The organism is Treponema berlinense (assembly GCF_900167025.1).
GTDB lineage: Bacteria > Spirochaetota > Spirochaetia > Treponematales > Treponemataceae > Treponema_D > Treponema_D berlinense.
This window is the reverse complement of sequence record NZ_FUXC01000001.1, coordinates 1-115,343: the sequence shown is the minus strand read 5'-3', so window position 1 is coordinate 115,343 and position 115,343 is coordinate 1. Positions and strand designations below refer to the sequence as shown.

The following is a 115,343-nucleotide window of genomic DNA, read 5'->3' as shown; positions in this document are numbered from 1 at the left end:
CAATCGAAGCAAAAAACGGACAATCTGATTCCTCGATTACAGGCTATTCGGCAAGTTTTGAATGGGATTTTTCCAATTTTTCCGAAAATGCGGCAGAAAGCTCACCTTTTTGGGCAGGAACTTCGCTAAAATTTCCGGCACTTTCTGGAATTTTGCCTTCCTGCGGCGAATTTTCACTCGCCTTAAAAATCGATGAAAATTCTGACTTTTTTAGCCTTTCGGATTTTGAGCTTTACCTTCAGCTCGGTGTAAATGCCGACGAGAACTTGAGCTTTGAAGACAAAAATCAAATTCCCACCTGGAAAATCGGAAGCTCTGAAGGACAATGCGACCCAGACGTTAAAATTGCGTTCAATAAAGAAAAAAAAGGCGAATGGCAGACTGTCACAGTAAAAATCTCGGACGAAGAAAAATCTCTTCTTGCGACAGACTGCGGAGGAAGGCTCATTCTCACTTCAAAATCAAAAAAAGCCGGAAGAATTTTTGCAGGTCCCTACGAAGCAAAGGAATCGGGATTTTTTGTAAGCACAGAAAATGCTTCAGATTATGAGGTTTTTACAGCACGCGAAAAAGCCGGAAGCTCAAACTACATGAGTTTTTTTAAGTTCAACAATTCTTCAGAAGAAACTTTTACGCTCACAAGATATTTTGGCGAAATCAACCTGGAAGGCTACAAGTTTTTAAGGCTGAATACAAAATTCTCCTCAAAAAATTTGATTTGTGACGACGAAACTTTTTTGATTTTAACATTTGACCGGCCTCAAAGCGACGGAAGTTTTAAAACCGCTGTAAAAATAAAACTGAGCGCAGAAGACCTTGCAAAACTTTCACAGACACAAAAATTTTCCGACATAAAAATAAATCTTTCCGAAAAAAAATCAAATTACGGCTCGGTCGAAAAAATCGACGTTTCTGTCGTTCCAACCCGATTTTGCGCCGAATTTCATTCAGCCTCACAGACAGAACTCGCCTTCGACAGTTTTATGCTTACGGACAGCTCGCCTTATTTTCTTCATCAAGACATTGTAAAAACTTCATGGCAAAAAAACGGCGAACTCATAAAAATAAAAGATTATGTAGTCCTCAAAGACGCAAGTTTTCAAGCTGACGGAAGAACCTGTTCCCAGATAAACAACGGCAATTCAGAAAACAAAAATCATTTTTCAGGAAGCGCAAAAACAAGCTTTACTTTTTCAGAAATTTATTTTTCGATTGACGCAGGACGCTCGGCAGATTCGTCAATGCCGCTTTCTTCGGCTTCGCACACAGTCAAAAACGCAAAACCTTTTTTCAAAATTTTAAATATTGAAGAAAATTATTCCTTTAACCACGATGATGAAAGCCTCAAAAAATCCAACTCGCTTTTAGCCGATTTTTCGCCGCTCAATTTTCCATTTGTTTTTTCAGCAGACGCCACCGCAGATTCAGACATTTGGGCACAAAACCAGAATATTTCTGCAAAACTCCACTTAAAAACCCGGCCTTTTGTTTTTGAAATGCAGTCGGGCGCAAAACAAAAAATAATTTCCACAAATTCCGGGGAAACAAAATATTACGATACAAAAAATTATTTTGATTCCTGGAATAAAATCACTTCTCTGGAATTTAGCCCAGGAAAGACGGAAGCCGCAAAAAGAAATGTTTTTGCAAAGGCAAATTTAAAATTCAATCTGGAAAAAAATAATTTTTCTCCCGAATACAATTTTTATTCCGAAGAAAGCTACAAAAATTCGGCATATATAACTTATTCAGACAAGACAAGCCAGACTTTTTCCGTTCCTTTTTCAATAAAAAAGAATAATTTTTCTTTCAGCTGGAAAAAATCCACTGGCGGAACACAAAAAACGGACAAAAACGAAAATTATTCGGACGATTTTGAACAGCTTGCCTCCACTCTGAACAAAAAAATCTGGTATTTTAAGGCGATTCCGTTTTACGACATTTTCAGCAGTTCAATAAAAAATGAAGTCTTAAAAGATCCGATGATGGATGAAGAGTCAACCGAAAACATCTACTATACTTCGCTTTATTCTGCCGCTTGGAAAAGAAATTTCTTTGGAAATTCAAAAGACTTTTTTTTACCGCAAAACGCCTCGTTGTCTTTTGAGCGCGACATAAAAACTTCTTCTTCGGTAACCGACGTATGCCAGCTAAAAGGAATTCTTGGTTTTAGCGCGTTGAATGTTTTTGGAAAAAACAGCGCGATTCACCTTACGGACCTTTTTGAACAGGATGAATACCTTACGTCTTTTTCGCTTACATTAAAAATTCCAGGCCAGAATTTTTCATCTTCGGTGGCGGTAATTTCGTTCTACCAGCAGGATATTTTTTACATAAAAAAAGACGAAACCTTGAAGGCCGGATTTGAATTTTCTTTTGAGGACAAAAACAATCTTTCTGCAAAGTCTACCCTTGTCTGGAAAAGGCCTGGAGAATCTTCTCTGATTGAAAAATTTTTCGTTTATTTTTTTAGGAGGTTTGAACTTTTTTCCGCACAAAAAACGCAAAGTCAAACAAAAATAAACCGTTCTGACAGCCTGAATGCTGTTTTTTCGAGAGCCAGCTCTTCTTCAACGACAGGAACAACTGTCTCCGAGCATAATTTTTTTGAATATCTTCACGCTCTGGACATTCAGCTGAATAAATTTGTCTGCATAAACAGTTCTCTCGGCTTAAGCTACAGCTGCTATTGGAACAAAAATGCAAGTCTTTCGGCAAGCGCACAAATCGGAGCGACGATAAAATTCTAAGTTTTTATTGTTTTTATTGAAGCGGAGCAAAATATCCGCTGTCATCACGGCCGGAACGGTTCATCAAATACGCTTCAACTTCGACAGGAAGATATTTTTCGCCAAACTGGGTCGATTGCGATGAGGTAAACGACAAAACATAAATTCCGCACGGAGTATCAATCACGTCTTTTACAACATTTTTTAAACCTTCCGTCCGGTAAACATAATATTCATTTCCTGCAGTATGAGAGCAAATATATGCAAGTTCAGGAGCCACGCTGGTCTTTGCAACAAGAACTGAAGAAAGAATAATTGAATTGTTGTTTAAATACGCTGTCAAATCCGTAAGTCCGTATTTGTTAAAAGAGTTTTCGCTTAATTTTCCGGCTCCGATTAAAACAACCGCCCTCTTTTTTTCGCCGGAGATTAAACCGTTCGCAGCAAGTCTGATTGCTAGATCGACAGTACATTTTTCTGACAGAGGATTTTTCATCGACTGAAGGCTAAAATTCAAGGCTTTTTCCGGAGAACCTTCATATTCGAGCACAGGAACAGCCCCGGAAGTTACAATTCTAAGTGTTCCTTTATTTGCGTGTTCATTCATTGAAGAAGCAATTTCGCGGACAGCAGTTTCTATTTCCCTTGAATATTGGGCAGCTTCAAAACTGCGGTCAATTACAAGCGTAATATCCGCAAAATCGTTCACATAAGAGGCGCCTTCAAAAACATAATTCTGAACCGCGCCTTTTTTTTCTGTAATTACAAAATTTTGCTCTTTAAGACCGACAACCGCCTGTCTGTGGCGGTTTTCAACCTTTACTTCAACCTTTACTTCTGGAAATTTTGAAGCGTCGACCTTTTCAATCTGAACAAAAAGTCCGCCGACAAGCTCAGACATCTTGGACATTACATAAATTTCGTTTGTGCGGTAATCCGTTGCAAGAAGATTTCCGTTTACGTCAGGTACCGCGCATGTCAAATAAGAGGGAGCATTTCCAGTGCGGACATTTTCAAAAACCGTTCCAGTTTCTGTATCAACCGAATAAATTTTATTTCCGTCGCAAACGACAAGATAATTTCCCCATTTTTTCATCGATTCCGGGTGAACAAAAGTTTTTTCAAGGCACAAAAGTCCCAGATAGTTTCCAGCCGTATCAAAACGGTAAACGGCTCCAGTTACAGCATCGGCAACAAAAACTTCGTTTCCAGAAACGGCGACTCCGGACGGAGCTTTTAAACCGTCAAAACCAGAAGATTTTTCAGATTTCTGTCCAAAAAAGAAAAGTCCGTTTCCATCCATGTCAAAAACATCAATCCGCGCATTTCCAAAATCAGACACGTAAATATTCCCGATTCCGTCAGTTGCAAGATACTGAGGACCGACAAAATTTCCAGTTCCAAGGCCTTTAGTACCAAAATGCCTTAAAAACCTTCCGCTTGAAGAAAAAAGGCTCAGCCTGTCTCCGGCGAATTCGCTTATAAGAAGATTTCCGTCATTGAGGCGAATTATGTCCATCGGTCTGTCAAAACCTTCAAAAGAGCCGTTCGAGCGTTCAAATACAAAACCGTTGATGTCCATTCTTAAAAGTTCGTTTGAACCGTAAGAAACAATCCACATCGAACCGTCAGAATTTGCAAGAATCGAAACTGGCTGGCTAAAGACCAATTTTTTTCCGTCCGGAGAATTTCCAGAATAACTTCCGCTTTCCGTGTATTTTACAGGGTCATTGTAACTGTTGTTTGAAATTCTTCTTTCGCGGACAATTTCTATCTTGTTTTTAAGCAAAAGTCCGCCGTAATTATTATCGCTTGCTGTCTGCCAGTGTTCAAGCGCTGTTCCTTCAAGACCTGCACGATAGTAAGCTTTTCCAAGCCATTCGAGAATTATATTTTCTGACGGAAGATAAGAAAGGGCTTTTTCAAATTCCAAGATTGCATCATTGTAACTTCCGCGGTAATAAGCCTGAACGCCTTTTCTAAATTCCTCCTCGGCAAAACCTGCCTGGGCAGAACGTGCGCCAGTTGAATTTTTTACACGGGCTTCCTCGCTCGTAAATACATAATTCTGAGAAAATAAATTAAAACCTGCAAAAAAAAATGGCAGCAGTGTCAGGGTTTTTAGTATTTTATTTTTCATTTCAGTTCACTTCCACCTGGGCGATTTTTAAATGTTCGATGATTTCCGCATTTTCCGGACGAAGGGCATAAGCCTGAAGAAGGTATTTTGCGGCATCTTTTTTTAAGCCAAGCTTGTAATAAACCCAGCCAACAGAATCAAGGCAGGCAGCCGACTGAGGCTCTTTGTCGAGCGCCTTTTTGCAATACGACAGGGCCTTTGCAAGATCTTTTTCCATGCAGGCAAGAACATAGCCCATTCCGTTAAGAGATGTAACGTTTTCAGGATCTATTTCAAGCGATTTTTTGTAATAATCGAGACATTTTTCAAATTCATTCTGCTGCCATGCGACATAGGCAAGAGAAGCGTAAACGTCCGCCGGCTTATAACCAGTTTCGAGAAGCTTATTCAATTCAAAATCTGCAAGACGTTTTTTTCCAATCAGCGCATAAATCACTGCCAAAAGATAGCGGCACTGCAAAACGCGCGGACTTTGAGTTTCTGAAGTTATAACCTGTTCAAGATACAAAAGGGCATCGTCATATCTTTCAAGTTTTGCATAGCAAAGACCAATGTAATATGCAAGTTCAATATTATCAATTCCAGAATTTTCAGGAAGAGAAATGAAAAATGTAAGAGCAGATGTATAATCGCCTTTTTTATAAAGCGAAATTCCCTCAAAAAGAGGCGATGAACTTTTTTCTGCCATAAATCAACCTCCCGCACCCATTAACCAGAATTACGATATTTTCCGGTTAAAAAACAAAATCAATCTTACGGTTCAAAGCCGGTTCAAAATCAACAGGTTCAGCGCAAATTCTCGTTATTGCAATGTTTCCCGACTCTACCGCCTCATATTCGTTCAATAGTTCAGGTCCTGTCGTCGTCAAAACTCCGCTTAAAAGAGTGCTTTTTAGCAAACCTTCTTCGATTTCTTCAAATTCTATTTTATCTTTATAATCTCTTGTACACAAGGAAGTCAAAAAAGCTGAATTGTATTTTTCCTGAGATTTTGCATTCACGCTCACAATACAGTCAGGCTCGTAAAGCGAAATCAATCTTTCAAGGTTGTTTTTTACAAATTCCGCCAATGCGCCGTATTCGTAACCGTCCTGAGCATATTCTCCGCTTTCAGCCTTAAGGCTTACGGCAATCCCTGGCAAACCGTACAAAACCGCCTGTCTTGCCGCCGCGACCGTTCCTGAATAAATGCAGTCGGTTCCCATGTTCGGGCCCTTGTTTATTCCTGACAAAACAGCATCAAATTCAACATTGTTAAAAAGATTTGAACGCAAGGCCGAAATTACGCAGTCAGCAGGATAACCTGAGCAAGACCATTCGTTTTCCGCAAACCTCTTAAAAGTCAGCGATTCGTGCATTACAATATGAGAAGAAACAGCAGATCTGTTGGAAGCTGGAGCCAGAACATAAACATTTGCGACTTTTTTTAAAGCCTCTGCAAGAATCTGAAGCCCTGGAGCAGAAATTCCATCGTCGTTTGTGAGCAATAAATTCAGTTTTTTTGAATTATTCAATTACCTGTACCCCGCCAGCAGGCCGGACTTCGTAGCAGGACGCCTTGAATCCAAAAATCCGCTCGTATTCGGCAAGAGTTTTTCTAAACGCCTGCTCGTCTGAACGGTTCATAATCGTGTAAGTCATGCGTCCAAAACCTTTGCCTGTAATTCTTCCGCACGAAACCGGATTTCTTGAATCCTGTGCATTTGGATTTATCTCCTGCAGCCTTTTTAAAATCCAGTCAATTTCCGGACAAGAAAGCTCATAGTCTTCGCGCATATTTTTATAACTGTGATTTACAGCCCTTGCAAAACCGCCGAATTCTCCTGCCATAAGAGACTTCTGGGCTTCGAGAACGTATCTGTGTTCACGCATAATGCACTGTAAACGTCTTCGGGTATCTTCCGGCACCACAGAAAGGACATCGTTTACTTCAGAAGGATTTTCCTCATAAACCCATCCTCCGTAAACATTTGACTTTCGTTCCTTTAATTCGCCGAGAAGAAGGACATTTTCCGGCTGCTGAATAGTTTCCTCATTCCAAATTTCCACTCTCGGAACCTTTGTATCAGTAAGAAGGATAACCTTGTCTTCAAAGTTGAACGGAACCAGATCCCAAGAACCTGTTGAGTAATCCGTAAGGACAAGTGAATTTTCTTTTGAATAAATCGCAGAAAAATAATCCGCCATGTAATTTTCAAGATTAAGGAAAATCTTGTTTCCACGCTCGATTACCTGCAAAAGCTGGGCATCCGAGCACTGAAGATTAAAAAGTTTTCTGATTGCATAGGCAGTTGCAACTTTTATCGCAGTCGTAATTCCACATCCGGCGGAAGGCAAAACCTGGGAATAAACCGTAAAATCTATTCCAGAAAGATCAAATCCACCTGAAATAAAACCGTAAACAATCGCTTTGAGGGCATTGGCCCAGCGGTCTTCTTTTCTGAATTTCAATGCGGTTAAAGTTCCACGCTTTCTGTCTTTTAACTGGGAAAAATAAAATCTGAGGGAAACGTCCTGTCGTTTAGAAACAGCGACAAAAACAGGCAGGTCAACTGCCATAGACAGAGTTTTATCCTTTGCAAACCACGTATGTTCGCCAATCAAATGAAATCGGCCGTTTGCAACAGCAATAACAGCTGGTTTTACCTGATATTCCTGCAAGTGCTCATTCCTGGTAAAATCTGCCTGTTCCATAGTGCCTCTCTACTTTTGGTGCAACGCTTAACTTTTTATTTACATTTTTAAATATGCTTGGATATTTTCAAAACCTTGCTAAAAAAAACTAATATTTATAAAATGATATTATAATGTTCTGTTTTTTACAAGTTTTTTTATCTTTTTTTTCTAGCGTACTGCTTTCGCTTGCAATTCCAAATGAATTATTTAAAATCGGGTGCCCGCTTTTTGCGCTTTTTGCACTCGCTCCTCTATATATAGCAATTTCACGTTCAAAAAGTTACAAAGAAGCATTCTGGCTTTCGTTTTTGCACGGAGGTCTTGTCCATTTATTTTCAAGCTTCTGGCTCAAAAATTTTCAGGGAATGGCGCTTTTTACGCTCGGAGCAAGCCTTCTGGGAACAGCTTTTATCGAAGGAATAATCGGCTGGTTTTTATTCTTTCCTTTTTCACAAAAAAACAGGGTTTTGCCGGGAATTTTTATTCTGATTAAGATTTTCTGGTTTACAGGAGTTTATGTCGTTTACGAATGGTGCAAATCAACAGGATTTTTGGCATATCCGTGGGGAACTCTTTCCATGACAGCACTTTCGTGGCCGTTTTTTATGCAAATCGCAGACATTGCAGGTCAATACGGAGTGACTTTTATTTTTGCCCTCTTTTCTTCGGTCGTTGCGCAGGGAATTCTTCTTGTAAACGAACATAAAAAAATCATCAACCTTAAAAGCTGCGTTTTTTCGTACACTCTCGCGGCAAAAACATTTTTTATTCTCTTCGGGCTTACAGTAATATACGGACTTTACCAATACAACAAACCAAGATTCCCGGTCAAACACATCAATACGGTAATGGTTCAGCAGGACATGGACACTTACCGCTCAAACGAAAAAGACGCAATTACGGTTTCTCAGTTTCTTACAGATGAGGGAATTAAAGAATTTTCTTCAAACCATAAAAAAACGGATTTAGTTGTCTGGAGCGAAGGAGTTCTAAACAGAAGATGGCCGGATTCATACGGATATTATCTGACACACCCGGAAGAAAAACCTCTTATCAGATACATAAAAGAAAAAAAAGTTCCGTTTATAATCGGCGGAGCGATGATTCTTGACCGGGAAAACCACAAATTTTCAAATGCGGCTCTTCTTTTTAACAAAAACGGTGAACTTGCAGGCGCATATTCAAAGCTTCATCTCGTTCCATTTGCAGAAGCAATTCCATTTGTTGAATACGAACCTGTCCGGAATTTCATAAAAAAAATCGCAGGCTTTTCATACGGATGGACTGCCGGAACAAAAAACACAGTTTTTGAAATACCTGTTTCTTCGCCAAAACAAAATCTTGACACGGAAATAATTTCCCTCGAAAAAAAACAGCCGGAAAAAACTACAGTTATCGTTTCCGCTCCAATCTGCTTTGACGACGCTTTTGGACACGTTTTCCGCGGACTTTTTTCTGCCGGAACCGAGCTTTTTATGAATATCACAAACGATTCGTGGTCAAAAACACAGTCAGCGGAATACCAGCATCTTGCGGTGGCAGCCTACAGGGCAATTGAATTCAGAACTACCCTCGCCCGATGCACAAATTCTGGAGTTACAACGGTAATTTCTCCGTCTGGAAAAGTCATTTCTTCGCTTCCGCTTTTTGAACCTGCGCACTTAAGCGTCTCAATCCCAGTTTACGGACGACAGGTTACAGCCGCTTCTCAGTTCGGAGACTGGCTTCCACATGTTCTCATAGTTCTAATTGCCGCTTTTTTATTTTTTTGCGTAAAATCAAAAAAATTCTATTGCCAGTCTAGATTTAGTGTTTTATGATGAATTAGTTATAAAAATAACACTATTGCTAGAGGGGATATTTTTTTATGCGCTGTCCTTACTGCGGAAGCCTAGACGATAAAGTCATTGAATCACGCACGATGGCAAACGGAGAATCGCTCCGCCGCCGCCGTGAATGTGTAAGCTGCGGATACAGATTTACAAGTTACGAAAGAATCGAAGAAAAACCATTTATGGTAATAAAAAGAGACGGACGCCGCCAGCCTTTTGACAGGACAAAACTCGAGAAAGGAATTGACCGCGCCCTCGAAAAACGCCCGGTTGCGACAAGCATGATAGAAAACATCATAAATGACATTGAAGACCGTGCAATAATCGCAGGAAAGGCAAACCGAGAAATTTCAACAGCTGAGCTGGGAGAATTCGTCCTTGAACGCCTGTACGACATAGACAAGGTTGCATATATCCGTTTTGCTTCCGTATACAAGCACTTTGAAAATCTCGAGGAATTTGTCACAGAAGTAAACAACCTTTCCAAGAAAAACCGGGAAAAGAAAAACAAAACAGAAACAACAGCAGAGGGAGAATAAGGTGGAATCTTTCAAAAAAACAAACAGCGACGATTTGTCAATTTTTCCGCAATGGAGAAGTTTTTTGGGTTCATCCAGCGATGAAGAAACAAAAGGCTTTTTAAAGCAGGTTGTAAAACGCAACGGCTCGATAGAAAAATACGACCGCTCAAAGATAGAATCAGCCGTAAACCGGGCAATTGAAGCTGTCACAAAAATTCCAGACACAGAAAAAGCAAAAGAACTTACAGACAAGGTTGAAGAAAACCTGAGAGTTCTTTTGGCAGGTCGTCGCGCACATTCAATTCCTGCAATCGAAGAAATTCAAGATATTGTCGAAAACGTACTGATAGAAGCAAAGGAGGTTGAAGTTGCAAAAGCTTACATTCTTTACCGTGCAAAACACGAAGCCATCCGCGACTCAAAATCTTTAATGCTCGACATAAACGCAACAATGGACGGCTACCTTGCACAGTCCGACTGGCGCGTAAAAGAAAACGCAAATGTGAATTTTTCACTTGGCGGTCTTATTCTTCACAACTCAGGAACAGTAACGGCAAACTACTGGTTAAAGAACATTTACACTCCAGAAATTGCAGAAGCCCACAAAAACTGCGCTTTTCATATTCACGACCTTTCGATGTTTTCCGGTTATTGCGCCGGATGGTCTTTAAGACAGCTTATTCAGGAAGGACTGGGGGGAGTTCCAGACAAAATCACCTCAAAACCAGCATCTCACCTTTCAACTTTGATAAACCAGATTGTAAATTTTTTGGGAATAATGCAAAACGAATGGGCTGGAGCTCAGGCACTTTCATCGTTCGATACATACCTTGCTCCTTTTGTAAAAGCAGACAATCTTGACTACAAAAGCGTAAAGCAGTGCATTCAAAGCTACATATTCGGAGTAAACACTCCAAGCCGCTGGGGATCCCAGGCACCATTTACAAACATAACGCTCGATTGGATCTGTCCAGACGACTTAAAGAATAAAAAAGCAATCGTAGGCGGAAAAGAACAGAATTTTAAATACGGCGACTGTCAAAAAGAAATGGACATGATAAACAAGGCATTTCTTGAGCTTCTTTTGGAAGGCGATGCTGTCGGCCGAGGATTTGCATACCCGATTCCAACATACAACATTACAAAAGATTTCAGCTGGGACAGCGAAAATGCAAAACTTCTGTTTGAAATAACAAGCGCATACGGAACACCTTACTTTCAAAATTTCATCAATTCGGATTTAAATCCAAATGATGTCCGCTCAATGTGCTGCCGGCTCAGACTCGATAAACGCGAATTAAGAAAACGAGGCGGCGGACTTTTCGGCTCAGACGAATTTACAGGCTCCCTCGGAGTTGTCACAATCAATCTTCCGCAAATCGGCTATCTTGCAAAAACAGAGGAAGAATTTTATGCCCGGCTCGACTACCTTATGGATCTGGCAAAACAAAGCCTGTGCATAAAGCGAAAGGTAATTCAAAAGCTTCTGGACAATGGACTTTTTCCATATACAAAGCGCTACCTAAAAACACTGGACAACCACTTTAACACAATCGGTCTGTGCGGCATGAACGAATGCTGTCTGAACTTTTTGGGCGTAAACATCACCGACAAAAAAGGCTATCAATTTGCCTGCGAAGTGCTCGACCATATGCGCTCAAAAATGCAGGATTATCAGGAAAAAACCGGCGAGCTATTCAACCTCGAGGCAACTCCTGCCGAAAGCACATCTTACCGTCTGGCACGGCATGACAAGACAAACTTTCCCGGCATAATCACAAGCGGAAAAGACGAGCCTTACTACACCAACAGTTCGCAGCTTCCAGTCGATTACACTTCGGACGTTTTTGAAGCCCTCGACCAGCAGGAAAAATTGCAGACAAAATACACAGGCGGAACAGTTTTCCATATGTTCCTTGGAGAACAGATAAAAGACTGGCGCGCCTGCCGTGATCTTGTAAAAAAAGTCTTTACAAATTACAGAATTCCGTATTTTACAATCAGCCCGACATATTCAATTTGTCCAGTTCACGGCTACATTGCCGGAGAACATTTTGAATGTCCAAAATGCAAGGCAGAAAAAGAAGCAGAATTAAGAAAAAAACTTGCAGAGCTTGAAGCTGAACGAAATTCACTTTTAAACAAAAAAAATTAGCATAAACATAAATGGGAGAAGATAAAAAATGACAGAGCAGACAAAAACAATCGAAGAACTCGACGCGCAGATTGAATCTTTAAAAGAAGAACTCAAAAACGTGCACGGAACAGAGACTGAAGTCTATGCAAGAATCGTAGGATATTACCGTGCCGTAAAAAACTGGAACAAAGGAAAGCGCGACGAATACAATCATCGAAAACTTTTTACAGTAGACGAAACTTTTTCAGGCCAGCCGGACTGCCAGCAGGAACTACAGGCTACGCTTTTTAACGAAACATCCAATTCAGAAAACAACATCAATTCAAAAAACGAAAGCGCAGGCACGGAAGAATCATCAGCGCCGGCAGACTATGAGTTTTTTATGAGAAAAACCTGTCCAAACTGCCCTCCGGTAAAAGCTTTTATGGAAGAACTAAATCTTACAGGAAAGTTAATCGATGTTGACACGGACGAAGGCCTGAGAATCGCAGCCGCAAAAGGCGTATTTTCCGCTCCAACAGTAATTTTCTATGACGAAAACGGAACAGAAATCGCGCGGGCACACAGCGTAGAAGACATAAAAACTTCAATTCCAGAAATGAATCTGGCACAGGCAGTCTGAGACAACAATCTTATTGCCTGACAGCAAAATAAATTGAACAGATTATATGAATGAAAAAATCGGTGCACTCGTAAAAACTTCTCTCGTTGATTTTCCAGGAACCGTGTGCGCCGCGGTTTTTCTAAAGCACTGCAACCTGCGCTGTCCGTACTGCTACAATGCGCAGCTAGTAACAGAAACTCAAGACGATACAGGTCTTTTTACCTTAGACGAAATTAAAAGCCACCTTGCAAAACGCAAAAACGTCCTCGACGGATTAGCAATTTCCGGAGGAGAAGCGCTTTTAAATCCTCACACAAAGGAACTCATCCTTTTTGCAAAAAAATTAAACTACAAGGTCAAGCTGGACACAAACGGAACACTGCCAGAACTTTTACAGCAAATTACAGAAAACCCGCAGACACGGCCGGATTTTATCGCAATGGACATAAAAACAAGCCCTCAAAAATATCGCGGGCTTTTAAATTCTTCTAACATTTCCGACAAAACTGATTATGAACAGGCCTTAAAAAAATCGATAAAAATATTAAAAGAATATCCTTCCGCCAGCCGAGAATTCCGAACGGTTTTAGTTCCGACACTCGTACAAAAAGAAGATATAGAAAATATCGCCGCCATTCTTCCAAAAGACGCCTCATGGCAGTTTGCACGTTTTTCCGCCGGAAACTGCCTTGAGCCTCTCTATAATGCGCTTCCATCTTATAGCGAATCTCAAATCTCAGAACTTATAAACTACGCAAAGACCTTTATTCCAAATTCCTGCCTGAGATAGTTTTATAAAAAGCAATTTTTTACTGAAAGACAATTATTTTTGATTTTTTTTCAAAAATTTTTGTATTTTTTTCATTTTAGTACTTGACCTTTTTTTTATGCTTTGGTATAGTTGAACAATCACTTGGGGGCATAGTCCAGCTGGTAGAACACCGGACTCATATTCCGTATGTCATAGGTTCAAGTCCTATTGCCCCTACTTTTTTCAAGGGCTAGTCAAATTGACTAGCCCTTGTTATTTTCAGCCATAATGTCTTAAAGGAGGCATGATAAAAATTACATCCTTGTAATTTTTATCATCACAGTTTGCTCAAGCGTTGCTTTCACAAACTGTGATTCTCGCCATCCGTGGCTCGCCGCTAACGCGGTGTTTTATTAAGGAGGCACAATAAAAATGGAAGCGGAAAAATTTGATTCGCCTTTTAAAGGACGTTCACTCTTAACCTGGGCAGACTATTCTCCTGAAGAAATTTTACAGTTTCTCGACTACGCAATCCTCGCAAAAAAGCAGGCGCACAATAAAGAAATTCACCAGAGATTTTTAGGAAAGACAATCGCCCTTATCTTTGAAAAACGCTCTACACGTACACGTTCATCTTTTGAAACTGCATTTGGCGAAGAAGGCGGCCATCCGGTATTCATGTCAACACAGGATATTCAGCTTGGCGGAAAAGAAAGCGTAAAAGACACCGCAAGAGTCCTCGGAAGAATGTTCAGCGCAATCGAATTCCGTGGCTTTAAGCAGGAACATGTACAGCAGCTTGCAGAATTTTCAGGAATTCCGGTAATCAACGGACTTACAGACGAATTCCATCCTACGCAGGCACTTGCCGATATTCTTACGCTTCAGGAAAATTTCGGAAAACTCAAGGGCTTGAAATGGGTTTTCTGCGGAGACGGACGCAATAACGTAGCCCGCTCGCTTATGATTATTTCTGCAAAACTGGGAATCGACTTTGCAATATTCGCTCCTAAAGAACTCTTTCCTCCAAAAGACATTCAGGATTTGTGCGCGCCGTTTGCAAAAGAAAGCGGAGCAAAAATTGAAATTTCAGATGATATTTCAGTTGTAAAAGGAGCAGATTGCCTTTATACTGACGTATGGGTTTCGATGGGTGAAGAAGCGCTCAAAGAAGAAAGAACCCGTTTGCTTAAACCGTATCAGGTAAACAAAGAGCTTATGGCCGCAACAGGTAAAGAAAATACAATTTTCATGCACTGTCTTCCAGCGGTCTTAGGTCAGGAAGTTACAGAAGAGGTTTTCGAAAGTTCCGCAAGCAAAGTATGGGACGAAGCAGAAAACCGCAAGCATACGATTAAGGCAATCATGCTGGCACTTATCTAGCCATAACCAGGAGATTCAAGATGAAAAAAACTCTCATTGTTGGACTTATTTCTGCAGTTCTTTCTGCTGGATTCATTTTTAACGCAACTGCACAGGAAAGCGCAGACAAAAAAGAACCTTCTTACAAAAAGGAATTTCATGAATCTGAAATGAGTTACAAAAATGTAACAGTTTACAGAGTCCTCGACCAGAAAGATGCTTACATCGTAATGTATGCAAAAGGTCATCGCGAAGTTGGCAATGTTGTAGTTCCAAAAAAATGGTACAAATCTTCACCAAGAAAACTCGCATTTCGCAAGCTTTCTACAGGAATGTCTCCTTATATGACAGTTCTCTACCGCAATGGAGAATTTGAACAGGTAATTCTTACAATGCCGATAAGCCGCGCAGATTCTGCCTGGGGAGTTGCAGACAGCAACGTTCAGGTAAATGCCGACAAAGATACATTCGACATAGTTTATTAAAACATCTCTAAAGATTCACATTTCTTTTTAGAGTCTCAAAAAGAAAAAGAGCCGTCCTTTCTACGATGGCTCTTTTTTTTGACAGGAAAATTTATGAAAATCATAACTGACAAACAAATCGATTCATTTAAATCATTTTTAAAATCGCACAATTTCTTTTTTATAATCGGACACAAAGAACCAGACGGAGACTGCATTTACAGCTGTCTTGCAATGGCCTGTATTCTAAAAAAGCTAAATCTTGAATACCAGCTTTTAAGCGCAGGTCCGTTCAAACGCAACGAAATAGCTTCAAAAGCACAATTTTTTACAGACACGCCTCAGTTTTTAACAGAACCGGAACGAAAAGAAACAGGGCTTATAATTCTTGACTGCTCAGAATTAAAAAGACTTGGAGATATTGACGGAGACTTGACAGGTCTGGACACTTTTATTATAGACCATCACCTCACTGCCGATGTATCTGACAACTGCATAATAGATTCCTCCTCTCCTGCCGCCTGCTGCCTTGTTCAGCAGATTTACGAAAAAGTAATCGGGCCTGTAGATTCAGAAGTTGCAAACTATCTTTTTATGGGACAGAGCACGGACACAGGATATTTTAAATTCCTTAATTCAGATTCAACAGAAGTATTTTTACAGACAGCAAGGCTCGTTCAGGCAGGCGTAAATCCTAGAAAAGTTTACGACCAGATAACTGGCGGACGCCCTTATTCAACACGTAAACTTCTCGGAGTTCTTTTAGGCAGAACAGAAAGAGTTTGCAACGACAAGCTTGCAATTACATACGAAACATTGGAAGACACAAAAAAATACGGCCAGGAAGGACGTGACAGCGACGCGCTTTATTCGCTTCTTCTTGCAACGACAGGAATCGAGGCTGTTGCCTTCTTGCGCCAAGATACGGAATTCAGCTGTACAGGAGGACTTCGCTCAAGAGACGACTGTGACGTAAGTGCAATTGCCTCTCATTTTGGTGGCGGCGGTCATAAAAATGCAGCTGGTTTTAGCATTCAGGGCAAGCTGGAAAACCTTATTCCTGAAATAAAAAAAGAATTTGCAAAAATTTTATAAAATTTCTCTGCAAGATTTTGCAAGAAAGTTGCAAGATTTCGCAAATTTTTGCATGATTTTGCAAGAAACCTGAAAGATTTTGCAAGAATTTGCATAATTTTGCAGGAAAGTTACAAGTTCTTGCAAGATTTTGCATGACTTTGCAAGAAAGCTGCAAGTTTTTGCAAGAAAATGAATTTTTTTGCAAGTTTTTTGGATGATTTTGCAAGAATCTGCAAGAAAACACGAAAATTCCATCATTTTTGGCATAAAAAAAATTGGCATAAAAATTGCTGTTTCCAAAACAGGAGGCAGCAAATGCAGCAAATTCAAATCACTCAGATTCCGCAGTTATTAAAAACAAAAAAAATTACGGAACAAACGGCCAGAAACTTCATCTGGGAAGAAATCTTTAACAATCCAAGAAAATATGGGCTTTGTACGCTTACAGAAGACCAGCTGAGCGAATTTTTACTCTTCGGATCTTCGGTTTTTATCCAATACGTAAAAAATTACACAAACAGCTCCATCAACTTTACAATTTTTCTAAGAGCGTGTATAAAGCACACTTACAAAAACTGGCTAAAAAGACAGATAAAAGCAAAAGCCGGCGAACAATGCCTGCAAGATCAGTCCATTTTTGACTTTGAATACAGGCAGGAAAAAATGAACGAAGACTACATCGAAAAAAATCATAGTTTTCAGACAAAACGAAATTTTTCAAAAACATTGGACAACATGAGCAAAAAGAAGCAGGAAATTCTTAAGGAATTTATTCACATCTGCGCCTGCAAAGCCTGCAACGAAATAGATCCTGCGATGCTCAAAAACATATCTGAATTTTTAAAAATGAACCATGAACATTTCTGCCGGGAAATTGAAGAACTAAAATTAAGGACAGCCTGTAAAAGATCAAAAAGAAATTTTATGCTTGAACGCAGAAACCGCGCATTTTTCTTTCATAAGAGAAGTCTTTTTGAACTTTCAAAAATCGATCCATCTTCATCTTATTACAACACGGTTTCGGAAAAATACGAAAACCAGACAAACAGCTGGAAAAATATCAACAGCCTTCTAAAACACAGGTTCGTCGTCTCTCCGACAGTTGCGGAAATTTCAAAGGTTACAGGAATAAAAAAGAGGCGAGTTTCGTTTTTTTTAACCCACCGTCAAAAAACACTCAATTTTATGCCATTTATCGAAAACGCCCAAAATTACAAAGAGCAAAACGGCAAAAACGACGATGAATAAAATAATCCGTTTGTTGTAACCACTTTTTTTTTGGAGTATATTTAGTTTATGAAATTATTTTTAGCTTCCGGTAACCGGCACAAACAGAAAGAAATGCAGGAAATTCTCTCTGATTGCGAAATTTTAATTCCTGCAGACGTTGGAATAGACTTTAATCCAGAAGAAACAGGCGCCACTTTTTACGAAAATTCCCTCATAAAAGCGCGTGCCCTTTACGAACTTGTCCATGAACCTGTAATTGCAGACGATTCAGGGCTCTGCGTAGAAAGCCTCGGAAACGCACCAGGAATCTACACTTCACGCTATGCGGGTCCAGAATTTATGCATGGCTATCCAGATGGTCACAAAATGCCGCAAAACGAGCAGAATGAAAACCTTATTCTTCAGCTTAACGCAACAGGCTCAAAAAACCGCAGATGTTTTTACGTATGTGCAATGGTTTTGCTCATAAACAGTGAACGTTTTTTTGTCGCCCAGGAAACCTTTGAAGGCGAACTCATCGACGACATAAAAAAACAGGCAGGAAACGGAGGTTTTGGATACGATCCTATAGTCTATCTTCCGCAATACAAAAAAACTGTCGCAGAAATTTCAGCAGAAGAAAAAAATAGAATTTCTCACCGCGGAAAAGCAGCACGTGCAATCTCTGACATCTTAAAAAATCTGAATAAACAAGTCTAAGACTCATTTTTTTATTGCATTTTGGCTTACACTACAATGCGCGGTCTGTCATAAAAAACTGGCAGACCGTGTTTTTTTTTGCACACAGTATAAATGACAATTTTATGCCGGAAAATTTTGCAGTCTGACTAAACGCAAAATCCGCACTTCCCCACTCAGCCATTTTTTTCAAAAAGTTCAAAAAAATTCAATTTTTTATTAAAGATATTTATTTCCAATGCCGATAAGAATAAAGACAAGTTATGGGTAGAAATGTTTCGATGAAACAACTGTCCAAACAAGTCAATGTAAAAGGAAATGGATGTGGCCTTGTAAATGCAGAAGTTTCCTTTTACAAACAGTCCAAAAAGGATTTTGGATTGACAATTTTCCATGGAGGAAAAAATTATGGTCATTAACCACAACATGTCAGCTCTGTATTCAAACAGACAGTTAGGAGTAACTAACCAGGGTCTTCAAAAAGACATGGAAAAGCTTTCATCAGGCGAAAGAATCAATCGCGCTGGTGATGACGCTTCTGGACTTGCAGTATCTGAAAAAATGCGCAGCCAGATCCGTGGATTGAACCAGGCTTCTCAGAACGCACAGAATGGTATCAGTTTCATTCAGGTTACAGAAGGTTATCTGCAGGAAACAACAGACATCATGCAGCGTATCCGCGAACTCGCAGTTCAGTCATCAAACGGTATCTACAGCGACGAAGACCGCATGCAGATCCAGGTTGAAGTTTCTCAGCTCGTTGCAGAAGTAGACCGCATTGCATCTACAGCACAGTTCAACGGTATGAACATGCTCACAGGACGTTTTGCACAGTCTACAGGTGAAAACACTGTTACAGGTTCTATGTGGTTCCACATTGGAGCAAACATGGATCAGCGTATGCAGGTATTCATCGGAACAATGACATCGGAAGCTCTCGGTATCCGCGAAATCGGTACTGAAACTCCAATGAGTTTGGCATCTCCTGATATGGCCAACCGCGCAATCGGAACTATCGACGAAGCTCTTAAAAAGATTAACAAGCAGCGCGCCGATCTCGGTGGTTACCAGAACCGCATGGAATATGCAGTTCGCGGACTTGATATTTCAGCCGAAAACATGCAGGCTTCTGAATCACGCATCCGTGACACAGACATGGCTTCGCAGATGGTTGAATTCACCAAGAACCAGGTACTCACACAGGCTGGAACAGCAATGCTTGCTCAGGCAAATTCACAATCACAGAATGTATTGTCTTTGCTTAGATAGTGCTGTATAGTAATTTGTCAGAAATCCATCTATGATTTTAAAATCATTTTTGAATTTCTGGCAAATTTTGCGGTGTTTTTGCTCTACTCTTTTTATTTTTCCACAAAAAAACACTAAAAATCTAACTTTAGAATTTGATTTAGCAGATTTTTTTGCTATAATCTTATTTATAGAGTTTGTCAGAACAAAAAATGTAATTTTATTGCAGTTTTGTCTGAAAACCGGGCATTTTTTTTAGGAATGCCACTGATCTTTGAAAACAGCTTTCCATGACATTGTGACAGTATGGACGGTTATTAGTATTTTTATTCAGAATACGAATAACAGTTCCTGCTGATGGGCTAAAATTGCAGAAGGGGGCGCAAAACCGACTGCAAACCGCACAATGGCAGGACTTACGGCATGAAGTCGTATGTTTTTTTTGCATGGAGGGCACAAATTATGGTTATTAATCACAATATGAGTTCGATGTACTCAAATCGTACACTGGGAGTTTCTAACGAACAGTTGCAGGCAAACATCGAAAAACTCAGTTCAGGTCAGCGTATTAACAAAGCTGGCGATGACGCTTCAGGACTTGCAGTATCTGAAAAGATGCGCAGTCAGATTCGTGGATTGAATCAGGCTAACAGAAACATTCAGAATGGTGTTTCTTTCATTCAGTCTACAGAAGGATATTTGCAGGAAACTACAGACATTCTTCAGAGAATTCGTGAACTCGCAGTTCAGTCATCAAACGGCATCTACAGCGATGAAGACCGTATGCAGATTCAGGTTGAAGTATCTCAGCTCGTTGCAGAAGTAGATCGTATCGCTTCTCAGGCTCAGTTCAACGGAATGAATACTCTTACAGGTGCATTCGCTTCAGATTCAGTATCAGGACGCGTTATGCAGTTCCAGATCGGTGCAAATGTTGACCAGAACGCTCGTGTATACATCGGCACTATGACAGCCGAAGCTCTTGGACTTAAAGGAGCTCAGGGATCTGATGAACAGATTGGAATCGATTCACCAGACAAGGCTAACATGGCAATCGCATCAATCGACAACGCGCTTTTGACAGTTTCAAAACAGCGTGCAGATCTCGGTGCATACCAGAACCGCTTTGAAATGGCTTCTAACGGTATTGGCGTAGCTGCTGAAAACCTTCAGGCTGCTGAATCACGCATCCGTGATACAGACATGGCTTCTGAAATGGTTGAGTATACAAAAAACCAGATTCTTTCACAGGCTGGTACAGCAATGCTCGCACAGGCAAACAGCCAGTCACAGAACGTACTTGCATTGCTCAGATAGCAAAATCGCTTTTATTATTTAAGAGATTCCTGGATGTTATCTTTTTTAGAATAAAAGCGTAAAGAAGAAGGGGTGCGCCCTCCTTCTTCTTTCATTTTTCAGGAGGAAAGCCCCATGACAATAAGTTCAATAGGGCAGCCGGCAATGGATGGCCGCATATTAGCAAACTCCGCAAATGCTTCTGCATCTAAAACTTCGCAACGACCGGAAGTAAAGATGCCTATGGCAGATGCTGCACAAGTGGTTCAAAATATTTCCGACAAAAATGCCCAATTACAGGAAGATGTCCGTCAATTACAAAAACTATCGGATGTTGTTTCGGGTAGAAAAGTACAATTTTCGGTAAACAAGGAACTAAATCAAGTCGTTGTTACCGTCGTTGACTCAAAAACTGATAAAGTCATAAAACAAATTCCTTCCGAAGACATTCAAAAGTTAAAAGTAAGAATACGGAAAGCAATCGGAGTATTGTTTGACGAAATGATTTAATTCATTTTCTTGCATTAACATAATTTACGGGATTACAACATGGCTGATATATCAATACCTGGAGTCAGTGACAAATATAAGACTAACGATTTTATTGAAGCATTGATAAAAAAGGAGCGGCTTCCGCTTACAAGGGAGCAGGAGTCGCTCGACAGGTACAAAGAACAGCAAAATGCCTGGAACGGAATGAGCCAGAAAATGACGGCTCTTCGCACAAATACAAAAACTCTTTACTCATTTGATAATCCTTTCAACAATAAAATTTCGACTTCGACTGACGAAAACGCAATCACAGCAACTCCCGGACGAGAAGCAGCCTACGGCCAAATTAAAATTGACGTTGTAAAACCAGCTACAGCAGACAGATTTCTTTCGGAAGAGCTAGACAAAGATTTTTCAATTCCAAAAGGAAAATACAGTTTTCAAGTTGCAGACAAAACGATTTCTTTTAACTGGAAAGGCGGAAAAGTTTCGGAATTTGTAAATTCTCTCAACAAACGCGGATCAAACACAATAAAAGCAAGCATTGTCGGAGTTTCAAACAACAAACAGTCGCTTTTACTTGAATCATTAAAAACTGGTGACGAAAATACTTTAATTTTTAAGGATGATGCGCTTTCATTCGCCCTGAAACACGGAATCATTGCAAAAACAAAGGCTGACTTTCAGGAAATCGGAACGTCTTTGGAAGATTTTTATTCACCTCAGGACGAATTTCCTGTTCCTGCGGTAGAACAGTCTGGGATGCCGGAAATTACAAGCAAAGAAGTTGAATGGGATTCGGAAGAAAACCGCTACATTCTCCCACCGCGATCCGGACTTGAACTTCAGCTTAATGACGAAATTCTTGAAAACCCGAACAATAGAATTGAATTCACTTATTCAACTTTTGAAACCCAGGATATAACCGACGAATTAAACCTTATCCGCACAACCCGGCCGGAACTTCAGGAAGCAGGCAAAGTTACTTACGAAGACGTGACTGTTTTTAACGACAAGACACAAGTTGAACTTCCGCCAGTGCCTCCTACCCTGCTTACGCCAATTACCGGCGAAACAGATTTTTATGCACGCACTGCCGACGGAAAGGAAACTCAGATTAAAACCGCAAGCCTTGCTGTTGACGAAGAAACCGGCGAAAAAACAGTTCAGGTTGATTTAAAAAATTATCCGGACATTCAGAGCATTGTTATACGAAACAGAAATACGGGAGAAGCGGCTGCTGTTTCAAAATTTACAGTTTATGACTCTAAAAAAGATTTGGGTTACGAAGCTGTGCATCCGGTTTCAACTGCCGGAGATGCAATAATCAAGTACGAAGGAATTACGGTAAACCGTCCGACAAACAAAATAGACGATGTAATTCCTCATGTAACGCTGAATGTATTTAATTCAACTGAAAAAACCGCAACAATCGACATAAAACCGGACAAAGAATCTGCAAAAGACGCTCTAATTCAATTTGTAGGAACTTACAATCAGGTTTTGGCAGAAATGAACATTTTGAGCGAAAACAAGCCGGAAATTATTTCTGAACTAGATTATCTTTCGAGCGATGAACAGGAAAGCGCTCAAAAAAGGCTCGGAATGTTTTTTGGAGACAGCTCCCTGCGTTCCGGAAAAAGTTCCCTGCAGTCAATAGTCTCGGGAAGCTACCGCTGGTCAGAAAATGCGACAATCACAATGCTCAATCAGCTTGGAATTTCGACAAGGGCAACAGGTTCTTCAGGAGGATATTCTGCAAGCCAGCTCCGCGGTTACCTTGAAATAAACGAAAAACAGCTGGACAAGGCTCTGGAAAACGACCTCGATCAGATAAAAAATATTTTTGGATACGATTCTGACGGCGATTTAATCGTTGATACGGGAATTGCATATCAACTCGACAGGCAGCTCGGTTCCTGGGTTCAAAGCGGCGGAATAATCGCAAATAAAAACGCAACTCTCAAAACAAGGATTAAATCTTCCGAAACAAAAATTGCAACCCTTGAACGGCAGATAGACAACAAAGAAGCGCAATTGAGGTCAAAATACGGACAGATGGAAGGAACCTTAAACAGTCTGAACGCACAGTCAAATACAATCTCAAACTTTGCAAACAATGGAAAACAATAGTAAAATATAACTAAGCTAAAATCTGAATTTTTACAACTTACAGGAACAGGAATATTTTATGGAATTTTATGTAAACGGCACAAAAATTGATGTTGAGCTCGAAAATGAAAAAACAATCGGAGATGTCCTCAGAGGTTTTGAAGAAGAATGCGCAAAATCAAACGCAACGACCGTAAGCATCATAGTTGACGGAAAAAATATCAGCGCAGAAGATTTTGACAAAACTGCCGAAAAACCATTGTGTCCGGACACAAAAATTGAACTTGGAATTATAAGCCAGGAAGCAATCGAAAATTCATTTAACGAAGAAAAAGAAAGCTGCCGCAAACTTTCAGAAGAATTAAAACAAATTCCGGTAAAATTTCAGGCAGGAAAAGATAATGAGGCAAATTCAATAATCACTTCGCTTGCCGATTTAATCGACAACATATGCCACACAGCAAGTCTTTCCGCCTTGTTTCCTCAGAAATTTGGAAAAATAAAAATCGAAGGCAAAACTTTTGTCGAATTTTTCGCAGATTTGTCTCCGGTTCTAAAGGACTTTGAACAGGCTATTGAATCAAAAGACACAGTCCTTTTGGGCGATTTGGCAGAATACGAAATCAGCCCTCGACTCGACAGCCTGGCAGACGCTCTGGAGGCATAAATGAATTCTGGATCACCGATTGCAGCAAGGCTTTCCATAAATGTTCTTTCCGTTCTGCTCGTTGTTCTTATTGTTGCAGCAATACTTGTAATTCTCTGGGGCATCTCAAAAATTCTTGAAAAATATAAAATTTCCGATTCATACGCAGAAAAAAACAAAGACCGCCCTACTTCCAAAAAAAGTATAAATGAAATTTCAAAACGCGCAAAACTTTCGGCTGACGAAAAAGAGCTTTTCTCTAAAATCTGCGCTGAGCATCCGCTTCCAAATATAAATTACATTCTCAACAAAACAAATACATTTAATTCATACTTAAAAACCGAATTCAATTCATTAAAAAATACAGAAGACGAAAATGCAAAATCGGTTCTCTTTTCGCTCAGGGCAAAACTAGTAAAAACGTTTGAAACTTCCGCCGTCATAAAAACTTCGCGCGTAATTCCAATCGGAACAAGTTTTAATTACACTCCTTCTCAGGGAATTCACTTTTTGACAGTTCTTGTCGATACAAATCAGTCCGAACTTCATTTTCAACTTCCGGAAGATCTTCCTGCCCAGGACAGACCGGCGATCCTTTCTAAAATAAAATTGATTTTTGTGTACAAGGATTCAATGCCTTACGAAATAGAAGTCCGGGTTGTGCGCTATCAAAAGGGAAAAAAAGACACAGACCTTCTTGTCTGCACCCACAGCGATAAGATTTATTCCAGAACAAAACGCGCTTTTCCGCGAATTGACCTTTTTCAAGATTGTAAATTTTCTTCTGTAAAGCCAGAAATTGAAGGTGACAAAACAGAATATAAGGCAAGCGAAAAAATACACGAAGGACAACTTTTAGATATTTCTGCCGGAGGATGCAGGATAACAACAAAACTTGCCATCAAGGCAGAACAATATTTAAAAGTAACAGCTCCTCTTGACGGAAAAACAGAAGACAGCGCGATAGGCTTTATAATCCGAACCACAAAAACAAAAAATGACGAATACATTCTTCACATAAAATTTGTAAAAATCGAAAAAAATATCGTAAACAGAATAAATGCTCTCGCCTGCGGTTATGAAACATTTTAAAATGCAAAAAAAAATTCATAAGATTTTTTAATAACAATACTGTTATTGACGGTAAAATTAGATTGGATTATTCTATAAAGACATGAAAGTTTTAGAAATCAGTTCTATTGGCGTTGAAGATAATTTGATTTATTACCGCCGAAATTATACAGCAATTGCAAAAATCGATTTTCTCTCAAAGCAGGAAGATGTACAGATTTCTTTTACAATAGAAGTTGATCCGTTCGGACGAAAAACAATCACGCTAAATTATCCGTACGGCACAAATTTTGATTATCCAGTTTTGCCTGTGACAAAATCGATAAAAGAAAAAATTCTTTCAATGGACAGCGAAGGATTATTGCCAATATGACTTTTTATACAGATTCAGCAGAGCAGACAATTGAATTTGGGAAAAAAATAGGTTCTAAATTAAAAAAAGGCGATATTCTTGCAATGCAGGGAACTCTTGCGGCAGGAAAAACAACAATCACAAAGGGAATTGCTCTCGCTCTCGGAGTTGAAGATACTATTACAAGCCCGACATTCTGCCTCATAAGCGAATACGAAGGAAAAATTCCTCTTTACCACATGGACGTTTACCGCCTTAACGGAACTGACGATTTTATAAATCTTGGCGCAGAAGAATTGATCTACGGAAACGGCGTAAGCATAATCGAATGGTCAGAAAAAATCATGGATTCGCTTCCCAAAAAAACAATAATAATCCGGCTTGAACCGCAGGAAAGCGCCGACGGCTGCCGAAGAAAAATTACGCTCGAAAACTGGCCTTACGGCGACTTTTAATGAGGAAAAAATGAAAGCTTTAGCAATAGACAGCGCGTCTGGCTGCATGACAGTCAGCGCAAAAAATGATGATATTACGACTTCACTGTCGCTGGATATAGGACCAAAACAAAGCCAGGAACTCCTGCCTGCCATTGATTTTGTCTTAAAAAAAGTTGATTTAAAACCAGAAGAACTCGATTACATGGTTTTATGCAAAGGTCCGGGAACTTTTACAGGTTTGAGGCTTGCATTCGCCGCTTTAAAATCAATCGAACTTGCGTTTAACAAGCCTGTCTATGGAGTTTCCACACTCGAATGTTACGCTTCGCCGTTTGAAAATTTTGAGGGGCTTGTAATTTCGACAGTCGATGCAAAAAAAGACCAGTTTTTTGCAGGAATTTACGAAAACAAAAAGACAATTCTTGAGCCGGAAGACACGACGATAGAAAAAGTAATTTCCGTAATCGACAAAACAAAAAAAATTCTCTGCGTCGGACCGGATGCAAAACTCTTTGCAGAAGAACTCAAACAAAACAGCCCGTCTCTGGACGTTATTTATTTTGACGCGCAAATAAACACCTGCATAAATCTTTTCAATATTGCCGAAAAAATGATTGAAGAAAAAAAAGAGCCCCTCAAGGATTTTGAAGGGCCTGAATACCTTCGCAAAAGCGAAGCAGAAATCGCCTTGGAAAACAAGTAGTTTTTTTAGCTGATTTTTTATTTTTAAGCTGGGAATAGTTTTTCAAAAAAAATTATTTTCCGCCTAAAAATTTTGAAAGCGCTTCGAGAGTCTGCGAATTTGCGGCGGCTTCCCTGTTTTCTGTCTGGATTGCATTAAAAACTTCCTGACGGAAAACCTTTACGTTTTTTGGCGCTTCAACCCCGATTTTAACCTGATCTCCGCGGACTTCAATCAAAGTGATTGTAATATTGTCGCCAATTTTTATTTTTTCATCTACTTTTCTTGATAATATCAGCATTACTTTTTTTCCTTATCGTTTAAAGTTTTGATGATATTATGCTTTGTGGTCCATTTTGAATCAGAAAGTATAACCTGAAGAGCTGTCCGGTTTTTGCGGTTTATAACAATCGGTCCCTGAAGGTTTGCAGTCACGGCGCTTCCGTCTGCCGGAACTGTAATTATTGCGAACAAAATCACATCGCCCGGAGAATCAATGCCGATTTCACAGAGAGTCCTGTCGTCAATATCGAGTTCATAATCATTTACAATCAAAAACGGATCTACGATTATAAAGGCAAGGTTCTGTTCGTCGAGCGACTGAAGCCAGTAAAAAGGTTTGTATTCCGCCTCTATAATCGCGTATTTATGATATTCTTCAAAACCATAAAGACCGTTTGGAAAACTGACGATTTGACTTTCATCAACATTGACAGTTCCCATTGTTTTTGTTTTTACTTCCATTGCTAAAAATTTTCCTCCCAATTATTTTTAATTTCATTCAATTTTTATCTCAAAACTAAAACTTTACTTCATGTAGTTTAAGAGAGAAGAACTGTACATTTTTCCGGCATTGCTTAAAGTTGCCTGCTGAGTATATTCAAGCATTTTCTGATCGGTAATGGCCTGTGTTATGTCAAGATCGCCTTCCCTAGAAATTTGAGAAGTTACATTCAGAGCTGTCGCAGAATTCCGCACAATGTCGTTTTGAAGCCTTTCATATTCACTTCCGGACTTTGCAACGCGGGTGGTAAGATTGTTGATTCCAGAGTCAATGCTTGCAAGAACGCGGGTTCCGATTGTATCTCCATCGCCTTTCAAAAGGGAATTTCTGAGCAAAATCACGCTGTCAAAAAGAGAACCGCCGGAAACACGCACATTATCCGCCATATTGTAAGGAGGTTTTTGACTTGAATCTTTAATTATTCCGAGGTCATTTAAAACTGTTCCAGAAACATCTTCCAGCCACAGTTGATGAGAATCCGTCGTCGTAAGGTTCAATCCGTTTGTAACAGGATCGACTGCAGCCTTTACAGCAGCTCCAGAACTGTTGATTTTTGCAACAAGAGAATATACTGTATCTCCGCTTTCCATCTGAATTTTTTGACCGTCGACATTTATTACGCCGCTTTCCTTTGCCTGCCACGAAGAAAGGTCACGTCCGCTGAACAGGCGCTGAGGTTCCGCCCAAAATGTCTTTGAACCAATATTGTCCACAGTAACATATTTGTTTTCATCAACTTCAACCTTATTCTTATCAATCGTTCCGTTATAGCGAACAGAAGAAATCAAAGGCTGAACCGCACCGTCAACATGACCTAAATCAACTTCAAAAGCAGGAGCATTTGTGTTTGTGCCTGCAAAAATTGAATTTCCGTCAGGACCAGTGGCATTCGCGTTTTGAACAAGTTCCTGCAAAAGCTCATCAACTTCAACAGCCATATTCCGCAAATCGTCCTGACTATAAATTCCGTTTGCTCCAGTAACTGCCAGTTCACGCACACGCTGCATAATATCAAGAGAATTTTGCATATAACCTTCGCGATACACAAACTGGTCGCTTAAAATCTGTCCGTTTTTTTCAAAATTGTTTACGCGGTTAAGATAAGACTGATATTTTACAAGATGGCCGGCAGCAACCGGATCGTCGCGCAAAGACTGAATTTTCTGCTGGCTTCCAATCTGGTTGTTTATTTTATTTAAACGGCGTTCCTGAATGCGAAGATTGTTCTGAGTATTGTTGTTATTCATCTGACTGCTGATTCTTCTCATAGCCTTATTTCTCCCATAAAAAGCAAGATTAAAACTTCAGTTTTAGAATTGACTCTTTATTGCAATTGATTAGTAAGCTTGCAATGCAAACTTATAAAGATAAAAACTAAACGCCAAGACGATTGATTATCGTATCAAGCATCTGGTCGATTACAGAAACATATTTTGCCGCAGCGTTGTATCCATGCTGAAATTTTATGATGTCGGCAAGTTCCTCATCGATATTCACGCCGCTTATAGAATCCCTAAAATTCCTTAAATCGTCCATAATCGCATTCTGACTCAAAAGCATATTTTCCGCCTGTTCGCCTTTAAGACCGGCATTTGTGACAGTTTCCGCAAAATAGTCGTCAAAAGTGCGGCTCGTTCCAATCATCACGTCAGTGTTGCGGATTGAAGCAATTTCTACGGCAGCACGGGCATCTCCAATCGAAGCCCTTCCCTGTCCGTTCGGAAAACCTGTCGCCACGGAATTCGGGTCGTTTTTTATTTTTTCGCTAACGGCAATATATCCGCTAGGATTCATAACAGGAGCAACAGAATATTCTCCAGCCAGAGAATCAACCGCATCGGCGCGAGCAAAATCATAAGCGTTTTCTGCGCCGCTTCCGTTCAAAATACCTGAATAACCGGCAAGAAAAAGACCTGAGTCTTCAACATGGCGAAGCACAAAGTCCGGATTTTCCATTGATTCAGAAGCGCCCGCTTTTAAAACAAGTTTATTCTCGCGGTCAAGATAAGCCTTAACCTCGCCCTGAGAATCATTTATCCTCGCAATTACAGCTTCGACAGTGTCATTTGCAAAATACGGAACAGTAATATTTCCGGAATGGCCTGACAAAGTCATAACACCGTCAAGCCCGACTTTTTCCTGAGGATTTAAAGCATTTTTGCCGGAAAAGCGGAAAATATAAGACGTATCAACTTCACCGTCACCGTTGCGGTCATAATTTCCCTTGGTATCTGTAACAAAAGGATGCTGAACAAAAAAATCAAGTCCTGTCTCATTGTTTGCACCGATTCCGGCGCGATGAACATCGTTTACCAAATCAGCAAAATTTACAGCCATAGTGTTCAATGACTGAATTTCGTTTCTTATGTCGCTGTCACGCAGCTCAATCAAAGCGCCGAGTTTTCCAGATTTTATGTCAGCGTCAAGAGCGGTGTCTTTCCACACAACCTTGTCATAACCATTGTTGTCAGTCTGGGCAACAAGGTCAAAACCGCGGGCAACGCTTCCCTGAACAAAAACCTGTCCGCCAACATGAACCATAAACTCGTCGCTGTCGCGTCTGTCGCTCGTTATCTCCACAAGGCCGGAAAGCTTTTCAACAAGCAAATCCCTTCTGTCCATAAGATCGTTCGGATTATCGCCCATCGCCTTAGAACGCACAATTTCGCCGTTCAAATCAGCAATCTGCTTTGCATAATCATTTACCTGCTTTACAGTAGCTTCAATATCGCCGTTCAAAAGAGTTCCGATTCCAGCCAGAGAATTATAGCGGCCAGAAATAGACTGAGTTAAACTGTCAGCACGAGTAACAACGGCTTGACGGGCAGCCTTGCTTTCCGGATAAACAGAAAGTTCCTGCCAAGACTGCCAGAATTTGTCCATATTTGTGCGCACAGAAACATCGTTCGGTTCATTGTAAACCTGCTCAATCATAGTGTAATACTGTTCGCGCGTAGCCCAGTAAGATTCGTTGTTCGACTGCGCAACAATTCTCTGGTCAAGCATTTCGTCCCTAAGGCGGGTTATGCTTTCAATCGTGGTTCCCTGGCCAATCTGACCCGGAGTTTCTGCGCGGGTAAGGTCAGGCCTGTAAAGAGGATCAAAAGTCTTAACCTGAACACGCTGTCTGCTGTAACCTTCAGTATCAGCGTTTGAAATATTATGACCAGCAGTCTGAATCTGCTGCGAATGAGCCATTATGCTTCTTTTTCCAAGTTCAATTCCTGCAAAAGCGTTAGCCATAGTTTTTTCCTCCGTTCCAGCCTAAACAATCTGATCTATTACAACATTGTGAAGTTCAGGCTTTACGATTTTTCCATAATGCGAATAAACAGTATTTCTGCGCTCAGGCAAAACCTCTTCAAAAATTCCTTTCAAAAATTTTCGAGTATTAAAAATATATTCATTCAAAATTTTGTTCTCGATTTTCGACTTTAAAAGCTTAGCCTTCACTTCGCGGACAAGCCCGGCAATTTCCTTCTCCGAATTAAAATTAACTTCCGAAGAAAGTTTTTCGCGGCATCCGTCAAGCTCCGCAAATTCATCGCTCAAGCCGCGCATTTTTTCCAGACCGTTTTCAAGTTCGAGCCAAACTCTCTTTACAACACATTCGTGAACATTTTTCTGTGCAACGAGAATTTCATCCAGCAAAGAAGACTGTTTTTTCAAAATTTCCAAAAGCTGCATTTTTAAAGCCTGTTCCATAAATTTCCTCAATTTATTTTCGGAAAAACAAAAGCCAGCCTTTAATTTATTTTCTTATTAGAACCGTTTTTTTTATTTTGGACGAATTTTTTTTGTCTCCTCCGGTGTTCCGTTGTTCCGCTAAACGCTCATTCGCATACTTTCAGTCTGCGAACGCTTCGCGCAACTCCACCCCGGCGTAAATTTCTCCGTAAAAAAACAATTTTCTCAGTTTTTAACAGTTTTTTATTCAATTTTTGGGAAAAATCAAAAAATCACAAGGTTTCATCTTGACACTAATCTTCGTTTTTTGATAAGATTATTCTCATCAGTTACACGGTGCCTATAGCTCAGCGGTAGAGTTCCAGATTGTGGATCTGGCTGTCGTGGGTTCGAACCCCACTAGGCACCCACATTCAAATACATTCTTATGTGTTGAAGCTCGCTGGTTAAATACAACGCGTTTGTAGCTCAACTGGATAGAGCAACGGACTTCGAATCCGTAGGTTGCACGTTCGAGCCGTGTCAGACGCATATCTGTATAAAAACTGATAAAAAATTTCGGGCGACTAGCTCAGTTGGTAGAGCAACAGACTCTTAATCTGTGGGTCCGGGGTTCGAGCCCCCGGTCGCTCATATTTCGGTTTTACGAAATAAAAAATCGGAATTGAGACTTCTGTCCTTGCCGTAATCTGCGAGAGTGGTGAAATTGGCATACACGCTAGACTTAGGATCTAGTGCTTCGGCGTAAGGGTTCAAGTCCCTTCTCTCGCAAAATTCTTTCTTTTTTTCCCATAACAAACACAATTTTTTTCTTAAGCAAGTTTCTAATTTTAAACTTTATTCTTAATTTTCCTCAGAAAAAAAAACAGGCCGCATGATGTCTTACCGTCCAAAAATCATAGCTAATACCTAAATTTCAGTGTTTTTTCTTGAAAATTTTCTGTTATTTTTAAGTGTAAATAAATTAAAAAAAATTAACAGAAAAAACCATTGACTTATTTATTCAAGTAAAGTATAAATTATGCCCCATTTTTACTTTTTTTATGATTTATTGACTAACACCCCCATTTTGCTATAAATTTAATACAGTCGTTATGAGTATTCAATCTGAAGAAGGATTAAAACAGGCTTACAAAATGCTTTCTCAAGGAGAGCCGGCAGAGGCAAAAAAACTCCTTGCGGATATTCTGGAATTCAACCTCGACAACAAGGAGATTGATTTTGCAGTCTGGTGCTGTTCTTATTGGATTGATTTTATAAAAAAATTGGCAAAATTCGACTTTTACGAACGCGGCGAGAGTCTTCTTTTTCAGTGGAAAACTTTTGAGGAGGCGTTCGGCAAAAAAAAAGAAATTTTTGCAAGAACAATTTTTTCGGTTCAGACAGGAATATTTTCGCTTGCGTTGGACAGTTTTAGTTCTGTTTCGCAGGAAAGCACAAGGCTTCCGGCCCAAAAGGCAGATTTGCTTTTAAAAATTGGAATCTGCAACAAAAAGCTCGGAAAGTACGACATTGCGCGCTCAAACCTTATGGAAGCAAATAAGTTTCTTCCTGGTTCGGCGCAGATAATTGCCGAAATGGCCGACTGTTGTGCACTGTGCGGATTGGAAAACGAGTCAAAAGTTCTTTTTCGGGAAGCATTTTTTATCGATGCAAAAAAAATCGATATAAGCATGCTGGATTCAGAACTTATAAAATGTCTTGTTCAGAAAATAAAAGACGACCACGGATACAGCGGATCAGAACTTCAATACTGGATTCCAGTTTATGCGGTTCTTTATGGAGTTTTTAATATAAAGCGTGAGCTTCGGAGCGTAGAGGTTTTAAAATTAAAGCAGGATATTTATGAAACGGAAAACGAAATTAAAAATCCTGCAAACAATGTAAACCAGTTAAAACCAAAATTGATTTACATGTATTTCTGGTTAGTCGATCACTACATTCAGAAAAACCAGACTGGAAGCGAAGTTAGTGACCTTTTACTAAAAATCAAGATTTTAGACAGAAATGTCTACGACTTGTATATAAAATAATAGGTTTTGGAATAATTTTTTTACAGGAGTATAAAATGTCTGCAGAAATCGTTACAAAAGTACAGGACATGCTCAAAGAAGCAACCTGGACAAGAGCAGCAATCGGCAACTACACAAAGAACAACCTTATCGAGTTGTCTGAAATCATCGAAAAAGCAAAAGCAGAAAATTGCACTGCGGAAATAAAAGCAATCTGTGATGAACAGCTTTCTCACACAAAAGACAGCATCATTGCGCTTTATATTTCGGGAATTCTCGGCTTGAAACAGGGAAATCTCGACAATTCAAATTTGGTAACTCTTGTAGACATTTTCCAGAAAAATTACAAAGAACCGGTTGTAACCTATCTTTGCGAAACAATTCTCGACATTGATCCTAATAACAAATTTGCCCTCCGCACACTTGCAGATATTTACCGCGCGGCAAACGATCCTAAAGCATGGGCTCTTTACGAAAAAATCGTAAAAATTGACGTTGAAGAAGCCGAAATCGCAAAAATTCTCTCAGAACATTACGAAGCAGAAGGCGATGTAAAAAATGCCGTTGCTTATTGCAAAAAAGCCCTTCTCCGCTTTGTCTATGCAAACAACATGACCGCATTAAAAGAGACATGGGCAAAGCTCGTTTCTATGATTCCTGACGAAATCGACTTTTTCCTTCTCGTACAGCGCAAGGTAGAAAAATCAATCAGCGCAGAAAAAAGCGCGCTTCTTCTTCACGACCTTTATCCGTATTACAAAGACAATGCGCCTTCAGATCCTAAAAAATGGGATATTGCAATTCAAATCCTCAAAATCATTCTCAGAATCGATCCAAAAGATTATTGGGCAAGAAACGAAATTGCAGCCTGTTTCCAGGGAAAATACGCTAAAAATCCAAATGTCAACGATTTTATCGCTTCATCAAACCTTACACAGAATTTCCGCAACGTATTTGAAGCAATCAACGATTTTGAAAAGCACATTGCTTTCGGCGTAAAAAATTTCGTTTACCACAGAACATGGGGCGTTGGAATCATTACAAAGGTAGAAAACGACAACCTTTTCATCAACTTTGGAAGAAAGAACGGAGTTAAGCAGATGTCCCTCAAAATGGCAGTAAGCGCGCTCCAGCCTCTTGCCCGCGACCACATCTGGGTTCTCAAGGCAACAAAGTCAAAGGACGATTTACAGAAACTTTTCAAGGACAACCGCGACAAAACCCAGGCTCTCAAAATCATAATCAAGTCTTTCGGAAACAGCTGCGACTTCAAGAGAATCAAATCGGAACTCGTTCCTTCAATTTTGACTCCTGGAGAATGGACTTCATGGAACACAGCCGCAAAGAAAACTCTCGAAACAAACCCGATTTTTGGTGTAAATCCAAACAACATCAACGAATACATTGTTCGTGACGCTAAAATTTCTACAGAAGAAAAACTCAGCAACGAATTCAAGGCTGAAAAGCAGTTCACTCCACGCGCAGACGTTTTCATGAGATTTTTCAAAAACGAAGAGGCTGATAAAGACAGCGAATTCTTCATGGACATGTACAACTACTTCAAGGGCTTTGTAAAAGGCGCGCATCAGGCAAACGAGCAGGTTGTAGCTTCTTACCTTATTGTTCAGAAAGTAGGCGCGCTCATGCCTTCTTTGGCAGTTCAGCTCAACTACACTTTTGAACAGCTCTACCGCGACATTGACAATCCTCGCGAAATGTACACTCTTCTCAAAGACACAAAAAATACAAGTTTCCAGGCAGACTTCCTCAACCAGATAAAACTTTTGCCTGATTGGGTTGACCAGTACATCGAACTTTTCCCGACAGTCCTGAGCAAAAAAATGCTCAACGAAGTTATTGAAAACGGAGATACAGAAAAAGTTCAGAAACTTGCCGTAAAAGTATTTGAAAACTTCCGCGACTACCGCAATGCGGTTCTCTTTTTCTTTGAGGAATGTCAGGACGACGCATGGTTCAAACAGTCTGGAATTTCTTATCAGAAACAGTTGATTACAATCGTAAACCTTATCGATCAGGCTTACCGCGAAATTGAAAATCACGTTGATACTACAGAAAATAAAAAAATCATTAAAAACGCAATCAAATTGATTTTTGACGGCGAAAATGCCTATGCAAACTACATGCTTTCATGCGACATGGACACAATGACCCACCTTTACACTCTTGTTGATGACATTGTTAACCTTGAAGGCATTTACAAGCAGGCTTTGCGCAACAGAATTCTTTCTAAGTATCCGGATTACAAGTTCCGCGCAAAAGAAGAAAAGACAAACGCTCCAAAGGGAATGCTCGTTACAAAGGCAAAACTCGACGAGAAAAAGGCCCTCGAAGCAAAAATGACAACTATTGATATTCCAGCAATCGCAAAAGAAGTTGCAGATGCAAAAGAAAAAGGCGACTTGAAAGAAAACGCCGAATATATCGCGGCAAAAGAAGCACAGCACAAGCTCAACAACGACTTGAACCGTCTTCAGGGCGAACTTGCACGCGCTGTTATCTTCGATCCGACAACTGCTACAACTTCGATGGTTTCTTTTGGAACAGAAGTCGTTCTTACAAACAACGCTACAGGAAAAGACGAAAAATACATTATCATGGGACCATGGGAATCAGATCCTGATGCAGGAATCATTTCTTACATGTCACCGTTCGGCAATGCAATTCTCGATTCAAAAGTCGGCGAAAAACTTGAATTTACAATCAACGAACATGAAAATGACTACACTGTAAAATCAATTAAACTTGCCAAATAAAATATAAAAAAAAGAGGCTGTCCTGGAAGTTTGAAAACTTCGTAACAGGCAGCCTTTTTTTTGCAAAAAAATAAATAAACAAAAAAAAAGAGCAGAACTTAAAAATAAATTCTGCCCCATAATTCTAAGGTTTTATTTTTTAAAAATCTTATTCAAAGCCTTTACAAGCTGAACATTCTCCTCGTGGGCTTTTATCGAAATTCTGTACCAGCTTAAATCCATTCCATAAAAATCCGAGCAACCGCGAATTACGATTTTTGACATTGCCAAAGCCTGGCACAAAGGCGCCTTAAACGGATTCGGCGAAGAATCTTCTTCGTTGACCAAAGACTGCTTTTTCGGACCGTTATGACCTTTCTTATCTTTTGCATGCTCTGTGCCGGAAGCATAATCCAATGCCGTTTTCTGTAAAGTTTCGTCAAGCTGAACAAGAATATAATTTCCCTCACCACGCAAAACTTTTGCTCCGATTGACTCAAAATAATCCGACAAATATTTCCGTTCTTCGGTTACAAGTTTGAGCATTTGGCGGTGCCAACTGTTGCTTTCAATTTCTGCCTGCATTACCGCAGAACCAGTCACCTGGGCGTCTGTACTGATTGTCCACGGACGCATTGCATTTACAAGAGGATTATAAACGCTGGAACTAAAGCAAAGCGCATATCCCAAACGAAGCCCTGCCATTCCGTAAAATTTTGTAAATGCGTTGAGGATTATAAGATGAGGGAATTCATCGGCGCGTTCTATAAGCGCACGGACATTTTTTTCGGCAGTTTCGCTAAACTGGCAAAAACAGGAATCCAAAACGAGGACAGTGTCCGATTTTTCGCAAAGTCTGGCAATTCTTACAATCATATCCAGAGGCATAACGTTGCCAGCCGGGTTTGAAGGACTTGCCATAAACATAAGCGGAACTCCGCCAGAAAGAATTTTTTCAAGATGCTGAAAATCATCTTCCGTAAAAACAAAGTCGTTTTTCTTTTCGAGGGTAAGGTGAAGAATTTTTTCTTCGCTGCACGCCATCAAAAGCGCATTTTCGTATTCAGAAAAGGCAGGCTCAACAATCAGGTTAAAAGCCGTTCCCTGAACATTTTTTCCAAAAACCATAGAAATCAGCTGTGTAATATCAGCAGCGCCAGAACCACACAAAATAGGTCCGTCAAATTTCCAGTATTTAGCAAGAGATTCTTTCAGTTCCGTACAATTTGGATCCGGATAAGCCGCAATAATGTCAGGATTTAACGAGAGCGCAAGCAATGCACGGGAAGCGGCCTTGTGAACTCCCAAAGGACTTGTGTTAGCAGAAAAGTCCAGATAATCATCCAGTCTTCTTGAATTAGTTCCACCATGAAAAAACATAACGCGACTATTATATCATTTTATTTAAATCTCTCAAAGATAAAACAAGGCATAAATTGAATTTTAATTGATTTTTTGCTAAATTGGACAGGAAATTCAGATGTTACGTTTGGGATGACCATTTTCAGGCATCAGCAAGTATATCAATGACACTCACCATATTTTCTCCCGCTAACGCGGTGTTTACAGGAGGACGTTATGAACAAGTACGTCAAACGGTATCTTATTGATGCTTTGGGTGGAATGGCACAAGGTCTTTTCGCTTCGCTCTTAATCGGAACAATTGTAAAAACTCTCGGTCAGCAGCTTTTGCGGCTCGGCTCAAATCCAATTTTTACTTTTTTAGTTGATGCAGGCGCTTTTGCTTCGGATGCCCATGTTGTCGGAGCGGCTATGGCCGTAGGAATCGGTTTTGCAATGCAAGTCCCTGCCCTTGTTCTTTTTACGCTTGCAGCAACAGGAAGCGCGGCAAATGTAAGCGGTGGAGCCGGAGGACCTCTTGCAGTTCTTTTTATCGCAATTCTTTCAGCAGAAGCAGGTTGTCTCGTAAGCAAAAAGACAAAGGTTGATATTATCGTTACTCCGCTTGTCACACTTTTAACAGGAGCCTTGTTAACCGTTCTTACAGCAAAATACATCGGAAAAGCAGCAAGCGCCTTTGGAAACATAATTGTCTGGGCAACAACGCTCCGCCCATTCCTGATGGGAATGATAATTTCGCTTCTTGTAGGAGTTTTGCTCACTTTACCGGTAAGTTCAGCCGCAATCTGTGCAGCGCTCGGTCTTACAGGTCTTGCCGGAGGAGCAGCAGTTGCCGGTTGCTGCGCGCAAATGGTCGGTTTTGCAGTACTGAGTTTTAAGGAAAACCGCTGGTCAGGACTTTTGAGCCAAGGACTTGGAACAAGCATGCTCCAAATGCCAAATATCATCAAAAATCCAAAAATATGGATTCCAGCCTGTCTTACTTCGCTAATCACCGGTCCTGTTGCAACCTGCATTTTCAAAATGGAAATGAACGGAGCGGCCGTAAGTTCCGGAATGGGAACCTGCGGTTTAGTAGGTCAAATCGGCGTCATTTCCGGCTGGTTCAATCCTTCCCAGGCAGCGCTTTCTCACGGGGCGTCAGCAATTACGCCTTCAGGCTTCGACTGGCTTGGACTTATCCTCGTATGCTTTGTTTTACCGGGAATTTTAACCTGGCTTTTCGGAAAATTTTTCAGAAAACTCGGCTGGATAAAAGACGGCGATTTAGTTTTGGAAAATAACTAAAACAGTTCTATAATATAAAGATTGAGACTTGTATTAGATAAATTTTTTACGGGAGAATAATAAATGAACGAAAAAACTGAATTTACTGAACTTTCAAAAAACATTTATCTTCTTGCGTTGCCAACAAATATCGGAATTATTGCCCTAAAACAGCCGGATTCCTCTACAAATATTTATTTAATCGACAGCGGAAACGATGAACGCTATGCAAAGGCTATACTCGAAACAGTAAACAGTTCCTTCAATTCTCCCAAAATAAAATCCGTAATAAACACGCACTCTCATGCAGACCATTGCGGCGGAAACGAATATTTGCGCTCAAAAACCGGATGCCAGATTATTGCAAGCACCGGCGAAGCCGCAATCATGGAGTGCCCTGTTCTCGAAACAGGCTTAATCTGGGGCGGAATGCCGGTAAAAGAACTCGAAACAAAGTATTTTACGGCTTCTCCCTGCATTGCCGACAAAACATTTAAAAGCGGCTCAGATTTTTACATTGAAGATAAAATCCACGTACAGACAGTTCCGCTCAAAGGCCATTACATCGACCAGACAGGATTTTTAATCACCGATACAGACGGAAAAAAAATCTTTTTTGCAGGCGACTGCCTGAGCGGACGCGACGCAATAAAAAGATACTGGATTCAGTATCTTTTTAACGAAGAAGAATCAAAAAAAAGCCTTTTGGCACTCTCAAAAATCCAGGCCGATTTTTATGTTCCGGGGCACGGCCAGGGCGTCGAAGAAATTGAAGGGCTGGTCGAACTAAACCTTATTGCCCTTCTCGAAACTGAAAATATGATTTTGGACGAATTAAAAACTCCAAAAACGGCAGAACAGATTCTCCAAAATGTAAGCACACGAAACGGAATTTCGCTCAAACTCAGCCAATACGTTCTTATAGGCTGCACCTTGCGCTCATATTTAAGTTCCCTAAGCGACAGCGGAAAAATCAAGTACGAAATCAAAGACAACATGATGTACTGGTCTCTCGCCTGATTTTCCGCCACAAAAAAAACTCAGCCTTCAACAATTTTAACACCGGCAGAACAACCAAGTCTGTTTGCACCGGCATCCAGCATTGCCACAGCGTCTTCAAAAGTCCGGATTCCGCCGCTCGCCTTTACGCCCATGTCTTTTCCGACAGTTTTTCTCATCAATTCAACGGCATGAACGCTCGCACCGCCAGTCCCAAATCCAGTAGAAGTCTTTACAAAATCAGCGCCGGCTTCCTTTGCCTTTTCGCAAACCGTTACAATTTCTTCATCGGTAAGATAGCAGGTCTCAAGAATCACTTTTTCTACAATTTTTTTATTTTCACCGCAATCAACATCATCGATTGCACAGCGAACCGCATAAATCTCTTCAAAAACATCTTCCCAGCGCCTGTCTTTTACAGCGCCTAGATTTACAACCATATCAACTTCGTCCGCGCCTTCGCTTACGCACATAGCAGCCTGACTCGCCTTGTCATCAATCGAATTCGCCCCAAGAGGAAACCCAATCACAGTACAGACCTTAACTCCGCTTCCACGCAAAATTTCCGCCGCAAAAGGAACATAAACCGGATTAACGCAGCAGCTCGCAAATCCGTATTTTACAGCCTCTTCGCAAAGTTTTTTAATATCGCTTTCAGTAGCACAGGCCGAAAGCTGAGTGTGATCAATAAATTTCGCAATTTCTTTTCTTTCCATATTTTCTCCCGTTTATAAAAAAAACTAGCATTCATTATAACATAGTTCTTAAAATTTTTATTGGAGTTGCGCCAACAAAGTTGTCGCCGCGCTTTCCGCGGTTCCGGCTTTCGCCTCCATTGCTCCGTTTCACTGCGCAACAAGACTGCCGCTACAATCGCTAACTCGATTTCATTGCGTTTTTTTGTTAGCACAGTCTAATTCGTTCAAATCTGCCTTTATTTTTCTTGTTTAGGAAAATTTTATATGCTAAATTATAAACAGATTGAATCAAAACTTTTTGACTTTTCAATCACATTTGGGAAACTTCCCTTAAAAAGAGGTACATTATGGCTTATAAAATTGATCCTTCAGCATGCGTAAACTGCGGAACATGCGAACCAGACTGTCCAGTTGGAGCAATCAGCGAAAACGACGGACACCGCGAAATCGATTCTTCTAAATGCGTAAGCTGCGGAACATGCGCAAGCGTTTGTCCAGCAACAGCTATTTCAGAAGAATAGTTTTACATTCTAAAAAATCTGCAAGAATTGCTCTTGCAGATTTTTTTTTGTCTGTTTATATTTGTAGGTATGTTCAGACAGATTTTAAAAGGCTACAGCCAGATTCTCAGTTCAATTTTAAAGGTTCTGGCTCTTCTTGCAATTTGCGCACTCGTAGGAATAGCGCTCGTCTATCCTTTATGGTATTTTGCAACTAAACTTCCGCAGACCTACACTTTCTGCGTTACAGCAATCGCCTGCATTTTATTTTTAATCTGGCTTGTTTTAAAAATCCGCTCAGCAGGACTTAAAAATTCCCTGATTTTCTTTACAAAATTTCTGATAATCACATCTACAGTTTTAGGCTTTGTTTTTCTAGTCTTTGCAGGCAAAAGGCTTTTTACAATCTTTGAAATTATCTTTGCCTTTTTTCTTTACGGCTTTGTTTCGTTCATATTTAAGCCTTCGCAAAAAACAAAAAACTTTTCGGAAAATGATTCTCTCTGAAAAAATCAAAAAATTCTTTTTTTTACCGGCTCTGCTCTTTTCTTTGATTTTTTTTGCTTTTTCAAACGAAGAACAGTTTTCAACTGAGATATTTGAAATCAATTCAGAAAAACTTCCGTTCATAAAAGTTCCGGACGCTTCAAAGGATTTGATTTTCAGGCAGTTTTTAGAAGAAGCAGGCTTTAATTCAAAATATTCAGTTTCCGAAAAAAATTCCTCTCAAAACCAAATTTTCACTTTTTATAAAATCCTCGTACCTCAAAATATGGATTTTATCTGGCTTTCCTCAAGGCTCAGCCCGGTTTACAAAGACACGCTCGCGACTTTAAACAGGTTTTCTTCGGCAGATTCAAGAATTTCCGGAAAAATAATCCTCGCTCCCACCTTTAACGGAATTTTTATTCCAGAAAATCCCGATTCAGATTGGGAACAGCTTCTTTTCAAAAAATATATGACCGAAGAAAAAATCAAAACCGCAAAAATTTTTAAAATTGACGGAAAAATTTTCTATTTTTTAAAGAACGAAAGGTTCGATTCGACAACAGCGCTTTTTTTTCTGGATACAAAACTTGTAAGTCCGCTTTCAACCAGCGTCTTAACGAGCAGTTTTGGTTACAGAGTAAGCCCGATTTCTGGAAAATGGAAATTTCATTCGGGAATAGATCTTGCAGCCCCGTTAAAAAGCAGCGTTTTTGCCTGCCGCAGCGGAGAAGTCAGCCAGAGCGGATTTAACCAAACTTATGGAAACTTCGTTATTTTGCGGCATTACAACAATTTAACAAGCGTATATGCCCATCTTTCCGAAATTCTTGTAAAAAAAGGTCAAAAAGTCAAAACCGGCGAACTCATAGCAAAATCAGGCTCGACAGGAGCAAGCACAGGACCTCACCTTCATTTTGAGCTTAGAAAAGACGGAAGCCCGACAGATCCCGGAAAAATCATCAATTTTAACTAAAAATTTACAATATCTCCATTTTTTTAGATTTTTTTTAGATTTTTTATTTTTTTTGCATTATGTTTTATATACATAAAAAATTGTATACTGTAAAATATTTATAGTTATAAAATAAATGTTATTTTTTATTTTTGGAAAGATTTATGAAAAACTGCAAAAAGCCATGCAAAAAAATTCTATTTTCTCTGTTGCTGATTACGGTGAATTTTTTTGCGCTTTATGCGGAAAATTTTCGCGTTGCAAAAACACATGTAATCTCAATTCCGCAGAATTACAGCGAAGTTTCTGCCAATCTTGGAATTTTTGACGCGCTTGCAATAAAACTTCCAGAAGACAAAACATTTGTCACAGGACTTGAACTTACAATGAAAGTTCCGCAAATAATGACAACATGGCGGGACAGCGTTGCATATAGCTTTTATGACGGAATTTCTCCGTTCCCAACAGAAAAGCTCATCGATTATGCGGGAACAAGAACAAGCATATCGACAATTCCTGGAAAAATCGTCAACACGATTTACATTCCGCTAAACGAAAAATTCAACATCAAGAATAATCCTTATGCAAAAATTCTTGAAGAAAAAATTTCTGCAAAAAACGGAATAATTTTCCTGCGCTACATGCTTGCAATGAAGGGCGCTCCCGAAGAACTCGAAAATGCACGTATTCAGGTTACGGCAAGACCTGTTTTGAGCAACGAAGGATATTTCAGTCTTGAGGTTTCAAAACAGGAAGAAAAAAACGAAAACTTCAGCATCTATATTGACGACAATTTTATTCCGTCAATTCCACAAAAAATGCTCTTAAAAGAAGGCGAGCATCACCTTTTCGTAACTGGAGAAACTTTCAGAAACGAAATCCGCACTTTTATTGTAGAACAGGCAAAACTCACTTCTCTAAAGGTCGCTCTTCGTGGAATTGAGCCTGAAGTAAAAATTCTCTCGCCGGAAAACGCTTCTATTTACTTTGATGGCGAAGAGCTCGATTCTCCAAAAGAGCCTTTTGTAATTACACAAGGACCGCACACTGTAAAATTTACAATCGGCGACTACGAAATTACAAAAACCTTTGACGCAATAAACGGCCGCTCATACTCTGTAAACTTGAACATTGACGCTTCTGTAACCGAAGAAGAATAAAATTGTTTTTAGATTTTCTTATTTTCCTCACAAAAAATAAAAAACAGTTAAAGAATTTTAAATAAAATGACGATATATATATTGTCGGGCGTCAATTATCCCCTCCCACCCATTGAGCCCGACTGCCTGATGGGCATGGACCGGCTATCTAAAGCCGGTCTTTTTTTATAAATTCAAAGCGAACAAACCCATTACATTGACTAAAGAGCCGTAATTTCTTATTCTATAAGAATATGAAAATTAAAAAGTCAACATACGTGTTTGTCTTCGGCCTTTTTTTCTGCGCCATTTTTTTTGGAGCAGGTCTTGGACTTGCACTGAGCAATACAAAATTTATAAAAGATAATGAACAGTTCACGGAATTTTCAACTTCGCTTCCGACAAAACTTTTAGACATAAATGGTGAACTTATAACAGAACTCGCTTCGGAAGAAAAACGCGAAATAATCAGCATAAGGGATTTGCCGCAGTGTATGCTCGATGCCCTTATAACACGCGAAGACAGGCTTTTTTACAGCCACCACGGATATTCAGTAAAAGCTCTCTTTCGCGCAGTTTTCGGAAAACTCACTGGAATGTCGCTTGGAGGCGGTTCAACTTTAACACAGCAGATTGCAGGAACTCTTTTTTGCGACAGAACGGACATGTCTATACGCCGAAAATTAAAGGAATTGTGGTGGGCAATTCAAATGGAAAGACGCTACACAAAAGACGAGATTCTAGAACTCTATCTGAATAAAATTTATTTTGGCGGCGGAACTTATGGCGTAAGCGCTGCGTCAAAATACTATTTTGGTCACGATGCAACAGAAATTACTCCGGCGGAGGCAGCCATTCTCGTAATTCAACTTTCAAACCCGGCCTTTTACAATCCGTTTGAATACCCAAACCGCGCAATGGACCGTCAGAAAGATGTTTTGAATACAATGGTCAGCGCAGGATATATTTCAAAAGAACAGGCAGATGAAAGTTTTGACGACTATTGGGCAGATTTTGACTACACAAGAACTGCAACGGCGGCTGTATTCAACCACGACGACAACGCTCCATGGTTTTCGGAATATGTAAGGCGTGAACTTGGAAACCTAATCTACGGAACTGAAGACATTTATTCTTCAGGATTTACAGTAAACACGACCCTCAACCTAAAAAATCAGGCAGTTGCGCAGGATGTAATGGACAGATATATCCGCTACGCAAACCGCACTTACCAGCGCTCAACTGGAGAACTGACAAACCAGGCTTTTTCTGTTTATACACCGATGACAGAACTGCTCGCCCTTACCTTTAACCTAAACAGCTTAAAAGTAAGCGAACAGCGCAACGAAGCCATTTCAAAGGCAACTTATACAAGCCAGATAAACCCTGTTATGGACGTCATGTCGCTCATGTTTGGAGTTGATTCTCTAAAACTTGGAATCGTAAACAAGGCTAATCAGCAGGCAAAAGTCAAGGTAAGCAAAACTACAATCGAAGGCACGATGATTGCCCTCGAAAACGACACAGGATACATTACGTCACTTGTCGGAGGAAGCAAATTCGACAGCGAAAACCAGTTTATACGCGCAGTGCAGGCAAAACTTCAGCCGGGATCTGCCTTTAAGCCTCTTTATTATTCTGCCGCAATCGACAGCAGAAATTTTACTCCTACTTCGATAATTTCAGACACGCCGGTCGTATTCCACACGGCTGACGGAAAACCATATATTCCTCAAAACTTCCGTGGCGAATGGAAGGGCGATGTTGAACTTTGGTATGCGCTCGCCCACTCTATGAACATTCCTTCGCTCAAAGTTCTTGACGGAATCGGTTTTGAAGCCGGAATCAACCGTTCAATCGCGCTTTTGGGAATTCCTAAAGAAGAAGTTCCATACCGAGGTTTTGTTCCTGGTTATCCGATTGGACTTGGAGTTTGCTCTGTACGACCGATAGAACTTGCCAGAGCATATTCTGTATTTGCAAACGGCGGAAAAGAAGTAACTCCAATTGCAATACGTTCAGTAGAAGACAAAAATGGAAACGTTATCTTAAATCCAGAAAAAGAAGTCCGCACCGCATTGCAGGCAAAGGGAGCGGCTGCACAGGTAATTTCGCCGCAGACAGCTTTTGTCATGACAGAATTGCTGCAGAACACAGTACGTTCTGGAAGTCTTGCAGGTCCTTCTTCAAACGGAAACAAACTCCGCTACAGAGATTCAAACGGACGCCTATACAAAATTCCTGCCGCAGGAAAAACAGGTACAACCCAAAACTGGGCAGATGCCTGGGCGGTCGGCTTTACGCCATATTACACTTCTGTTTTCTGGTTTGGATTCGACAAACCAGGCCAATCACTCGGACTTCAGCTCACAGGCTCAACACTTTCTGGCTACCCCTGGGCCGATTATATGAAAAAAGTCCACAACGGTCTTCCTATGAAAGAATTTTCAAAACCGGCAACCGGCGTAATCGAAGCGACAGTCTGCTCTGTAAGCGGCGGAATTCTCACTCCGGAATGCGGCAACCATAAAGTTACAGCCTGGTATCTTGAAGGAACGCAGCCAACACAAGTCTGCTCGGTTCACTCAACGGCAAATTCAAGCCGAACAATCGGAATTTACCGTCTGGAAAAAGAACTTTACAAGGCAGGCTTTGCAAGCGAACTCATAATTCGCGACAATTCTACTCTTTCATTCAACCTCGACAAGCCGCTTCAAAGTGGAGATTTTGGCGTATTTGACACAAAACTCAGTCCAACAGACAGTCAGGAACTTGACGAAAATGGAGCGGCTCCAAATTACAACTATCTCATGGACTAAAAAAAACTACAAAAAGTTTCCGCGCAAAAAAGCGCATTAAACAAAAAACAAAAAAAAATCCGGTCTTAGACAAAATGTCCTAAAACCGGATTTTTTTTATTCAAGCTATTTCAAAAAGTTCTGTTAAAAAATTCTATTTAAATACAACGCGGCAGAACTTTTTCTTTCCTGCGCGAAGCACAAGCTCTCCGTCAGAATCCAAATCTTTTGAAGTTACAGTGTATTTTACGTCAGAAATTACGTTTCCGTTAACAACGGCTCCATTCTGCTGAACAAGACGGCGTGCATCTCCATTAGATGCGGTAAGCTTTGTCGTAGTAAAAAGATTTAGAAGTCCAAGGCCATTTTCCAAATCCGCCTTCAAAAGTTCAGCTGTCGGCATATGCGACTTGTCGCCTTCTCCGCTAAAAGCAGCCTTTGCGCCTGCAAGAGCCTTGTCCGCCTCCTCTTTTCCGTGAATAAGAGAAGTAACTTCGTAGGCAAGACGCTCCTTAGCCTCGTTGATATTGCCCGAACAGATACTGGAAATTTCATCAAGCGGGAGGAATGTAAACAATTTAAAGAATTTTTCAACATCCGGATCAGCAACATTGCGCCAATACTGGAAAAAGTCAAAAACAGGAGTAAGGGCAGGATCAAGGAAGATTGCGCCTTTTTCTGTCTTGCCCATTTTTTTGCCGTCAGAACGGGTAATCAACGGGAATGTAAGTCCATAAGCCTGATGCTGGGCATTGAGTTCTGTAGTTCCACCAAGTTTACGGCGAATCAAATCAACCCCGGCAGTAATATTTCCCCACTGATCATCGCCGCCAATCTGCAAAACAACATTGTGCCGCTGATGCAAACAGTAAAAGTCGTAAGCCTGCAAAAGCTGGTAGTTAAATTCAATAAAAGAAAGTCCGCGCTCAAGACGCTGCTTATAAGCTTCAAAAGTAAGCATTTTATTTACAGAAAAACAAGAACCAATATCGCGCAAAAAATCAATGTAGTTCAAGTCAGCAAGCCAGTTTTTGTTATTTTCGCTGAGGGCAGTTTTTCCATCAAAACCGATAAATCTGTCGAGCTGAGCCTTAATGTGCTCAACATTCGAATCAATCTGCTCATAAGAAATCATCTTACGCATTTCTGTTTTGCCGGATGGATCACCAATTCTTGCAGTTCCGCCGCCAATAAGAGCAATTCCGTTATGTCCGGCAGCGCGCAAATGTCTCAATGCAAAAAAAGGAACCATATGTCCAATATGCAAAGAAGGTCCGGTCGGATCACAACCAACATAAAAAGTAACCGGTCCTTTATCCATCAAATCAGAAAGTCCCTGCTCGTCCGTACACTGAGCAAAAAAACCACGTTCTTTTAAGGTTTCAAGTGCTTTATTCATCTTATATCTCCCAAATTTCAGAAAATTTTATCGGGCGGCTTTTTGCATTCGCAAAAACCGGGTCTTGCGTGGTTTTATTCCAAAATAAATTTTGGAACGGCTTTGCCGCCACTCCAGCCCCTGCCGCGTTAAATCAATCGAAAAAATAAATTCAATCTTTAAAATTATAAATTTTCCTGAAAAAATCCTGCAAGCTAAGAGGATTTAAATCTCTTTTTTTCATTCTTTCATTTTAATAAAAAATTTATCTCTATTCAATCAGAGCGTTTTTTGAGATAATATTCTGTCATGCTAAGTTACATCCACGCTTTTCATGCCGGAAATTACGGCGATATTTTAAAACACGCAGTTTTTGCCTTTACGCTCCAGCATCTTCTCAAAAAAGAAAAACCATTCTGCGTAATTGACACACACTCTGGCTCAGGAAAATACGCATTGACCGACGAACGCCTTTTAAAAACCGGCGAAGCCCAGTGTGGAATTCAAAAACTTTTGAGGGCGCCGTATTCCGATTTAGAAAAAATTTTTGGAAAAGATTTTCTTTCAATCCTCGAACTGTACGTAAAAAAAGGACTTTATCCCGGAAGCCCGGAAATTGCGCGGACTTTTCTTCGCGAAAAAGACCAGTTGATTTTAAACGAACTTCATCCAAAGGTTTTTGAAGAACTAAAACTTAACATAAAAAGTCCAGTTTTAACGCAAAATGCAAAAACAAATTCTCCCTCAATCGTCTTAAACCAGAAAGACGCAAAAACTATGCTCAATGCAAATGTCCCTCCAAAAATTAAGCGGGGCTGCGTAATAATCGATCCAAGTTACGAAGACGCGGATGATTATGAACAGACGGCTCAAATGTTTGTTTCGGCTTACAAAAAATGGCCAACAGGAACTTATTTAATCTGGTATCCTCTTCTTTCCCATAGACAGCACGAAATTGAATACCTAAAGCAAACCGTAATCGCCACCGTCGAAAAAACAAACAATACCGAAGACAAAAAAGCGGTCTTTTACGAAATCAATATCAAAAAAGAAGAAGAAATGACCGGCCTTGCAAAAATGTACGGAAGCGGAATGCTCGCCGTAAATCCGCCTTATGGACTAAACGAAAAAATGGCAGAATCAATTCCTCTCATCGAAAAATCTCTTCGCTAGTTTTAGCAAAAACAAAAAAACTCAGCTGTAATTTTTCAATAAATTTTCCTGAATATGCCAACTTTTCCTGGATTAAAAAAGAATTGTTTGACGGCACTAAAATTCGGCTTTAGACTGAATATGTACGAAGCAGTTCTAAAAAATCGACATTTGTAATTTTTTAGAGGCTTTAAAATTTTTACACTGCAAGTTACAAAAAGGAGGTTTTTTGTGAAAAAAGCATTAGTAACAGTTTCGGCACTCGTGATGACTGCCGCAGGATTTATGGGCTGCCAGAAGAGCGGAAATTCTTCTGTAGTATTAAACAAAGACAAACCGCTTGTATTCTTTAACAGACAGCCATCGGACCCGACAACAGGCCAGATTGAAAAAGATACTATGAACTGGAACAGCAAAACTTATTATGTTGGATTCGACGCAGCAGGCGGCGGTGCAGTTCAGGGAAAACTTATCACAGACTGGCTTGCAAAACAGGACGCTTCTAAAATTGACCGCAATGGAGACGGAACAATCGGATACGTTCTTTGCGTAGGTGACGTAGGACACAACGATTCTAAAGCAAGAACTGAAGGAATCCGAAAGGCTCTTGGAACATGGAACGGAACAACAGATCCGACAGATTCAAAAATCGGTTCTGTAAAAATTGGCGGAAAAACACTCAAAGTAGTAGAACTTGAAGGAAAAGCTATGACTGGAACTGACGGTTCAACCTGGAATGCAAATGCCGCTACAGATGCAATGGGCGGATGGGCGACAAAATACGGCACACAGCTTGATATGGTTGTTTCAAACAACGATGGAATGGCAATGGGCTGTCTCCAGGCTTCTAACTACCCTGCAGGAGTTCCAATTTTCGGATACGATGCAAACGCAGACGCAATCGAAGCAATCGGTTCTGGAAAACTTACAGGAACTGTTTCTCAGAACGTAGATGCACAGGCTACAGCAACATTGCAGGTTATCAGAAACCTTCTCGACGGTCTTGAAGGCGAAGATGTTTACAAGAAAGGTATTTTTGAAGCAGACAGCAACGGAAATAAAATTTCAGCAGAAATCACTTATGTTCCAGAAACAAAGGCTGTACTTGCTTTGAACGCAGGTGTTAATTCTGACAACTGGAAACAGTACACAGCAGGAAACAGAGACAAGGGAATTAAACAGACAAATGCTGCAAAGAAAAAGGTCCTCCTTACAATCTATAATGCGGCAGACAACTTCCTGTCTTCTTCTTACCTTCCTGCATTAAACTACTATGCCCCACTTTTGAACCTTGACCTTACAGTAGTTCAGGGCGACGGTCAGAACGAAGCTTCTTGTCTTGATAAGTTTACAAACCTCAACAGTTTTGATGCTTATGCAATCAACATGGTAAAAACAAACTCAGGACGCGACTATACGGATAAACTTAAATACTAATTAGTAAAAGTTTGCCAGGAAACTGTCCAAAAAGTTCTATATAAAACGCGGCGTTTGAATCTGCCAAAAATCAATTTTACGTTTTGGCAAAGTTCAAGAGCCGCATATAAAACAAAAACGGACAGTTTCTTTTTTAAGTCTCGTTTTTTACGAGCAGTTTTTCAAATTCCTTTTTAGGGAGACATCTAAATGAATGATAATCTGCTTGAAATTAAAAATCTTTCAAAATCATTTGGAAAAAATAAGGTTCTTAGCGGAATCAACATTACGCTCAAAAAAGGCTCTGTTTTAGGTCTTATGGGCGAAAATGGCGCTGGAAAATCTACAATGATGAAATGCCTTTTTGGCATATACGAACAGGACGAAGGTCAGTTTTTTTTAGACGGAAAACCTATTGATTTTAAAAGTCCAAAAGAAGCTCTCGAAAATGGAGTTTCGATGGTTCATCAGGAATTAAATCAGTGTCTTGACAGGACTGTAATGGACAATCTCTTTTTAGGAAGGTATCCAAAAAAATTCGGCGTAGTAGATGAAAAACGGATGTTCCGGGAGTCAAGCCGTCTTTTCAGTTCATTAAAAATGAACGTAAACCCGAATGTAATTATGAGAACAATGTCTGTTTCTCAGCGGCAGATGGTAGAAATTGCAAAAGCTGTGTCTTACAATGCAAAAATCATAGTTCTTGACGAACCTACATCCTCGCTGACAGAACCAGAAATAAATAAATTATTTGCAATCGTTCGCGACTTAAGGGCAAAAGGCGTTTCTTTTGTTTATATTTCGCACAAAATGGACGAAATTTTCCAGATTTGTGATGAAGTTTCAGTCTTGCGCGACGGAAATATGGTTTATCAAAAAACAACGCTCGACGCAAAGATGGACGAACTGATTTCTGCAATGGTCGGCCGTTCGCTGGACAAACGTTTTCCGGACGTTGACAATACTCCGGGAGAAGATTATCTGGAAATTAAGAATCTTTCGACAAAATATTCACCGCAACTCGAAGATATTTCGTTTACAGTAAAAAAAGGCGAGATTTTTGGTCTTTACGGACTTGTCGGCGCAGGAAGAAGCGAACTTTTGGAATCAATCTTTGGCGTAAGGACAATTTCAAAAGGAGAAATCATTCTGAACGGCCGCTCTGTCCGTTTTTCGAGCCCAAAAGACGCAATGGCCTACAATTTTGCAATGGTTACAGAAGAACGAAAACTCAACGGAATGTTCGGAAAAGACACAATCGAATTTAACACCTGCATAACAAACCTTGAGCAGTACAAAAAATTCGGGATTCTGTCGTCAAGAAAGATGCGCGATGCCGCAAACCGCGAAATAAAAAAAATGCACACAAAATGCGTTTCAGCAGACGAACTCATTACTTCTCTTTCCGGTGGAAACCAGCAAAAGGTAATCATCGGAAAATGGCTTGAACGGGAACCAGATATTCTTCTGCTTGACGAGCCAACTCGAGGTATTGACGTTGGAGCAAAATACGAAATTTACCAGTTGATAATCCAGATGGCAAAAGAAGGAAAGACAATTATTGTAGTTTCCAGCGAAATGCCTGAGATTTTAGGAATTACAAACAGAATTGCTGTAATGTCAAACCACAGGCTTGCAGGAATCGTAAACACAAATGAAACAGATCAGGAAGCACTTTTAAGGCTTTCGGATAAATACCTATAAACAAAGCGTTAGCGCTGGCAGGAGTAAGCCGCAGGCTTATTGCGAAGTGGAGAATAGCGAAACGAAGCAATGGAGCGAAAGCGGAACTCCGAACATAGCGACCCGAACGAAAGCGAGGGGAACGCCCGACTAAAAGATTTTTAAGGGAGAAAATTATGGCAGAATTTGTTACACTTCAAGAAAATCCAAAAATTAAAGAATACCAGGAAAAACTCCACGGCTTGCGCTCAGACGGTGTAAATAAAATTACAGAAATAAAGCAGGCCATTGCAAAAGTCAAAAAAAATCCGATGATTGAATACGACAAAAAACCTCAAATTTTGGCTGACTACAAAAAACAGCTTGAAGAGGCTAAATCTCTCGCAAAGAAAAACGAAGCACAGGACAAAATTCTTACAAAAGAAGCGGTTGCCTATGCGAATTTGGCTGCAAAAGACTACATAAAAACCGTAAATGCAACCGAAAACGAAAAAATAAAAACTGAAAAAGCAAGTTTTGCTCAGGAAATTCGAAAAATAAAGGCGGAAGGAAATGCCCGAATTGAAAACGCAAAGTCGCCGTCAGAAAAGGAAACCGCACGCTACGAACTCAAAACTTCGCTTTTTGATGAAAAAAACAAAAGCCAGACGATAATTGAACGTTGCCGCGATGCAAAAAAACAGGCTTTTACAGATCACGTTACAATTAACCGTGGACTGCGCAACGAAAAATCGAATTTTATTGAAGATGCTCAGCTCGGCTTTATTAACTACAAAAACAGTTTTAAACTTTCAAAATTCTTTTTGGACAACGGACTTTACATTGCAATTGCAATTTTCTTTGTTGTCTGCATTATAATCGCCCCTGCAATCGGAGCTGGAAACCTTTTGACTTTGCCAAATATCTTTACGATTCTTGAGCAGTCTTCGACAAGAATGTTCTACGCTCTCGGAGTTGCCGGTTTGATTTTGCTTGCTGGAACAGACTTGAGCGTCGGACGAATGGTTGCAATGGGTTCTGTTGTGACTGGACTTATTCTGCATCCTGGAACAAACATTGTTAAATTCTTTAACATGGGACCATGGAATTTTACAGCGCTTCCAATGGGAGTTCGCCTTATTTTTGCTTTGTTGCTTTCTATTCTGCTTTGTACGGCATTCTGTGCATTTGCAGGCGTGTTTACGGCAAAATTAAAAATTCATCCGTTTATTTCTACTCTAGCCTCTCAGCTTATAATTTACGGACTTTTGTTCTTTGGAACAACTGGAACTCCTGTCGGTTCAATCGACTCTTCTGTAAAAGATTTAATCGGTGGCCGCTGGGTTTTAGGAATTATAAACGGTGAACTTGTTACATTCCCTAAACTGATTATTCCTGCAATAATTGCAATTATAGTAGCATGGTTTATCTGGAACAAAACAACTTTTGGAAAAAACATGTACGCAGTAGGCGGAAACTCGGAAGCCGCAAGCGTTTCTGGAATTTCGGTTTTCTGGGTTACGATGGGCGTATTCATTATGGCAGGAATTTTCTACGGTTGCGGAGCATTTTTGGAAGCATTCCGTGCAAACGCAAGCGCAGGAACTGGACAGGGCTACGAAATGGATGCGATTGCAGCCTGCGTAGTCGGTGGAATTTCGTTTAACGGCGGTATAGGAAAAATCGGAGGAGCCGCAATCGGTGTTGTAATCTTTACAAGCCTTACCTACTGCCTTACCTTCCTTCATATCGACACAAACCTCCAGTTTGTATTTAAAGGACTGATTATCATCGCAGCGGTCGCACTTGATTCAATCAAATACCTGAAGAGAAAGTAATCGAAACTAACGAAATTTTGTAAACTTTTATAAATAAAACTAAAAAAAGCGGTTTGATATTTCTATCAGACCGCTTTTTTCGTTTTTAAATTTTCTTCTGAAAAACTGCTTTTTTGAATTTTCTAAGGTTCAAACTTACTTAAAAATAAGCTCTTTTCCGTCAGAAGAAACATTTATCACGCTGCCTTCGCCAAACTTTCCTTCGAGAAGCTCTTTTGAAAGAGGGTTTTCAACCCAGGTCTGCACGGCTCTTTTTATCGGGCGGGCACCGAAGGCTGGATCATAACCTTTCTCTGCAATAAAGTTCACAGCAGAATCATCAAACTTAATCGCAATTCTTCTGTCTTCAAGGCGTTTTGTAACCCTTTCAAGCTGAATTTTTACGATTCCGCCGATACAACTTCTGTCAAGACGGTTGAACATTACGATTTCATCAATACGGTTCAAAAATTCTGGTCTAAAGGTTGATTTTAACAGTGAATCAATTTCGCCTTTAAGTTTTGAACTGTCAGTTTCATTATTTTCTCCAGCCTCAAGAATCAAATTGCTTCCGAGGTTTGAGGTCATAATGATTATCGTGTTTTTAAAATCTACTACGCGTCCCTGTCCATCTGTAAGCCGTCCATCATCAAGAACCTGAAGAAGAACGTTAAAAACATCTGGATGAGCTTTTTCGACTTCATCGAACAAAATTACGCTGTATGGCCGGCGGCGCACTGCTTCTGTCAACTGTCCGCCTTCATCGTAACCTACATATCCTGGAGGTGCACCGATAAGACGGCTCACACTGAATTTTTCCATATATTCGGACATATCGATTCGAGTAAGGGCTTTTTCATCGTTGAACAAAAAATCAGCCAAAGTTTTTGCAAGTTCAGTCTTACCTACACCAGTCGGACCAATAAACATAAAACTGCCGAGAGGTCTGTTTGGATCGTTAAGACCAGCCTTGTTTCGTCTGATTGCATCGCTTACAACTTTTACAGCTTCGTTCTGACCAATAACGCGCTTGTGCAAAACACTTTCGAGCTGAACATATTTTTGTTTTTCGCTCGTCATCATCTTGCTTACAGGAATTCCTGTCCAAACGCTTACAACTGAGGCAATATCTTCTTCAGTAACTTCCTGCCGCAAAAGCGACTCATCAGCAGAATTCACTCTTTTTTCGTCCGCGGCCTGACTTTCTGCCAGCTGTTTTTGCAAATCAGGAATTATCGAATATTTGTATTCAGCAGCCTTTGCAAGATTTCCTTCGCGTGTAAACTTTTCCTCTTCAAACCGGGCATTCTCCAGTTTTTCCTTAAGGTTGCGCGATTTATCAATCTGGGCTTTTTCGTTCTGCCATTCCAGTTTCATTGAATCGCGTTTGTTCGTAACGTCCGCAAGTTCCTTTTCAAGTTTTTCAAGACGTTCAAGACTCGCCTTGTCATCTTCCTTGGAAAGCGACTGTTTTTCAATCTGCAACTGCAAAATTTTTCGTTCAAGCTGATCAAGGGCCGTCGGCTCGCTTTCGATTTCCATTTTTAAACGGCTTGCAGCCTCGTCAACAAGGTCGATTGCCTTGTCTGGCAAAAATCTGTTTGTTATATAACGGTTGGAAAGTTCTGCAGCGGCAACAAGAGCTTCATCGTTGATTTTAACACCATGATGAATTTCATACTTATCCCTCAAACCACGCAAAATCGCAATCGTATCTTCAACAGTCGGCTCAGCGCAGTAAACCTGCTGAAACCTTCTTTCAAGCGCGCTATCTTTTTCAATGTACTTGCGATACTCGTTCAAAGTAGTAGCACCGATTACATGAAGTTCTCCGCGGGCAAGAGCCGGTTTAAGAAGATTAGAAGCGTCCATGCTTCCTTCGCTCGCGCCGGCACCGACAATAGTGTGAAGTTCATCGATAAACATAATTATCTGACCTTCGCTCTTTGAAACTTCAGTAATTACAGCCTTAAGCCTTTCTTCAAACTCGCCGCGGAATTTTGCTCCGGCAACAAGGCTTCCCATATCAAGGCTCAAAAGCCGTTTATTTTTCAAACTTTCAGGAACATCGCCACTAGCAATACGGCGCGCAAGACCTTCGACAATTGCAGTTTTTCCGACACCAGGTTCACCAATCAAAACAGGATTATTCTTAGTCCGGCGTATCAAAACCTGCATTACACGGCGAATTTCCTCATCTCGTCCAATAACCGGATCAATTTTGTCCTGTCTGGCACGAGCCGTCAAATCCGTGCAGTATTTTTCAAGCGACTGCATCTTGCTTTCCGGGTCCTGGCTGTCAACAGTCTGATTTCCACGAACCGCCTTTAAACTTTCAAGAATTGCTTCCCGGGTAACTCCGTATTTCCGCAAAAGTTCCCCAGTCCGGTCTTCGCTTTCGCTCATCGCAAGCAAAATATGCTCAACCGAAAGATACTGATCCTTAAGAGAATTCATTTCCTTTTCAGCCTTTGCAAGCACTTTCTGAGCCGCAGAAGAAAGACCAATCTGAACATTTCCAGTAACCTTCGGATACGAAGCCAAAAGATTTTTTGCCGCACTGTCCAAATCTCCGGCACTAACCCCGATTCTTTCGACAATAGGTTTAACAAGCCCATCTTTCTGTTCAAGAAGTGCAATTAAAAGATGTTCAAGCCCGATTTCCGCATGGTCATTTTGCTGAGCAAGAGCACTGGCTTCCTGGAGAGCGTCCTGTGCTTTTAACGTAAACTGATCAAAATTCATTTTTCGCCTCCAAAATTTTTTATTTACATCTCTAAAAATTTTCTAAGAGAATTTTTTGTTCTTATAATTTCAAAATACTCATAAAATAAAAAAAAGGCAAAAAAAAAGCAGCACAATTGCTGCAAAAAAAAATCATTTTTTGTTCATAAAAAACATATTCCAGAATTTCCGGCTATCCGCCCTTCGCTATGCGCTCATTGCCGTTCCGGCAACTCCGGGGCTCCTTTCCGGGCTATTATGCCCGGTCGTGCGCTTTAGCGCACACGTAAATAAACTGGTTTTGCGCTAAGCAAAAGCCGCAGCATGCGACAGCATGCAAGCATCCTGGCTACAAGCCCGGTCGTGCGCTTTTAGCATTCCGCTGAGTCAACCGAACCAAAGTCGCAGATTACATCGAATATAGTTGCGTGCTCCAAAAGCTCAAGATTCTTTCTGATTTTTTTAAAAATCTTTATTTCTCCAAAGCCTGTTCCACCACTGCAAATTTCGATTAAATTCCTTCCGCCTTCCAAAAGTTCATAATTTTTTATGAGCATTTGCGAAGTCCTGCAGTAAACATCAACATCGATTACATATTTTTTCCAGTGAACGCTTACGCTCCAGTGCAATTTTTCGCCGTCGGCATCTACTGGCATTTGCGAGCAGGAATGAATTTCAGAGTATTTGTTAAAAATTCCTTTTCCATCCAGAGAAATTTTTCTTCCTTCGAGTTCGACAAAGGCGTTCAGTTTTTTTTCAAATTCGCCTTCAATACAAAAGCAGGATTTTCCTAAATTTTTTCCAGAAATTGAACTCGTAAAATTTGTCGATGAAAGATGGAAATAATTTTCAATCGGCTTTTCGCCCCAGGATTTAGAAATATAACCGGCAGAACTTCTAGGAACGACTGTGTATTCAGTTCCGTTTAATTCAACAATTCCTGCAAAGACTGTTTTTGCGCCAAGCGGAATCCATAAATCGTTTTTATTTTTATACAAAGGAGCCGATTCAATAGTTTTTTCAAAGTGCAAGTTCCATTTCATCGTTCCAATCGAACACAAAAGTTCAGGTTTTTCGGACAAATTTTCTTCCGTAACTTCGATATTGCCGGAAATCAAGTCTTTTCCAAAAATACAATTTTCCAGTTTAAAAGACTGATCAGCTTTTATATAACTAAGTTTTTCCGCTGGATAAAAACAGTTGAACTGTCTGCCGTTTTCTCCATAAAATCCAGTTTTTAAAAGAGCATAACTTGGAATAAAATTTTCTTCTTCGTTAGATTTGCTTGCGGCCAAAGTCCCTGCAAGCGCGTACTGCAAATCAGAATCAGAAATTTTTAACTGGGATTTTTGTGCTATTATCGCTTTTTTGGGCGAAATCAACGGATTTATATAATACAATTCAACAAAAAAGGTCTTTTGTTCTCCTGTTGCCCTGTTGATTCCTGTAAAAATATAACGCCACCACTCAAAACCTTTACGGCGCAGTTTTCCTTTCAGTAAATAATTATCAAAACGATTGTACTTTTTCGATGCCGCCATTGCACCCACCTTTGCCAAAAAAGAAATTTTTCTCTTCTATATAGATTAAATTTCGGCAAAAACGGATTATTGATTTAGATTTATTTAAAGATTTTATTCAAAGTCTTATCAAAATCTTCCTTTTCCTGAGGAAAATTATCATCGAGATATTCAAAACAATTTACGGCAGCATTTTGAACATGTTCATACCAGATTTTATATAATTCAGGCTCAAAATTCTCACTTGGATACGGTGCTCCCTGAATATCTGATACGAGCTGTCTTAACATTTTTATACAAGTTTCATATTTATGATTCATAATAAATCTCCCGTATATTACTATTATAATGGTAAAAATATCTTTTCGCCACTCAAATCATCATTCTCAGGTCCGATTATAACACGATATTTTATTTTTTTTGAAAACTCTAGAAGCTCATTAAAACCTTTTTTTAATTCTTCCGGAGTACAATGCAAAAGTTCAAGGAGCTTATTTTCCCGGTCATCATCGTCAATTGCATACAAAGTCCGCAAAAGCTCAATGTTTCCGCGTGCGCGAGGTGTTTTTGGCACAACAAAATGCGAATAAGTTCCCATTACGGCTTTTTCTGTTTCGTCCTGACTAAAATCCATAAGGGCCGCCTCTTTTAAGCAGTTTTCAAAAACATCTGCTGTTTTTTGAGGTGTCGGATCCCGATAAGAAGCAAACAAAACGTTTCCAGTAGTAGAATCAATATCGCAAAAAGCGCCGTATGCGCCGCCGATTGTCCTGACTTTTTCCCAAAGAAGAATATTAGAAAGCCAATGACAGCAGATTTCAAGAATCGCATTTCCTTTTTGACCGTAAGCAATCGTTTTAAACGCTTCTCCGGCAAAACCAACAAGGCTCGGAATCACAATTTTTTCATCGCCGGCATCGCCGGAATTCTCCAGACTTTTTTTGCCGTCTAATTCTGTTAATTTTACAAATTCTTCAAGGCTGTTTTCTTTTGGAGATTTTAGGGCGCACAGTCCGATTGATTTTACAAAACCGGCAATAAGTTCCTTATTTTTTTCAATGGTTTCCGGTTCGGCAGTCACGTGGATAAAACCGCCGCCAGCTTTGATTTGACGTAAAATTTCATTAAAGACGGCGGAATTATTTTTCGGGTCAGCCTCGGCAAGTTCATGCAGGCAAAAAATCTGGGTTAAACCATTTAAAATTTCATCAACCGCAGAAACCCTAGAAGTTTTTCTCAAGCTTCTGAGCATTGCGTACTGATGACCGGCAGGCACAACGCTTGAATCAAAATCATTTCTCGTTTCAACCGCAATATCCTTTAAGCGTTTATAATCGCTAAAATCGACATTGTTTATGTTGTCCGCAAAAAGTCCAAGTCCTTCCTTAAGTTTTTCATCGATTACCTTAAGCTTAAAAACAACCCAGTCGCGTGCCGTAAAATTGTGTTTTTTTCTAAAATCGGCATTGTTTTTTGTGAACGGAGTTTCGCTCGTCAAAACAGAACAGGTAATTCCACCTGTATAAAGGGCTGTTTCGGCGGCAGCTTCGCTCCAGTCAAGTTTTCCCCAGCCGCAGTCGCATACTGTTTCTGCAAAAAGAGAAAGATATTTGTACTTGTCCGAACTTAAAACATCGGCCGGGAACCCTACATCAACATAGGTAACGCCGTTGGTATTTTCGCCGCTTTCAAAATAGTCCACAGAAGAATTGTCTTTTCCTTCGAGCGTTTTGATTTTTAGCGAATAACTGTCAGAAATTCTCTTTCCTTTAATAATAAAATCGCATGGACGAAGGTGTGGAAGGCAGGAAGTATCGTCTTTTTTGCTTTGAAAAGCATGAAGTTCAGCATTTTCTTTTTTAATGGCTTCCAACGAAGTTTTTTGAACCAGTTCTTTTACAAGCGCATTTTCCTGTCTTGTTCTTTCTGTCGTATATTTTTTTGAAGGAATGATTTCGCAAACAGCAAAATTTTTGTTTTCCAGGAAGAATTTTTCTATCAGCTCTTCAAGATAGCCTTTTTTGTTTTGAATTTTCTGCCTTACTTTTTCAAGAACACTTCTCAAGCGAAAACTGTCTTCGATTTTATTTCCGTAAAGCCAGGCGTTTATCGGTGCCATCATCAGAGATTTTGCAAATGGTCCGTTATTGCGTTCAATTTCGCGATGAGAAATCTCAAGTCCCATCAAAGTTGAATCAATATCGTCTTTATCAATTCCATTTTCTACGATTTTATTCAAGGTTGCAAAAACGAGTTCCTTTACTTTTTCGGCGCTGTTTTTCTTAACACCGCGCAATCCGACTGTAAAAAGAGTATGAAAAAGTCCGTCAAGACCCATTCCAGGAGCAGTATCTTCGCCAAGTTCACTTTCGACAAGAGCCTTTTGGAGCGGAGAGCCGTCATGATTTAGGAGAACGCCTGTCAAAAATATTTTTTCCATATTTTGTTCGGCATCTTTTGATTCTCCCAAATCCCAGGTAACGTAAACCGTGCTTTTCTTTTCGTTTTCTTCGCCAGAAGGTCCGGTTGTCTTTACAAAAAGCTCAGTTTCAAGTTTTTTTGGAGTTACATATTCAAGATGAGTTTTTAAAATTGAATTTCTTATGTCATCTGTCCATTCAAAGTCAGGATTTTTTTCTTCAAGCCTGGTCAAAAAATTTTTTTGCAAAAAATCCAGTTGCTTTTCTGTCGGAATATTTCCGTACAAAAAAACAAAACAGTTTTCTGGCCTGTACCATTTTTTATGAAAATTTCTGTATTCTTCGTAAGTTAAAAAAGGAATCTTTAAAGGATCGCCGCCAGAATCTTCTTCGTAAATTGAATTTTTTAAAAGATTTCTTACAGGAACGTCCATTGCAACCGATTCAAAAGACGAATAAACGCCTTTCATCTCGTTGTAAACAACCCCCTGAATAGAAGTTTTTCCGTCTCCGTCAATTTCCAGACGATGGGCTTCCTGGGCAAAAATTTCAGGCGAAAGCCTCGGGAAAAAAACTGCGTCTGCATAAACGCTCATCAAATTAAAATAATCTGCCTCGACAGTCGAACTCGCAGGATAAACCGTTTTATCTGCATAAGTTGCGGCATTCAAATAAGTTTTTACGCTCTGGTTTGAAAGCTGCGTAAAAGGATCTTTTAGAGGGTAACGCTCAGACCCGCACAAAACGGAATGTTCCATTATATGGGCAGCGCCGTTTCCTTCAGGATTGGGAGTTCGAAAAGTAAAAGAAAAAAGATTTTCGGTTTCATCGTTCACAAGGTGCAAAACTTCAAGCCCTGTTTTTTTGTGCCGCAAATAAATTGCCGTTGAATGATAATCTTTTAATTCAAAAACATTTAAAACACAAAAACCGTTATATTCACTTCCCTTTTCAAAAATTTTTATATCAGACATAAATTTCGTCATCCCTTCCTTTTATAATCAATTTTCCTTCTTCCCAGGCGCGTCTCATATAAGCAAAAAACAAAGAAGTTGCTTTTTCAACATCAGTTTTTCGCATTGGGCTTCGCCTTTCTTCTTCGTCAAGAATCATTTTTCGACGGTTTTCTGACACGTTGAATAAAATTTTATTTCTAAAATCGTCTTTTTTGCAATGAATTACAAATGCAATCTCTTCATCGTGCATCTGCTGTAATTTTTTTTGAATAAATTTGTCGTCAGCATTAACAATATCATCAATTGTAAAAAGCCTTTCCCTCAGTTCTTCGCTCAAGAGAGGATCTGAAGAAGAAATTTTATCAAGAAGTTTTTCTTCGTTTGCGCTGTCCATCTGTTTTAAAATCTGGGCAAGCACGTTCTTTCCGTCAATTGAATCAGAGTTTTCGGTTACAAGCGAATTCATTTTTTTGAGCAACGCCTCGTCGATTCTTGCAACAATATCCGGATTCATTTTCTTAAGTTTTGCCAGATGCAAAATCAATTCCGTCTTTTCTTTTTCGGGAAGTGAATTTATAAACTGGGCGGCCTTTTTGGGCGGAAGGTTAGAACAGACAAGGGCACGAACATTTGCACTTTCGTCTTTTAAAAGCGTGGCAATTTTTTCGCTGTCCGCTTCGCTCAGATAATTGAACGGCTTTCCGTTTTTAAAAGGAACTGCTTTTTCTAAAACTTCGCCTGCTTTTTTTGCTCCAAATGCTTTTTCAAGAATATTTCTGGCAGTGTTCACTCCGCCGTCTTCGCGGGCACGTTCCGTCAAAGACTTAAATTCTTTTAGGATTGAAACAGCTTCGTCTTTTTCGACTGAACGAATTGTCGCAAGTTCAGGAATTATTTTTTCAATTTGGTCTGACGAAAGGTGCGGAAGGATTTTTGCCGCCTCGTCAATTCCAATAAGCATTAAAAACTTTGCAACCCGCCTGTAAACATTGTCTTTTCCGACTGGAGAAGGCGGTTGAACAGGAACTTTTAAAAGTCCGCCGTTTTTAATCGCATTTTCCGAAGCAAAATCCGAAACTGAACTTTTTCCGGAATCTGGTCCAAAAGATTTTTGAAATCCAGACGTCGAAAAATTTTCACCAGAAAAAGGTTTACCGGCTTTATCGTTTTCAGATTTTTGAACTACAGGATTTGAATATATTCGTCTTGGATTAAAAGGCTTTACCGTTTTTTTTTCGTCTTTTAAGCGGTCTGAAAGCACCATATCCGCAACTGATTTTTCAGAACCGGAATTTCCGGCAGAATTTTTTAAATAAGCGTTAAGTTCAAAATCTGAAAGTTTCATTTATTTCTTTTTTCCGAGATAGGCCTCCCGAACAGATTCATTCTGTAAAAGTTCTTCACCGCTGCCCTCTAAAACAATTGAACCAGTTTCAAGAACATAAGCCTTGTCTGCAATTTTTAGAGCCATATTCGCGTTCTGCTCAATCAGAAGAATCGTCACTCCGGCCTTGTTGATTTCTTTTATTATATCAAAAATTTGCTGAACGATAAGAGGGGCCAGCCCCAAAGAAGGCTCATCCATCATCAAAAGTTTAGGCCGGCTCATAAGAGCGCGTCCAACAGCAAGCATCTGCTGCTCTCCGCCAGAAAGTGTGCCTGCATACTGCCAGTTTCTTTCTTTTAGACGCGGAAAAAGTGAATAAACCCATTGCAGGTCTTTTTCGATTTCGGCCTTATCTTTTCGCAAATAAGCTCCTATGCTTAAATTTTCCTTTACGGTCAAATCTGCAAAAACATGTCTTCCTTCTGGACTAAGGGCAATTCCCTGCGAACAGATTTTATCGATTTTCATTCCAGTAAGTTCAGTTCCGCCAAATTCAACTGAACCGCTTTCAGCCTTTACAAGACCGCTGATTGTACGCAATAAAGTTGACTTTCCGGCACCGTTTGCACCAATCAGTGTAACAATTTTTCCGTCAGGAACCTGAACATCAACACCGCGGAGGGCTTTAATTCCGCCGTAAGAAACATGTAAATTCTTTATACTAAGCATTTGAGTCCTCCGATTCTCCAAGATACGCGCTTATAACTTCCGGGTTATTCTGAATTTCTTCAGGAATTCCGCTTGCAATCAGCGCACCGAAATTCAAAACGTAGATTCTGTCAGAAATATCCATTACAAGATCCATATGATGTTCAATCATAAAAACAGTCAAATTAAATTCGTCGCGAATTCTGCGGATAAATTCTGTAAGTTCGGCCGTTTCCTGAGGATTCATTCCAGCGGCAGGCTCGTCAAGCAAAAGCAACTGAGGTTTTGTTGCAAGAGCACGCGCAATTTCAAGACGGCGCTGTAAACCGTAAGGAAGAGATGTACACATTTCGTCTTTTACTTCATACAAGCCGAGGATTTTCAAAAGACGCTCAACTTCTGCCCTCTGTTTTTTTTCTTCTTTTAAGTTCAGACGGAAAGTCGCCGTAAAAATATTGCTAGTACGGCGCAAATGCATTGCAATCAAGACATTGTTAAAAACGCTCTGGCTTTTCCAAAGGCGAATGTTCTGAAAAGTGCGCGCAATTCCGAGTTTTGTAATTTTGTCCGGGGTCGGTTCGAGATGACCGTGATACTGGCCTTTTTCGCTTCCTGCGTAAAGTTTTTTCATTTTTCCGCGCGGATGATTTTCAACGATTTTTTTTCCGTTAAAATAAACCGCTCCGTTTGTAGGAGAATAAACACCCGTAATAACATTGAATGCCGTCGTTTTTCCAGCACCATTCGGTCCTATCAAAGAAACGATTTCGCCTTTATTTACTTCAAGACTGAGAGATTTTACGGCAACAACACCGCCAAACTGCATCGTAATGTTTTCAAGTTTTAAAACGTTCTGAGCCATTACTTCGCCTCCGCAGTTTCTTTTTGTCCGTCAATTTTTTTGTTAAAAAACTTAGACTTCAAATTTTTAAGGAATTTTAAGATTCCGCTTATGCTAAATTCATTCTCGCCCATAATTCCTTTTTGATAAAAAAGAACAATCGCCATAATCGCAATTGAGAATACTACTTTTCTAAATCCAGGCCTCAATAGAGGAACAGTAAACGAACCAATCGTAACCGTTCTATCCAAAAAGCGAAGCCACCATTCAGAACAGGCAATAAACAGGAATGAAGAAATGCAGCTTCCTGTAATCGACCCCATTCCGCCGATAACGACAATCAGCAAAATCTCGTAAGTCATGGCAGATTTAAACTGACTTGCCTGAATCGTCGTCTGAAACATTGCCAAAAGCGCGCCTGAAATTCCTGCAAAAAATGAACTTACCACAAAACTCAACTGTTTTGTCTGTGCAAGATTTATTCCCATCGCTTCGGCCGCAATTTCGTCGTCTCGAACAGCCTTAAAAGCGCGTCCATAAGTTGAATTGATTAAAAGCATTATGATTGCAATACAAATTCCGGAAACGAAAAAATAAAATATGCAGCTCTGAAAAACCGGATATTTTCTCAAAAGGTTAGAACCGTTAGTAACCGCGCCAATTTTGTCCCACTGGAAAAGCGCCCTCACGATTTCGGCAAAACCAAGTGTTGCAATAGCAAGATAATCGGATTTTAAGTGAAGAACAGGCAGACCAATTAAAAAAGCAAAAAGAGCGGCGACAATTCCAGCCAGAATCAAAGCAACAAAAACCGGCAAAGTAAACTGAATCAAACCGCCGTCAAAATACTGATAAACCTGAGCCCTTGCAGCAACAGGAATTGTAAAAATTCCATAAGTATACGCTCCAAGAAGCATAAATCCAGCCTGACCAAGACTAAAAAGTCCTGTAAAACCGTTAAGAAGATTCATGCTTACGGCAACAAGAGAATAAATTGCGCCTTTTTTAAGCACAGTAAATAAAATTGAAGTTCGAGGCAAAACAGCCTCAAGAACAGCAAGCACAACAAAAAGAATGCCAATCAGACAAAAACCGGCAATCAAATCCTTTTTATTTTTTAAATCATTTAATTTTAACAATTTATTTTGCATTTTCATTCCCGCACTAAACTTTATCAGTTTTCTTTTCGCCAAAAATGCCGGTCGGCATAAACATAAGGACAATAATTAAAAGGACAAAAGTAAAAGCGTCGCTAAAAGTCGTCCAGCCAATTCCCTTTATAATATTTTCACAAATACCAATTATAAATGCACCAATTACGGCTCCAGGAACAGAACCAATTCCTCCAAAAACAGCCGCGACAAATGCCTTTAAACCAGGCATACCGCCGACAGTAGGCGTAACTCCAGGATAATTAGAAAAAAACAGGATTGAACCAACGGCTGCCAAAAAAGAACCGATTATAAAAGTCGTACTTATAACAGAGTCGATTTTAATTCCCATAAGCTGGGCAGTTTCAAAATCTCTCGAAACAGCACGCATTGCCATTCCAATTTTTGTTTTTTTAATCAAAAGTACAAGGGCAAGAACAAGAAAAATCGTCAAAAATGGAGTAATAACCGTAACGCGTTTTGTAATTGCGCCGGCAATCGTAATAGAATCAGAAATCCACGGAATAGTCGGATACTTTTTCAAAAGACCGCCAGTAATATAAAGGGCAATATTCTGCAAAAGATAAGACATTCCGATTGCCGAAATCATAATCGACATACGAGGCGCATTTCTCAAAGGCTTGTATGCAATTCTTTCAACCGAAAAACCAAGCAAAACAGTAAGCACGACAGTAAAAATGACAGCAAGCCACAACGGCAAAATCGAATAGCTGTAAATCATTATGAGCCCGGCAGCCATAAAAACATCTCCGTGCGCAAAGTTGATCAGCCTCAAAATTCCATAAACCATCGTGTAGCCAATGGCAATAAGCGCATATTGACCGCCAGTCGAAACTCCTGCAAGAAGATACGGCAAATTACTCTGTAAAAAATCCATTTATTTTTCCATTGTTTTTAAATTTTTTGGAGCTGTTTCTGTGCAAGCACAGAAAACGGGCTGTCCAGGGTTTCATTCTAAAAAAATCAATCCGCACGCGAATTGATTTTTTTAGAACGCTACGCGCCCTTCCCATCCCTCAGCCAGGCTGAACTTACAAAAGCATTTTTCAGCCATACCAATATTTTATCATAAAAAACATCTGCATTTTTATAAGTTTATTACAAACTCTTGCAGATGTTTTTTTCGTTTTATTAAATTATTTTACGCTCTGCTGAGCAACAAAATCCCATTTTCCAGTCTGTGTGTTTACCTTTTTAATATAGGCAACATCGCGTACTGCATCTCCAGTTGCATCAAAGGCAATATTTCCAGAAACACCCTTATATGAAGTTTTTGGCAAAGCAGCTTTTACAGCGTCCGCTTTTACAGAGCCGGCATTCTTAATTGCTTCAAGAGCTGTGTAATAAGCGTCAAATCCCATTGCAGAAACTGCGGCAATCTCATCATCACCGCCGTTATTTGTTTTTGCAGTAGCATTTGTATTGATATAGTTGCGGAATCCGTTTACAAAATCAACAACCTGAGGATCGTCAGAACCTTCAACAAAGAATGTCGTTACGTAAATGCCGATATTTGTTCCTTTTGCAGAAGCCAAAATAACGTTAGAATCCCAGGTATCGCTTGCAAGAAGCGGAATTGAAAGTCCCTGTGTATTTGCCTGCTCAATAATAAGAGCCGCAGCTTCGATAGAAGTTGGAGCAAACACTACATCTGCGCCGCAGTTTTTTGCATTTGCAACATAGGCTGCAAAGTCGCTTGTGCCGTCAGGGAAAGTTTCGTAAACAACTTCAATTCCGAGTTTTTTTGCAGCTTCGATAAAGTAGTTGCACAATCCTACAGAATAGTCATCGCCGAGTTTTGCAAGAGCATAGGCTTTTTTAGCATTAAAAACAGACTTTGCAAGATAAGCGTGAACAGAGCCCTGGAACGGATCAAGAAAGCAGATACGGAAATAATGGTCATTTCCAGCTGTAACCTGAGGGTTTGTACAGGTTACGCCGATTGCAGGAACACCAGCCGAAGCAAAAGTGTCAGAAGCGGCAATAGAAACTCCAGAACCGTAAGATCCCAAAACTACAGAAACACCTTTAGAAATAAGTTCAGAAGCGGCAGAAACAGCCTTATCGTTTGAAGATTCGTTATCAACAATCTCAAGCTGAACTTTGTATTCTGTTCCGCCAATATTTACAGTCGGAGTAATGCTGTTTGCATACTGAATACCAAGAGTCTCCTGTTTACCACCGGCACCATTGTCGCCAGAAGCCGGTTCAAAAACACCAATTTTAACAGTAGGAGTTTTTTCTCCACAGCTAACCAAAAGAGCAGCCGACAAAACACCGGCTAATGCAGCAAGAACACTTTTTTTCATTTTAATACCTCTCATAAAAAAAAGACTTTTCTATTATACTATCAATTTCCGCCTGATTCAATTTAAAAACAAAAAAGGCCTGCATTTTTTTATAAAATACAGACCTCTTTGTCTAAAAACTAAAATACGGATATTTAATTCAATATATCAAATAAAGAATAAAACCACAAGTTTGAACTAGAATTTTCCGTCAATTTTTTCAATACATCTGTCGCCAAAATTATCAATTAAAACGGCTAAAAGAGAAAAAACAACAGAAGAAACTAAGATCAAAACAGCGCATATAAATCCAAATAACATAATAATCTCCAAATCAAAAAAAATTAAAAAATTCAAAACTGCAAAACAAAGATTTTTTGCAGACTAAAAAATTACTTAAAAAACACAATGCAACCAACAGTCATGACTGCAAATATAACAAGCACGATAATAAACCCCGTCATATAAAACCTCTGAGAAAAAATTTAAAATAAAGTCAAAATTGTGATTTTTACGTTTTATTTAGATGACGGTCTGAAGAAAGATAATATTTTGAATTGATTTTGGAAGAAGAAGCACGCGTGAAGCGTTAAAAGAAGCATAAGTAAAGAAAGGAAGATAAACAGAAACAGCTTCTATTCTGTCAAAAAAAAGACCTGTTGAAAATTTATTACAAGAATCTGCTTTTTTTTGAGAACGCGAAAAAACACGTTCTATGATTTTTGATTCACTTGAAGATGCAGAAACAAATTCCTGCGAAGGAGCATGAACCGTAACGATTTTTACATCGTCGGAAGAAGAAAACACCGCCCTTTGCACACCGATTCCCGCATAAGAAGAAAACAAAGCGAGAAAAGAAAAAATAACGTACAAAAGACGGCGTTTCATATTTTTATAAAATGCGGTGATTTTGCAAAGCATTATCACCAAAAAAAATTAACAGTCAGACTAGCATAATCCGCCATACGAAGCGACTAGCGGAGTCCGCCATATGTAGCGATTGATTTTATCTTTATAAAATCACAAGCTTCATGTGGCGACACGAAGCGACTAGCGAAGTCCGCCATATGTAGCAATAAATACTCCGGCAGCCATTGCTGTTCCGATTACACCTACAACATTTGGTCCCATCGCATTCATCAAGATGAAGTTTGAAGGATCTTCGCTCTGAGCAACCTTGTGTGCAACGCGGGCAGCCATTGGAACTGCTGAAACACCGGCCGAACCGATGAGAGGATTGATTTTCTTTCCTTTTGGAAGGAAAACGTTCATCAATTTTGCCATCAAAAGACCGCCGGCTGTTGCTACTGCAAATGCTACAAGACCAAGAACGATAATTCCAAGAGATTCACCCTTGATGATTTTTTCCGGTGTCATCTGAGAACCTACGCCCAAAGAAAGAAGAATTGAAACAATGTTCATCAATTCATTTTCCATAGTCTTTGAAAGGCGGGCCGCAGCACCAGATTCTTTTACAAAGTTACCAAAAGCGAGCATACCGATAAGAGGAGCTGCTGGAGGCAACAAGATAATTGTCAAAACAAGAAGCATCAATGGGAACAAAACCTTTTCTGCCTTTGAAACCTGGCGTGGGTTTTCCATGTGAATCATGCGTTCTTTTTTTGTTGTAAGAAGCTTCATAATTGGAGGCTGAATCATCGGAACCAAAGCCATATAAGAGTATGCCGCAACAGCAATTACACCCATAAGCTCAGGAGCGAGTTTTCCAGAAACATAGATTGATGTAGGACCGTCAGCACCACCGATAATACCGATTGCACAAGCCTGCATGATGTTGTAGTTCAAACCGAACATATTCATGATTGCAACACCGAACAATGTAAAGAATACACCAAACTGTGCCGCGCCACCCAAAATTGCTGTCTTAGGGTTGGCAATAAGAGGGCCGAAGTCTGTCATTGCACCGATTCCCATAAAAATCAGCATAGGGAAGAATTCGTTTCCAACACCTGCTTTATAGATGATTGCCAGCATTCCATCTGGAAGGTCGCCCATTCCAGCTCCAACAATGTTTACTAAGATTGTACCAAATCCAATCGGAATCAAAAGAAGAGGTTCAAAACCTTTTCCTACAGCAAGGTAAACGATCAAGAATCCAATCGCAATCATAATCAACGACTGCCAGCCAGGAGCTTTTCCCCAGTCAGTCCGAGGAGTTTCTTTTACTTCCGGCATTACACCTGTTGGATTAGGGTCTACTCTCTGCTGTTTAATCATCTGGTAAATTCCAGTTGATTTTCCAATATTCTGGATGAATTTTCCAACGTTGATTTCGTGTTCTTCGCCCCAGTTTTCAGTTCCTTTAATTACGCGGTCAAGACCGTGTCCTTCAGAAGCCGAAGTTGCAGGAGCTACAGTTTCAGTCGCAACAGGAGCAGAATCGCCTGCTGTCTGTGCAAGAACTTTAGAACCTGTGCTCAAAACAAAAGCAACCGCCATGATTGCACAAGTAACGCCAAGAACCTGCTTTCTAAAATTTTTGTTCAAATCGATCATTTCGTTTTATTTCCTAATAAATCCGTCATTGCAAGAAAGGTATCTTACGATACAATTCTTGCAACAACGATTAATTCTTACTGAATTTCAGCAACAGTCTGTCCGTTAGAAACCTGAGTTCCTGTAGGAACTGTAAAGTGCACTTTACCAGCAGCGCCAGCCTTGATTTCAAGTTCCATTTTCATCGATTCAATAATGATTACTGTTGTATCAGCCTGAACCGAAGCACCCTCAGCAACTGCATATTTAAGCAAAGTTCCTGCAACAGGAGCTTTTACAGCTTTTCCACCGGCAGAGGCAGCAGGTGCAGGAGCGGCAGCAGCTGGGGCTGGAGCAGCAACAGGCGCAGGAGCAGTTTTTACAACTCCGCCGATGGTTGCAATAACCTGGCCGTTTGCAATCTGAGTTCCTGCAGGAACTGTGTATGTGATTGTACCGTCAGCAGGAGATTTTACTTCAAGTTCCATCTTCATTGATTCAACGATGATGATTGTCTGTCCTTTAGAAACTTTTGTACCGTTTGCAAAGCACTGTTTGAGGAGTGTTCCTGCAACAGGAGCTTTTACATCTTCACCACCAACAGTTGTAGCAGCAGCGGCAACAGAAGCAGAAGCACCTGCGGCACCAAATGTTACATTGTAAGGAGTTCCGTCAACAGTGATATTATCGCCGTTTGAAGTAACCTGATAGCTCTGTCCATTTACAGTTACAGTGTAAGAGCCGTTTGCAGACTTAGCTTCAGCTTTTGGTGTTTCTTTAAGACCGAATGTTTTTTCTGCATCAACAGGACCGTTTGCACGGGTTTCAAAGAATTTTGCAGCAACTTTCGGGAACATTGCGTATGTAAGAGTATCTTCAACAGAACCGTTTCCGCCGTTCTTCTTAGATTCTTCAACCATTTTGTCCCATTCTGGAGCAATAAGGTCAGCTGGACGGCAGTCAATAACTTTGTCCATTTTGTTAAGTTCAAGAGCCTTTTTAACAAGGTCAGCATTTGGAGCAGCTGGAACTTTTCCGTATTTGCCAACGAGAAGATCGCGGAATTCCTGAGTAAGGTTGTTGTAGCGTCCGAAGAGAACGTTGAATACAGCCTGAGTTCCTACAATCTGAGAAGTTGGAGTTACGAGAGGAACATATCCTACATCTTTCTGAACGAGAGGGATTTCTTTCAATACATCGTCGATTTTGTCAGATGCGCCCTGCTGTTTGAGCTGGTTTTCGAGATTTGAAAGCATTCCGCCTGGAACCTGAGATTTAAGAATACGTGTATCAGCTCCCAAGAATTTTGATTCAAGAGAAGCATAGTGCTTGCGGATTTCGCGGAAATATGCAGCGATTTCAAGCAAAGCAGAAATATCAAGACCTGTGTCGTATTCAGTTCCCTTAAGCATTTCTACTACAGTTTCTGTAGGAGAGTGAGAAGTTCCCATTGCCATTGCAGAAATCGCAGTGTCGAGAACATCAGCACCAGCTTCTGCCGCCTTGAGCAAAGTAGCAACTGAAAGACCAGTTGTAGCGTGAGAGTGAATTTCAACTGGAAGGTCAACTTTTGATTTGATTGCCTTTACAAGGTCATAAGCTTCATATGGCTTAAGAAGACCAGACATATCTTTGATACAGATAGAATCAGCGCCGAAATCTGCATAAGTTTTTGCAAGGTCAGCGTAGATTTCTTTTGTATGATATGGAGTCGTAGCATAAGAAATTGCCATCTGAACGTGTTTGCCAGTTTTTTTAGCGGCTTTTGTAGCGCGTTCAAGGTTGCGAGGGTCGTTGCAGGCATCGAAAATACGGAAAACGTCGATACCGTTATTTGCAGCAGTTTCTACGAATTTATCAACAACATCATCAGCATAGTGGCGGTAACCGAGAAGGTTCTGTCCGCGCAAAAGCATCATAATTTTTGTGTTTGGCATTGCAGCATGGAGCTTTCTAAGGCGTTCCCATGGATCTTCATTCAAGAAGCGGATACAAGAGTCATAAGTTGCTCCACCCCAAGCTTCTGCAGCCCAGTAACCAATCTGGTCGATTTTTGGAGCGATTGGCAGCATGTCAGCTGTCGTCATGCGAGTAGCGTGAAGAGACTGTGTAGCATCACGCAAAACAAGTTCAGAAATACCAATTTTTTTTGCCATTTTGTCAAATACCTCTAATTTTAGTTTTTGTTGTGCAGAGCAGTTGCAATAGCGGCAACGACTGCCTTCTGGTCAACCTGTGCAGCTGCAGGAGCGGCACTTTCGGCTTTTGGCGCCTCTTTGTCAAGTTTGGCCGCATGAATAACTACTCTAAGCAAATTCATAAAGCCAATCAAGATTATGAGGAAGGCAAAAACAACACACATACCCAGGACAGTAAGAATAGCGCTCTGTCCCAGCATTTCTTGGATTGTCATATTTCCTCCATAAGTGAAATACTTTTATTTAAAATGATTGAATATTATTAAAAGTATAAATTATTGAAAATCTTTATTCAATGATTCCAGACTTGTTTAACGATTTTTTTACAGTGCAAAATGAATAAAAAAAGAGGAAAAGACACCTTAAAAAGGTTTCCTTTCCTCTTTCAAACTCTTTTTCTTCCAATAAATCAGCAAATTAGAACAAATCGCTCATTCCGTAAAGCCTGCCTTTTTCAAGCTCACCGGAAGCAATTTTTGCGGCAAGTTTTTCAAGGGCAACAACCGCACCTTTTGCAAAACCTTCGCGGCTTCTAGCTCTGTGTGTAAGTTCGATTTCGTCCGCTGGAGAATCAAAGAAAACGGTATGAGTTCCAGGAACAAAACCAACGCGGGTTGAACTTACATGAAGCTCATTTGCCTTTGGCTTTTCATGGAAAGCATCAAAAACCATCTGTGTTTTCGATTTATTTCCGAGCATTATGCGGCGGGCAACTTCGAGCGCGGTTCCTGAGGGACTGTCGGCTTTCTGATTGTGGTGTGCTTCCCAAACGGCAACGTCATAATCAGAGTATTCTGCCATAATTTTTGCAGCTTCTTCTACAATCTTATAGAACATATTTACGCCGATTGAAAAATTTGAAGAACGCATCGCAGTTCCACAAGTTTTTTTGCAAAGCTCTGCAATTTCGTCCTCGCTCTTTGCCCAGCCGGTCGTACCGACAACTACAGGAAGTCCAAGAGGAATCAAGGCATTCAGGTTTCCAAGAACGGCAGTTGGGTGGGAAAATTCGATTACGCCTTCGGCTCCGCTATTTTTTACAGCATCGGCAACAGCTTTTCCGTCTCCTGCCGGCACTATATTTGTAGCGTCTTTTGCCATGACGTCGATTGTTGCAACAACTTCGTGGCCTGCATCCTTTGCACATTTTTCAATCATGTGCCCCATTTTTCCATATCCGACAAGCGCAATTTTCATTTTATTTCTTCCTTAAAATTTTATTTATTTTATAAAGTAAATTTTTAATAAAAACGAAGTCGATTTTTCAAAACTAAAAAAAATACGACATCCGCCTTAAAATTATAAAGATTAGTCTAGTTTTTGAAAAGTGACGTTATATCAGGCTCAATTTTTTTTCCACGAAGTTTTTCAGCCTGCTCATAAACCTTTAAAATATCTTCTGGAAGAGTTTTTTCTTCGCCCTTTAAGGTCTGATACGGGGCATCGGTTTCAAAGACAATCCTGCTTTCCTCAAGAAATTTTACGCATTCAATCGCACTTTTTTTGCCATTTAAAATAGGTTTTCCAAACGAAAAATAAGCATTTACGCCCTTTTTTAAAAGCGAATTTGCTTCTGTCAAAGTTCCTGCCCACGAATGAAAGACCACGCCTTTGACCTTTTTTAAAAGTTTTATGTCCTTAAATAAACGCTCTGTGCATTTTCTTCCGTGAATTACAAGAGGCTTTCCGTATTTTATTGCGGCCTCGAGCTGAAAATTCCAGACTTTTTCCTGTTTTTGAGACATAGAGCGAAAATCCTGAGTAAAAAAATCAAAGCCGCACTCCCCGACCGCATCAATTTTTTTATTTTCGAGAAGCTGAATCAAATATTCTGAATACGAAAAATCCGGGTTTTGAGGGTGAATTCCGAACGACTTAAAAAAACTGATTCCGGAGTTCTGAGGAATTGAATCAATGATTTTTTCCTGTTTTATAAATTCGTCCTCGGAAAGAGCGCAGGCAACGCCGGCATAAAAATCGACAGATTTGCCAGTTTTAGAAAAATCAGGAAGAGAAGAATGAACTAAATGCAGGTGTGCATCAAAAATCAACTAAAAACCTCTTTTTTTGACAGTGCTCATGCATAAATACTGTCTATAAGCAAAAGTACCCAAATATTTAAACTTTTTGTTAATGTTTTTTTTATTATACCGAAAATAATTATGTACGTAACATTTTTTTGCGTTAAAAACGCGGGAGGAATTCAAAATGGGAACATACACACTTAAAAGCATTGGTAAAAAAACTGATTACATGACTGTTGTACGCGAAATGGACGACGGCTACATTGTTCGCATTGTACGCGATGAAGACGGCTATGATGACGTTACAACAGATTTTATTAGCAAGGCTCTGTTCGACTCTTGTATCCGCACCGGCTATCTTACTAAAATCAAGTCTCCTGCTGAAGCCGTTGCCTAACTAGCTCCAAAGCTGCCTCAAAACGAACATCAACAGGCATTTCTTGAGGCAGCCAGTTTATTTTTACGCCTTTCTTTTCCATTCCCTTAAACCAGGTTTCCTGTCTTTTTGCAAACTGCCCGATTGCAAGGTTTAAAAGTTCAAAAAGTTTTTCTTTGCTTTCAATCTTCTGCTGAAGATATTCACTCACAAAACGATATTCAAGTCCAAGACTTTCAAGCCTCTGCCATGACGCTCCATTTTCGTGCAGATTTTGAACTTCTTCGATCAACCCCTCTTCAAGACGGTCGTGCAGGCGTTTTGAAATTCTCTCGCGAACTAAAGGACGCGGCAAGGTTGTGCCAAGCACAAGCGGATTAACCTTAGGACGAGTTGAAAGCACCTTTTTTCGCAGAGTTTTATATTCCTCAGATTTTGTAAAACGGTTTAAGAGAATCGCCTTTATTATGCGCTCACTGTCGCCGAATTCGCTCGTATTATGAAGTTTTTCTTTTTCTGCTATTAAAATCGACTTTAATTCTTCATAAGAAAGAGATTCAAGTTTCTGTCTTTCGGCCGCATTTTCTTCGAACGGAATCATATCGTAATTTCTGAGTATTGAATCAAGATACATTCCGGTTCCACCGACAACAACCGGCAAAACTCCGCGTTTCTGGCAGTCTGCAAACGAATTGTAAAAATCTGCCGTAAAATCAAACAGGCTGTATTCGTGACTTAAATCCGTAACATCGATTATATGATACGGAACATTGTAAAAACCGTCAGTAATTTTGTCCTTTAACGCAGGATTGAGGGAAAGCGCGAGATTTTCATTCATCTTAAAATCGCACAAATCCTTTCCACTTCCAATGTCGAGTCCGCGGTAAACCTGACGGCTGTCTGCGCTTAAAACTTCGCCTCCGAGACTTGCAGCAAGGCGAACGCCGATTTCGGTTTTTCCGACGGCTGTAGGTCCAATTACAAAAATACAGTTATAGTTCATTTTTTGTTTCCTAAAAAACTAAAGCACGCGGCAAACAGCGCATTTTAAATATTCAGACTTAGGATAACCTGCAAGAACAGGATGATCAGGTCCAGCCCCGTACTTTGCCAAAATTTGAACGCGTTTTTTTGAATCTTCGGCCGCCTTCATAATCATTCCGTAAAAATGCTCCGAATCAAAAAAGTAAGAGCAGGAACAGGTTACGAGGATTCCGTTTTCTGTCAAAAGGCGCATTGCACGAAGGTTTATTTCTTTGTATCCGCCGTACGCCTTTTGAATATTTTTTGCACTTTTTGTAAACGCAGGAGGATCGAGGATAATCAAATCAAATTTTTCGCCTGCCGCTTCGTATTCTTTTAATTTGTCAAAAATATCCGCACAAACCGCCTTTACCTTTTTTCCGGCTCCGTTGAGCTCAATATTTTTTTCAATCATTGCAACGGCTTCTGGGCTCAAATCGACGCAGGTAACGTCTTTTGCCTCTCCCTTAAAACAGTTCAGGCCAAAAGCGCCGGTGTGACTGCAAGCGTCGAGAACTTTTTTTCCAGAAGCAAGTTTTGCAACCTGTTTGCGGTTAAATTTCTGGTCAAGGAAATATCCGGTTTTCTGGCCATGAGCAATATCAACTTCCAAAAGCACATCGTTTTCGCGAATCATAATCTTTTCGTCGCGGGCTTCGCCAATCCAGCAGGATTTTTCTTCAAGGCCTTCTTTTTCGCGGACAGAAGCGTCATCCCTCTCAAAAATTCCATAAGGCCGTATTATCGAATTTAAGGCTTCGAGAATTTCTTTTCTAAAAACTTCTGCGCTCAAAGACAAAAACTGGACAACAAGATAAATATTTTTCTTTACATCGCAGTAGCGTTCAACAATCAGGCCAGGAATCAAGTCTGCTTCTGCATAGACAAGGCGATAACTGTCTTTTCTGTCGTAATAAAGCTTTCTAAGGTCGTAAGCGTCCTGAATTTTTTTTGCATAATAAGCGCGGCTGTCTTTCATAATCTGGTCGGCATGTTCTCTTCCGATTATGCGGACAGAAATTTTTGAAGTGCGGTTTATAACACCAGTTCCCAAAAAACCGCCCGCATTTGCAAAAACTTCAACAACTTCGCCGTCTTTTACAGAACAATCGGCAAGCGAAGCCTGCTTAACACCACTTTTCTCTTCAAATTTTACATGGCTTATTTCGTTATCAAAAACCCACGGAAACCCCTGGGCAACTTCAATTTCTTCGGAAGGATTTAAAAACACTCTTGGAAACATAATTCACCTGACAAAAATCAAAAATTTACGCTAATAATACAAAAAAAATTAAATTTACAAAAGTGTATTAGAATTCAAAATTTTTGGAGCGCATTTTTCGCACTAACCCGCTTTCCACAGTTCCGCTATACGCTGCATTCGGCAAGCCGAACGCCTCCGGCGCTGTTCCAACCGGGGCTACAAGCCCTGTCGTGCGCTTTTAGCGCACACGTAAAAAATCGGGTTTTGCGCCAGCAAAAGCCGCAGCGTGCCACGCACGCAAGCAATCAGGGCTACAAGCCCTGTTGTGCGCTAAAATCCGTAGTCGCTTTTTTCCTGCACGATTTTTTCCGGCTGGAAAACCTGCTGGAAAACTTCAAATGCTTTTTTTACAGGAATAAATTTTATTCCCGTTTTTACGATTTCAGGAATTTCTTCAAGATCGCGCTCATTGCTCTTCGGAATAAAAATCGTCTTTACTCCGTTTCGCTTGGCAGCTACAGTTTTTTCACGTAAACCGCCGATCGCCATGACAGAACCTGTCAAATCAAGTTCTCCGGTCATTGCAACATCGCTTTTTACAACCCTGCCGGTCAAAAGAGACATAAATGTTACTGCCATCGTAATGCCTGCGCTCGGTCCGTCCTTTGGTGTCGCTCCTTCCGGAATATGCAGGTGAATTACGTTCTGATCAAACCAGCTCTGAGGCTTTATCTTGTGTTCAATTGCATACTGCTTTACGTAGTTAAAGGCAATTTGAGAAGATTCCTTCATAACATCGCCCATCTGTCCGGTCAAGACAAGTCCGCCCTTGCTGTCAGGGAAACTGATTGCTTCGATAAGAAGAGTGTCGCCTCCCATGCTTGTCCAGGCAAGGCCAATGCAAGTTCCAGGAATTTCTGCCCGTTTGATTTCGCTTTCGTCAAAAACAGGCTTGCCAAGATAAGTATCCAAATCTTTTGCATCAATATTGAACTGTTTTCCGTCCAGAGAATCACATTCGTTATTTACGATTTCTTTAACTTCGCTTAAAGTCTTGATGTTCTCAGGAATTCCAGAAAGCTGCCGTGTAATTATCTTTCTGTGAATTTTATCAATACATTTTTCGTAATTGCGGACACCGGCCTCGCGCGCATATTCTTCCGCAATACGCAAAAGAGCGGCCTTTGTATATTTTACCTGGCCTTTTGCAAGTCCGTTTTTTGCAAGATTTTTTGGAATAAGGTATTTTCTTGCAATTTCAAGTTTTTCCTGATCGATATAACCAGATAGCTGGATGATTTCGGCACGGTCCAAAAGCGGCTCCGGAATTGAATCCAGTGTATTTGCCGTCAAAATAAAGAAGACATTGCTTACGTCAAACGGCAAATCCAAATAGCTGTCGCGGAAACTTACATTCTGCTCAGGATCCAAAACTTCAAGAAGCGCGCTTGCAGGGTCGCCCTGAACACTTGAACCCATTTTATCAACTTCATCAATCATAAAGACCGGCGATTTTGTCTTTGTAATTTTTAATCCCTGGAGAATTTTTCCAGGCATTGCGCCAATGTACGTTCTGCGGTGTCCTTTTATTTCAGCCTCGTCTCTCATGCCGCCGACACTGAACCTGTAAAAAGGCTTGTTCATTGCATTTGCGATAGAGTGTCCGATTGAGGTTTTTCCTACTCCCGGCGGTCCTACGAGAATCAAAATTGAACCTTTGTTGTCTTTTTTCATCTTTCGGACTGCAAGATATTCAAGAATCCGTTTTTTTACATCGTCAAGGCCGTAATGGTCTTTTTCAAGAATTTTATATGCTTTTGCAAGATCGAGGTTTTCTTTTGATTCCTCATTCCACGGAAGAGCGCAGACCAGTTCAAGATAATTGCGGCTTACAAAATATTCAGAAGAATTGGAATCCATCAATTTGAATTTTTCGAGTTCGCTTTCCAAAGCTTCCTTTACTTCGCCTTCAAATTTGAATCCTTCGATTTTTTCCTTGAATTTTGAATAATCGTTTCCTTCTCCATCGGCACCGATTCCAAGCTCATCTTGAATTGATTTCATTTCTTCGCGCAAAAAGTATTCGCGCTGATTTTTTTCAATTTTTTCGTTTAATTCATTTTGAATTTTCTTCTGCATTCGCAAAAGTTCCTGTTCTTTTTTTATAAAAACAAGAACCTGCTCAAGCCTGGAGCGAACGTTAAGCTCTTCGAGAACTTTTTGCTGGTCAGCTTTTTCAACATTTAAAATTGAAGCAACAAAATCGGCAATTTTTCCAGGATTGTCGATATTCACCATATTTAAGCGCATTTCTTCGGAAAAAAGCGGATTATTGTCGCTTATTTCTTTCATTTCGCTTATAAGCGCGCGTGTAAGGGCCTTTGTTTCAAATGTATCGCCTTCCTCGTCATCGAGATACTGAACTGCAACAACAATCGGATTTTTTGCAGACAAAACCCGGCGGATTTTAAAACGTTTTATTGTCGAAACAAAGATGTTTACTCCACCGTCAGGAAGGTTGATTTTTTTTATAATTCTTGCAACAGTTCCAATATCGTACAAATCGCTTGCAACGGCATTTTCATCTTCCGTTTTTGCAAGTACAAGACCGATAAAGCCATTTGCTTCAAACGAATCCTCGACAATTTTTACATCGTCCGGGTTTGAAAGCATAAGCGGCGTAAAAATTCCAGGAAAAATCGGATGCCCGTTAAGCACAACCAGAGGCAATTTTAGAGGAAGCATCTGTTCAACCGTAATTATTGAACTTGCAGGATCGTCCGTCTGCCGTCCACCTTTTTTTGAAGATTTTTTAGACTTTTCCTCTTTTCCTGAGGCTGTATCTTTTTCGTTTTTTTCAGTTTCGTCTTTTTTTGCAGAAATTTCGCCTTCTGGCTTTTCTTTCTGCGGAGAATCTTTTTCGACCGTCACTTCAACATCGACTGGAGTTCCGTCGGCGTCCGTATGCTTTGAAATCAATTCGTTTATTGCATTTTTTAAATTTTCAGCAACATTTTCTAAAGCGTCATTCTGTTTATTTTCGTCATTATTGTCGTTATTATTTTTAGCCATAATTATAATTTAACCATAAAAATGGCTGTAGGCAACAAAATTATTCCGCTTTGGCTTTGCTTTTGTCCTGCAGTTTTTCAAGTCCGGCATTCAAAAACAGCTCATCCTGATACCAGTCAAGAATCAGAGAATAAAAAGCATCTTCGTAACCTTCGCATTTTGCAAGAATTTTTACGACACTACCGCTTTTTAAGCTTCCAGACGGAACACTGTCCATTAAAACCCATTTTCCCCGGTACGAAATAAAGAATTTTGTCTTTGAAGTAAGCGAATTTCCTTCAAAACGGTCGTAGCTTTCTGCATGAACTCTTACAGGCCGGGTCGCATTTCGAAGGCTGTTGATTTTTAAGTTCAAATTCTCTTTTTCAACTACGACTGTCTGCCACATTATATAAGGGCCGACTGCAATTTTAATCCGGTATTTTCCAGAACGCAGGTAAACAGGATAAGTTGAATAATTTTTTACATTTTTTGAATTATTTTGAGACTGCTGAGTAAAAATCCGGCGGCTTCCGTTTACTTCAGGAATTTCTTTTCCGTCATCTGCAAAAAAGAATGCGCGCAAAGGAAGGTCGGAGTCCACAGAAGACGCAACAGGTATTTCCATATTCAAAACAACGCTCTTATACCAATGCCGTAAAACAGTTTTGTGGACATAGCCACGGCTCCAGACAAAGCCGAAAAGAACGCAAGCTGCAAGTCCAGACACAACTCCACAGAGAATTTTTTTGAATTTTTTGTCGCGCTGCTCAAACGAAGGAATTGCAAACTGTCTTGTTGTAAGGACTGTCTGCGCAAGGGCGATTCTTATTTTGTGAGTATCGTAATGAGAAAGATATTTTTTTACGATTTTGAGAACTGCGTCTATCGACTGAAACCTTCTTGCAGGGTTTGCCTTGAGCATTTTTTTTATCATTCTGGCAATTACAGGAGGAATGCTTTTGTCGATTTTACGCGGATTTACGTATTTTCCTTTGCGGATTTTTTCCAATGTCTCTGCATTTAAAGTTGAAGGAAATGGTTTTGTTCCGGTAAGCATTTCGTAAAGCATTACGCCCATCGAATAAATGTCCGCCCTTCTGTCTGCGCTTCTGCTGTCTGTAATCTGTTCCGGAGACATGTAGGCAGGAGTTCCCAAAGTTACGCCGTGGCTTGTCAATTCGCCTGTAATCTGGGTGGTTGAAGTTTCCGCAACCGTTTTTCCAGAACTGTCAGCCTCGCTTTCGTTTTTCTGGGACGGTTCATTTTCGCTTTCGGTCGAGGCAATTCCAAAATCTGCAAGTTTTACTTCCGCTCTTTTTGAAATAAGAATATTTCCAGGTTTAATGTCGCGATGAACAATTCCTCTTACATGGGCAAATTTCAATGCAAGACAGGCATCCTGAAAAATCAAAAGCGCAAGTTCTGTTCCGAGAGCAACCTGCTTTTCGAGAACCTGAGCGAGGGAAAGCCCTTCTACAAACTCTTCGACAATATAATGGCTTGAACCTTCGACAAAATAGTCAAAAAGATGAACGATGTAAGGACTTTGCATATCGAGCAAAATCTGGGCTTCGCGTTTAAATCGTTCGCGGACAATTTTATTGTTTCGGATTGTAAGTTTTTTTAAGATTACAAGTCTTTTTAACGAAGGATGAACGGCTTTATAAACCGCTCCCATTCCGCCTTTTGCAACAAGTCCTAGAATTTTGTATTTTCCGATACTTTCAGGAATTTTTTCTGCCATAAAACTTACGCTCCCATAAAAAGTCAAGATTAAAACTTTAGTTCTAAATTTCTACATCCACTCTCAAAATATCAGTTTCCGGATTAAATTTTCTATCTGGTTTGACAACAGCGATATTTTCTTCGTCCGGGTTATGAATCTGCACATATTTTCCATTCTGCCTTAGTCCGTATTTGTTTTTTACAGGCCTGTGGCCGCCAATCCACACGGCATTTTCGCAGTTTTTTCCAAGAAGATTTTTTATGCTTTCGGAAACGCTGTCTTTTTTTGCCTCGCCATTTGCCGTCCAGGTAAGAGCAAGCGTTACTTCAGGAAATTTTCTGTAATTTATGATTTTTGACCGGGTCAATTCAAAAAACGGCTCGGCATGACTTATGACAAGATTTGGAAAAACCGCACATAGCGGCAAAGCGTGCTCAAGGCAGCTTAAAATATAAATGACAGCATCGTCGTACTGTTCTGACATAAACTGATAGAACATTTCACCTTCCGCAGCCATTTTATAAAAAGGATGATTTCCCCGGCCTTCCTCGTTCAGAATATTTTCGTGATTTCCCTTTAAGCAGTGAAAATTTTCCGGACAAGAAAGCTTTAATTTTAAAATCATCTGCAAAACTTTCAGGTTTTCCAGCATTTCCTGATTCATCGCCTCGTTTTTTATTACGCCGCGGTTAAATTCGGCAAATGCCTCTTTCCAGCGATCATAACAGCGCAGTTCTGAATGAAAAATGTCTCCGACGCAGACAAGGTAAATCAGTTTTTTTTGGCAAGCTTCCAAAATGCTCATTTTTTCGGAAATTAAGCAATCTTCGTTTTCCTGCCCGGATTTTTTTTCAGAAGCAGAGGTTTTATTTAAATCTTCCAGTTCAATTTCAAAATTAAGAATATGCCACAAAAAATATTCGCGCGCATGAATGTCTGGAATTACGACAACCGGCTTTTTTTCTTTTCCGAATTTCTTTTCTGAGCAAAAATCCAAAAGCCCGCCGGAAAATTTTTCGCCATATTTTTCTTTCGGGCGGTAAAGTGAATTTTCATTTTCCAAAAGATTCAAGGCCTTTTCAAGAAGATGCATAAAATCATCATATTCAGGAAAATCTTCGGAGCGGTAAATATTAAAAAGTTCAGTTTTTAAATCCACGGACAGCCCTTTTTGGCAAATTTTTACGCCAAAACAAGATTTACAGAACCGACTGTAATCCTGTCTCCCGGATTTAATTTAACGTACTTGTCGTTTGGAATACGCCTTCCGTTAATAAAAGTTCCGTTTGTAGAATTTTCGTCCTTTATAAAAAAAACGTCCTTGATTTTTTGAATCGAAGCATGCAAACGGCTGGCAAGCTTGTTGTCGATTACGATATTACAGTCTGGAGAACGGCCGATTGTCATTTTGGCAACCAGATTGATTTTCTTTTTGTTAAACATTAAATACGAAACCTGACTTGAATCAGCAATTTTTTCCAAATGCTGACCGACAGGCGAACTTGTTACAATTGTAGTATCCTGCATGAATAAAATTATACAACCAAACTAAAAAACTGTAAAATCAAAACTAAGCGCAAATTTATTTAATCTGAAAATTCATCTGGAAGCGGAGCGGTTACGGTTATTATTTTTTTTGTTGCCGGATGAGGAAAACTAAGGCTTACAGCATGCAGCATAATCCGCTTATAAGGTTTTCCGCCGTATAATTCGTCTCCCAAAATCGGACAGCCAAGGCTTGCCAAATGAACGCGGATCTGATGAGTGCGTCCTGTAAGAGGTTTGCAATAATACAAAAAAAATCGGGAATTTGCTTTAAAAAACTCAAATTCAGTGCGGCTTTTTAAGCCTCCTTTAACTTCGGAAAGTTTTCCCCATTTTGCGCTCTGACCTTTCGGGCTTATTCTGCCCATTGGAAAATCAACTGTAATTTTTTTTGAGGCAGGTTCTTTTAAAATGGCCGCAACGTAAGTTTTTTTCGCGGTATGCTGCTCAAACATGTCGTGGCAGGCGGCATTTGCTTCGCGTTTTTTTGTAAAAAGAATTACACCGGAAGTGTCGCGGTCAAGACGGTGCATTATGCCGCAATAAGGCGGATTTTTTGCATTCGGATTTTGAATTTTTTGTCTTGCAAAAAGATAGCGGACGACAGCCGCGTGAAGATTATCCCGGGTTTCGACCATAGATTTTTCGGTCGGAAAATGCGACGGCTTGTTCACTACGATTATGTATTCGTCCTCAAAAAGAACATTTTTTTCTGTAAGCTCAAATTTTATGTCGTCGGGTTGTTTTTCGTAAAAAAGTTTTTCTTCGTCGACAGAAACAAAGACGGAAGATTTTGCAAAAACCGTAAAAGAAGGCACAAAAACCTGTTTTTGATTTACGCTTACCGCTCCTGCAACGATAAGACGGCGGATTTTTGAATTGGAAATTTCTGTTTTTAAGAGCAATGGAAGATTTTGACGCAAAAGTTCATCGAGGCGGATTTTTTTTTCGGAAAGGATTTTGAAAGTTTTCATTTTTATATATTTTTCGGGCAAGGGATGGGAGCCGCGCCAAAGGCGTTGAAACGGCAGTTTTTAACTGGCGTTTTAATGAAGCGAACAGCGCAACGGCGTACAGCCCGGTTTTTGTGGCCCAGCCACAAAAATGCCCCCAAATTTTTTATATAATTATGAAAAAAAAGCGGTAAAAAATCAATCGACGTGTTTTTTTGATTTTTTTGCAAGAATCATTCCAGCCAAAAACGCTGTAAACGGGGCGGTCGCCGCAAGTCCAAAACTTCCTGCGACGGTGTTTATTATTTCGGCGGCGACCTGATTGTTGTTCAAAATATTGTAAAGCGGAGTTCCCTGCGCCATAAAAGTCATTAAAAGCGCAAGACAGGTTCCGGAATATGCAAGAAGAAGAGTTGTCGTCATGGTTCCCATTGCGGCCCGTGCAACGGCAAGACCGGATTTTATAGCTTCGAGACGGCTGATTGACGGACATTTTTTTACAACCTCGTTGACGGCAGATGTTATATCGACCGCAAGATCCATAACGGAACCGCTCGCTCCAATGCAAATGCTGCTCATAAAGATTTTTGTAAGGTTTAAATACTGAAATCCTGAATACAAAAGGCTTTCCGAATGGGCCATGACAGCGCCGTGAAGTTTTAGAGTTTTTGTGCACACAATCGAAAGAACTGCGCAAAAAACGATTCCAAGCATAGCTCCACCGGCAGCAGAAAAAAGACGGCGGTCAAAACCGTAGACGAGCGCGATTATAACGACCGTTAAAAATGCGGTTCCCAAAAGCCCCGTAAGCATTGGATCAAAACCTTTTAGATAAAGCGGAACAATGATTTTCCAAAGCGCAAGGACTGTAAAAATAAAAGAAAGGACTGAGCGGACTCCTGTTGCTCCTGCAAAAACTATGAGGAAGACAGAAAACGCAAGGGCAAGGATAAGTTCGCCACGAAGGCGGAAATGATCGATAAGATTGACCGAAATTATCTGCTCACTTCCCTTTTTTGGATTTTTTACGTCGGAAAATTCCCACTGAACGAGAGCCTGGGCCGTGTCTCCCGGCCGGAAGATTTTGTCCTGTGAAAGAGAGCCGTTGAGCATATTCCAGCCTTCTGCAATTCTTCCCTTAAATCTTCCAGACAAGAAGCGGACAGTGCACACCTGCTGTCCAGTGCGAATAAGTCCAGTATCAATAAAACGGCTGTTGTCAACTTCGATTATTTTTGCACGGCATTTTACGGCATCCTTAAACTGCAAGGCTCCTTCAAAACCCGTAGGAATAAAAAGCATAGCCGCAATGCACGCAAGCGAAACAATAACCGAAACTGTCGAACGTGATAATCTGGACATTTTTTTAATTTCCTTTCTATTTTTATTTAATTTTGAACTACTGATACGTTGTCTGTACGTTGTCTGTACGTTGTCTAATCCTGAACAACTTTTGTCAAAGCAGCCATTTTTTTGTAGATGTCGGTGTTATCGTAATATCCGCCGAATTCGTTCTGACCTGCGCCAAGCGCGAAAACTGGAACTGGAAGGCCTGTGTGCGAATAAGATGTGAATCCGATTCCGCTCTTGTTGTTCAAAATGTGTGTGATTGTTACAGAAAGAGGTTCATAAGTTCCGTAAAGCTCGTATTCTCGCTGGTCGCGTTTTTTGTCGCCAGACATTGTTTTTGCGTATGCGTCCTTAAGTCTTGAATATTCGTAATCTGTAAGCACGAGTCCGCCGTTTTTGTTGCTTCCTTCCGAACCAGGAACTTTAAGTCCAAACAATTCAGTCACGTCCTTCATCACATCGTCAAAAGAAGTGTTGTTTTTCTTGTAATTTGAAATAAAGTCAGAATCGTATTTTGCATACGAAATTTTCTGGTTTTTGAGCGTGTTGAAGAACAAATTGTAGTCTGTTCCGGCAAATCCGATTGTAAGTCCGCCAGTTTCGTGGTCGGCAGTTACAAGAATGAGAGTTTCCTTAGGGTGTTTGTTGTAAAAGTCGATTGCTTCTTTTACGGCGTCAGAAAGAGCTACAGTGTCGGCAATTGTTGAACGTGCATCGTTTGCGTGGCAGGCCCAGTCGATTTTTCCGCCTTCAATTTCCATAAAAAAACCTTTTTTGTTGTCGAGAACTTCAATTCCCTTTTTTACGTAATCGCGGAGCGTCCATTCGCCTTTCTGAGCGTCCTGAGCATAGTTCATCGCGTCTGAATCTGCAAGTTTTTCCGCAATTACAAGAGCCTTGTCTCCGTTTTTGAGAGATGAAGCATCTTTTTGTGTAAAGCAAACTTTATAGCCGGCTTTCTGGGCAAGAGAATAAATTGACTCCTTGTCATTTTTTTTGTCCTGAGGTTCCATCAAGGCTCCGCCAGCAAAATAGTCGAAGTTTGAAGCGACAAGCTCAAGTCCAATCGGATAGTTTGACTTTCTGCTCGCCTGATGAGCGTAAGAAGCCGCCGGAGTTGCGTGGTTCAAGTTTACGCTTGTAATTACACCGATTTTCCAGTTTTTCTGGTCGCGAAGCTGTTCAGCAATCGTGCGGAATTTCTGCTTTTTTGTAATGTCAACATTGATAGAACTAGAATGTGTCTTTTTTCCGGTAAGGATTGATGTTGCGGTCGAAGCTGAATCTGGCGCAAAAGATGTCGCATCGTAAGTCTGGGCACTTCCTGCAACCGGGAAATTCATAAAGCTCAAATTTTCGCCATAAGGTGAATCTTTTGGATTTTCTGATTTTTTAACAGTGTCAACAATTCCTGCGGCGTCTTTTCCAAGATAATATGCAGAACTCTGAATCTGAGGATAGCTCATTCCGTCGCCAATGAACAAAAAGACGTATTTAGGAGTTCCTTTTCCAGTAGGATTTACCTGAATCTGCTGAGCGTCTACTTTTGAAGTAAAAGCCATTGCAGCGAACATTGCCGCTCCAACTGCAAGTTTCATCATTCCACGAAAGCTTTCCTGTGAAATTTCTTTTCTTTTCATCATTTTAATTTGTACCTCCAAATGGTTTAACGAAAAGATAAAATCCAAATGTTATAAAATGATGAAAAAAATATGAGATAAATGTAAAAAAATCGGCTCAGTTTTTAGCGGCTAATTCCGTTTTTCCTTTTCCATGCAGGAAAGTCGGTCGAAATCAGTCTTTCCATAGAAGAAGTTGTATATCCGTAGCCGTTGCGTCTTTCGACAGAAAGAGAATTAAAATCTTCGACATACTTGCATCCGCGGTCGCACCAAACAGGTTTTAAGACAGAAGGATAAGTTCCTGAGATAGTTTTTCTTGCACCAGTCTCAACGTCAAAAGAAGAATCCAGCGCATAAAAACGCGCCCACAAGTCCGGAGCAGACGGCTCATCAACCAGGACCTGCTCATAATCGTAATAACGCCCGTTCAGAACTTCAGCCTTGCGTGTTTTTCTTACGAGTTTTTTGCCATGAATGCGAATTTCCGGTCTGTCAAAAAATTCGCAGGCGGAAATAATCGCATTTTGAATTTCAGGCGAAGGATTTTCAATTTTCATCAAAAACTTAACCACGTTTTTAGATTCAGTTGAACAGATTGAAGGCGGTTCAAATTCCCTCGCCCAGACAGGAGCATAATTTTCGTAACTGTGCTGCTGGCACCAAGCCGTAAGAATTTTAGAGCCGTTGTCCAAAGTAACCTTAATCTGAGTTTTTAAGATACACTCAATTCCACGAGAATACGCATTTTGAGCGCGGGCGCAAGTTTCTTCATCAACAAAAGCATAAAGTTTCCGGTTTTGAACAACCTCGTTCAAAAAAGAAAGAACGTCCGCCATTACATCGTCGTTAAAAGTTATAGCAAAAACGTCCGCCCCGGTAAAACCGCCGGTATTCGGTTCCTGCGCATTCAAAATCCACAAAATTCCGCGTTTTGCGCATTCTGCATAGCGTTTTTCAGGAATCTGCATGTAAACATTTGCAAGATAACGAATTTGAGAAAAAATATTGCGGTTGTCCATCGTGCTTCCGTGAGATTCGGTCTTAAGATGGTAGGTGACAGGTTTGAGCCTGCTGTTTTTTTCCTGAAGAGCTTTAAGTTCTTCCAAAGTAAAAATCCGCTGATAATCAAGATTTTTTGTCCAGCCGCCGTCAGGATTCTGCAAAAAGACCATATTTTCGGCAATGCCTGCAATCTGCTCTTCGTCATAAAGCTTGTAAGGAGGAACAGAATTTTTGTAAATATAGCGTGCGTGATTAAAACCGTCAGAAAACTCTTTCAGTGAAACAGGCGAATACTTTTTTTGAGTAAAATTCTCAAATTCCGCCTGTCCGACACTAGAATTCTCATCCTCAATTTTTTCGACATAAGAAGTCTGACAGCCCAAAACAAAAAAAAACAGCAAAAAAAGCCAAAAAAGAAAGTTTAATTTTCATAATAGAAAAATTATAGCACGGAAAATCAAAATTATAAAAATTCAGGAGCACATTTTGCGCTCAAACCGGTCTTCCGCACTTTCGCTGCCGCTCCATTGCCGTTCCGGCAACTTCGGTGCTCCACCCCGGGCTATAAGGCCCGGTCGTGCGCTTTTGCGCACATGTAAAATAAACGGGTTTTGCGCCAGCAAAAGCCGCAGCATGCGCCAGCATGCAAACACCCCGGGCTATAAGGCCCGGACTGAGCACGGCGAAGGAGGACTTGCAGTAAGAGCCGGCTAGACGGCAGATTGCGCTCCAAAAATAAAAAAAACGTCCCGAAAAAAACTTTCAGGACGTTCGTTGTTAAAAATTATTACTCTGTCGGGCGTTTTTTAAGGCTTTTGCTTTCTGCAATCGCGCGGCCTTCGCCAACACTCTGTTCCATCATTGCGCGCACTTTAAGAGGCAAGCCGAACAAGGTAATAAAGCCCTGTGCGTCCTTGTGGTCGTAAAGTTCGCCTGTTGTAAATGAAGCGATATTTTCGTTGTAAAGGCTGTATTTTGAATCTGAACCTGCGGCGCGGATCATTCCCTTTACGAGTTTTACTTTTGTCCAGCCTGTGACAGTCTGCTGAGTTGAATCAACAAATGCCATCAAAGCGTCGTACAGCGGTGTAAATACTTTTCCGTCGTAGATAAGCTCTGCAAGGCGGAGTGCAACCTGCTGCTTGTAGTGGTAAGTATCGCGGTCAAGACAGATATGATCCATCATTCTGTGAGCAAAATAGAGAACTGTTCCAGCCGGTGTTTCGTAAACTCCGCGGCTTTTCATTCCAACACAGCGGTTTTCGCAGATGTCGGCAATTCCAACTCCGTTTCTTCCGGCAATTTTATTCAGTTCGAGCATAAGTTCAAGACCGTTCATTTTTTTGCCGTTCAAGCTTACAGGAATTCCTTTTTCCCATTCGATTGTAACGTATTCGCCGTCGCCCGCTTCTTCCGGAACAACTGTATTTTTGAGCATGTGCTTGTAGTTAGGCTCGTTTGAAGTTTTTTCAAGTTCAAGGCCTTCGTGGCTGATGTGCCAGATGTTTTCGTCACGGGAATATGACTGGTCTTTTTTCATTGGAACTTCAAGTCCGCGGTCTTCCAAAAATTTGATTTCTGCTTCGCGGCTGTCCATATTCCATTTTGGATCGCGCCATGCGGCAATAACCTTCAGGTCTGGGGCAAAAGCCTTGATTGCAAGTTCAAAACGAACCTGATCATTTCCTTTTCCTGTCGCACCGTGACAAATTGCCACAGCACCTTCCTGTCTTGCATATTCAACAAGAATTTTTCCAATTAAAGGACGGGCAGTTGAAGTTCCCAAGAGATATTCGTCTTCGTAAACAGCATTTGCCTTGAGAGCCGGCCAAATATATTCTTCAATATATTCCTGACGGGCATCTACAACATAGCAGGCGGAAGCACCAGTTTTGAGCGCACGAGCCTTAATGTGTTCCCAGTCGTCGCACTGACCAACATCAATACACACAGCGATAACATCGTAGTCATAATTTTCTTTAAGCCAAGGAATGATAACCGTTGTATCCAATCCACCAGAATAAGCAAGAACAACCTTATCTTTTGCCATTTTATTTCTCCCGTCCGTACAAAAATTTGCACGGTAAACTGTATATTTATACAAAATACTCTAGTGTTTTATGCAACTTTATGCAATAGAGACGAAATATTCAGACATATAAAGGCAAAAGTTTTTCGAGAATTTTTTCAATTATTTTAAAACTTTCGGGAGTCAGGCTCAAAAAATTGTCGTATTCGGTATGAAAAAGCCGCCAGGTCAAAGGCATTTTTTCGCGGTATTTAAAGGCAAAATCCGCATTTTCGCTGAGTTTTGTGTTCATAACCGTTTTTTCAAGATTTTTGTCTTTCATAAGTTCAAGACAATACAAGGACGCCTCTTCCTTCGGAAGCATAGTAATCGCTACGGCAGGAATTCCGCAGGCCAAAAAACCGGCATTGTCGCTGTAAGGAACCGGCAAAGTCATCCATTTTTGAGGACTGGCTTCTCTCAAAATATTTTGTGTCCTCTCAAAAAGCAAAGCAAAGCGTTTTGCAAAAGGCCTGTTTTTTTTGAAGTTCATTAAAACATCAAGTCCGGCCCTTGCAAGAACAGGAACTGTTCCCCGTCCGACTGAATCAAAGACAAAAACATCATCGTTTTCAATTCCGAGTTTTTTAAAAAGCTCTGCAAGCGCAAAAGAGCCCTGCTCGCTCACGCCGCCTTCTCCAAGTTCTTCTCCGTCTGTAAAAAACATGCGGATATTCAAAACTTTGCCTTTTAAGGCCAATTCGTTCACTTTTACGGCAAAATCCGCCAGAGCAAAATTGGCAGAACTGTTGTCATTTGCTCCAGGACTTCCAGAAACAATGTCATAATGAGAAATAAGAGTTTTTATTTTAAATTGTGGATTATATGAATTTGAATGGAAATTTACGTAAATGTGCTTTTTTCCTGCCAGATAAATTACAGAAGTCTGCACGCCACGGTCAGACAGGTATTTTCTCAAAAAAGAAAGCCTGTCTGTTTCCGGGGCAAGGTAAGCTTCGTAATCTTCCGGCAAAAAATTCATTTTTAGTTGTTAAGAGAAGAAAGAGGAACCGGATTTGGACTTGTCGTCGCATTGTCCAGTTTTGAAAATTCTTCAAGCAGTTCCTTTTGTTTTGAAGAAAGTCTTGAAGGAACCTGAACCAAAATTTTTATGTAGAGGTCGCCTTTTCGGCTTGTATTGAAAACAGGAACGCCCTCGTTTTTTATTCGCAGGAGTTTTCCGTTCTGAGTTCCAGCCGGCAGTTTAAATTCAATCTTTTTTCCGTCCAAAGTCGTAATAAAAATCGTTTCGCCAAGAGCCGCCTGAACCATTGTGACAGGAACAGCGCAGTAAAGATCTTGACCGCTTCGCTCAAAATAAGTGTGCGGTTCAACATGAAGAACAACAATCAAATCGCCGGCAGGTCCGCCGTTTTTTCCGGCATCGCCTTCTCCGTGGATTGCAATTCTTTTTCCGTCATCAACTCCGGCAGGAATTGTAAGGGTTACACGTTTTGATTTTTCCTGAACTCCGCTTCCACGGCAAGAACTGCAAGGTTTGTCGATTACAGTTCCAGCGCCATGACAGGTAGGACAAGTCTGCTGAACAGCAAAAAAACCAGCCTGTCTTCTTATCTGACCGCTTCCACCGCAGGCTGTACAAGTTTTTCTGCTTCCACCAGCAGCCGCCCCGGAACCGTGGCAGTCAGGACAAGCTTCGTTGTGGGCGAATTTTATCTCGGCCTTAGTTCCGTAAACTGCATCCTTAAAGGAAATGTCCAGATCGTAGCGCAGGCTCTGTCCCTGCTCAGGAGCATTTGGATTTCTAGCTCTTGAAGAAGAGCGTCCGCCGCCAAAAATTCCTTCAAAAATATCGCTAAAACCGCCGCCCATTCCGCCGAACAGGTCAGAAAAATCGTGGAATGCATGGCTACCGGTAAATCCGCCGGCACCACCAAATCCAGAACTTCCGTCTAATCCTGCAAAGCCGTACTGATCATAAATCGGACGTTTTTTGTCATCAGAAAGAACTTCGTAGGCTTCGGTTGCTTCCTTGAATTTTTCCTCTGCTTCTTTATTTCCAGGGTTTCTGTCCGGATGATATTTTATCGCAAGTTTTCGATATGCTTTTTTAATCTCATCAGCAGAAGCACCTTTTTGTACGCCTAATACTTCGTAATAATCACGTTTTGCAGCCATTTTTCTAAACCTTTTTAAAAGAACAAATCAGCCCTGTCAAAACGACACCGGCTGATTCATTTTTGAGCTGTCTATTTAATATTGTTTTAACAGCCTTATTTTGCAAGAAGGCTTCAAAAACTAAAAGTCTTCAAAGCCTCCATTCATTTTATTTTTTATTTGTCGTCGTGAACTTCGTAAGCTACGTCGTCAGCAGTTCCCTTATCAAAACCGCTCTTGTTTGCACCAGCATCTCCACTAGCATTTGCTCCCGCATCGCTTCCCGGATTAGCACCGGCAGCGCCCTGAGCACCGCTTGCACCCTGCTGTTTGTAAACTTCTTCAGCAATTTTGTAAGAAGCCTGTTTCAAAGCCTCAGTTTTTGACTTGATTTCTTCAGTGTTTCCACCTTCAACAGCCTTTTTAAGTTCAGCAACAGCGTCTTCAACTTTCTGTTTTTCAGCACCGTCTACCTTGTCGCCCAAATCTTTGAGTGTTTTTTCAGTAGCGTAAATCAGGCTGTCAGCTTCGTTTTTAACGTCAACTGCCTCGCGCTGTTTTTTATCTTCGTCAGCATGAGCCTCGGCATCTTTTACCATGCGGTCGATTTCTTCCTTGCTCAAGCCTGAAGAAGAAGTAATCTGAATATGCTGTTCCTTGCCTGTTCCCATATCCTTTGCAGAAACGTGAACAATGCCGTTCGCATCAATATCAAATGTAACTTCAATCTGTGGAACGCCACGAGGAGCGGCTGGAATACCAACAAGGTCAAAGTTTCCAAGAGTCTTGTTTTCCGCAGCCATTTCGCGTTCACCCTGCAATACGTGAATTGTAACGGCAGTCTGACCATCAGCAGCTGTAGAGAAAATCTGGCTCTTCTTTGTAGGAATTGTGGTATTTCTTGGAATGAGTTTTGTCATAACGCCGCCCATTGTTTCAATACCAAGAGAAAGAGGTGTTACATCGAGAAGAAGAACATCCTTTACATCGCCTGCAAGAACACCACCCTGAATAGCAGCACCCATAGATACGGCTTCGTCCGGGTTAATTCCTTTCAATGGCTCTTTTCCGAAGAAGTTCTTTACAACTTCCTGGAATTTTGGCATACGAGAAGAACCACCAATCAAAAGAACTTCATCAATCTGATCTTTTGTATATCCAGAATCTTTAAGAGCGTTCTGACAAGGAATCAAAACTCTGTCCCAAAGGCTCTGTGTCATTCTTTCAAATTCTGCACGTGTCAAAGTTTTCTGAAGGTGCTTTGGACCTGTAGCATCCGCAGTAATGAACGGCAAGTTAATGTCTGTCGTTGTCTGGTTAGAAAGAGCGATTTTTGCCTGTTCAGAAGCGTCCTTAATACGCTGCATAGCCATTGGATCTTTTGTAAGGTCGATTCCTGTATCAGCCTTAAATGAATTTACAAGCCAGTCAGCAATAGCATTGTCCCAGTCAGCGCCACCAAGGTGAGTATCACCGTTAGTAGCCTTTACTTCAAATACGCCGTCAGCCATATCAAGAATCGTAACATCGAGAGTACCACCGCCTTCATCGATTACTGCAAGAACTTTTTCCTTGTTTTTATCTTCTTTAAGGCCAAAAGCAAGTGCTGCGGCAGTAGGTTCGTTGATGATACGTTTTACGTTAAGACCGGCAATAGTTCCGGCGTCTTTTGTAGCCTGACGCTGAGCATCATTAAAGTAAGCAGGAACTGTGATTACAGCATCTGTTACAGTTTCGCCAAGATAATCTTCAGCAGTCTTTTTCATTTTCTGCAAGATGAATGCGGAAATTTCCTGAGGAGTATATTCCTTCTGCTGACCGTTATCTGTTACAACAACGGCTACATTTTCGCCTTTCTGAACGATTCCATAAGGAACACGTTTAATTTCGTCCTGAAGATCGCCGTAATGTTTACCAATAAGGCGTTTTACTTCATAAACTGTATTTTTAGGATTTGTAATAGCCTGGTTTTTTGCAGCCTGGCCTACAATGCGCTCACCTTTTGCAGTAAAACCAACGATTGAAGGAGTAATTCTTCCGCCTTCTGAATTCTGAATGACAGTTGCCTGTCCGTTTTCCATAACTGATACTTCTGAAGTTGTAGTACCAAGGTCAATACCAATAATCTTTCCCATATTAAGCCTCCGAAAAACCAATTCCGATTTTTATATTTATTTTCTTCAAAAATCAACGGAATCAGCTTTTGAAATTATTTACAATTTTAATTTTAAGCCTTTGGCTTTATAACCATCACCTTTGCATGACGGATTACTCTGTCCTTAAGCTTGTAGCCTTTAAGGTAAACCTGTAAAAGCTGCTCTTTTTTAACATCGCCTTCCTGCATTCCAATCGCTTCGTGAAGTTCAGGATCAAAATCATCACCTTCTTTTCCAAAAGCAACCAGATTGTATTTGTTTTCGAGCATGCTTACGAGCGATTTGTTTGTAAGTTTAATGCCGTCAACAATCGGCTTTGCTTCCTTTACGTCTTTTGCCGCATCAAGAGTGCGGTCAAAATTATCAAGACTGTCAAGAAGATCACTCAAAAGACTTTCATTTGCGTATGCAACAGCATCCTCTTTCTGCTGCAACATGCGTTTGCGCCAGTTGTCGTTTTCGGCAGCCTTGTAAAGGGCATCTTTTTTCATCTGCTCAATCTGCGCTTCAAGCTCTGCAATGCGCTCTTCCGAAGTCTTTACAGCAGGCTCATCATTTTTCTGCTCAGAAGTTTTTGATTCTTCTGACTGAGGGCCTTTTTCTTCAGTTTTTTCAGCGTCCTGCGCTTTGTTTTCATTCTGATTTTCAGCAGAATTTTTTTCTGCTTTATGATTTTTCTTATCCATACTTAAAAATTAACAATTTCAAGGTTTAATCGTCAACAAAAAAAATACGTTTTTTTAGAATAATTTTAGCAATACTTAAAATCCGGACCGTCGCTTCCCATAAAAACCCTTACACGGCTGTATTCCATAAACGCATTGTCAAAAAAAGACTGCACGTTCATAGCCTGGCCGCTCAAAATTTCATCTGGATTATAAGACATTTCGACAATGCTCTCCTCTCCTTCTCCAAAACACCGGCTCAAAGCTCCGTTCAAACGCACAATATTGCTCACAACCTCAAAAAGCTGGCCTTTGTTTTTTTCTTCATATTTGAATTTTAAAAATTCAAGCTGCATTTTTTCAATTTCAGAATGCAGGCCGGCAATTTTTTCAATTCCATTTTCAAGTCCGTAATTATTCAACTTTTGCCATTCAAAAAAATCTTCAAAAAATTTTACAGGCTCGATTTTTAAAGGAGCAAGAACCGCCAAAAACCACGTTACAGCCCGGCCGTACGAATAAAAAACGCTGGCAGAACGGGCAATATTTTCAGAACGCCTTATATCCTGCGTCGAAAAAGTGGCTGTCGGCTTTGCCTCAATTTTTTTTCTGTCCGAAATTTCAGCCTCAATCTGCGGAAAATCAATGTGATTCGGATACAAACCCACCGAAAAATTAAGCCTGTCAAAAAAAGATTTTAATTTGTCGCCTTCATGAAGGGCAAAGCTAAGGTCAAAACCAAAGACAAGTCCCAGAGTATTGAGCATTTGTGCGCGTCTGGCAAAAAATTTCTTGTCAAAAAGAAAATTTCCGCCTTTATTTTCGCCATCAAGAACAATATCAAGCGAGCAATTCAATTCGGCACAAGCCTTGCAAACGTCCATGTCAAGAATTTTCGCATCAACCGGAAGAGTAACAAACAAATCCGGCGCATTTTTTCTGACCGCCTGCAAAAATTTCAAAAGCCGTCCCTTGTGTCCCAAAATTTCAGAATCCTGCAAGGTAAATTCGGTAATTCCCTTTTCAGAAAAGGACGCAAGAGAAGATTCAAGCTGCTGCGAATTAAAAGTAAAAGTTTTTTCCATAAAGTATCTTTTTAATCTGGCACTTCGGCTAAAGCCGCCGCTATGTCCGGGGTTCACTAACGTTCATTGCCGTGCAAAAGCCCGGCAACGCTGTGCGCCCCTACCAGCGCTAGTGCGAAAATTCACCTAAAGCAGAAAAATTCCGTGTTCAACACAGCCTTTTCTCATCTGCTCAGGCCATATGCTTACCTGGGTTTCGCCAATATGAGCTTTTCTCAAAAAGAACATGCACAAACGGCTCTGACCGATTCCGCCACCCATAGTCTGGGCAAGCTCACCAGCCAAAAGACGTCTATGGAATTCAAGCTTGCTTCTCTCAAGACAGCCGCGTTCTTCAAGCTGAGCCTTAAGCGACTCAGGAGAAACACGGATTCCCATAGAAGAAAGCTCGTAAGAATTCTTCAAAACAGGGTTCCAGACGAGCAAATCACCGTTCAACCCGCGGTGTCCGTCTCCAGTTTCCGTAATCCAGTCGTCATAGTCAGGAGCACGGCCGTCGTGAATTGTTCCATCAGGCAATTTTCCGCCAATTCCAATAAGGAACACAGCCCCATATTCCTGACAAATTTTATTTTCGCGTTCTTTCGGAGTTAAATCCGGATACATTTTCTGCAAGTCATCGGCAAAAACAAAATGAATCTGTTCCGGCAAAATCGGCTCAATCATATCGTATCTGTCGTAAATAAAAAATTCGGTGCGTTTAAGACAGTCATAAATTTTTCTTACAGTCTGCTTCAAATACATAACGTTGCGGTTTTCTTCGGTAATCGCAGCGCACCAGTCCCATTGATCTACGTACAGAGAATGAATATTGTCCATTTCTTCGTCGGCGCGGATTGCGTTCATGTCCGTATAAATACCAAAACCTGGCTCAAGTCCCATCGAGGTAACTTTTACGCGCTTCCATTTTGCAAGAGAATGAACTATTTCCATCTGGGCGTCGCCCATGTCCTTTACAGGAAATTTTACGGCACGCTCAATGCCGTTCAAATCATCGTTCAAACCTTTTCCACTTTCAACAAAAAGAGGCGCCGTAACACGAGTTAAATTAAGGGCGGTAGAAAGCTGGAGCTGAAAAAAATCTTTTATCAAGACAATGGCATGCTCGGTTTCCTTTTCGCCAAGCAGAGATTTATAACCTTCCGGAAAAATTAAATTAGACATTACAAATTCCTTGCGCAAAAACGCATTTTCAATCTTTCCTCAATCTTATTGAATTTTTTGTTTTTAGAAAATACCAATCACAGATATGTCCGTTTTTCTTCTATATTTTGAAAATTCGTGCTATTATTCACGCATCATGGCAAAAAATTCAAAATCACGAAAAAAACGAAATTCCAGGTTCAATAAAATTGTGACGGCAATAATTTTTATTGTCGCCCTTGGCATTTTTCTTTACGAAAAAGTTCCTCAAGTAAGAGAATTTGCAGATCCAAAAATCGAAAAGGCAAAGACCGCAATCTCAAGATTTCTTCCATCAGAACCTCAGATTCAGGACGAGCAAAATCAGCCGTCAAAAAACAAAGTCACGGACAAAACTTCTTCCGCCACAGCATCAGACGGTTTTATTTTTCTTTCTCAAAACCTGGCAGAACCACGCTGCGCAGGAACAGGCAAAACAGCCGAAGACCACGAACACCGCGCCTACGAATATTATTCACTGTGCTACCGCGAAAGCTACGAACAGGCAGAATGGAGCGCCTACTGCCTTACAGGCGAGCACCTCGTAAAAAACGCCGGCCGCTCGGACGACTTCCGCGCCGACCCGAAAATTTCAACAGGCTCTGCAACTCCAGACGACTACAAAAAAACAGGCTACGACCGCGGACACCTTTCTCCTGCAGCCGACTTCGCCTTCGACAAAGCAGCCATGAGCGAAACTTTCTACATGACAAACATGAGTCCTCAGACCGGAAGTTTTAACCGCGGAATTTGGAAAGACCTCGAATCCACCGTCAGAAACTGGGCAAAAAAATTTGGGCGGGTCTATGTCGTTTCAGGTCCAATACTCGAAAAAAACGCCGGCGGCTACAAATCAATCGGCACAAACAATGTAAGCGTTCCCGAATATTACTACAAAGTCATATTGGCACCGCTCTACGAAGACGAAAACGACAAAAACACACCAGACAACGCAAAAAACATTGCGGCAATCGGATTCATTTTTCCAAACCAAAAATGCACGGACACAATCTTTAATTATGCCGTAACAGTCGCAGAAGTGGAAAAACGCACAGGAATCGACTTTTTCTATGAGCTCGAAGACACCGCCGAAAAAGCAGCAGAATCGGCCTTTGACAAAAATGTCTGGGAATAAACCTACAAGTTTTTTCTTATCGTTTACACTTGTTTCAAAATTCACTATATTATAAATATTACATTTAATCTAATTAGAGGTCCTAAAATGGCAGATGTTTATGACACATTCCGTGACATTGGTATTATTCCAGTAGTCGCAATTGAAGACGCTTCAAAAGCAGCCGATTTGGCACACGCTCTCGTAAAGGGCGGACTTCCTGCATCAGAAGTTACATTCCGCACAGCATGCGCAGCAGAAGCTATCGAAGCTATGATTAAAGCTGAACCAGACATGCTCGTTGGAGCAGGAACTGTTCTCAACGTTGAACAGGCAGAACGCGCTGTAAAAGCCGGAGCAAAATTCATCGTTTCTCCAGGATATAATCCGGAAGTTGTTGACTGGTGTATCGCTCACAACATTCCAACAATGCCTGGAATTTCAAACCCATCAGAAATCACAGCTTGTATCAACAAAGGCGTTACACACCTTAAACTTTTCCCTGCAGAACGCAAGGGCGGATACAAAATCATCGACGACTTCGGCGGTCCTTTCCCACAGTGCACATTCATGCCAACAGGCGGCGTAAACACAGAAAACGTATCTGAATATGCAAAACGCAAGAACATTCTCTGCATGGGCGGAACCTGGATGGTTAAAAAGCCATTGATCGAAGGCGGAAAATGGGATGAAATTACACAGATCTGTAAAGACGCTGTAAAAGCAATGCACGGATTCCACATTGACCACATGGGAATCAACGCAAAGAACGAAGCAGAAGCAAAAGAAATTGCAGCACAGTTCGAACTCTTCGGATTCGCTTCAAAATTCGGCAACTCTTCAATCTTCGCTTCAGAACAGGTTGAAATCATGAAAGAAAACGGACGCGGAACAAACGGCCACATTTCAATGGTTTGCAACAACGTAGAACGCGCACTCGCTTACCTCAAAAAGTTCGGCTTCAACCCAGTAGCCGGAACAGAAAAATGGACAGGCAAAGAAAACGCTTCTCCACTCAAGGTAGTTTACCTCGACAAAGAAGTAGGCGGATTTGCAATCCACTTAAAAAGAGCATAAGTTTTTCACAAAAAACATATGACAAAACTCAGGGGCTAGTCTCCTGACTTCAAAAAGAGAAGTGCTAAAAAATCCAGTGCTTCTCTTTTTTTATTTTAAAGGAGCGCACCACAACCACAAACCGGCTTCTGCACGGTTCCGCTTAAGCTCCATTCAAAAGGCGGAAAACTTTTCCGCCCTTTGAACGCTCCGCGCCGTTCCGATCCGGGCTAAGTTTTTCCGCAAATGCGGCATTTTTTCTTCCTGTTCTAATAGGAAAATGCTTTTTGTTCTAAGCGGAAAGGGCTTCCTGCTGGAGCAGGAATGTAATTCCGGTTAGAGATGGAAAGGACTTCCTGCTAAAAGAGGAAGAAACACTGTTATAATCAAAAAAACCGACAACCACTTGCAATTTGATATTACAATTAAAAAAAACAAATCAACTTTTTTCCTCAAAAAATGTCAAAAGTTGACAACCGCTTACAATTAGACGTGGACAGCATCCAGTCCGGGCAGGAATACAGCGCGCTAAAAGACAGCTACGTGATTTTTTTGTGCCTTGGGGACGCCTCCGGGCACAGGCTTCCGGTCTACACGTTCCGCTATAGGGCGGAGGAAGACAAAAATATACTCATGAACGACGGGACGGTCAACATCTTTTTTAACGCGGCTATGTATGATAAAATGCAGTCAGAGAATATGTTCTTAAAAATTGCATGACGCAGGAAACTTCATTTTTCAAGGAATGCAATTCCGTCCACGTTGTGGACATTTTTATCAAGACAGTTTTCAAAGAAAACTGTCAGTTAAATAAAATGCACTATTTTTGCATTTTATTTTAACCATTCATTTTTTAGGTATCTATGCGGAAAAAACTCGGACGACAACTTTACAGACAGATTGTCCGCGTTGGTTGAGCGTGTAAAAATGAATGCCCAGTGGAGGCACAGATATATGACAATCGAACAGGAGATTAAGCTGCAGGCAAGATATTTGGCGCAAGATATGGCTCAAGACATTGCTAACGAAAAGACTATCGAAACTGCAAAAAAGATGATTGCTGCGAATCTTGGAACTATCGAACAGATTGCTTCTGTTACAGGTCTTTCTTTGGAACAGGTTACGAATTTAAAAACTGGCGAAAACTAAGTTTTTATTTCTGTAATTATTGTACGAACGGATTTATCTTGCATACTAAAAGAGTTTGCTTTTAAAACTTTTCTCTGCCGAAATTAAAGCTATAAAACAAGAAAGTTAAATCCAATTTTTACTGAAAAATCATAAAATTCAATTCCGCTTTTTTGCTTTGTCTTTGTCAATTTTTCTGTATAATAGTTTGAATACATATCGCCATAATCCAAAAACTGCTTCTCAAATATTCCCTCAACGTCAAGCATAAAATATTTTGAAAACTTGTAACTTCCGCCAAAATCAACTTTTATGCGTTTAAAATTGCTATAAAAAATATATTCGTTGTCAAAACCGCTTCCAGTCGCACCATGATGGTAATCATTCACATCATAAAAAGAGAATGGAGAAAAACTGAATCCTAACTTTAAATACAAATCATTAAGCTTTATGCCTGAATAAAGCGATAAAAAGCAGCTTACATCCTGCTTATTATAATCGATTCCAGCAACTTTTTTCGCACGCCGTGCATTTTCACTGTTCCAAGATTCGTCTTTCCCTGTTTTGGAATACTGCCAGCCACCATACCAGCCATATCCATTTCTTCCTTCGAAAGCTATATAATTATAATTTAAAGAAAATCCAGGCAAAAGATTAAAAAATCCATTAAGAATTTCAAAGTCATATAGAAATTCTACACCGCAGGAAATGTCATTTTTTAAATTTTGCTCATGGATAGAATAAGTCGTCTTTAACCCACTTAAATTCCAATCAGAATCGTACATATTTCCACATTCATAAGGAATCGCGCTTGCAAAATTCATATTCAAATTTATATTCTTAAAAATTATTGAAGAAGAAAGCCCCACTTTTACAACAGGACTTTCTTCCCAGACAAGCTCGCTTAACTTCTCAGATACTGATTCTGTATAAACCAGCTCTTTTACTTCTGATTTCGAAAGAAAAACATTCGATGTGATAGAAATTGAAAACGGTTTTGAAAAGACTAAGTGTGAAATAAAGAAAACAGCAAATACAAGAAATATTTTTCTCATAAAGAATAAAACTCAAGGCTTGTTTCTAATGCAAAAATATTACTTTCCGTTTTTTTCATAGTCAATAAATTTTAGCACAACAATTCTATCAACTGGAACATTGTTCTCTTCAGAAACTTCTTTCTTTATTTTTGAAACAAGCTCGTCGGTAATGTCGCCGTCTTTTGTATTTATAAAAATACGGAGCTGCCCTTCTTTTGTATATACAGCATCAAAATAAGTCAAATCTTCATTTTTTGACAAAATTTCTTCAGTTTTTGTTCCGACATCTCTTCGAGTATCCATATTAGGAAGATTTTTTGTCGAAGCGCAAGACGAAAAGGCACACACCAAAAAAGCCACCGTAATGCCGAAACCAATAGTTTTTCTCATTATAGATAAATCTCCTGAAAATAAAAAAAGAAACGCTCTCCAAGACGGAAAACGTTTCTTCTTCAATATCAATTAGTACTGAACATCATCCCATTCAATAACTTCAGCTTCGTTCTGAATATAAGGAAGATTAATGTTTCCAACAAAAGTTGATGTCGGTTTTACAGCCGCATAGAACGCAATCAGGCTCTGTGGCAGTTTGCTTTCTTCTGTTGAAGCTTTTGCAGTCCAGCTTGCAGCAACAGTTGCAGAAACGAGAGATTTTGCAGATGAGCTTACCCATGAAGAAGGATCGCTTTTTGATCCAGAAGATAAAACAGAGCTTGCATCATAGAAGTTAACTGAATAGCTGCCGTTAGCATCATCTGATGTTGGAGCAACAGGCGTAACAACTACAGCAACTTTCAAAAGTCCATTTGAATCAGCTTTAATGCCAGAAAGAGATGTCCAAGTCTTTAAACATTCTGTTTCTTTTGCTGAAGTTACACCATTACCCGAAGGAGAAGCCACTTTTCCGTCAGCGCCCTTGAAATTGCTACTATCATCAAGAAGGCTGTTTCCGTTTGCATCTTTTGTAGCAACACCTTTAAACAAAGAAACATATGTTCTTAAATTAGTGCCGTTATAGTTTACTGTTACATTTCCAAAGCTATAAGTATCAACTGTAACACCGTCATTCGCTGTTTTATGATCAGAAGCTGAAGTTTTTACAACATCAAAAAGGAAACCTAAATTTCCTGCATCTTTAGTGCTTGCTTTTGTGTCAATTGTAAATACAGCAACAGCAGCTCTGTGGTTAGTTCTTGTAGAAACAAAACCTCTCTGCATAGTTGCTGTTTCATTTGTGTAATCTACAGAAGCTGTAGAGCCAGATACTTCGAGAAGGTCATGCTCATCCTCGTCTTCTTTGCACGACGCAAAACCAAATACAAGTGCGGCAAGAACTGCGCTACTAAAAAGGATCTTTGAAAGTTTCATATTTAATCTCCTTGAAACTGCCTTTTGCAAGGCTTTTTATTTTCTTATATTTTAACGCAATTTTTCAAAATTACAGCCAATATAAGAATTATATAATGGATTATAAAGCAAAGATTTTTTTAGTCAATAAATGCTGAAATAATCTTGAGTTTTTATTTTTTTTCAAGAAATCCTTTATGTGGCAATTTTTAAAAGAGGTCTCTTTATTTCATATTACAAAAATGTTCTTTCATCTGATTTTACAACAGATGCTGGTGATTTTGATGTGAGTGAAAAAGAGGCTGCTAGTTGGTCAAAAACAACAGGAAAGACTGTCGTGGCAAACTCTGCTAAAGAAAAGACTGTTACAGAGATTACTGATGATGATGACTCAAGAGTAAAGAAAATCGCTGATGGATCTATAACATTGAAAGCCTCGTCAAGTTCATCAGAAGGAACTGACAAAGTTATTACAACGACAACGGATTCTAATTTTGCAGTTCAGGAAGCAAAAATTGGCAGATATGCTATGGTTTCAAAAAACTCAACTTTGAAGGAAACATGGTATTTCCCTAAAGATTCATATTTGAAATCTGCTGTTCCTGTTGATGGTTCTAACCCAATTGTTTGGGAGAATGAAATAGACAACGTAAGATAAAAATTTCTAACATTCTTCCCTCTTAGGAAGAGATAAGGATTGAAAGGGAAAGCAAATCTCTTTTTAAGGTTTCGCTTTCCCTTTTTTGTTTTCCCTTTTTTTCGTTTTAGTTCAAAAATAATCCGATTCTATTTGTTGTAAACGCTTTCTAAAAATGAGAGAATGTCTTGCAAATTTTTATTGCGTGTGCTTTTTTTAATTATTGTGCGGATTCTGGAGTTTTTAGAGAAGTTAGCAGCGCTTTGCAGCCTTTTTCCACATCGCTCCAAGTGGCGTCGAAATTTCCTGTATACCAGGGATCCGCTACGTCTCTGGACAGTCCGGCATATTCAAGCAGTTTGTGGCATTTATTTTCTTTGTCGTCTGCAAATTTCCGCTTGAGGTCGCCCATGTTTTCTTCGTCCATTGCGATTATTAAATCATAAAAGCCATAATCTTCCTGCGTTATAAGCCGGGCGCGATGATCCGTAAAAGGAACATTTTTTTCTTTTAATTTTAAAACTGTTCCGCGGTGAATCGGATTTCCGATTTCGTCTGTGCGGCAGGCTGCGCTTTCGATAAAAAATTCTTTTTCAAGTCCGGAATTTTTTACAAGGTTTTTCATAAACATTTCTGCCATTGGCGAACGGCAGATGTTTCCGTGGCAAACAAATAGTATTTTTAGCATAAAAGTGATTTTATACAAAAAAATGAAAAAATCCAAATCATAAAAAAAAGAAAATAACTTGCGTTTTATACGGAAAAAACTAGCCCCGGCTGGAATGGCGGCAAAGCCGTTCCGAAGCGCAGCGAAGGAATAAAACCATGCAAGACGGGTTTGTGCGCTAATTGCGCTCAAAATTTTTTATAAAAAACTCTGACAGTTTTTGCGTTTTATGCTAGACTTTTTTATGAAAAAACTTTTTTTGAGTTTTATTTTTGCTTGTTTTAATTAAACAGTTAATTTTATGATAAAGCGTTCAGGTTATGCGGATTTACCGCTGCACACGGGAACTGTTCCAAAATGGCTTGCCGACAGAATGATGAGGCTCGGCACTCTGATTATAGAAGCCCTTGTCTTAAAATATGGAAAAAAAGAAGTTTTAATCAGGCTGAGCGATCCGCTGTGGTTTCAAAGCCTGGGCGCCGTTTTGGGAATGGACTGGCATTCTTCCGGAATCACAACAAGCGTAATGTATGCCTTAAAACGCGGACTTAACCGGCGTGCAAAAGAACTTGGAATTGTCGTCTGCGGTGGACGAGGAAAGTACAGCAGGCGCACGCCGGAAGAGCTTCAAATTCTTGCCGACATGACCGGAATGGACGGAAACAAGCTCATAAACTGCTCCAAGCTTGCCGCAAAAGTCGACGGCACTGCCCTTCAGGACGGTTTTCAGCTTTACCAGCATAATTTTATTTTGAGCGACCAGGGCGACTGGACAGTAGTGCAGCAAGGAATGAACGTAAGCGAAAAAAAAGCGCGCCGCTACCACTGGTCATCGGAAAAACTCAGAAGTTTTGTCGAAAATCCGCATACTGGTGTAACTGGCGAAAACCAGGGGCTGATTTTAAATTTGACCGACATAAACGCTTCTTCCACACGCTCCAAAATTTTAAGCCTGACGCAGGAAAATCCAGACCGCATAATTCGCGAAGTAAAAAAAATGGGCGGTAGCGAAAGCCTTCAGCTTGAACTTTTTGATGATGCAGAAAAAAATAAAAATCCGCCTTCAAATCAGAATAATATTTCCAACGAATGGCAAAAAACGCAAATTCTCATAAAAAACGACAGAAACCTCGTTATGCCATCTCATCACGAAATCCGCGCGGAAGATGTAGATTTAAAACGGCTCGGAGCAGTTCTTGCCACAGCTTACGAAAGCGAAAATACAGATTTCGAAAGCCTTCTCTTAACTCCAGGCCTTGGCCCTAGAACTTTGCAGAGCCTTACTCTTGTAAGCGAAGTTATTTATGGAACTCCAAGCCGCTTTACAGATCCAGCAAGATTTAGTTTTGCACATGGCGGAAAAGACGGTCATCCTTTTCCTGTCACTACAAAAATTTACGACGAAAGCATCCGCATTCTCGGAGAATCAATAGAAGAAAGCAAAATGGGCTATTCAGAAAAAAGCGAATGCCTGTATCGTCTTGAAAAAACCGCCCGATATGTCGAGGAAAACTGCGAACCAGAAGCCGATTTTGACGCTCTAATCGCACACGAACGCGAACACTCAAAAGAATGGGGCGGAAGAACCTGCCACGACTGACTTTTTGTTTTTAAATCCTCAGAAAATTCAACGTAAAAAAATAAAACGTCCGTAAAAAAATCCGTAAAAAAAATATTTTCATTTTTTTTAATTGGTGATAAAGTCAAACTCACAAAAAAACACTGTTCCGGCTCAAAAAAACAGCAATTTTACAGTTCTGCAACAAAAAGCCGCCTCAGTGTAATTCAAAAAACTGGAGGAATTATGAGCCTTACCGTAGATCCAAAAAAAATGCTGGAACTTGAATCTTTAATTTTTCAAAAATCAGGCTTAAAAAAAGAAGAAGCCGACACAGTAGCAGACAACCTTGTTCAGGCAGAAATGCGCGGAATCCATTCGCACGGACTTATTCAGACAGAAAACTATTCAAAACTCATGCGCGCAAAAAAAATAAATCCTCATTCGCAAATAAAAATCGTTCAAGACGGACCGGGAACCACAGTTTTTGACGCAGACCACGCGCCAGGTTCTGTTGCCGGAAAAATCGCAATGGCAAAAACAATTGAAAAAGCAAAAAAGAACGGAGTTGCAATCACAACAGTCCGCAACGCCACACATTTTGGCTTTGCCGCCTACTACGCCATGGACGCCCTGCCAGAAAATATGATTGGAATGGCATTTACTTCGACAGGACTTGCAGTAGCTCCATTCGGCGGATACGACAAGGTTTTAGGAACAAATCCAATCTGCGTCGCAGTTCCAGCAGGAAAAAAACGGCCAATCGTATTTGACGCAGCGACAAGCAACGTCGCCTTCAACAAAATATTTTTCGCCTACACAGAAGGAAAATCAATTCCTGACGACTGGGCTTTGACAAAGGACGGAAAAACAACGACAAACCCGGCGGACGTAATCACAGGAGGCGGACCTCAGCTGCCGTTCGGAGGTTACAAAGGCTACGGACTTGATTTAATCGTCTTTATAATGACAACACTTTTGAGCGGAACTTCAGTTTTGGACGGTCAAGGCGACACAACAGCCGAATGCACCGACAAAATCGGCTACAACTTTGCAGCAATCGACATTTCCCGTTTTACGGACATCGAAAGTTTCAAGCAAAATATCGACATCACAATCGAACGCATAAAAAACTCTCAAAAACGCGAAGGAGTTCAGGAAATCTTTGTTCCCGGCGAAATCGAATACAACAATCACGAACGCCAGACAAAGGAAGGTCTTTTTATTTCAGACGGAATTGCAGGAAAAATCCGCTCTGCGCTTGAACAGACAGGAATTACAGCAAAACTCGAAGATATAGCAATATAAATTTATTCGGGTGGCACTGCTGCGGCAAAACCGCAGCAGCCGGGCTTTCGCGTTATAAAATTGCTGCGCAATTTTTCCGTTCAGCCGTGCAAGCACGTCCGAACCGCTCCGCGGCTTCAACCCCTGCCACAACTGTATTAACCGACAATTGAACGCACAAACTCAAGCGAATCAGGAACATTTTTTACGCCTTCAAAGATAAGATATGCGTTCGGTTCTTCCTTCATTATTACAGGCAAAAATTCTTTCCAGCCCATAATTCCCTGTCCCAAAGGAGCAATTTCAAGCTCACCGTCTTTTACAACATAATCTTTTAAATGAAAACCACAGATTTTTCCTTTAAAGAGTTCCAGACACTTTTCAAAAATCTCTGCACGTTTTTCGTGGTTTCCAATGTAAAGATAATTGTAAATATCAACAATAAAACGGAAATTTTCCTGGCCTGGATCAATTTCATCGGCAAGGCGCTTAAGCTGCTCCGGACAATACATACAATGTCCCCACGCTCCTTCCAAAGCCATGCATACACCGCTTTTTTTTGCAATTTCCGGCATAGGAGCAAAAATCGACTTAACTTCCGCAAAAGCCTCTTCAGTCTGATTTTTTGGATTGTAAGTCCATTTGTCGTCATTGTAAGAGCCGGTCTCAGAAGCAACAAATTTTGCCCCAAATTCAGCAGCATGACGCAAATGATCGGCGTATTTTTCCGCTCCAAGTTTTACTTTTTCTTTGTTAGAGTGAACAGGATTAAAATATGCGCCCAAGAGAGGAATTTCAACACCGTTAGAATTAAAACCTCTGCGGATTTCAGAAACAACACTGTCCGTCAAAGTACCAGGATTACCGTTTTGTCCTTCAATAGCCTTTGCAATTGCAAGCTGAACTCCGTCAAATCCCCATTCATGGGCCTTTTGTCCTAAAAATTCAGCAGAACCTTTTCCAATATCATGTGGTCTAATTAAAATTTTCATAAGTCCATTATATATACAGCCAGTACAAATTGCAATTTTTGGAAAACTAAAAAAAATGAAGATTTGGACATAAAAAAAGGCACCCATTCTCAGGATGCCCTTTTTCTTCAGAAACTAGCTATAATTAGCAGTTTTCTGCAAAGTATTTGATTGTTCTAACCATCTGGCTTGTGTAAGAGTTTTCGTTGTCATACCAAGAAACAACCTGTACCTGATATGTGTCGTCAGAAACCTTAGAAACCATAGTCTGTGTAGCGTCGAAGAGTGAGCCAAAGCGCATTCCGATTACATCTGAAGAAACAATCTGATCTTCGTTGTATCCGAAAGATTCTGTTGCCTCAGCCTTCATTGCAGCGTTGATAGCTTCTTTTGTAACTTCTTTGTCTGTTTTGATTACAGCAGTCAAGATTGTTGTAGATCCTGTTGGAACTGGAACACGCTGAGCTGAACCAATCAATTTTCCGTTCAATTCAGGAATTACAAGACCAATAGCCTTTGCAGCGCCTGTTGAGTTTGGAACGATGTTCTGAGCACCTGCACGTGAACGGCGGAGGTCGCCTTTGCGCTGTGGACCGTCAAGAATCATCTGGTCGCCAGTGTAAGCGTGAATTGTAGACATGATTCCGCTCTGGATTGGAGCAAAGTCATTCAAAGCTTTAGCCATTGGAGCCAAGCAGTTTGTTGTACAAGAAGCGGCAGAAATGATGTTGTCGTTCTTTGTAAGAGATTTGTGGTTTACATTGTATACGATTGTTGGGAGGTCGTTTCCTGCTGGAGCAGAAATTACAACTTTTTTAGCACCTGCATCGATGTGAGCCTGTGATTTAGCCTTTGATACATAGAAACCTGTACATTCGAGAACAACGTCTACATCGAGAGCTTTCCATGGAAGGTTAGCAGCATTTGCTTCTTTGTAGATTGTGATTGTTTTTCCGTCTACAACGATAGCACCTGGCTTTGTTACAGTTTTTCCGTCTTCGGCAAGAACGTCATCAATATAAGAAACTGTGTGTTTGTTTTCACCAATTCTTCCAGCATATCCACCCTGTGCTGTATCATACTTCAAAAGGTGAGCAAGCATTTTTGGGCTTGTAAGGTCGTTGATAGCTACAACTTCATATCCATCTGCAGCAAACATCTGGCGGAATGCCAAGCGTCCGATACGGCCAAAACCGTTAATAGCAACTTTAACTGCCATGATTTTATTCTCCTTAAAAAAATAAATTTAAATTCACTATATTTAAAATACTGAATTTCAAGCAAATAGTCTATAAAAAAATTATAATAAATTGACCGTTCCAACTTTTCGGTCAAAACCATCAAGACTAAAAAAGAGTTTTAATCAAGTCTTTATATTCCTCAGCGATTTTATAGCGCATCATTTCCTGCTTTGCGCTCAATTCAACACCAACTTCAAAACTTTTTGGAAGCAATGCAAATTTGCCGATTTTTTCGCAAGCACGAAAACCTTTTGCCGTAGAAATTGAATCCTTTATGATTTTATCAAAAGCCTGAATTATAAAATCGTTCTTTAGAAGTTCTTCATAAGATTCATACTCAATATTATTTTCTTTTGCAAAATCTTCGGTATTTTCTTTAGAAGGAACAATGAGCGCTCCAAGGCTCCGTTCATCTTGTCCGACAACCATTGCGCTTTCTATCAGGTCGTTTATCAACAGTTCTGACTCCAGCACAGCAGGTTCAACATTTTCACCGCCAAGCAAGACAATTGTATCTTTTGCGCGGCCTGTAATTTTCAATTCGTTGTCAAAAGTACGTACGCCAAGGTCGCCTGTATTAAACCAGCCGTCTTTATCAATCACTTTTGCGGTCAAATCAGGACGCTTGTAATAGCCTTTCATAACCTGCCGGCTTTTTACAAAAATCAATCCCATTTTTCCCGGTCCAATATCTTCGCCACTTACGGCAACACCGTTTTCTTCCTTGCAGATTTTTAATTCGACAGTCGGAAAAATCGCACCTACGCAGCCAGGGCGGGGTTCATGTGGATTTCTAAAAGAAATAACAGGCGCAGTTTCTGTAAGTCCATAGCCTTCCAAAAGGTTCAAACCTACGGCCCGGTAAAAATTGTCAATTTCGTGCGGAAGCGCTCCGCCGCCGCTGATTGCAACATGCAGATTTCCGCCAAATTTCGCCTGAAGTTTTTTAAATACGAGCAAATCTCCGAGCTTTTTCAATGGCCATAAAAGACACATTGGAACAATTCCCGCAAAAAAATCCAACACCCGGTTACGTTTTTTGTAAAGCTGGCATACAAGACCAAAAACCTTATCTTTCTGGTCAGCATAGGCACCGCCAACTTTTACAAAAAAATTAAAAAGAACAAGGGCAACTCCGCCTTTCTTTTTCATGGCTTTTTGAACGGCTTTTGCAAGAGATTCCCATAAACGAGGAACACCGCACATCCACTGAGGCTTTATAACCGCCATGTCTGCAAGCAAAATCTGCCCAATAGGCTTAGAATAGGCAATTCCATTGCAAAAAACTGGAGCAGCATATTGAATCAAACGCTCAAAACTGTGCCATACAGGAAGAACGCTCAGCCACATAAATCCAGGATTAGAAGGCAAGAAGTTGTGAATTACAGAAAGCTGATAAATATAATTGTCATGGGTAAGCATTACGCCTTTTGGAGTTCCTGTTGTGCCGGAAGTAAAAATAATCGTGGCGTTGTCATCAGGTTCAATTTTTTCCATACCGGACTCGATTTCCGCCTTTATCGCTTCTTTTTTTTCTGCATATTCAGTCCGCGCTTTTTCAAACAATTCGCTAAAATGAATTACCTTAAGACCGCAATCGGCTGCTTTTTTTTCAATTTCCTGCGCAATTGGCTCGTAAATTACAACTGTTTTTAAGAGAGGAACTTCATCGATTTTTTCCAAAACTTTTTCGAGCTGGTGTCCAGTTTCAAAAAAGCCAACTTTACAGTCTGCATAAGAAATTATAAAGCGAATTTCGTTTCCCATGCTGTCGCAGCCACGAGGAACATCTGCCGCACCAATAGAAAGCAAAGCATAATCTGTCAAAAGCCATTCACGGCGATTGTCAGAAATCAATGCAACGTTAGAGCCTTTTTCAATGCCAAGTTTTTTAAACTGAAAAGCAAGGGCGACAAAATCATCATAAACAGAAGCAAATGTAAAATATTCAAATTTGCCGTCTTTATTTTTTGAAGCCTGAAGAACTGAATCAGGAACTTTTTCAACCTGAGCCTTCAGTGTTAAAGGAAGATTTTTTGGAAGCTCACGGAAGGTGTATTTTACCATAATATTCTCCATTAAATGAAATCTAAAAAAATCTCAAAACAACAATCAAGCCGAAAATTCTTTGGAGATTTACATAATTTTACCACGAAAAACCTTATATTGCAAAAAAAGCGAGACCTTCATGTTCGTAAAAACAGGTTCTCGCCGCAAAAATTCAGGATTGCATAAATAAACTAAACCGGATTATTTTTTATCGCTGTCGGACTCTTTATGGCGATTGTCAAAATAACCGCCGTCTTCAAGATAGCGGCGGCGCGTCATTATAAGATTTATCAGTTCGTGATACATGTTAAAGTCAATTTCAAGAGCCATAGGAAGAAGGAAAAACTCTGTTTCGTCGCAGTAACGTTCGATAAAATGAGGATCTGTAACGTATCCGAGCGAAATCATATTGGAAATTCTGTCGGCGCATTTTAAGATTTTTGCCTTTTGGCTGCCTTTGTCCAAAATCCGCTGCAAAAATTCTTTTTTTGTTTCGTTTTCACCGCGGGTAACTTCAAGAACAAGATTAAGAACTTCCTCACCTTCATCATCGGCATTGAGGATTAAATTTCTGTCAAAATCCTTAATATCTTCAACAGTGTCATGAACGACGCTGGCTTTTAGCAAAACAGAATCTATATAACCGTAATCTATCAGAATTGCAAGAGTGTCCATCTGGTGACGGAACATATTGCCTCCGGCATGGCGCGCCTTTCCAATAAGTCCCGTGGCAAGCTGCATATAAGGAGCCAAAACAATATTTTTGAGTTCCTGAGCTTCTTTATTTCCCATTTTTTCAGGTTTTTCGGTTTTCATTTCATACTTTATTCCCATGACGCACCTCTTTTTTTGCAACATCCCCTGCAAAACTGATTATCTTGATTATCGGCAGATTTTAGTTCAAAGCCGCGATATAACTTTCAAGTTTTTCAATTCTGCGCTTAATTTCTGCAAGATTGTCGCGTTCTGCCTGAACAACTTCCGCTGGGGCGTGCTGTCCGAATTTTCCGTTCAATTTGAATTCAATTCGTTCTGCATCTTTTTTATCTTTTTCAAGATCCTTGTTAAAATGCTTCAAAAGCTGTTCTGTATTTACATTTTCGTCAAGAAGAATAAAGGCTTCAAAACCAGAACCTACTGTACCGATTGATTTTTCAGGCTTAGATTCAACAAATTCAACCTTAGAAAGACCTGCTAAAAGCTGAATCATGTCTGTTTTTTCTGTACAAACTTCAGCCGCGCTGCCTTTTTCGATAAGAAGCGCAAGATTGATTTTGTCGGCAGGATTTACGCCACATTCAACGCGAATACCGCGCACACTTCTTACAACGTCTTTCAAAGCGGCAAAACGGGCATTGATTTTTACATCGTCGCGTTCAACCTTGTATTCAGGATAAGGAGCCGAAACTAAAAGTCCTGTATAAGTTTCGTTCGGCAAAATTTTCTGAGCGCCGCTTGCCTTTCTATTTTCAACAATTTGAGCCAAAGGCAATTTTGAATAGATTTCTTCGGTTACAAACGGAATAAACGGATGCAAAAGGCGGAGAGATTCTTCAAGAACATTGAGCAATACAGAAACCTGTCTGTCCTTCTGTTCTTCAGTTCCGTGCCAGAATACAAGTTTTGTAGCTTCTACATACCAATCGCAGAAAGTATTCCAGAAATATTCATAAACGCTGCTTGCCGCATCGTTGTAGCGGTAAGAATCAAGAGCGGAACGTGCATTTTTTGCAGCTGAATTCAATTCAGCAAAAATCCATTTATCAAGTTCCGTCAATTCTTCGTCTTTTACAGGAACAAGATTCCTTCCTTCAAGATTTCCGAGAATATAACGGCTTGCATTCCATACTTTATTACAGAATTTTGAACCGAATTTGAACGAATCATTGTCGATTAAAATATCCTGTCCTTGGGCACAAAGATAGGTCAAAGTGAATTTGAGCGCATCCGCGCCATACTGATCGATAATATCAAGAGGATCAATGCCGTTTCCAAGAGACTTCGACATTTTTCTTCCCTGCTTGTCGCGCACAAGACCGTGAATGTAAATGTCATGGAAAGGCGCTTTTCCTGTAAATTCCAGACCAGCCATAATCATGCGGCTAACCCAGAAGAATATAATATCGTAAGCAGTAACAAGAGCGGTTGTAGGATAGAAATTCTTCAAATCCCCGGTATTTTCCGGCCAGCCTAAAGTTGAGAACGGCCACAGCCAAGAAGAGAACCAGGTGTCGAGAACATCAGGATCCTGTCTTAAATGAGAAGCGTCCGCGCCGCACTTTGGACATTTTACAGGATTTTCGCGACTTACGATTGTTTCTCCACAATCACAGTACCATGCAGGAATTCTGTGTCCCCACCAGATTTGACGGCTCACACACCAATCGCGTATATTTTCGAGCCAGTGAGTGTATGTGTTTTCCCATTTTTTTGGAAAGAAAACAACTTCTCCGTCTTTCCATGCCTTCAGCGCTTTTTCGGCAAGCGGCTTCATTTTTACAAACCACTGATAAGAAAGATAAGGTTCTACAACAGTATGACAGCGGTAACAGTGTCCTACAGAGTGAACCATTTTTTCTTCATCTTTAAAATTTCCGCTTTCAGTCAAATCTTCAATAACAAGTTTTCTTGCAGCATCAGGCTTAAGACCTCGGTATTTTTCAGGAACATTGTCGTTCATAGTTCCGTCAGGATTAAGAAGGTTGATTACTTCGAGGTTATGGCGCTTTCCAACTTCCCAGTCGTTAGGGTCGTGAGCAGGGGTAATCTTAACCATACCAGTTCCAAATTCTTTATCAACATAAGAATCCGCAATAATCGGAATTTCCTTGTTAATCAAAGGCAAAAGAACTTTTTTACCGATCAGGTTCTTATAGCGCTCATCATCAGGATTTACAGCAACAGCCGTATCGCCAAAGAAAGTTTCAGGACGAGTTGTAGCAACTTCAATTCTTCCAGAACCGTCGGCATAGTTGTAATAAATGTGATACATTGCGCCCTGAGTATCCTCATGCTCAACTTCATCATCAGCCAAAGCCGTGCCACAGCGAGGACACCAGTTTACAAGATACTGGCCTTTATACATAAGTCCGCGTTCATACAATGTAACAAAAACATCACGAACAGCTTTAGAAAGTCCTTCATCATAAGTAAAACGCTCACGGCTCCAGTCAACAGAGTTTCCAAGTTTTTTCTGCTGTTTAACGATAATGTCGTGGTGCTTGTGAGTAACTTCCCAGGTTCTCTCAGTAAAAGCCTCGCGTCCAAGGTCATTGCGGTTTTTGCCCTCTTTTTTAAGCTGCTTTTCAACAACATTCTGAGTGGCAATTCCGGCATGGTCGGTTCCAGGAATCCAAAGAGTATCATCACCCTTCATTCTATGATAACGAACAACAACGTCCTGCAAAGTATTATTAAGACCGTGTCCCATATGCAAGACACCTGTAACGTTCGGAGGCGGAATTACGACAGTATATTTTATATTGGAAGTTTTTTGAGAATGAACAGGCGAATCTTTATCGCTTGCAGGTTTAAAACAGCCTTTTTCAACCCATTCATTATAAATTCTGTCTTCAAAATCTTTTGGATTATAAGCTTTTTCAAGTTCAATAGCTTTCATTTTTCGAGCATCCTTAAATAAAAATCAGGTTCAAATTCGAGTAATTTTTTATATTCGGGTGGCTTTTTGCTTTGCAAAAACCGGGCTTTTCGCACTTCGCCGTCTCGCGCGGCTCATTCCTCCGAAAAGTTTCTCCACTACGTTCCGAAACATATCGAAGGAACTAAAGGTGCTACAATCCCTGCCACATACAAAAACTCAATATTAGCCTAATGAACCATTATAAAGAAAAAACAAGGTCTGTTCAATTGACGCATACAAAAATACCGCCACGCCAGCCCAGCAATGCAAAAACCAAAATAAAAAGCAGAAGCGCACCACACGAAAAAACAGGCAAAAAGCGCACGGCCCCACAAACACCGCCACACCGTCCCTGCGCAGTTCCGCTTCCGCTCCATTAAAAAAGCGGCCACCCGACAGAAAAAAAA

At 40.3% G+C, this 115,343-nt stretch carries 98 protein-coding genes and 5 tRNA genes (1 of these 103 running past the window's edge); 47 read left to right on the top strand and 56 right to left on the bottom strand.

Annotated features, from left to right (window positions below):
* On the top strand, positions 1-2,750 hold the end of the coding sequence (gene dinB, locus B5D47_RS00515; RefSeq protein WP_078929775.1) for a DNA polymerase IV. 3,166 nt of this gene lie to the left of the window's left edge; the window shows 2,750 of its 5,916 coding nt (coding positions 3,167-5,916); its start codon lies off the left edge, out of view; the stop codon is at positions 2,748-2,750.
* 13 nt (positions 2,751-2,763) lie between these two features.
* Here the strand turns inward: dinB and B5D47_RS00510 are convergent, their stop codons facing one another.
* From B5D47_RS00510 to B5D47_RS00495, 4 genes are read right to left on the bottom strand one after another with little or no spacing between them, the layout of a single operon-like run.
* On the bottom strand, positions 2,764-4,869 hold the full coding sequence (locus tag B5D47_RS00510) for a hypothetical protein (RefSeq protein WP_143592559.1): 2,106 nt from the start codon (positions 4,867-4,869) through the stop codon (positions 2,764-2,766).
* 1 nt (position 4,870) lies between these two features.
* Positions 4,871-5,557, bottom strand: coding sequence for a tetratricopeptide repeat protein (locus B5D47_RS00505; protein ID WP_078929773.1), 687 nt, complete (start codon positions 5,555-5,557; stop codon positions 4,871-4,873).
* A gap of 46 nt (positions 5,558-5,603) precedes the next feature.
* Positions 5,604-6,383, bottom strand: a complete 780-nt coding sequence (gene surE, locus B5D47_RS00500; protein ID WP_078929771.1) for a 5'/3'-nucleotidase SurE — start codon at positions 6,381-6,383, stop codon at positions 5,604-5,606.
* A complete protein-coding gene (locus B5D47_RS00495; RefSeq protein WP_078929769.1) occupies positions 6,376-7,563 on the bottom strand; it encodes a galactokinase in 1,188 nt (395 codons plus the stop codon). The genes surE and B5D47_RS00495 overlap by 8 nt, the downstream gene beginning before the upstream one ends.
* 113 nt (positions 7,564-7,676) lie before the next feature.
* Between B5D47_RS00495 and lnt the strand changes: the two genes are divergently transcribed.
* The 21 genes from lnt (at position 7,677) to tsaB (ending at position 26,558) form a co-directional block, all read left to right on the top strand.
* Positions 7,677-9,365 (top strand): apolipoprotein N-acyltransferase, encoded by a 1,689-nt coding sequence (lnt, locus tag B5D47_RS00490; RefSeq protein ID WP_078929767.1) that lies wholly within the window; start codon positions 7,677-7,679, stop codon positions 9,363-9,365.
* A gap of 47 nt (positions 9,366-9,412) precedes the next feature.
* Positions 9,413-9,916, top strand: coding sequence for a transcriptional regulator NrdR (nrdR, locus tag B5D47_RS00485; RefSeq protein WP_078929765.1), 504 nt, complete (start codon positions 9,413-9,415; stop codon positions 9,914-9,916).
* A gap of 1 nt (position 9,917) precedes the next feature.
* The gene (locus tag B5D47_RS00480) at positions 9,918-12,053 is read left to right on the top strand and encodes a ribonucleoside triphosphate reductase (RefSeq protein ID WP_078929764.1); all 2,136 of its coding nucleotides are present in this window, start codon (positions 9,918-9,920) and stop codon (positions 12,051-12,053) included.
* Between the two features lie 28 nt (positions 12,054-12,081).
* Positions 12,082-12,657, top strand: coding sequence for an anaerobic ribonucleoside-triphosphate reductase (nrdD, locus tag B5D47_RS00475; RefSeq protein WP_078929762.1), 576 nt, complete (start codon positions 12,082-12,084; stop codon positions 12,655-12,657).
* Between the two features lie 46 nt (positions 12,658-12,703).
* Positions 12,704-13,429 (top strand): anaerobic ribonucleoside-triphosphate reductase activating protein, encoded by a 726-nt coding sequence (locus tag B5D47_RS00470; RefSeq protein ID WP_078929761.1) that lies wholly within the window; start codon positions 12,704-12,706, stop codon positions 13,427-13,429.
* A 125-nt stretch (positions 13,430-13,554) separates the two neighbouring features.
* Positions 13,555-13,627 (top strand) — tRNA-Met (locus tag B5D47_RS00465).
* Positions 13,628-13,822: 195 nt separating this feature from the next.
* Positions 13,823-14,773: an ornithine carbamoyltransferase gene (gene argF / locus B5D47_RS00460; RefSeq protein WP_078929759.1), complete on the top strand. Its 951-nt coding sequence runs from the start codon at positions 13,823-13,825 to the stop codon at positions 14,771-14,773.
* Positions 14,774-14,793: 20 nt separating this feature from the next.
* Complete coding sequence (locus tag B5D47_RS00455) at positions 14,794-15,237, top strand: hypothetical protein (protein ID WP_078929757.1); 444 nt, start codon at positions 14,794-14,796, stop codon at positions 15,235-15,237.
* Positions 15,238-15,330: 93 nt separating this feature from the next.
* Positions 15,331-16,311 (top strand): DHH family phosphoesterase, encoded by a 981-nt coding sequence (locus tag B5D47_RS00450; protein ID WP_078929756.1) that lies wholly within the window; start codon positions 15,331-15,333, stop codon positions 16,309-16,311.
* Positions 16,312-16,608: 297 nt separating this feature from the next.
* The gene (locus B5D47_RS00440) at positions 16,609-17,541 is read left to right on the top strand and encodes a hypothetical protein (RefSeq protein ID WP_078929752.1); all 933 of its coding nucleotides are present in this window, start codon (positions 16,609-16,611) and stop codon (positions 17,539-17,541) included.
* Positions 17,542-17,589: 48 nt separating this feature from the next.
* Positions 17,590-18,222, top strand: coding sequence for an RdgB/HAM1 family non-canonical purine NTP pyrophosphatase (rdgB, locus tag B5D47_RS00435; RefSeq protein WP_078929751.1), 633 nt, complete (start codon positions 17,590-17,592; stop codon positions 18,220-18,222).
* A 242-nt stretch (positions 18,223-18,464) separates the two neighbouring features.
* Positions 18,465-18,620, top strand: coding sequence for a hypothetical protein (locus tag B5D47_RS11380; RefSeq protein WP_159443454.1), 156 nt, complete (start codon positions 18,465-18,467; stop codon positions 18,618-18,620).
* Positions 18,610-19,470, top strand: coding sequence for a flagellin N-terminal helical domain-containing protein (locus B5D47_RS00430; protein ID WP_078929749.1), 861 nt, complete (start codon positions 18,610-18,612; stop codon positions 19,468-19,470). Before B5D47_RS11380 ends, B5D47_RS00430 begins: the two co-directional genes overlap by 11 nt.
* Positions 19,471-19,911: 441 nt before the next feature.
* A complete protein-coding gene (locus B5D47_RS00420; protein ID WP_078930129.1) occupies positions 19,912-20,766 on the top strand; it encodes a flagellin N-terminal helical domain-containing protein in 855 nt (284 codons plus the stop codon).
* Positions 20,767-20,880: 114 nt separating this feature from the next.
* Positions 20,881-21,255: a flagellar protein FlaG gene (locus B5D47_RS00415; RefSeq protein WP_078929745.1), complete on the top strand. Its 375-nt coding sequence runs from the start codon at positions 20,881-20,883 to the stop codon at positions 21,253-21,255.
* Positions 21,256-21,294: 39 nt separating this feature from the next.
* The gene (gene fliD / locus B5D47_RS00410) at positions 21,295-23,370 is read left to right on the top strand and encodes a flagellar filament capping protein FliD (RefSeq protein ID WP_078929744.1); all 2,076 of its coding nucleotides are present in this window, start codon (positions 21,295-21,297) and stop codon (positions 23,368-23,370) included.
* A gap of 58 nt (positions 23,371-23,428) precedes the next feature.
* Positions 23,429-24,016 (top strand): hypothetical protein, encoded by a 588-nt coding sequence (locus B5D47_RS00405; protein ID WP_078929743.1) that lies wholly within the window; start codon positions 23,429-23,431, stop codon positions 24,014-24,016.
* Entirely contained in the window at positions 24,017-25,087 is a 1,071-nt protein-coding gene (locus B5D47_RS00400) for a PilZ domain-containing protein (RefSeq protein WP_078929742.1), read from the top strand.
* An 82-nt stretch (positions 25,088-25,169) separates the two neighbouring features.
* On the top strand, positions 25,170-25,439 hold the full coding sequence (locus tag B5D47_RS00395) for a hypothetical protein (protein WP_078929741.1): 270 nt from the start codon (positions 25,170-25,172) through the stop codon (positions 25,437-25,439).
* Entirely contained in the window at positions 25,436-25,873 is a 438-nt protein-coding gene (gene tsaE, locus B5D47_RS00390; RefSeq protein ID WP_078929740.1) for a tRNA (adenosine(37)-N6)-threonylcarbamoyltransferase complex ATPase subunit type 1 TsaE, read from the top strand. The genes B5D47_RS00395 and tsaE overlap by 4 nt, the downstream gene beginning before the upstream one ends.
* 10 nt (positions 25,874-25,883) lie before the next feature.
* Positions 25,884-26,558 (top strand): tRNA (adenosine(37)-N6)-threonylcarbamoyltransferase complex dimerization subunit type 1 TsaB, encoded by a 675-nt coding sequence (gene tsaB, locus B5D47_RS00385; protein ID WP_078929739.1) that lies wholly within the window; start codon positions 25,884-25,886, stop codon positions 26,556-26,558.
* 52 nt (positions 26,559-26,610) lie between these two features.
* On the opposite strand, the gene csrA is transcribed toward tsaB, so the two are convergent.
* From csrA to B5D47_RS00360, 5 genes are all read right to left on the bottom strand, one after another.
* Positions 26,611-26,838, bottom strand: coding sequence for a carbon storage regulator CsrA (gene csrA / locus B5D47_RS00380; RefSeq protein ID WP_078929738.1), 228 nt, complete (start codon positions 26,836-26,838; stop codon positions 26,611-26,613).
* Positions 26,838-27,281 (bottom strand): flagellar assembly protein FliW, encoded by a 444-nt coding sequence (fliW, locus tag B5D47_RS00375; RefSeq protein WP_078929737.1) that lies wholly within the window; start codon positions 27,279-27,281, stop codon positions 26,838-26,840. The genes csrA and fliW overlap by 1 nt, the downstream gene beginning before the upstream one ends.
* Before the next feature lie 63 nt (positions 27,282-27,344).
* A complete protein-coding gene (locus B5D47_RS00370; protein ID WP_078929736.1) occupies positions 27,345-28,589 on the bottom strand; it encodes a flagellar hook-associated protein 3 in 1,245 nt (414 codons plus the stop codon).
* 106 nt (positions 28,590-28,695) lie between these two features.
* Positions 28,696-30,564 (bottom strand): flagellar hook-associated protein FlgK, encoded by a 1,869-nt coding sequence (gene flgK / locus B5D47_RS00365; RefSeq protein WP_078929735.1) that lies wholly within the window; start codon positions 30,562-30,564, stop codon positions 28,696-28,698.
* A 21-nt stretch (positions 30,565-30,585) separates the two neighbouring features.
* On the bottom strand, positions 30,586-31,026 hold the full coding sequence (locus tag B5D47_RS00360) for a hypothetical protein (protein WP_078929734.1): 441 nt from the start codon (positions 31,024-31,026) through the stop codon (positions 30,586-30,588).
* A 318-nt stretch (positions 31,027-31,344) separates the two neighbouring features.
* Here B5D47_RS00360 and B5D47_RS00355 point away from each other — a divergent pair.
* The 6 genes from B5D47_RS00355 to greA all read left to right on the top strand — a co-directional run bounded on the left by B5D47_RS00355 (position 31,345) and on the right by greA (position 35,794).
* Positions 31,345-31,416, top strand: a tRNA-His gene (locus B5D47_RS00355).
* A 49-nt stretch (positions 31,417-31,465) separates the two neighbouring features.
* Positions 31,466-31,539 (top strand) — tRNA-Arg (locus tag B5D47_RS00350).
* Between the two features lie 29 nt (positions 31,540-31,568).
* A tRNA-Lys gene (locus tag B5D47_RS00345) sits at positions 31,569-31,641 on the top strand.
* A 58-nt stretch (positions 31,642-31,699) separates the two neighbouring features.
* Positions 31,700-31,779: transfer RNA gene (locus tag B5D47_RS00340), tRNA-Leu, on the top strand.
* 323 nt (positions 31,780-32,102) lie between these two features.
* Entirely contained in the window at positions 32,103-33,041 is a 939-nt protein-coding gene (locus B5D47_RS00335) for a hypothetical protein (RefSeq protein WP_078929733.1), read from the top strand.
* A 35-nt stretch (positions 33,042-33,076) separates the two neighbouring features.
* Positions 33,077-35,794 carry a transcription elongation factor GreA gene (gene greA, locus B5D47_RS00330; protein ID WP_078929732.1) on the top strand — a complete coding sequence of 906 codons (2,718 nt, stop codon included), beginning with the start codon at positions 33,077-33,079 and terminating at the stop codon, positions 35,792-35,794.
* A 132-nt stretch (positions 35,795-35,926) separates the two neighbouring features.
* On the opposite strand, the gene B5D47_RS00325 is transcribed toward greA, so the two are convergent.
* Positions 35,927-37,153, bottom strand: coding sequence for a pyridoxal phosphate-dependent aminotransferase (locus B5D47_RS00325; protein WP_078929731.1), 1,227 nt, complete (start codon positions 37,151-37,153; stop codon positions 35,927-35,929).
* A 198-nt stretch (positions 37,154-37,351) separates the two neighbouring features.
* On the opposite strand from B5D47_RS00325, the gene B5D47_RS00320 reads away from it, so the two are divergent.
* On the top strand, positions 37,352-38,422 hold the full coding sequence (locus tag B5D47_RS00320) for a PTS sugar transporter subunit IIC (RefSeq protein WP_078929730.1): 1,071 nt from the start codon (positions 37,352-37,354) through the stop codon (positions 38,420-38,422).
* 63 nt (positions 38,423-38,485) lie between these two features.
* Positions 38,486-39,421, top strand: a complete 936-nt coding sequence (locus B5D47_RS00315) for an MBL fold metallo-hydrolase (RefSeq protein ID WP_078929729.1) — start codon at positions 38,486-38,488, stop codon at positions 39,419-39,421.
* A 20-nt stretch (positions 39,422-39,441) separates the two neighbouring features.
* Here B5D47_RS00315 and deoC read toward each other — a convergent pair whose 3' ends face one another.
* On the bottom strand, positions 39,442-40,116 hold the full coding sequence (gene deoC, locus B5D47_RS00310) for a deoxyribose-phosphate aldolase (RefSeq protein WP_078929728.1): 675 nt from the start codon (positions 40,114-40,116) through the stop codon (positions 39,442-39,444).
* Between the two features lie 329 nt (positions 40,117-40,445).
* Here deoC and B5D47_RS00305 point away from each other — a divergent pair, with 329 nt between their 5' ends.
* The 5 genes from B5D47_RS00305 (at position 40,446) to B5D47_RS00285 (ending at position 45,997) form a co-directional block, all read left to right on the top strand.
* A complete protein-coding gene (locus B5D47_RS00305) occupies positions 40,446-40,619 on the top strand; it encodes a 4Fe-4S binding protein (protein WP_078929727.1) in 174 nt (57 codons plus the stop codon).
* A 69-nt stretch (positions 40,620-40,688) separates the two neighbouring features.
* On the top strand, positions 40,689-41,105 hold the full coding sequence (locus B5D47_RS00300; RefSeq protein ID WP_078929726.1) for a hypothetical protein: 417 nt from the start codon (positions 40,689-40,691) through the stop codon (positions 41,103-41,105).
* Positions 41,092-42,060, top strand: coding sequence for a M23 family metallopeptidase (locus B5D47_RS11845; protein ID WP_078929725.1), 969 nt, complete (start codon positions 41,092-41,094; stop codon positions 42,058-42,060). The genes B5D47_RS00300 and B5D47_RS11845 overlap by 14 nt, the downstream gene beginning before the upstream one ends.
* A gap of 143 nt (positions 42,061-42,203) precedes the next feature.
* Entirely contained in the window at positions 42,204-43,199 is a 996-nt protein-coding gene (locus B5D47_RS00290; RefSeq protein ID WP_078929724.1) for a hypothetical protein, read from the top strand.
* A 233-nt stretch (positions 43,200-43,432) separates the two neighbouring features.
* The gene (locus tag B5D47_RS00285; RefSeq protein ID WP_078929723.1) at positions 43,433-45,997 is read left to right on the top strand and encodes a penicillin-binding protein 1A; all 2,565 of its coding nucleotides are present in this window, start codon (positions 43,433-43,435) and stop codon (positions 45,995-45,997) included.
* Between the two features lie 133 nt (positions 45,998-46,130).
* On the opposite strand, the gene tyrS is transcribed toward B5D47_RS00285, so the two are convergent.
* Complete coding sequence (gene tyrS, locus B5D47_RS00280) at positions 46,131-47,375, bottom strand: tyrosine--tRNA ligase (protein ID WP_078929722.1); 1,245 nt, start codon at positions 47,373-47,375, stop codon at positions 46,131-46,133.
* Positions 47,376-47,663: 288 nt separating this feature from the next.
* On the opposite strand from tyrS, the gene rlmJ reads away from it, so the two are divergent.
* The 4 genes from rlmJ (at position 47,664) to B5D47_RS00260 (ending at position 53,422) form a co-directional block, all read left to right on the top strand.
* Positions 47,664-48,527 carry a 23S rRNA (adenine(2030)-N(6))-methyltransferase RlmJ gene (rlmJ, locus tag B5D47_RS00275; RefSeq protein ID WP_078929721.1) on the top strand — a complete coding sequence of 288 codons (864 nt, stop codon included), beginning with the start codon at positions 47,664-47,666 and terminating at the stop codon, positions 48,525-48,527.
* Positions 48,528-48,773: 246 nt separating this feature from the next.
* Positions 48,774-49,943, top strand: coding sequence for a substrate-binding domain-containing protein (locus B5D47_RS00270; RefSeq protein ID WP_078930128.1), 1,170 nt, complete (start codon positions 48,774-48,776; stop codon positions 49,941-49,943).
* Between the two features lie 189 nt (positions 49,944-50,132).
* Positions 50,133-51,626 carry a sugar ABC transporter ATP-binding protein gene (locus B5D47_RS00265; RefSeq protein WP_078929720.1) on the top strand — a complete coding sequence of 498 codons (1,494 nt, stop codon included), beginning with the start codon at positions 50,133-50,135 and terminating at the stop codon, positions 51,624-51,626.
* A gap of 155 nt (positions 51,627-51,781) precedes the next feature.
* Positions 51,782-53,422 carry a galactose/methyl galactoside ABC transporter permease MglC gene (locus tag B5D47_RS00260; RefSeq protein WP_078929719.1) on the top strand — a complete coding sequence of 547 codons (1,641 nt, stop codon included), beginning with the start codon at positions 51,782-51,784 and terminating at the stop codon, positions 53,420-53,422.
* A gap of 135 nt (positions 53,423-53,557) precedes the next feature.
* Here the strand turns inward: B5D47_RS00260 and clpB are convergent, their stop codons facing one another.
* The 17 genes from clpB to B5D47_RS00180 all read right to left on the bottom strand — a co-directional run bounded on the left by clpB (position 53,558) and on the right by B5D47_RS00180 (position 74,102).
* Positions 53,558-56,146 (bottom strand): ATP-dependent chaperone ClpB, encoded by a 2,589-nt coding sequence (gene clpB / locus B5D47_RS00255; protein ID WP_078929718.1) that lies wholly within the window; start codon positions 56,144-56,146, stop codon positions 53,558-53,560.
* Between the two features lie 350 nt (positions 56,147-56,496).
* Positions 56,497-57,666 carry a hypothetical protein gene (locus B5D47_RS00250; RefSeq protein ID WP_078929717.1) on the bottom strand — a complete coding sequence of 390 codons (1,170 nt, stop codon included), beginning with the start codon at positions 57,664-57,666 and terminating at the stop codon, positions 56,497-56,499.
* An 80-nt stretch (positions 57,667-57,746) separates the two neighbouring features.
* A complete protein-coding gene (locus B5D47_RS00245) occupies positions 57,747-57,965 on the bottom strand; it encodes a hypothetical protein (protein WP_078929716.1) in 219 nt (72 codons plus the stop codon).
* Between the two features lie 23 nt (positions 57,966-57,988).
* Positions 57,989-61,039, bottom strand: a complete 3,051-nt coding sequence (locus B5D47_RS00240) for an insulinase family protein (RefSeq protein ID WP_159443453.1) — start codon at positions 61,037-61,039, stop codon at positions 57,989-57,991.
* Positions 61,032-62,366 (bottom strand): flagellar motor switch protein FliG, encoded by a 1,335-nt coding sequence (locus tag B5D47_RS00235; RefSeq protein WP_078929714.1) that lies wholly within the window; start codon positions 62,364-62,366, stop codon positions 61,032-61,034. The genes B5D47_RS00240 and B5D47_RS00235 overlap by 8 nt, the downstream gene beginning before the upstream one ends.
* Positions 62,367-63,077 carry an ABC transporter ATP-binding protein gene (locus B5D47_RS00230; protein ID WP_078929713.1) on the bottom strand — a complete coding sequence of 237 codons (711 nt, stop codon included), beginning with the start codon at positions 63,075-63,077 and terminating at the stop codon, positions 62,367-62,369. It abuts the gene before it with no gap.
* Positions 63,070-63,918, bottom strand: coding sequence for an ABC transporter ATP-binding protein (locus tag B5D47_RS00225; protein WP_078929712.1), 849 nt, complete (start codon positions 63,916-63,918; stop codon positions 63,070-63,072). The genes B5D47_RS00230 and B5D47_RS00225 overlap by 8 nt, the downstream gene beginning before the upstream one ends.
* The gene (locus B5D47_RS00220) at positions 63,918-65,048 is read right to left on the bottom strand and encodes a branched-chain amino acid ABC transporter permease (protein WP_078930127.1); all 1,131 of its coding nucleotides are present in this window, start codon (positions 65,046-65,048) and stop codon (positions 63,918-63,920) included. Before B5D47_RS00220 ends, B5D47_RS00225 begins: the two co-directional genes overlap by 1 nt.
* A gap of 13 nt (positions 65,049-65,061) precedes the next feature.
* Positions 65,062-65,946, bottom strand: coding sequence for a branched-chain amino acid ABC transporter permease (locus B5D47_RS00215; protein ID WP_078929711.1), 885 nt, complete (start codon positions 65,944-65,946; stop codon positions 65,062-65,064).
* A gap of 259 nt (positions 65,947-66,205) precedes the next feature.
* Positions 66,206-67,378 carry an ABC transporter substrate-binding protein gene (locus B5D47_RS00210; protein WP_078929710.1) on the bottom strand — a complete coding sequence of 391 codons (1,173 nt, stop codon included), beginning with the start codon at positions 67,376-67,378 and terminating at the stop codon, positions 66,206-66,208.
* Positions 67,379-67,555: 177 nt separating this feature from the next.
* Positions 67,556-67,678, bottom strand: a complete 123-nt coding sequence (locus B5D47_RS11750) for a hypothetical protein (protein WP_268811053.1) — start codon at positions 67,676-67,678, stop codon at positions 67,556-67,558.
* 201 nt (positions 67,679-67,879) lie between these two features.
* Entirely contained in the window at positions 67,880-68,245 is a 366-nt protein-coding gene (locus B5D47_RS00205) for a hypothetical protein (RefSeq protein ID WP_143592558.1), read from the bottom strand.
* Positions 68,246-68,407: 162 nt separating this feature from the next.
* Positions 68,408-69,874, bottom strand: a complete 1,467-nt coding sequence (locus tag B5D47_RS00200; RefSeq protein WP_078929708.1) for a sodium ion-translocating decarboxylase subunit beta — start codon at positions 69,872-69,874, stop codon at positions 68,408-68,410.
* 77 nt (positions 69,875-69,951) lie between these two features.
* Positions 69,952-72,009, bottom strand: a complete 2,058-nt coding sequence (gene oadA / locus B5D47_RS00195) for a sodium-extruding oxaloacetate decarboxylase subunit alpha (RefSeq protein WP_078929707.1) — start codon at positions 72,007-72,009, stop codon at positions 69,952-69,954.
* 20 nt (positions 72,010-72,029) lie between these two features.
* Positions 72,030-72,266, bottom strand: coding sequence for an OadG family protein (locus B5D47_RS00190; RefSeq protein ID WP_078929706.1), 237 nt, complete (start codon positions 72,264-72,266; stop codon positions 72,030-72,032).
* A 202-nt stretch (positions 72,267-72,468) separates the two neighbouring features.
* Positions 72,469-73,248: a 4-hydroxy-tetrahydrodipicolinate reductase gene (gene dapB / locus B5D47_RS00185; protein WP_078929705.1), complete on the bottom strand. Its 780-nt coding sequence runs from the start codon at positions 73,246-73,248 to the stop codon at positions 72,469-72,471.
* Positions 73,249-73,364: 116 nt separating this feature from the next.
* The gene (locus B5D47_RS00180; protein ID WP_078929704.1) at positions 73,365-74,102 is read right to left on the bottom strand and encodes a TatD family hydrolase; all 738 of its coding nucleotides are present in this window, start codon (positions 74,100-74,102) and stop codon (positions 73,365-73,367) included.
* Between the two features lie 157 nt (positions 74,103-74,259).
* Between B5D47_RS00180 and B5D47_RS00175 the strand changes: the two genes are divergently transcribed.
* The gene (locus B5D47_RS00175) at positions 74,260-74,472 is read left to right on the top strand and encodes a hypothetical protein (protein WP_078929703.1); all 213 of its coding nucleotides are present in this window, start codon (positions 74,260-74,262) and stop codon (positions 74,470-74,472) included.
* On the opposite strand, the gene B5D47_RS00170 is transcribed toward B5D47_RS00175, so the two are convergent.
* The 17 genes from B5D47_RS00170 to asnA all read right to left on the bottom strand — a co-directional run bounded on the left by B5D47_RS00170 (position 74,444) and on the right by asnA (position 97,186).
* The gene (locus B5D47_RS00170) at positions 74,444-75,454 is read right to left on the bottom strand and encodes a tRNA (adenosine(37)-N6)-dimethylallyltransferase (protein WP_078929702.1); all 1,011 of its coding nucleotides are present in this window, start codon (positions 75,452-75,454) and stop codon (positions 74,444-74,446) included. The two genes, B5D47_RS00175 and B5D47_RS00170, sit on opposite strands and share 29 nt — an antisense overlap.
* A gap of 18 nt (positions 75,455-75,472) precedes the next feature.
* The gene (locus tag B5D47_RS00165) at positions 75,473-76,717 is read right to left on the bottom strand and encodes a class I SAM-dependent rRNA methyltransferase (RefSeq protein ID WP_078929701.1); all 1,245 of its coding nucleotides are present in this window, start codon (positions 76,715-76,717) and stop codon (positions 75,473-75,475) included.
* 291 nt (positions 76,718-77,008) lie between these two features.
* Positions 77,009-79,423 (bottom strand): endopeptidase La, encoded by a 2,415-nt coding sequence (gene lon / locus B5D47_RS00160; RefSeq protein ID WP_234969870.1) that lies wholly within the window; start codon positions 79,421-79,423, stop codon positions 77,009-77,011.
* Positions 79,424-79,790: 367 nt separating this feature from the next.
* Positions 79,791-81,476: a serine/threonine protein kinase gene (locus B5D47_RS00155; protein WP_078929699.1), complete on the bottom strand. Its 1,686-nt coding sequence runs from the start codon at positions 81,474-81,476 to the stop codon at positions 79,791-79,793.
* 43 nt (positions 81,477-81,519) lie between these two features.
* A complete protein-coding gene (locus B5D47_RS00150) occupies positions 81,520-82,617 on the bottom strand; it encodes a metallophosphoesterase family protein (protein ID WP_078929698.1) in 1,098 nt (365 codons plus the stop codon).
* 23 nt (positions 82,618-82,640) lie between these two features.
* Positions 82,641-82,985 (bottom strand): FHA domain-containing protein, encoded by a 345-nt coding sequence (locus B5D47_RS00145; protein WP_078929697.1) that lies wholly within the window; start codon positions 82,983-82,985, stop codon positions 82,641-82,643.
* Between the two features lie 59 nt (positions 82,986-83,044).
* Positions 83,045-83,977, bottom strand: a complete 933-nt coding sequence (locus tag B5D47_RS00140; protein WP_078929696.1) for an RluA family pseudouridine synthase — start codon at positions 83,975-83,977, stop codon at positions 83,045-83,047.
* A 177-nt stretch (positions 83,978-84,154) separates the two neighbouring features.
* Positions 84,155-85,318: a YibE/F family protein gene (locus B5D47_RS00135; RefSeq protein WP_078929695.1), complete on the bottom strand. Its 1,164-nt coding sequence runs from the start codon at positions 85,316-85,318 to the stop codon at positions 84,155-84,157.
* Between the two features lie 74 nt (positions 85,319-85,392).
* Positions 85,393-86,949 carry an alkaline phosphatase gene (locus B5D47_RS00130; RefSeq protein WP_078929694.1) on the bottom strand — a complete coding sequence of 519 codons (1,557 nt, stop codon included), beginning with the start codon at positions 86,947-86,949 and terminating at the stop codon, positions 85,393-85,395.
* A 101-nt stretch (positions 86,950-87,050) separates the two neighbouring features.
* Positions 87,051-88,331: a pectate lyase gene (gene pelA, locus B5D47_RS00125; protein ID WP_078929693.1), complete on the bottom strand. Its 1,281-nt coding sequence runs from the start codon at positions 88,329-88,331 to the stop codon at positions 87,051-87,053.
* A 386-nt stretch (positions 88,332-88,717) separates the two neighbouring features.
* Positions 88,718-89,980: an argininosuccinate synthase gene (locus B5D47_RS00115; RefSeq protein ID WP_078929691.1), complete on the bottom strand. Its 1,263-nt coding sequence runs from the start codon at positions 89,978-89,980 to the stop codon at positions 88,718-88,720.
* Between the two features lie 100 nt (positions 89,981-90,080).
* A complete protein-coding gene (locus B5D47_RS00110) occupies positions 90,081-90,980 on the bottom strand; it encodes a M28 family peptidase (protein ID WP_078929690.1) in 900 nt (299 codons plus the stop codon).
* Positions 90,981-90,982: 2 nt separating this feature from the next.
* Positions 90,983-92,137 carry a molecular chaperone DnaJ gene (gene dnaJ, locus B5D47_RS00105; protein WP_078929689.1) on the bottom strand — a complete coding sequence of 385 codons (1,155 nt, stop codon included), beginning with the start codon at positions 92,135-92,137 and terminating at the stop codon, positions 90,983-90,985.
* 155 nt (positions 92,138-92,292) lie between these two features.
* Positions 92,293-94,251 (bottom strand): molecular chaperone DnaK, encoded by a 1,959-nt coding sequence (gene dnaK, locus B5D47_RS00100; protein ID WP_078929688.1) that lies wholly within the window; start codon positions 94,249-94,251, stop codon positions 92,293-92,295.
* Positions 94,252-94,343: 92 nt separating this feature from the next.
* Positions 94,344-94,958: a nucleotide exchange factor GrpE gene (locus B5D47_RS00095; RefSeq protein WP_078929687.1), complete on the bottom strand. Its 615-nt coding sequence runs from the start codon at positions 94,956-94,958 to the stop codon at positions 94,344-94,346.
* 65 nt (positions 94,959-95,023) lie between these two features.
* Positions 95,024-96,022, bottom strand: coding sequence for a hypothetical protein (locus tag B5D47_RS00090; RefSeq protein WP_078929686.1), 999 nt, complete (start codon positions 96,020-96,022; stop codon positions 95,024-95,026).
* A gap of 126 nt (positions 96,023-96,148) precedes the next feature.
* Positions 96,149-97,186, bottom strand: coding sequence for an aspartate--ammonia ligase (gene asnA, locus B5D47_RS00085; protein WP_078930126.1), 1,038 nt, complete (start codon positions 97,184-97,186; stop codon positions 96,149-96,151).
* 85 nt (positions 97,187-97,271) lie between these two features.
* Here asnA and B5D47_RS00080 point away from each other — a divergent pair, with 85 nt between their 5' ends.
* The 4 genes from B5D47_RS00080 (at position 97,272) to B5D47_RS00065 (ending at position 100,523) form a co-directional block, all read left to right on the top strand.
* Positions 97,272-98,339 carry a DNA/RNA non-specific endonuclease gene (locus B5D47_RS00080; protein ID WP_078929685.1) on the top strand — a complete coding sequence of 356 codons (1,068 nt, stop codon included), beginning with the start codon at positions 97,272-97,274 and terminating at the stop codon, positions 98,337-98,339.
* An 87-nt stretch (positions 98,340-98,426) separates the two neighbouring features.
* The gene (gene eda, locus B5D47_RS00075; protein ID WP_078929684.1) at positions 98,427-99,395 is read left to right on the top strand and encodes a bifunctional 4-hydroxy-2-oxoglutarate aldolase/2-dehydro-3-deoxy-phosphogluconate aldolase; all 969 of its coding nucleotides are present in this window, start codon (positions 98,427-98,429) and stop codon (positions 99,393-99,395) included.
* Between the two features lie 438 nt (positions 99,396-99,833).
* Positions 99,834-100,094: a hypothetical protein gene (locus tag B5D47_RS00070; protein ID WP_078929683.1), complete on the top strand. Its 261-nt coding sequence runs from the start codon at positions 99,834-99,836 to the stop codon at positions 100,092-100,094.
* A gap of 234 nt (positions 100,095-100,328) precedes the next feature.
* Complete coding sequence (locus B5D47_RS00065; protein WP_078929682.1) at positions 100,329-100,523, top strand: hypothetical protein; 195 nt, start codon at positions 100,329-100,331, stop codon at positions 100,521-100,523.
* Between the two features lie 89 nt (positions 100,524-100,612).
* Here B5D47_RS00065 and B5D47_RS00060 read toward each other — a convergent pair whose 3' ends face one another.
* The 3 genes from B5D47_RS00060 to B5D47_RS00050 form a co-directional block, all read right to left on the bottom strand.
* Positions 100,613-101,557, bottom strand: coding sequence for a hypothetical protein (locus tag B5D47_RS00060; protein ID WP_078929681.1), 945 nt, complete (start codon positions 101,555-101,557; stop codon positions 100,613-100,615).
* Positions 101,558-101,596: 39 nt separating this feature from the next.
* Positions 101,597-101,929, bottom strand: coding sequence for a hypothetical protein (locus tag B5D47_RS00055; protein ID WP_078929680.1), 333 nt, complete (start codon positions 101,927-101,929; stop codon positions 101,597-101,599).
* A gap of 72 nt (positions 101,930-102,001) precedes the next feature.
* Complete coding sequence (locus B5D47_RS00050; protein WP_078929679.1) at positions 102,002-102,907, bottom strand: hypothetical protein; 906 nt, start codon at positions 102,905-102,907, stop codon at positions 102,002-102,004.
* A gap of 178 nt (positions 102,908-103,085) precedes the next feature.
* Between B5D47_RS00050 and B5D47_RS00045 the strand changes: the two genes are divergently transcribed.
* Complete coding sequence (locus B5D47_RS00045; RefSeq protein WP_078929678.1) at positions 103,086-103,544, top strand: hypothetical protein; 459 nt, start codon at positions 103,086-103,088, stop codon at positions 103,542-103,544.
* Between the two features lie 199 nt (positions 103,545-103,743).
* Here the strand turns inward: B5D47_RS00045 and B5D47_RS00040 are convergent, their stop codons facing one another.
* Entirely contained in the window at positions 103,744-104,211 is a 468-nt protein-coding gene (locus B5D47_RS00040) for a low molecular weight protein-tyrosine-phosphatase (protein WP_078930125.1), read from the bottom strand.
* A 280-nt stretch (positions 104,212-104,491) separates the two neighbouring features.
* On the opposite strand from B5D47_RS00040, the gene B5D47_RS00035 reads away from it, so the two are divergent.
* Positions 104,492-105,790, top strand: a complete 1,299-nt coding sequence (locus B5D47_RS00035) for a DUF763 domain-containing protein (RefSeq protein ID WP_078929677.1) — start codon at positions 104,492-104,494, stop codon at positions 105,788-105,790.
* A 204-nt stretch (positions 105,791-105,994) separates the two neighbouring features.
* Positions 105,995-107,056, top strand: coding sequence for an Ldh family oxidoreductase (locus B5D47_RS00030; RefSeq protein WP_078929676.1), 1,062 nt, complete (start codon positions 105,995-105,997; stop codon positions 107,054-107,056).
* Between the two features lie 137 nt (positions 107,057-107,193).
* Here the strand turns inward: B5D47_RS00030 and B5D47_RS00025 are convergent, their stop codons facing one another.
* From B5D47_RS00025 to B5D47_RS11375, 6 genes are all read right to left on the bottom strand, one after another.
* On the bottom strand, positions 107,194-108,027 hold the full coding sequence (locus B5D47_RS00025) for a sugar phosphate isomerase/epimerase family protein (protein WP_078930124.1): 834 nt from the start codon (positions 108,025-108,027) through the stop codon (positions 107,194-107,196).
* A 124-nt stretch (positions 108,028-108,151) separates the two neighbouring features.
* A complete protein-coding gene (gap, locus tag B5D47_RS00020; protein ID WP_078929675.1) occupies positions 108,152-109,225 on the bottom strand; it encodes a type I glyceraldehyde-3-phosphate dehydrogenase in 1,074 nt (357 codons plus the stop codon).
* A gap of 127 nt (positions 109,226-109,352) precedes the next feature.
* Complete coding sequence (locus B5D47_RS00015) at positions 109,353-111,314, bottom strand: AMP-dependent synthetase/ligase (protein WP_078929674.1); 1,962 nt, start codon at positions 111,312-111,314, stop codon at positions 109,353-109,355.
* Positions 111,315-111,497: 183 nt separating this feature from the next.
* Positions 111,498-112,112: a hypothetical protein gene (locus B5D47_RS00010; RefSeq protein ID WP_159443465.1), complete on the bottom strand. Its 615-nt coding sequence runs from the start codon at positions 112,110-112,112 to the stop codon at positions 111,498-111,500.
* A gap of 79 nt (positions 112,113-112,191) precedes the next feature.
* Positions 112,192-114,915, bottom strand: coding sequence for a valine--tRNA ligase (locus B5D47_RS00005; RefSeq protein ID WP_078929672.1), 2,724 nt, complete (start codon positions 114,913-114,915; stop codon positions 112,192-112,194).
* A gap of 204 nt (positions 114,916-115,119) precedes the next feature.
* The coding region (locus tag B5D47_RS11375; protein WP_159443452.1) for a hypothetical protein at positions 115,120-115,343 on the bottom strand (224 nt) is incomplete at its 5' end.

Bases quoted from the DNA above. Each gene is read 5' to 3' on its own strand.
- B5D47_RS00055 (WP_078929680.1), bottom strand. From the start codon at position 101,929: ATGAGAAAAACTATTGGTTTCGGCATTACGGTGGCTTTTTTGGTGTGT.
- dnaK (WP_078929688.1), bottom strand. From the start codon at position 94,251: ATGGGAAAGATTATTGGTATTGACCTTGGTACTACAACTTCAGAAGTA.
- B5D47_RS00265 (WP_078929720.1), top strand. From the start codon at position 50,133: ATGAATGATAATCTGCTTGAAATTAAAAATCTTTCAAAATCATTTGGA.
- B5D47_RS00300 (WP_078929726.1), top strand. From the start codon at position 40,689: ATGTTCAGACAGATTTTAAAAGGCTACAGCCAGATTCTCAGTTCAATT.
- B5D47_RS00130 (WP_078929694.1), bottom strand. From the start codon at position 86,949: ATGATGAAAAGAAAAGAAATTTCACAGGAAAGCTTTCGTGGAATGATG.
- B5D47_RS00025 (WP_078930124.1), bottom strand. From the start codon at position 108,027: ATGAAAATTTTAATTAGACCACATGATATTGGAAAAGGTTCTGCTGAA.
- B5D47_RS00115 (WP_078929691.1), bottom strand. From the start codon at position 89,980: ATGGCAAAAGATAAGGTTGTTCTTGCTTATTCTGGTGGATTGGATACA.
- B5D47_RS00420 (WP_078930129.1), top strand. From the start codon at position 19,912: ATGGTTATTAATCACAATATGAGTTCGATGTACTCAAATCGTACACTG.
- asnA (WP_078930126.1), bottom strand. From the start codon at position 97,186: ATGTCTAATTTAATTTTTCCGGAAGGTTATAAATCTCTGCTTGGCGAA.
- B5D47_RS11380 (WP_159443454.1), top strand. From the start codon at position 18,465: ATGGGTAGAAATGTTTCGATGAAACAACTGTCCAAACAAGTCAATGTA.
- rdgB (WP_078929751.1), top strand. From the start codon at position 17,590: ATGAAATTATTTTTAGCTTCCGGTAACCGGCACAAACAGAAAGAAATG.
- dapB (WP_078929705.1), bottom strand. From the start codon at position 73,248: ATGAAAATTGCGCTTGTCGGATATGGAAAAATGGGGCACATGATTGAA.
- B5D47_RS00010 (WP_159443465.1), bottom strand. From the start codon at position 112,112: ATGAAAACCGAAAAACCTGAAAAAATGGGAAATAAAGAAGCTCAGGAA.
- B5D47_RS00030 (WP_078929676.1), top strand. From the start codon at position 105,995: ATGAGCCTTACCGTAGATCCAAAAAAAATGCTGGAACTTGAATCTTTA.
- fliD (WP_078929744.1), top strand. From the start codon at position 21,295: ATGGCTGATATATCAATACCTGGAGTCAGTGACAAATATAAGACTAAC.
- B5D47_RS00440 (WP_078929752.1), top strand. From the start codon at position 16,609: ATGCAGCAAATTCAAATCACTCAGATTCCGCAGTTATTAAAAACAAAA.
- B5D47_RS00165 (WP_078929701.1), bottom strand. From the start codon at position 76,717: ATGTTTCCAAGAGTGTTTTTAAATCCTTCCGAAGAAATTGAAGTTGCC.
- B5D47_RS00200 (WP_078929708.1), bottom strand. From the start codon at position 69,874: ATGATCGATTTGAACAAAAATTTTAGAAAGCAGGTTCTTGGCGTTACT.
- greA (WP_078929732.1), top strand. From the start codon at position 33,077: ATGTCTGCAGAAATCGTTACAAAAGTACAGGACATGCTCAAAGAAGCA.
- B5D47_RS00205 (WP_143592558.1), bottom strand. From the start codon at position 68,245: ATGAAACGCCGTCTTTTGTACGTTATTTTTTCTTTTCTCGCTTTGTTT.
- tsaE (WP_078929740.1), top strand. From the start codon at position 25,436: ATGACTTTTTATACAGATTCAGCAGAGCAGACAATTGAATTTGGGAAA.
- deoC (WP_078929728.1), bottom strand. From the start codon at position 40,116: ATGGAAAGAAAAGAAATTGCGAAATTTATTGATCACACTCAGCTTTCG.
- B5D47_RS00360 (WP_078929734.1), bottom strand. From the start codon at position 31,026: ATGGAACAGGCTTTAAAAATGCAGCTTTTGGAAATTTTGAAAAAACAG.
- B5D47_RS00305 (WP_078929727.1), top strand. From the start codon at position 40,446: ATGGCTTATAAAATTGATCCTTCAGCATGCGTAAACTGCGGAACATGC.
- B5D47_RS00290 (WP_078929724.1), top strand. From the start codon at position 42,204: ATGAAAAACTGCAAAAAGCCATGCAAAAAAATTCTATTTTCTCTGTTG.
- B5D47_RS00405 (WP_078929743.1), top strand. From the start codon at position 23,429: ATGGAATTTTATGTAAACGGCACAAAAATTGATGTTGAGCTCGAAAAT.
- B5D47_RS11845 (WP_078929725.1), top strand. From the start codon at position 41,092: ATGATTCTCTCTGAAAAAATCAAAAAATTCTTTTTTTTACCGGCTCTG.
- B5D47_RS00170 (WP_078929702.1), bottom strand. From the start codon at position 75,454: ATGAACTATAACTGTATTTTTGTAATTGGACCTACAGCCGTCGGAAAA.
- flgK (WP_078929735.1), bottom strand. From the start codon at position 30,564: ATGGCTAACGCTTTTGCAGGAATTGAACTTGGAAAAAGAAGCATAATG.
- B5D47_RS00060 (WP_078929681.1), bottom strand. From the start codon at position 101,557: ATGAGAAAAATATTTCTTGTATTTGCTGTTTTCTTTATTTCACACTTA.
- B5D47_RS00495 (WP_078929769.1), bottom strand. From the start codon at position 7,563: ATGGAACAGGCAGATTTTACCAGGAATGAGCACTTGCAGGAATATCAG.
- B5D47_RS00050 (WP_078929679.1), bottom strand. From the start codon at position 102,907: ATGAAACTTTCAAAGATCCTTTTTAGTAGCGCAGTTCTTGCCGCACTT.
- B5D47_RS00040 (WP_078930125.1), bottom strand. From the start codon at position 104,211: ATGCTAAAAATACTATTTGTTTGCCACGGAAACATCTGCCGTTCGCCA.
- dnaJ (WP_078929689.1), bottom strand. From the start codon at position 92,137: ATGGCTGCAAAACGTGATTATTACGAAGTATTAGGCGTACAAAAAGGT.
- B5D47_RS00095 (WP_078929687.1), bottom strand. From the start codon at position 94,958: ATGGATAAGAAAAATCATAAAGCAGAAAAAAATTCTGCTGAAAATCAG.
- B5D47_RS00015 (WP_078929674.1), bottom strand. From the start codon at position 111,314: ATGGTAAAATACACCTTCCGTGAGCTTCCAAAAAATCTTCCTTTAACA.
- B5D47_RS00065 (WP_078929682.1), top strand. From the start codon at position 100,329: ATGACAATCGAACAGGAGATTAAGCTGCAGGCAAGATATTTGGCGCAA.
- rlmJ (WP_078929721.1), top strand. From the start codon at position 47,664: ATGCTAAGTTACATCCACGCTTTTCATGCCGGAAATTACGGCGATATT.
- B5D47_RS00260 (WP_078929719.1), top strand. From the start codon at position 51,782: ATGGCAGAATTTGTTACACTTCAAGAAAATCCAAAAATTAAAGAATAC.
- B5D47_RS00145 (WP_078929697.1), bottom strand. From the start codon at position 82,985: ATGCAGGATACTACAATTGTAACAAGTTCGCCTGTCGGTCAGCATTTG.
- B5D47_RS00210 (WP_078929710.1), bottom strand. From the start codon at position 67,378: ATGAAAAAAAGTGTTCTTGCTGCATTAGCCGGTGTTTTGTCGGCTGCT.
- B5D47_RS00455 (WP_078929757.1), top strand. From the start codon at position 14,794: ATGAAAAAAACTCTCATTGTTGGACTTATTTCTGCAGTTCTTTCTGCT.
- B5D47_RS00415 (WP_078929745.1), top strand. From the start codon at position 20,881: ATGACAATAAGTTCAATAGGGCAGCCGGCAATGGATGGCCGCATATTA.
- B5D47_RS00315 (WP_078929729.1), top strand. From the start codon at position 38,486: ATGAACGAAAAAACTGAATTTACTGAACTTTCAAAAAACATTTATCTT.
- B5D47_RS00190 (WP_078929706.1), bottom strand. From the start codon at position 72,266: ATGACAATCCAAGAAATGCTGGGACAGAGCGCTATTCTTACTGTCCTG.
- fliW (WP_078929737.1), bottom strand. From the start codon at position 27,281: ATGGAAGTAAAAACAAAAACAATGGGAACTGTCAATGTTGATGAAAGT.
- B5D47_RS00035 (WP_078929677.1), top strand. From the start codon at position 104,492: ATGATAAAGCGTTCAGGTTATGCGGATTTACCGCTGCACACGGGAACT.
- oadA (WP_078929707.1), bottom strand. From the start codon at position 72,009: ATGGCAAAAAAAATTGGTATTTCTGAACTTGTTTTGCGTGATGCTACA.
- B5D47_RS00090 (WP_078929686.1), bottom strand. From the start codon at position 96,022: ATGGAAAAAACTTTTACTTTTAATTCGCAGCAGCTTGAATCTTCTCTT.
- B5D47_RS00175 (WP_078929703.1), top strand. From the start codon at position 74,260: ATGGGAACATACACACTTAAAAGCATTGGTAAAAAAACTGATTACATG.
- B5D47_RS00470 (WP_078929761.1), top strand. From the start codon at position 12,704: ATGAATGAAAAAATCGGTGCACTCGTAAAAACTTCTCTCGTTGATTTT.
- eda (WP_078929684.1), top strand. From the start codon at position 98,427: ATGGCAGATGTTTATGACACATTCCGTGACATTGGTATTATTCCAGTA.
- B5D47_RS00250 (WP_078929717.1), bottom strand. From the start codon at position 57,666: ATGGCGGCATCGAAAAAGTACAATCGTTTTGATAATTATTTACTGAAA.
- B5D47_RS00155 (WP_078929699.1), bottom strand. From the start codon at position 81,476: ATGGCAGAAAAAATTCCTGAAAGTATCGGAAAATACAAAATTCTAGGA.
- B5D47_RS00320 (WP_078929730.1), top strand. From the start codon at position 37,352: ATGAACAAGTACGTCAAACGGTATCTTATTGATGCTTTGGGTGGAATG.
- B5D47_RS00220 (WP_078930127.1), bottom strand. From the start codon at position 65,048: ATGCAAAATAAATTGTTAAAATTAAATGATTTAAAAAATAAAAAGGAT.
- B5D47_RS11750 (WP_268811053.1), bottom strand. From the start codon at position 67,678: ATGTTATTTGGATTTATATGCGCTGTTTTGATCTTAGTTTCTTCTGTT.
- B5D47_RS00135 (WP_078929695.1), bottom strand. From the start codon at position 85,318: ATGTCCAGATTATCACGTTCGACAGTTTCGGTTATTGTTTCGCTTGCG.
- tsaB (WP_078929739.1), top strand. From the start codon at position 25,884: ATGAAAGCTTTAGCAATAGACAGCGCGTCTGGCTGCATGACAGTCAGC.
- B5D47_RS00140 (WP_078929696.1), bottom strand. From the start codon at position 83,977: ATGAAAACTTTCAAAATCCTTTCCGAAAAAAAAATCCGCCTCGATGAA.
- B5D47_RS00370 (WP_078929736.1), bottom strand. From the start codon at position 28,589: ATGAGAAGAATCAGCAGTCAGATGAATAACAACAATACTCAGAACAAT.
- B5D47_RS00450 (WP_078929756.1), top strand. From the start codon at position 15,331: ATGAAAATCATAACTGACAAACAAATCGATTCATTTAAATCATTTTTA.
- B5D47_RS00005 (WP_078929672.1), bottom strand. From the start codon at position 114,915: ATGAAAGCTATTGAACTTGAAAAAGCTTATAATCCAAAAGATTTTGAA.
- B5D47_RS00335 (WP_078929733.1), top strand. From the start codon at position 32,103: ATGAGTATTCAATCTGAAGAAGGATTAAAACAGGCTTACAAAATGCTT.
- lnt (WP_078929767.1), top strand. From the start codon at position 7,677: ATGTTCTGTTTTTTACAAGTTTTTTTATCTTTTTTTTCTAGCGTACTG.
- B5D47_RS00245 (WP_078929716.1), bottom strand. From the start codon at position 57,965: ATGAATCATAAATATGAAACTTGTATAAAAATGTTAAGACAGCTCGTA.
- B5D47_RS00235 (WP_078929714.1), bottom strand. From the start codon at position 62,366: ATGAAACTTTCAGATTTTGAACTTAACGCTTATTTAAAAAATTCTGCC.
- B5D47_RS00070 (WP_078929683.1), top strand. From the start codon at position 99,834: ATGTCAAAAGTTGACAACCGCTTACAATTAGACGTGGACAGCATCCAG.
- B5D47_RS00270 (WP_078930128.1), top strand. From the start codon at position 48,774: ATGACTGCCGCAGGATTTATGGGCTGCCAGAAGAGCGGAAATTCTTCT.
- B5D47_RS00215 (WP_078929711.1), bottom strand. From the start codon at position 65,946: ATGGATTTTTTACAGAGTAATTTGCCGTATCTTCTTGCAGGAGTTTCG.
- nrdD (WP_078929762.1), top strand. From the start codon at position 12,082: ATGACAGAGCAGACAAAAACAATCGAAGAACTCGACGCGCAGATTGAA.
- B5D47_RS00110 (WP_078929690.1), bottom strand. From the start codon at position 90,980: ATGAATTTTTTGCCGGAAGATTACGAAGCTTACCTTGCCCCGGAAACA.
- B5D47_RS00510 (WP_143592559.1), bottom strand. From the start codon at position 4,869: ATGAAAAATAAAATACTAAAAACCCTGACACTGCTGCCATTTTTTTTT.
- B5D47_RS00225 (WP_078929712.1), bottom strand. From the start codon at position 63,918: ATGGCTCAGAACGTTTTAAAACTTGAAAACATTACGATGCAGTTTGGC.
- B5D47_RS00505 (WP_078929773.1), bottom strand. From the start codon at position 5,557: ATGGCAGAAAAAAGTTCATCGCCTCTTTTTGAGGGAATTTCGCTTTAT.
- lon (WP_234969870.1), bottom strand. From the start codon at position 79,423: ATGCTTCCTCTAAAATTGCCTCTGGTTGTGCTTAACGGGCATCCGATT.
- B5D47_RS00240 (WP_159443453.1), bottom strand. From the start codon at position 61,039: ATGTCTGATATAAAAATTTTTGAAAAGGGAAGTGAATATAACGGTTTT.
- B5D47_RS00430 (WP_078929749.1), top strand. From the start codon at position 18,610: ATGGTCATTAACCACAACATGTCAGCTCTGTATTCAAACAGACAGTTA.
- B5D47_RS00400 (WP_078929742.1), top strand. From the start codon at position 24,017: ATGAATTCTGGATCACCGATTGCAGCAAGGCTTTCCATAAATGTTCTT.
- B5D47_RS00325 (WP_078929731.1), bottom strand. From the start codon at position 37,153: ATGTTTTTTCATGGTGGAACTAATTCAAGAAGACTGGATGATTATCTG.
- B5D47_RS00230 (WP_078929713.1), bottom strand. From the start codon at position 63,077: ATGCTTAGTATAAAGAATTTACATGTTTCTTACGGCGGAATTAAAGCC.
- clpB (WP_078929718.1), bottom strand. From the start codon at position 56,146: ATGAATTTTGATCAGTTTACGTTAAAAGCACAGGACGCTCTCCAGGAA.
- gap (WP_078929675.1), bottom strand. From the start codon at position 109,225: ATGGCAGTTAAAGTTGCTATTAACGGTTTTGGCCGTATCGGACGCTTG.
- argF (WP_078929759.1), top strand. From the start codon at position 13,823: ATGGAAGCGGAAAAATTTGATTCGCCTTTTAAAGGACGTTCACTCTTA.
- B5D47_RS00080 (WP_078929685.1), top strand. From the start codon at position 97,272: ATGTCCGTTTTTCTTCTATATTTTGAAAATTCGTGCTATTATTCACGC.
- B5D47_RS00285 (WP_078929723.1), top strand. From the start codon at position 43,433: ATGAAAATTAAAAAGTCAACATACGTGTTTGTCTTCGGCCTTTTTTTC.
- nrdR (WP_078929765.1), top strand. From the start codon at position 9,413: ATGCGCTGTCCTTACTGCGGAAGCCTAGACGATAAAGTCATTGAATCA.
- csrA (WP_078929738.1), bottom strand. From the start codon at position 26,838: ATGCTGATATTATCAAGAAAAGTAGATGAAAAAATAAAAATTGGCGAC.
- tyrS (WP_078929722.1), bottom strand. From the start codon at position 47,375: ATGAATAAAGCACTTGAAACCTTAAAAGAACGTGGTTTTTTTGCTCAG.
- B5D47_RS00395 (WP_078929741.1), top strand. From the start codon at position 25,170: ATGAAAGTTTTAGAAATCAGTTCTATTGGCGTTGAAGATAATTTGATT.